Genomic DNA, 114360 nt, shown 5'->3' with positions numbered 1-114360 from the left:
AGTTCCGCCTGCCGGCCCAAGGGCGCCTCTCGCAAGAGAATCGATCGTCAATTCATGCAGGGCCAGACCCAGATGCAAAGCCGCGTTCGGAAACAGGTAGGCGTCTTCGCCGACCATTGTGAAGCCCGAGGGCAGGTCTCCCATCAACGGCTGCAGCTGCGACTGGGTCAACGCAAAAAGTTCGGCTCCGCGCCAGTCCGAGGCGGTTACCAGATCCTGCGACTGGGCCATTGACTGTACCCGGTTTCGAAAGGCGAGAAGAAAGTCTTCCAGTCCCTGCGAGTGGCGCGCGGTCTGTGAGGCCACGGACTGGATAATGGCGAGGAGATTCTTGGAGCGGTGGCTCAGTTCGCGCAAAAGCGTCTTGAGCACGGTCTCGCGATACTTGAGATCATCTATGTCGGTGATCGTCGTGAAGACGCCGATCACGTTGTCCTGCGGATCCATGTCCGGCTCGATGTTGAGCATGTACCAGTGCCGCTCATGGTCGACATCACGCAGAATCTCGATTTTGGTTGGCTGTGCGTTGGCGATCACGCCGCGTTTGGCGCTAAGAACCTTCTCCACGTGCGGCGGTGAAAAGACGGTTTCGTCCGTGCGCCCATCGAGGTCGCCGCCAAGCGACCATGTTTCCGGCAGATTGGCCGAAAAACGTATGACCAGATCGGTATCCTGATACATCATCGACACGCCGGCGCTGCGCAGTCCAGCGAGTACGAATCTCAGACGGTCAGACTCGTTTACCGATGTGCTGTTCATGATTGGACTGCCACCCGCATGCTCAGTTTGGCTTAATGTGACAAGGCGCCGGAACTAGCCCGGCGCCTCAAACGGTGTCGTCGTACCGGTCTTGGAACGGGTCAGACTTTTCGAACAAAGTTCAGGACCAGAGAAATGACCAGGAACGCCAGGAAGAGGAAGAAGAGGACCTGTGCAATGCCGGCCGAAGCACCGGCGATACCACCAAATCCAAGCACACCGGCGATGATGGCCACGACCAGAAACACAAGAGCGTAATAGAGCATCGAATTTCTCCTTTGTTGTTCGATGCCACCACAACGCCCGTGTATTTAATTGGTTCCTGTCATCTCAAGGTTTTCCTCTGCGGCGTTGAAAAACAGCGCCTGGCTGATCAGCGCCTTGACCATGTCGGGGTTGAAAGGCTTGGTCACCAGGAATGCCGGTTCCGGTTTCTCACCGGTGAGCAGCCGCTCCGGGAACGCGGTGATGAAGATCACCGGCAGCGTCTCGTCCTTGAGGATGTCGTTGACCGCGTCAATGCCAGAGCTGCCATCCGCCAGCTGAATGTCCGCGAGGACCATTTTCGGCTTGGTGCGCTTGTAGAGATCGACTGCCTCGGCATGCGTGCGGGCGACGCCGGTGACCCGGTGGCCAAGGGCCTCAACCATGTCCTCGATGTCCATCGCTATGAGCGGTTCATCCTCGATGATCATGATGTCTGTCGCCACCTGGCGGGAAATCTCCATCGACGCGGATTGGAGCAGATTGTTGAAGCTGTCTTCATCGACATCGAGAATCTCCGCTGCCTGGGCCGGCTTGAAGCCCTCGACCGCAATTAGCAGGAAAGCCTTGCGCGCCTGCGGTGTTACCGCTTCAAGATTTGTGGCAGCTCTTTTTTCCCAGCCGAATGGCGTCGGATTTTCCGGAATTGGAACCGAAAGCGTATCAAAGAGTTGTGAGAACAGCCGGTACAGAGAGACCCGGTCATCGCCAGTCTTTGGAAAAATGCTCAAGTCGGCGATGAGCGCTTCGAGCGTCGCGGCAACATATGCGTCGCCGGAGGTCTGTGATCCGGTCACCGCCCGAGAAAAGCGGCGGAGATAAGGAAGGTGCGGCGCAATGCGCATGGACAGTGTGGTCATTAGGTACCCCTTTGTAGTCCACTTTGACGTGGCAACTTACTCGAAACGCATCACGCAAAAAAAAGTTCCGAACACTTGGAACTTTTTTTTGCGTGGCGCATTCTCTCACTATGTGTTCATTCGGAAAGGGCTTGCAAGGGCATGATTGATCGAGACGACAACGGCGGCTCACAAAATCGGGGGGCGCGGTCCGACCTTGGGTCGACCGACGCGATAGCTTCACAACTCAAGCAGTACTACACGTCGGTTGAGCAGGAGCCGATTCCGGATAACCTGCTCAATTTACTTGAGAAACTTGATGCTGCGGAACGTTCCGGTGGCTCCAATGGAGCTAATTGACATGGGTACTCCTGAGCCCATTCCTGCCGAAACAGCGAGCTTGTTTTCCTTCAAGCGCGAGATGCTGGCAGTTCTGCCAAGTCTGAGGGCTTTCGCCGTTTCCCTGGCGCGTCGCCACGACAAGGCTGACGACCTGGTGCAGGAAACAGTGATGAAGGCGTGGGGAAAACAGGAGAGTTTTCAGCCCGGGACCAGCATGCGGGCATGGCTCTTCACAATTCTTCGCAACGAGTTTTACAGCCAGATGCGCCGGAAGGGGCGTGAACTCCCCGATCCGGACGGCGTGTTTGCCGGCAATCTGGCAACCCACCCCGAGCAGTATGGCAAGCTCGACCTGGCCGATTTCAAGACCGCTCTCGACAGCCTTCCTGATGACCAGCGTGAAGCCATCGTGCTCATCGGCGCCTCAGGCTTCTCTTACGAGGAAGCCGCCGAAATTGCTGGCGTTGCGGTCGGCACGATCAAGAGCCGTGTCAACCGGGCCCGGGTAAAGCTGCAGGAATTGCTGACCATCGATGGCGAGAGCGATTACGGCCCAGACGAGACATCGAGGCCGCTCGTCAACAAGGCGTTTCCCGGACGCTGACGGTCCACACACAGCTTTTGCAAAAACCATGGACAAAAGGGCTTTGCGAACGAGTATTCGAAGGACGGCCTGCGCAAGCGGGCCGTCATTTTGATGCTTGACGGCACTTCGACAAACGAGCCGGACAGAAGAGTGGGATGGGACCGTCCAAGGGAGCCGCCTGAGGGTGCAAACTTCCACTCTCCCGGGATTGGATGTATCACTGAATGGATGGAGAGGCGTGAATAAAAAAGGCGCGACCAGTGGGTGCGGGACCCCGGGGCGCGCCTTTTACGGACGGGAAAAGTTCAGCACGTCTGAATGACATGGGTGGCTGCACTATTCCTTTGCTGTAGGTTCGATTTCACCGTTCTGCTGTTCGGAACCCGCATTCCCCTGCCGGGTCGCTGCCCTGAGCAGCATCGCCGCCTGCATTTCCAGTTTTTCGAGCTGGGCTTCCCGGCTGGCCGGGTCGTCGGGGACATGCCTGTCGTCAGACATGACTTCCAGCTCGAGCAGTTGCGCGGCGAGTGTGGGATGCGTGTTGGATGACATTTCCGGCCTTCCTCACATTCAAGCGGTTCGGGTGTTACCCTTGGGGCCGGCGAGGAACCAGATGATAAGGCCGAGCACCGGCAGAACAATGATCAGCACGGTCCACAGGGCTTTCGCGCCGGTCGAGGCCGAAGACTGGAAAATGCTGAAAATCGCCCAAACCATGGCGATGAGAAGAATGAGGCCGAGCAGGCCGCCAACTTCGATACCCATAATAATACTCCTTGATGCCGATTGCAGGCCGCGCAAGAGCGCGCGCCCTGCCAGACAACGCCGCAGCAACGCGAATGTTCCACGCGGGGTCGGAAAGTTGATGGGCCGGATGCTTCAAGAGAGAGCAGGTGGACGGAACCGGCAGAAATCGACTGCACGGATCCCTAAAGAAGGAGGCGACCGGCGGGCGTCGATGGAGGCCCGCCGGCGATTGAACAGTCAGATCGGATAATGCGGCGTGCCATCCTGGATGGTGATCCAGCGCAGTTCGGTAAACTCGGCAATGCCCCAGTTGCCGCCAAAACGCCCGTAGCCTGAGGACTTGACGCCACCGAACGGCATCTGCGCCTCGTCGTGCACCGTCGGGCCGTTGATATGGCAGATGCCGCTTTCAATCCGCTTGGCAACGTTCATGGCCTGCATCACGTCGCGGCTGAAGACGGCCGACGACAGGCCGAAATCGCTGTCATTGGCTATCCGCACGGCCTCGTCGACCGATCCGGCACGGATGATGCTGACCACCGGGCCAAAGCTTTCCTCGGTGTAGAGCCGCATGTCGGGGGTGACGTGGTCGAGGGCTGCCGCATTCAGGATGGTACCTTCGCCGCCGCCGGCAATCAGCTTGGCACCCTTTCCGACACCGTCCTCGATCAGTTCCTTGATCCGTTCCGCCGCCGTCGCGTCGACCAGCGATCCGAGCGGCGATGATCCCTCGCGCGGATCACCCGCGGTCAATTGTTCCACCTTCTTCGCAAAGGCCTCGACGAACTTGTCGCCGATCGAACCGACGGCAATGATCCGTTCGGTCGACATGCAGATCTGGCCCTGGTTCATGTAGGCGCCAAACCCGGCTGCAGCGACCGCTGCATCGATGTCGGCGTCCTCGAGCAGGATCATCGGCGCCTTGCCGCCAAGTTCCAGGAGCGCAGGCTTGAGATAACGGCCGGCCAGTTCGCCGATCACCTTGCCGACGCGCGTCGAGCCGGTGAAATTGACCCGGCGGACGGCCGGATTTGCGATCATCGCTTCGACCAGGGCCGGCGCGTCTTCGGGCGCGTTGGATATGGCATTGAGCACGCCGTCGGGCAGACCGCCCTGCGCCACCGCCTCGATGATCAGCGCGTGGGTGCGCGGGCAGAGTTCGGATGTCTTCATCACCACGGTGTTGCCGCAGGCAAGCGGAGTGGCAATCGAGCGGATGCCGAGGATGACCGGTGCGTTCCACGGCGCCATGGCGAGCACGACGCCCGCCGGCTGGCGAATGGCCATCGCCATCGAGCCGGGGCGGTTCGATGGAATGATCTCGCCCTTGATCTGCGTGGTCAGTGAGGCGGCCTCGATCAGCATGTTGGAGGCGAGCATCACGTTGAACCTTGCCCAGGCTTCCGTCGCGCCGATCTCGTCCTTCATCGCCTGAACGATGTCGTCGGCCCGGTTGTTGAGCGACGTCGCGGCATCCGTTAGCATCTTGCGGCGTGCGGCCGGTCCGGTTTCAGACCAGGCCGGGAAGGCTGCGGCGGCCGCATCGACGGCCCGTGTCGCGTCCTCGACCGAGGCGGCGGCAGCGACCGTGACCGTCTCGCCGGTGACCGGGTTCTTCCGCTCGAAGGTCGCGTTGTTGGAGGCAGCGACGTGCTTGCCGCCGATGTAGAGATCAAGATTGGTCATGTTGTTGGGCCTCTTCTGTATCTTCTCCCCGCCAAGGAAGGCGCGGATCACTGCGGGATCGTTTCGCAATTCGGATGCGGTTCCTGAGCCGGTGATCGCACCGGTCTCGATAAGGTAGGCGCGGTCGGCAAGCGCCAAGGTCGCCCGGGCATTCTGCTCGACGATGACGATGGTCAGGCCGGTCTCCCGGATCTTTGCAAGCGCCGCGAACACTTCCTGGGCGACGATCGGGGCCAGCCCGAGCGAGGGTTCGTCGAGCAGCAGCAGCTTTGGCGAGGACATCAGCGCCCGTCCGATCGCCACCATCTGCTGTTCGCCGCCAGACATCGTCCCCGCCAGCTGGTTGCCGCGTTCGGCAAGCTTCGGAAACAGCGCATGCACGAGTTCCAGGTTCTTGCCGGCATTGGCCTCGGCGCGCCGGGGCAGGGCGCCGAGCCTGAGGTTTTCGGCGACCGTCATCTGCGGAAAGATGCCACGGCCTTCGGGAACGATTACGATCCCGTGCTCGACCACCTCGTGCGGCGGCAAGGCCAGGATGTCCTGTCCGTCATAACTCACGCTGCCGCCTGCGGGCTTTGTTCGTCCGCCGATGGCGCCGAGCAGCGAGGACTTGCCGGCCCCGTTTGCGCCGAGAATTGCCACCATCTCGCCCTTGCCGACCTCGATCGAAACCCGGGCGATTGCCACGTGTTTTCCGTAGGCAATACTGATGTCGCGGACTTCAAGCATCTTCGGCATCTCCCAGGTAGGCAGCGATCACGGCCTTGTCGGACAGGACTGTCGAAGTCTCCCCATCGGCGATAAGCCGGCCCGCGTTCATGACGGCGCAGCGCGGACACAGCGCCCGGACCGCCTCCATGATGTGCTCGACCATGATGATGGTGATGCCCGAGCCCGAAAGGCTTTCAATCAGCCTTATGCCTTCCTGCAATTCGGTCGGATTGAGACCGGCGAGCCATTCGTCGAGCAGCAGCAGTTCCGGTTCGGCGGCCAGTGCGCGGGCCAGTTCGAGCCGCTTCTGGTCGATATAGTTGAGATCGCCTGCGCTGGCGTTGGCCCGGTCGCCGAGCCCGGTCTTTTGAAGCGCCGCATGCGCCACCCGCTCGGCTTCCTTGCCCCAGTGGGCGCGGTGGCCGAAGACGGCGGGGAGCATGACGTTTTCAAGCAGCGTCAGAGACGGCAGGATCCGCACGAGCTGGAATGTCCTGGCGATGCCGGCGCGGGCGATTTTGTCGACCCGGGCACCGGCAAGGTTCCTGCCGTTGAAGATGATCTTGCCCGAGGAGGGCGCAAGGAAGCCCGAGATCAGGTTGAGCAGCGTGGTCTTGCCCGATCCGTTCGGACCCAGAAGCCCCATGATCGTGCCGCTCTCCATTTCGAAGGAGACCTGGTCGACGGCTTTCAGGCCGCCAAAGAACCGCGAAACGGTGTCGACGTGAAGAAGGGTCATTTGCCGCGCCTCCCAAGCCACGCGCGCAGATCGTCAAGGCCGGCGAGCACACCGTTCGGAAGCACGAACACCACCGCGATGAACATCAGCCCCAGGAAGATCGGATAGGTGTCGGGGAAATTCACAGACAGCCATTCGAACAGAAGGAACAGCGGAATGGCGCCCACCAGCGGTCCCCACAACCGGTTGGCTCCGCCCAAAAGCGCCATGATGACGGTCAGGAAGCTCACCGTCGGATTGAACACGATCAGCGGCTCGACATAGACCCAGCGGGGCGAGCCGACCGCGCCGACAAGCGTGATCAGCGTGGCCGAGATGGTAAAGGCGACCAGCTTGGTCCGCGCCAGGTGGATGCCCGAATGCGCCGCCACCACCTCGTCGTCGCCGATCGCCCTGAGCGCCAGTCCCAGCCTGGTGCGGTTGATCCAGGCGGTCAGCCCGATCGCGATCGCCGCCAGCACCAGCATCTGCCAGTAGATGTCCCGTGCGGTCAGATCGAGGAAGATGTAGCGCCCCAGCGTGCCGGTGATCGAGACCTCGTACCAGGTGATCAACTGCCGGACCAGTTCTGCAAGCCCGAAGGTGAAGATGACGAAATAGATGCCCGAAAGCCTCAGCGTCGACAGCCCCACCAGCAGCGCCATGGCAGCACCGATCAGGGCCGCGCACAAGAGTACCGCCGGGTAGGGAAGACTCTCGTTGAGCACGGCGACCGTGTAGGCCCCGGTGCCGTAGAACGCCACGGTCGCCAGCGATATATAATGCGTATGGCCGGAAAACAGCGCCCAGGCCGAGGCCAGCGCCACGTAGCTTGCCATGCCGATCAACAGCCCGAGTTCATATTCGGACACGAACCGTGGAAGGACGGCGAGGGCGGCAAGAGCCAGGAGTGCGATTGCCAGACGGATCATGAACGCCTCCCGAACAGGCCCTGCGGACGCCAGATGAGAACGACGAGGAAGATGGTGAAGGTTGCTGCCAGCGTGAGGCCAGGATCGAAGGTGGTCGCAACGAAGGTTTCGACCAGTCCCAGCGCAAAGCCTGCGGCGAGCGCCCCGGCGACATTGCCGACGCCACCCATGATGACGATGATCAGCGCCTTCATGGTGAACACCACCCCGTCATTGGCGGAGAAGGTCTGGTACATCGCTATGCTGGCGCCGCCGACCGAAGCCAGCGCGGTTCCCAGCGCAAAGCCCTGGCGGCTGACCTTGTTGACATCGATGCCCACAAGCGGCGCCGAGCCCGGGGTCAGCGCCACGGCGCGCAGGATCAGTCCCCAGCGGCTCCAGTTGAGCAGGACGATCAGGCCGAGTCCCGCGAAAAGGCAGATGCCGAAGGCAATCAGCCGGTTCAGCGCCACCGAGACGCCGAGCACGTTCACGCCCTGGTCAAGATAGGAAATCGAGGTGAAATTGGCCCCGAAAAGCACCAGCATGATGCCCTGCAGCACGAACAGAAGACCGAATGTCGCCAGAATGGAATCGACTTCCAGCTTTCCGGGCTTGCCGGCGGCACGGCGGACCAGCGGACGCATCATCATGGTGTAGAGTATCCAGCCGGTCAGGTAGCCGGCGGGAGCGATCATCACGATCGCCAAGAGCGGCGGCAGGCCGGCGGTCTGGAACAGGAAAACCAGTCCGAAGGCCGCCAGCAACGTGACCTCGCCATAGGCCAGATTCATGATCCGGGCGATGCCGTATTGCAGCGTCAGTCCGAGCGCCAGCAGCGCATAGGTGCCGCCCAGCACCAGGCCGAGCACAAGCGTCGTCATAGCAGTGGTCCGCTTCTGTCAACAATGGAGAGGGAAGGGCAGCCATTTGCGGCTGCCCTCGGGCGCTTGAACCGGATTACCAGTTCGGCTTCGGGACGATCGGAGCGACGGCGCCGTCCTTGTCAGCCGGATTGACGGCGACAAAGGTGCCGTTCTGCCACTGGCCGACCCACCACAGGTCACGCAGCTGGTTGTCCTCGAGCTTGACGTCGCCGATGATGGTGCTGAACGTGCCGGTCGAGAGTTCCTGGGCCAGTTTCTCGTGGTCCAGGCCGACCCGCTCGACCGATTGCGCCAGCATTTCCAGCGACGCATAGGTGATCGCCGAAGCCCAGCTGTCAGGTGGTGCGCCGGCGCTGTCGGTGTGCCGGGCGAAGTAATCCTGGATCGCCGGGGAGGCGGCATTGACGCCGCCGATAGACATCACGCCTTCCTGCTTGCCGTCGGCGATCTTGCCGTAGATCGGAAATGCGCCGCCCACTCCGACATAGAAGACCTTCGGATTGTAGCCCATCGACTGGGCGGTCTTGGTCATGCCGAAACTGTCGGGCGGATAGGAGAAGGCGACAAAGCTGTCAGCGCCGCTCGCCTGGGCTTCCGCCATCAGCGCGGCGAAATCGGATGTGCCGAGCGGATAGGTCTTGTCGTAGACGACCTCGAGGCCGGCTTCCTCAAAAGCCGGGCGGGCGCCGTTGACCAGGTCGATGCCGAAACCGTCGGCGACGGAAACCATGGCGATCTTGTTGTTGAGCGTACCGGCTGCCACTGCGGCCTTCAGGACGCCAGCCAGCCCGTTGGCATAGTCATGGCCGCCGCCGAGCATCCAGTAGCTGCGCTTCCAGCGGGCGGCGAATTCCGGCGCCTTGTCGGTCACGGCGGTCACGCCGAGCTGCGGATAGCCGAACCGGTCCATTAGCGGTGCGATGGCCAGGTTGGAACCTGTGCCCCATGGCGGCAGGATCAGATCAACATTGTCCTTGGTGGCCAGCCGCTCGATGGCGCGGACCAGGTCTTCGTTCGAGGACCGGTCGTCATATTCGATGACCTCGATCATCCGCTTCGAGCCGTCCGGCATGGTCAGGCCGCCGGCAGCATTGACGTCCTTGACCCACAATTCATAGTTCGGGATCGTGGTGATGCCTGCGCCGGTGGCGTTGGGTCCTGTCTTTGCGACGGCATAGCCGATCGTGATCGTGTCATCGGCTGCGTGGGCGAGGTTGGCGCCGATCAGCATGGTCATGGCCACGCCGGATGCGAGCGCACGCATAGTGTTGCGTCGGGTGATTTTCATAGGTTTTCCTCCCAATTGCGGCCGGAAGCGAGGGTTTTCAATCACCTTCGCCCGATATCCGCAGTGTTTCAGCCGAACTCCCAGTAACGGCTGTGATTGAGTATCAATCAGGGTCCGGCATAAGAATATGCACTTTTGTCGCAAAGAATTGCACTTTTGCTTGCATTTCTGACCTGATCCGCGATCTTGCCGCCATGAGACCAGCAAATCTGACCGCCAGTGACGATCGCCCGATCCTGTCTCTGCTTCACATCCGCAGTCCGCTCACCCGCGTGGCCTATCGCGTCCCGGCGGACTCGGCCTGCCTCGTCTTGCTGTTTGCCGGCAAGCTGACGGTCTCAGAACCCGGCGCAGCGACCGGTACCGTAAGGGAATTCGAGGCTCCGCGACTGATCTGGATTCCGGCCGGCAAGGCCCGCGATCTCGGTGCGCCGGGCGGAACCCGCGGGATGGTCATGCTCGCTCCGCGCCAGACCCTGGTGCGTTCCCTGCCGGCAAGCCTGCTCGCCGATCAGATTGGAGTCCTGCTCAGAGAAGGCATATCGCAGCCGCTGGGGCAGAACGATGCCATCGTGCGCCTGCTCGTCGGTGTCGCCGCCGAAAAACAGGCCAACTTGCCAGGCAGCAGCCAGGCTTTGGAGCATTTACTCGGACTGATCCTGCTGCACCTCTGGCGCATGCTGGGCACGGATATCATCTCCAGGCAGCGTTCGCCGCGGGGTCTGGCCGAGCGGTTCGTCATGCTGACCGGGCAGCACAGGCACCAGCACTGGACAGTCGAGCGCTACGCCGAGGCGCTCGAAGTCAAGCGCGACCGGCTTAATGTCTCGGTCAGGCGCGCCACCGGCCTTTCGCCGCAGGCCTATCTGCACCGCGAGATCATGCGCGACGCCTGCGAGCTGCTGGCCAGCACCGGCTTGCCGGTCAGCCAGATCGCCTTCCGCCTCGGTTTTGCCGACCCGGCCTATTTCAACCGCTTCTTCACCCGCCAGTCGGGGCAGACACCGGGCAAGTACCGTCATGTCCTGCGCAGCAGGAAGGAGCAGGGCGACCTCACCTATGCCGCTTGGCCGTAGGGCCGCCTCGTCAGGCTATGTGTCAGCGCTTGTTGTAGTTTCCGAACTTGACCCATGCGCCGCCGCGTTTGGAAGACTCGACGCAGGCGGTGACGAAGGCGACGCCTGCCAGGCCCTCTTCGATGCCAGGATGGATGACGCCTTCGGGGGCAGGCTTGCCGTCCCGATGCGCGATGATGGCTTCGGCCGCCTCGTTGTAGATGGTGGCGAAGCCTTCGAGGTAGCCTTCGGGATGGCCGCCCGGGATGCGGCTGACGCGCTGGCCGGCCGCCGTTGCGCCCGCGCCGTTGCGGGTCAGCAGCCGCTTGGGTTGCCCCAGCGGTGTGTGCCAGAGATAGTTCGGGTCTTCCTGGGCCCATTCGAGCCCGCCCTTTTCGCCGTAGATGCGGAGCTTCAGCGCGTTCTCGTTGCCCGGCGCCACCTGGGAGCACCACAGCATGCCCTTGGCGCCGCCCGCAAACCGCATCAGCACGTGTCCATTGTCATCGAGCTTGCGGCCCTTGACGAAACTGTCGAGATCGGCGCAGAGCTCAGCGAGCTCAAGCCCCGAGACGAAGCTTGCCAGGTTGAAGGCATGGGTGCCGATGTCGCCGGTCGAGCCGCCAAGGCCGGAGCGCGCCGGATCGGTGCGCCAGCCGGCCTGTTTCTGCCCGGTCTCCTCGAGGTTTTCCGACAGCCAGTCCTGGGCATATTCGACCTGCACCAGCCGGATCCGGCCCAGTTCGCCGCTTTCGATCATCTCGCGCGCCTGGCGGATCATCGGGTAGCCGGTGTAGTTGTGCGTGAGCACGAACAGCGCGCCCGACGTTTCCGCCGCCTTGGCCAGCTTCTTCGCGTCGGCCAGCGTCGAGGTCAGCGGCTTGTCGCAGATCACGTGGATGCCGCGCTTGAGGAATTCGCGCGCCACCGGATAGTGCATGTGGTTGGGCGTGACGATCGCAACCGCCTCGATGCCGGTCTTCAGTCGCGCTTCCCGCTTGGCCATCTCGACATAATCGCCATAGGCGCGGTCGGGCGCGACGCCGAGATCGGCGGCCGAGGCCTTTGATTTTTCCGGCGTCGAGGAAAACGCCCCGGCGACCAGCTCGTAGCGGTCGTCGATGCGCGAGGCGATGCGGTGGACGCCGCCGATGAACGCGTCACGCCCGCCGCCGACCATGCCGAGACGGATCCGCCGCGCGGCGGTGGTGCTGGAGCCTTGGGTAGCCATGTTTGATCTCCCGCTTACGAAATGCCGAGCATGCGGCGGTTGGCAGCATCGTCGGTGCCGCCATCGGCGAAGTCGTCAAAGGCGCGCTCGGTGACCCGGATGATGTGGTCCCTCACAAATTGCGCCCCCTCGCGCGCGCCGTCTTCCGGGTGCTTGAGGCAGCATTCCCATTCGACCACGGCCCAGCCATCGAAATCATTGGCCGCCATCTTCGAGAAGATCGCCCCGAAATCGACCTGTCCGTCGCCGAGCGAGCGGAACCGGCCGGCCCGGTCGACCCAGGACTGGTAGCCCGAATAGACACCCTGGCGTCCGGTCGGGTTGAACTCCGCGTCCTTGACGTGGAACATCCGGATCCGGTCCTTGTAGATGTCGATATTGTCGAGGTAGTCGAGGCATTGCAGCAGGTAGTGCGACGGATCGTAGAGCATGTTGCAGCGGGCATGGTTGCCGACGCGCTCGAGGAACATCTCGAAGGTGACGCCGTCATGCAGGTCCTCGCCCGGATGGATCTCGTAGCAGATGTCGACGCCGCAGTCCTCGGCATGATCGAGGATCGGACGCCAACGCCTGGCCAGTTCGTCAAAGGCGGTCTCGACCAGGCCTGCCGGCCGCTGCGGCCAGGGGTAGAGATAGGGCCAGGCCAGAGCGCCCGAGAAGCTTGCCATCGCATTGATGCCCAGGTGTTTTGAGGCCTTGAGCGCCATCTTCACCTGCTCGACCGCCCATTGCTGCCGCGCCTTCGGATTGCCGCGCACTTCAGCTGCCGCAAACCCGTCGAAGGCCTCGTCATAGGCCGGATGCACGGCGACGAGCTGGCCCTGCAGATGGGTCGACAGCTCGGTCACCTCGATGCCGTTGTCGCGCGCAATACCTTTGAATTCGTCGCAGTAGTCTTTCGACGCGGCGGCTTTCTGAAGATCGATCAGGCGCCCGTCCCAGCTCGGCACCTGGACCCCCTTGTAGCCGCACTCCGCCGCCCACTTGGTGATCGACTCCCACGAATTGAACGGCGCTTCATCGCCGGCAAACTGCGCCAGGAACAACGCCGGCCCCTTGATCGTTCTCATAGCTTTCCTCCTCCAGAATTCAATCGCCCCGCGGCGTTCGTTAAACGACGAGCGTGGAATCGTGTCGACATGCATCCGTCCCGCACCACCCCAAAATGAGATGCCGGAGGCGTTAAGACCTCCATTTTGGTGCAGGTCTCCTCACGGATATGCAACGTTCCCGCCTGTGTTCGGTGCTCTCCCGGCCGCATTATTAAATCGTTTGTATCTTCGCCAATACACTGCTTCCGGTGATTAGGCAAAACCGATATCCGGATTGCCGTGACTGTCGATGCTGATCGCCGGCGCTCCTTTGCCCGGCTAACCGATCAGCTTTGCGCTGCAGTTTCGGCATGGTGCTGGAGGGATCCGGGGCGTCCGGCCAAATGCCTCATCGAGCCTTGTCTTTACCGCGGCCTTGATCGCTGTTCCCGCATCTGATGGCTGATCGATCCGGTTTGACTTCGTACGCAAAACAATCAGAAATGGCGTTTATGAAGCCGACGGCTGAGCCCGGCACTTGTTCCAGTCTGCCCCACCCGGCGGAGCTAGTTGATGTGGTAACAAGCGTGATTGATCCCCGAAAACGTGATTTTCTGACCAGCCTGTTTGAGGCCGCCGTAGAGCGGGCCGATCCGCGAAAGGCATTGATCGATGCGCTGCCGGAAAGGCCTTTTGGCAGGACCGTGGTGATCGGTGCGGGGAAGGGCGCGGCCCAACTTGCCGCGGCGTTCGAGGATCTGTGGGACGCTCCGCTGTCAGGCGTCGTCGTGACCCGGTATGGCTACGCCGCGCCGTGCCGCAGGATCAAGGTTCTCGAAGCCAGCCATCCCGTACCGGACCAGGCCGGACTTGAAGCAACCCGGACCCTGTTTGATGCCGTGTCGAACCTGACCGCGGACGATCTGGTCGTAGCGCTCATCTGCGGCGGCGGGTCGGCGCTTCTTCCGGCCCCGCCCGAAGGCCTGACGCTTGCTGACGAGCAGCAGCTCAACCAGGTGCTGCTCGCCTCAGGCGCCCCGATCGGGGTGATGAACGCGATCAGAAAACATGCAAGCCGGATCAAGGGCGGCCGGCTTGCTGCCGCCGCCTGGCCGGCCAGGGTGGTCTCGCTGGTTGTCTCCGACGTGCCGGGAGACGAGCCCTCCCAGGTGGCCTCCGGCCCCACCGTGCCCGACCCGGTCACCATGTCCGAAGTCCGGTCCATGATCCAGGCCCGCAACATCGTCCTGCCCGAACGGATCCAGCGGCATTTTGCCAGCGGTGCCGATCTGCCGCCCCGTCCCGATGATCCGGTCTTTGCAAACAATGAGGTTCGGGTTATCGCATCGGCCGGCTTGTCCCTTGAGGCCGCGGCCGATCTGGCGCGCAAGTCCGGGATCGATGCCGCCATCCTGTCTGATGCGGTGGAGGGAGAAGCCCGGGATGTCGGCCTCGTCCATGCGGCGATCGCCCGGGAAGTCGCCGGCCGCGACCGTCCGTTCGCCAAACCCGTCGTTATCCTCTCCGGTGGAGAGACCACGGTCACCCTGAAAGGAAAGGGCAAGGGCGGGCGCAACACCGAATTCCTGCTCTCCTTTGCTTCCGCCATCGATGGCGTTGACGGGATTGCCGCGCTCGCCGCCGATACCGACGGCATTGACGGATCCGAGGACAATGCCGGCGCTTTCGCCGGTCCGCAAACCGCAGCTGAAATGCGGGCACGTGGCATTGATCCTCTGGGGAGCCTTGCCGCCAACGATGCCTGGACGGCCTTCGATGCGATCGGTGCGTTGTTTGTTACCGGTCCAACCGGCACCAACGTCAATGATTTCCGGGCGATCCTGATCGGAGACGTGCCGGATTGAGCAATTTTGGAAGCTGTCGGCAAGCTGTCAGTTGGATTCCGTCAGGGGGTGTTGGGCGTGCTCGGGCATATTCTTGAACGCCCGTGCGATGTACCGCAGGCGCATGTGAAGAGACGCCACGCCAAGTAGGCACGCTTGGAACAGAAACGCCGCCGAGCGGACGTTCATCATGCAGCCGAGTGCATTCTCAGTGAAATCTGGCTTCCGACATAGCTGCGCAACTGCACCAGCGCATTGTCGAGTTCCGCCGCTTCCTCAAGCAGGTCGTAGTTTCCCGGCTCGGCCGAAATCTCTCCGTAGAGCAGAGCCGAGATCCGGCACAGGTTGTTCAGGCAACCGTAAATCACTTGCTTCTGGCGGGTAGGAGTATTCGCATCTTCTGTCAGGCGAATGATTTCAGGCGCTTTGGTTTCGTGAACTCTCTTCAGATTTTCGAGCCGTTGTGAAACTGTCATCTGTTCGTGTCCTGACAGGAGTTGTTGGCGACACTCAAATCACGACTCAATACTGATGATTTAAAATAGAACTTTATAAGATAAGCCATGATTCGCAATGAATTGTCCAGTTTTCGCGCTGGTCTTATGATTTGCGCAAGTGGTAAGCTTGCAACGGGGTCTGTGATCTGCTCGCATTTTCGGGAATGAAAAGCCGCTCACAGTCTTGCGGTCCGCGCCCATCTAGAGGGAGCAGTCCAAATCCTTTTCTGATCAGTTCAGAAACAGCGTTGCACGTAGCTTCGGTTGTAGCAATTCACCCAAGGTCGCGGGGGGACATGTTTCCACAGTTAAATACGCCTGTATTTTAGAACGGGCTTGAAATAGAGAGATAATCCTGTTCCGACCTGTGACGATTCGAAATTCGATGCCGCTGCAATAGGTATCCTTATGGCGCTGTTGCCCGCCGCACTTTAAGACCTGTTGGCCCGTTCCCGCTGACAAGAACCTGCCTGAGAGTTTTGGCCATGACCGACCCCGCTGACCGCGAAGAAGACATCACTGCGTCTCCATCCCCGTCGGAAGCGATGGATCAGGACGACATCTACGGCGACGACGGTTCCATCCGGCAGGATTACCTTACCGCGGTGGGCGCTGCGATTGCCGACCGGGATGTTCTGTTCCTGCGCGAGCACGTCGTTCGCCTGCACGAATCCGAGCTCGGCGACCTGCTGGAATCGATCAATGCCGCCCAGCGCCATGCGCTGGTCTCGCTGCTCGGCGATGATTTCGACTTCGCCGCGCTGACCGAAGTCGACGAGGCCATCCGCCTGGAGATCATCGAGGCGTTGCCCAACGCCAAGATCGCCGAAGCCCTCGGAGATCTCGATTCGGACGACGCGGTCTACATTCTTGAAGACCTCGACGAGGCGGACCAGAAGGAAATTCTCGCAGCCCTGCCATTTACCGAGCGGGTGCGTCTGCGCCGCTCGCTGGACTATCCCGAGGACACGGCCGGCCGCCGCATGCAGACCGAGTTTGTCGCCGTGCCGCCGTTCTGGACGGTTGGCCAGACCATCGACTACATGCGTGACGAGGAAGATCTGCCCGACAGCTTCAGCCAGATCTTCGTCATCGACCCGACCTTCAAGCTGGTCGGCGCAGTGGCTCTCGACAAGATCCTGCGCACCAAGCGGCTTGTTCGCATCGAAGAGGTCATGGACGAGACCCGCTACCGCATCAATGCGGAGATGGACCAGGAAGAAGCCGCGCAGCTGTTCGAGCAGTACGACCTTCTCTCCGCCGCCGTGGTTGACGAGAACGAGCGCCTGGTCGGTGTGCTGACCATTGATGACGTGGTCGACGTCATCCATGAGGAAGCCGAAGAGGACATCAAGCGTCTGGGCGGCGTGGGCGACGAGGAACTCTCCGACAGCATCCTGTCGACCGTGCGGTCGCGTTTTACCTGGCTGCTGATCAATCTCGGCACCGCCATCCTGGCCTCCGCGGTTATCAGCCTGTTTGATGCAACCATCGAGCAGATGGTGGCGCTGGCCGTGCTGATGCCGATCGTTGCCTCGATGGGCGGCAATGCCGGAACCCAGACCATGACGGTGACCGTGCGCGCTCTGGCCACCCGCGATCTTGATATCTACAATGCCGGCCGGATCATCCGCCGTGAAGCGGCCGTCGGTTTCATCAACGGGGTGTTGTTCGCGGTAATCATCGGTGTTGTCGCCGGCGCCTGGTTCTCGAGCCAGGGTCTTGGCGGCATCATTGCTGCGGCCATGGTGGTCAACATGCTGGCAGCGGCTCTCGCCGGCATCCTGCTGCCGCTGTTTCTCGACAAGGTGGGAGCCGACCCGGCGATCGCGTCGGCGGTGTTTGTCACCACCGTCACCGACGTCGTCGGCTTCTTCGCCTTTCTCGGATTGGCAGGATGGTGGTTGTCACTCGCCTGATTTGCGTTTGCAGCGGTGGCCATGCACGCGATTTTGACTTATACGTAAGCGTAAACTGTCATCAGAGATTTGCGGATAGGTCCCCCTTGGACAAGTACTATACCATTACCGAGTTGACCCGCGAGTTCGGGATCTCGACCAGGACCCTGCGTTTTTATGAGGACGAGGGGCTGATCCAGCCCGAGCGCCGCGGCCGGACACGTCTGTTCCGGTCGGCTGACCGGCGGTTGATCCAGGAAATCCTGCGCGGCCGCCGTATCGGCTTCACGATTGCTGAAATCCGGGAAATCATTCAGGTCTACAAGGACCCACCGGGCGAAGCGGGTCAGTTGAGGCTGCTCATGCGCAAGGTCGAGGAGAAGCGCGAGGACCTGCGCCAGAAGCGCAGGGACATAGATGAAACGCTGGTCGAACTCGACCACATCGAGGAATCCTGCCTGACCCGCCTTGCTGAAATCGGCGTCAACACCTGAGCCGGAAAGGCCGCAAACCGGGTCCTGAACGCCTCTCTGGTGGCGCTCAGATCCAGCGCCGGACCTTACGGCAATAATCTTCGAACTGATACCCGAACCGGGCCAGCAGATGTCGCTCCTCGCGCCTGATCGCAAGCAGGTGCGTGAGGATGCCGTCCACAGGCGCCAGCACCACGAACCAGGCATTCATAGAAACAAAGCCCATGCCTGCAAGCAGCACCATGTTGGCCAGATAGATCGGATTGCGGCTGTAGCCGAACGGCCCGTTTGCGACGAGGTGGCTGGAGCCCCGGTTTGGCAGGATGGTGGTCTTGGCTTCGTGCAGGGTGCGCATCGCCCAAAGGTCAATCCCAAGAGCCGCGACAATCAGGATGCCGCCAAGCGTTCTGGTGCCTGTGAACTCAAGTGGCAGCGGGGATGCAAGGTTGAGCAGGATTGCCGAGAGGGTAAAGCCCCCACAAGCAGCAATGGTGGCCAAGGAATGAAATTCGGTCTCTCCCGGTAGGCATTCATGTTTCGGAATCCCTGTTTTGGCAATTAAAAAAATAAATATTACAAATATATAGGTCTATCGTGACTGTGCCGTGCACTGCTCCGCAATTGCCGGTATTCGCGCGTCTGTTTCCTGGGTGATCTGCCCCGAAACATAGGGCTGGAACAATCCGCGCGACAGCAGTTCATCGGTCACACACCCGCAAAACCGTTGACAGAATGCCGCGCTGTTGTTGGCACTGCAACCTGTTTCGCACTCGGCGACGAATGCGGGCAGGGGGTCGACCGGAGTTGGTGGGGCGACCTGGGATGCAGCCCAGACCAGCGACAGCAGCACCGGTTGATGCAAGAGATAAAAGGCCAGACTGTGGCGGCCGCAGAAACGGGTTGCGCGTGCAACCGGGCTGTCGCCCGGCTCAATCGCTGCAAGGCGCTCGGTCAGACCGCGCGAAAGGGCGGCACGGGTCACGCCCATGCCGATCAGGAAAGGACCAAGCCAGGGCAGCAGCGGAACGAAATCGTTGGAACGCGGCGGCACCGTGAACAGGCCGATCCAGCTCAGCCAGGCCGGGTTGAATGCCTCGTTGCGGTAGACCAGGGGGACGGCAATGCAGAGAATTCCTGCAAGCACGGTCAGCGGTGCCGGCAGCCTCAGAAACGCCAGCCCGACGATGCTGGCGGCCGCGATTGCATGCAATATCCCAAAAAAGATGAAACTGCCCGGCGTGGCGAAATAGGTCGCCAGGCTGATCAATGCCGCCGCACCTGCAACCATGCCTATCCGTTTGGCAAAGGCGCTTGGCCTTACTCCCTTGCCATGGGCGAGGACAAGGCTGACGCCTGCGAGGAACAGGAAGCTTGCAGCGATCGCACGGGCGTAGAGCTTGAGAGGCCCATGCGTGCTGGTCCCCGGATCGATATAGCCGAACAGTTCGAGATCCCATGAGAAATGGTAGGTCGCCATGGCGAACAGGGCCAGGCCGCGAGCAAGGTCGAGCACATCGATGCGCCGCGTAGGTGTTTGCGGTTGCGGGGCAGTCCCGACGGTATCACTCAAGCCTGTTTCTCCATGGGAAGCATCGGCAAGGCCGCCGGCCTCCGTTCTAGAACCGATGCCTGCGAAAGGGAATCGGGTGAACTCCGTTATACCCCAAACAGTCTTCGAAACCTCCGCTCGCAGCCGATTACAAAGTGTCGGAAGGCGGTTTTCTCCCGCCGCTGCTGACCACGAGGCCGGCCAGTACCAGGGCCAGAGCCGCAACAAGATTGAGAGATATCGGCTCACCAAGCAGGACCACGCCCAGGGCCACTCCGAAAATCGGAACCAGATTGATGGAGAGTGAGAACCGCGTATAGCCGATCGAGCGGATCAGCGAGAACCTGAGGATATAGGCAATGCCTGTGGGAAACAGGCCGAGATAGATCAGCGAGCCGATGGCTGTCGCCGACAGTGCAGGCGACAACAGGCCTTCGGTCGCGATTGCCAGGGGAATGAGCACCGCGGACCCGATCGCCAGCGCGAGACAGGCGAGCCGGACCGGGGGAAGCGTGATGCGCCGTATCAGAAGCCCCGCCATGACATAGCAGGCCGAAGCCGCCAGCGCAGCAAGCTTGCCGAGCAGGGGGCCTCCCGCCAGCCCGGCGAAAATGCTGGGTCCCACCAGAACCACAATTCCCGAAAAACCCAGCAGCACGGACACCAGCTTGCGCGGTGTCAGCCGGTCGTCATCGGTCATCAGATGGCTGCCAATCAGCGCAAGAAAGGGCCCGGTCCCCATCAGAAGCGCCAGGACACTCGCCTCGATGGTCTTGCCGGCCCAGGCCACAAGAATGAACGGCACCACCACGTTGAGCAGCGCCATGCCGATGATCAGCGCCCATTGCCCGCGACTGGCGGGCCATACCATGCCGCGCCACATGGCATAGGGCAGAAGCACCATGAAACCGATGCCGACTCGGATCGCGGCAAGCCATACCGGCCCGGTCTCGGGCACGGCAAGCCTGATGGCGATGAACCCCGAGGCCAGCATCAGCGATGTCATGATCATGAGACCAAGATCGAGTTGCGTCGGGATCCTGATCGGTTGCGCGGGTGTGCTCATGACGCGCCAGACCCGTTGGCGTCGTTCGGCGGCAGGGCCAGGCGATAGACGCCGCGGAAGTCCGATGGATTGGCGGGCTTGTTCTTGCGCAGGATCTGGAGTTCACCCGCTTTGGCCATCTCGATGGCAACCGCGCGCAACGGCTTCATCAGGCGGCTCCATTGCTGCTCGTCCGGCCCGGCGATGGACCGCGCGGCTTCTGTGGGCGAGATGCTCTTGCCTTCCGGCTTCTGTGCAAGCAGGTCGAGTATGGCCGCCCGCAGCGCAGCCGGATCATGCGATTGATTGGATGTCACGAGATCACGGTGTCCTTGAGGATTGCATCGCGGGCATTGGAGAAGAATTGCCGCCGCAGCAACACCAGAATCACCAGCGTTGTCGAGCCCATGAGAAACCATGGCCCGGCGAACCAGCCGAGATAGCCAATGGAAAGAAAGGTGGCTCTCAGGCCGGAATTGAAATGACGTCCTGCGAGAATGTTGATCGAAGCGGCCCGGTTTGCCGCCGCCTCCAGCGCTGCATCGTCACCGCCGTCGCTGCCCTTCATCGGGATCGCGCCGAACAGGATCGAGGAATAGTTGAAAAGCCGGTAAGACCAGCCGAACTTGAAGAAGGCGTAGGCGAAGATCGCGATCAGGCCAAAGACCTTGAGTTCGAACGCGGCCGGATCTGCAACCAGCCTGATCGGCAGGTCATCGGCCACAGCCATCACCCGGTCGGTGGCGCCCAGCAAAGCAAAGCACCCGCCGATGGCAAAAATGGTGGTTGAGGCGAAAAAAGCCGTGCCGTTCTGCAAGCCGGCCATGATCGCGGTGTCGATCATGCGCAGGTCGCGCCGCGCCGCCACCTGCATCCAGCGCTTGCGATGCTGATTCATGGCCGTTGTCAGGCTCACCCGCTTGATCGGCAGGTGATTGTTTGACGCCAGCGAAAAGGCGAACCAGGAAAACGCAAACCAGCAGAATGCCAGATAGTCATGATTTGTCATGCTTCGGTTTTGGCATGAAGCGATTGCGGACGCAAAGCTTCTGTTGCGGGGTTGCCTGGTAACCATTCTTTCATGCCCATGGCCGAACTGTGGTCGAAATCAACGGGAGGTTTTTAGCCCGATCATGCTAAGGTGTTGAATTGTCATATAGCCATGCAGGAATGTCGGGGCTGATATGAAAACATGGCCACAGATTTGCCTTTTTTGCGGTTGCGAAAAGGTTTCCGGATCGTTAAACACCCGAGCCTGCGCCGAGCGCCGCCAAGCGGACGGGACGGCCTGAGATTTGTGTTTACAACCGGAGTGATCATGGAAGAGACCGCACAGAAATCCTGCTGGGGCATTACCGCCCGCGCAGTGATCGGTTTTTCGGGAATTCTCGCACTGGCCTACCTTTTCGGCGGCATCTGAGCGAACGTATCGTCTGACAATTTGTGATCTGAAAAGAACAGCGCATGGCCCCGGCGGCCGGCGCTGTTTTTCTTTGTCCGAATGGCACTCCACGAAAGCCCTGTCGCCTTAGCGGCACCGGACGTCGGTGGATTGACGGTCGCGCACCCGGCGCGCATGTAATGTGTGTCGTCTCACCGGAGCAGTCACGATCCATGTTTCTTTCAGTCTTTGATGTTTTCAAGATCGGCGTCGGCCCGTCGAGTTCCCACACCATGGGACCGATGTCTGCCGCCGTGCGCTTCCTCGATGAGATCGCCGGGTCCGACTGGCCCCGGCCGGCTGGCGCCAAGGTTGCCCAGATCAAGGCCTCTCTGCATGGTTCGCTGGCCTTCACCGGTGTCGGTCACGGAACGGGCAGGGCGGTGATTCTCGGCCTCACCGGCGAGTTGCCGGACCAGGTCGACCCTGACCGGATGGATGCGATCATCGACGGCGTGGAGAAGAGCCGGATGATCAACCCTCGCGGCCATCCCGGCTATCAGTTCGATCCGAAGGCCGACCTTGTCTTTGACAAGAAGAACCCTTTGCCGGGCCATGCCAACGGCATGACGTTTTCGGCCTATGATCGTGACGGGCAGATGCTGCTGCGCCGTATCTACTATTCCGTCGGCGGTGGCTTTGTCGTCTCCGACACCGAACTGGAGGCCATGAAGAGCGCAAAGAAGGCAGCTGTCGACAAGACAGTGCCCTATCCCTTCCGAAACGCCCAGCAGATGCTGGAAATGGCGAAGAAATCCGGCCTCAGCATCGCGCAGATGAAGCGGGCCAACGAAGAAACCCACATGTCCGGCGAGGAACTGGATGCCGGTCTCGACCGTATCTGGAGCGCCATGAGCGGCTGCATCGACCGCGGACTGGCTGGCGAGGGCATCATGCCGGGCGGTCTCAAGGTGCGCAGAAGAGCCCGCGTTCTTCACGACAAGCTGCAGGACGAATGGCGGCAGAACAGGCGCAATCCGCTGTTGGCCAACGACTGGCTGAGTGTCTACGCCATGGCGGTCAACGAGGAGAATGCCGTCGGCGGCCGTGTCGTTACCGCGCCGACCAATGGTGCGGCCGGCGTCATACCCGCCACCATCCGCTACGTTCTGCAGTTTCATGATGGTGCAGACCAGCAGGCTATCCGCGACTATCTGCTGACCGCGGCAGCGGTCGGCGGCATCATCAAGCACAACGCCTCGATTTCCGGCGCCGAGGTCGGCTGCCAGGGCGAAGTGGGTTCTGCCGCGGCGATGTCGGCGGCGGGGCTTGCCGCAGTCATGGGCGGCACTCCGGAGCAGATTGAAAATGCTGCCGAAATCGCGCTGGAGCATCATCTTGGCATGACCTGCGATCCGGTCGGCGGGCTGGTGCAGGTGCCGTGCATCGAGCGCAATGCGCTGGGTGCGGTCAAGGCCGTGACCGCAGCCTCCCTGGCGATGAAGGGCGATGGCCAGCATTTCGTGCCGCTCGACGCCTGCATCGAGACCATGCGGCAGACCGGGCTCGACATGAACGAGCGCTACAAGGAGACCTCCACCGGCGGCCTGGCCGTCAATGTGGTCGAATGCTGAGTGGCCTGGGCTGCTTTCGGGCGAGTGCCGCACGGGCGTCCGGACACTGAGCCTGTGGACGGCGCCGGGTTTCGTCCGCCTCTGTCTTGACCCCGGCCGGTCGGAACCCGATGTATCGTCCCATGGCTCTTCATCTTCTCAAACTCTGTGTCGGTGCGGAAAGCGTTGAGGACCAGCGCGACTGGATGCAGCGCCGCCTGGCAATGATGGCGGCCGCAGGACAGGAACCCGAGCAGTTTCACACCACCCGCATGGTCCCCAAGCGGATGGCCGAACTGCTCGATGGCGGCTCGCTCTACTGGGTGATCAAGGGCAATATCCAGGCCCGGCAACGTCTTGTCGACATCCGGCCATTCGTTGATACCGACGGTATCTCCCGGTGCCATCTCGTGCTTGAGCCGGTTCTGCACGAAACCTCCTGGGCACCGCGGCGCCCCTTCCAGGGCTGGCGTTACCTCGATCCCAAGGACGCGCCGCCTGATCTCGGCGCGCCTGGTAGCGGCGACGACGAATTGCCGCCCGAGCTCAAGCGGGAACTGGCGGGGCTGGGGTTACTCTGAGCGAAACGCCCCAGCTCTGGGCCTGATCAGAATTTGACTTTCAGATGTGCGCCGCCGCCAATCTCATGGCCATTCTGGTTGCGCGAAGCGGTCACTCCGGCGCGTATTGCTGTTCTGGCAGTCAGGGAACCGCTCAGTCCCAGCCCGCCTGTCACGGAATGTGCGCCCCGGTTCTGTCCGGCCTGCGTGAATGTCCCGAACAGGTGGCTCGTCGCGGAGACTTGGTGCGCCGTGGTCTTTGCGGCTTCGAAGTCGTGATCGTACCGCAGGAATGCGACCAGCATGAGATCACGGCCTGTCGCGGTGGTGGAGAGATCTGTACTGAAGTTCACGCCGACACCGCCTGTCAGGGCCTCGGCGTGAGCCTTTGCAATGCGGTAGTTGAAGTCATGCCCGCCGCTCTCGGCAAGGCCGCTCTGCCATATCCTGGAGTAGGAGCCGGTGACGAACGGCTCAAGACGCGTCGTGTCGTCAATCTCTATCCGGTAACCCAGCTGGGACGAGGCAAAGGCGCTTCTCGAGGTAAAGGCTGCGCTGGCCACGCCCCCGGTGAACAACCCGACATTCGGGTTGAAGCGCTTGGATGTGTGCCAGCCGTGTGCATAGCCCGCGGTCATCGACAGGACGAATTGGTCGATTTCTGCAAATCCGTAAACGCCTGCGACAGCACTTTGGCCCGAAAAGTCCTGAGACACCTTGTCGTGCTCGTGCATCGTCTTGTGGGCATAGCCACCATAGACGCCTGCACTGAAGCGCTCGTGCTCGATCAGGTCGGCGCCCACCAGCAGGTTGGACAGCGAGTAACCGAAATCGCCAAGACCGTTCTTGCCGTCCACACGTCCCCGAATATGCGAGACGTCCATCCACAGGCCATCATCTCTGGCGTTGGAGCCATCATCGGCCGACATGCGCGCCATTACCGACGAGGCAATGTGTTCGAGTTGTTCGAGGCCGACAGTCAGATTGGAGGAGTAGGGCTCCGCATGGACCTGGTCGAGTTGACCAACCTGAGCGTTCGTCAGTCCCAGCCAGGCGGTGCTGACGGTTTGTCCGTTGCTCAGTCGCTGTTGACCGCCACTGCCGCTTCCGGTCCCGCCCGGAGCGGTGCCGCCGCCAGCGATGCCGTTGACCACGGTATTGTGGTGGGTGGCCGCAATAGCCGAGGCCAGTGTAGACCACGGTGTTGAGGCAGGCAGTTTCGACGGCACATGGCCCGGAGTGGCGGAATTGTCGGTGAAGCCGACCACAACCTGACCGGTGGCACTGGGCTGGCCGATCAGCCTGGCCGAAAGATGGGCGTTGAGCGATCCGCCCTCCACCAGCGTAACCGCATCGCTGTCGATGCTCGCTGCTGTCAGCACCGTATAGGTCGATCCGGTAAAGTCGGAAATTTCGCCTGCGCCGCTTGCTGAAAACCCGCTGTCCTTTTCAAGCGTGACGGTCAGGTTGTTGGCGCCGGTCAACGCCCCGGTGACGGAAAGCAGGTCTGCTTTCTGTGCTGCGTTGGGGTCGATTTCGGATATGAGTGATGTCGCTCCCTGAACGCCAAGACTGCCCTCAATGTTGAGTGTGCCGATTGACAGTCCCGGTGAAAGAACCGAGCCGGATCGCGTGAAGAAACTAACGCTGCTTCCGGCACCAGCTGCGCCGCGAATCGTCCCGTTGCCTGCCAGCGTTCCATCAAGCCTGACGAATTCCGTGTCGATGGTGCTGGCATCGAGTTTCAGGGTCGAGCCCTTTTCAATGCCCAGCACCTTTGCATTGGTAATGGCGCTCTGTTTCAGCGTCAGATCGGTTGGCTGGACAAATGTCTGTCCGATGATGTTGTAGGCGCCAATGGCAACCAGGTTGGGATTGGAGATGCTAAAGCTCTGATAGGTCCGAGGTTGGGCGCTCACGATGTAAACGTCCTGGATCTGTTTGATTCCCGATGCCTTGGTCAGCTCTATCGAGCGGTTCTCGCCGATGTCCACACCCACGAGGTTCACTCGCATCGCTCCGATTGAGTCAGCTATCGGGAGAGGGTGAGTTCTCAGGAACGGCGTACCCGGATTGGGGGCTGCGGCAATGCTTGTACCGGACAGCAGGATGGAATTGAGATGATAGGAATCGATGACAAAGGAAGGGGCAAAGGTCTGCCCTGTATAGACATCCAGCACGCCATTTGGTGGGATCGTGCCCGCTTGGAAGATTACATCGGTGCGCGAACTCAAACAGTATCTCTTTGGCGGATCCAGCGTGGCGGGATTCACGAACGCGTTGCCCGAGACCACGAAAGTGCCCACTCCCGCGGATATACAGCCCGATGCGGATGCGGGCTTGATTCCGAGCGGAACGGCCACGGCAACCGTCGCCAGCCCGACCATCAAGTTGCGATGCATGCTTCGTGAAATGTGCGGCCTGCAAACGATGGCTGGTTTCAAGGTTGCGCCCCTTTTGATCTTGAGCAAATAAGTAAATGCTCAAATAGCTGGCGTAACCTTGTGTGAAACTATTCCAAAGCCGCTGCACTGGATCACCAACGCAGTTCATGCTGCTTAACGTCTTGAATTTGACAGTTGTGTCGTAAGATACGGAGTGAATGATTCCTCTGTACTCCCAGTCTACACATTCACCCGGCCCGGGCAGTCCGCGTGGGCCGGCTCAGAATCGGCAAGCAGTTGGTTGAGGCGAACGGCTTGCCGATCGGGGACAGTACGACCTCGTGCAATCGACACGGCATGCGCCGGACCGGATGCGAAACCATGATACTCTTGTGTTTGTGGAACAAAGCGCCAAATAGGTTCTAACTGACCGCAGAAGTGAAGCTAAGAGTCGTCTGCGGGGCGAAGCAAATCCGAAAAGGGCGGTTCTACTCCTCAATGACAAAAGATAAGACCGGATCTGAGAAGGCCTTGTCAAAGCGTGGCGGTGCCGCGCCTGCAGAAGGCGCTGCCATGTCCTCGCGCTCCGAGATCGCGGCCTTTCTCACCGCCGCCAAATCCGTTGTTCCCGCAAGTGCCGGTGGCTCCGGCCGTCTGGCCTTTGCGCTGGACGCGACGATGAGCCGTCAGCCGACATGGGACAGCGCCTGCAAATTGCAGGCCGAGATGTTCGATGCGGTCGGCAAGACGGCCGCGCTGTCGGTGCAACTGGTCTACTTCCGTGGCCTCGGCGAATGCCGGGCGTCGCGCTGGGTCAACGACACCCGCCAACTGGCCGATCTGATGACCAGAATCGACTGCCGCGGCGGCCAGACCCAGATCGGACGGGTCTTGCGCCATGTTGCCGACGAGGCAAAGGACAGGCCGGTCAGTGCGCTCGTCTACATCGGCGATGCCATGGAAGAGGACATCGACAAGCTTGCCGTGGTGGCAGGAGAACTGGCGCTCAGGAAAGTCCCGTGTTTCATGTTTCACGAGGGCAATGATCCGGCGGCGGCCATAGGGTTTCGTGAAATAGCGCGGGTGACCGGCGGAGCCTATGTCCGCTTCGACCAGAACGCCGCATCGGAACTCGCAAGCCTGCTCAGAGCCGTTGCCACTTATGCCACCGGCGGCCGGCGTGCGCTTGAACAGTCCGGCGGATCGGCGGCGCGCCTGTTGCTTGAGCAACTTGGTCCGGGCAAGCCCGGCAAGGGCGGCGGGGCCGGACGGTCATGAGCGCGATCGCGGTATTCCTTGGCGGCTTGCTGGTCGTGGTGGCTGTCGCCGGTGGCCTGTTGAGCGTCAATCCTTCCGCTCTGGCCAAGGCTCTGAGATACGGCTTGCCCGTCGGACTCGGGGCGTTCGCCGTGACAATGATCATTCTCGGCCGGTCCGGCATAGGCATTCCGCTGCTCGCCGTTGCGGTTGCCATGCTCGCACGCGCCCGCAACGCCTCGCGCGCCACCCGGCAACCCGGTGGCCATTCCCATGTCCGCTCTGCGGCTCTCGAGATGGAGCTTGACCTTGATACCGGCGAAATGAACGGCCTCGTGCTGGCCGGCAGCTACGAGGGGCGGGAACTCGACGATCTCGACGACGCGGATCTCATGCACCTGTACACGGAGCTCGCCGCCGACGCCGAAAGCCTCGGCCTACTGGAAGCGTATCTTGACCGCCGCGCGCCCGACTGGCGTGCCGGCTTTGACATGAATGACGACGCGGGACTGGGAGCTTCTCCAGGCTCGGGCGCCATGACAGAGAAGGAGGCCTACGAGATCCTTGGTCTTGGCCCGGGGGCGGGTGAAGCCGAGATCCGCGAGGCGCATCGCCGCCTCATGAAGCGGATGCACCCCGACGCGGGCGGTTCTGCGTTTCTTGCTGGCCGGATCAACGAAGCCAAAGCTGTTCTCTTGAGTCGACATGACTGAATTCCCCGAATACGCGATACAAATACGTGGATATCCCCGGATCCTTTGCTTCCGGGCGCAGCGCTGAACAAGCGCCGCGGTTCTTCAGTTGGCTGTTGCCCAACAGGCGTAGCCTTTCTTCTTGAGTGTCTTGCAGGCCTGTGTGGCGGCTGCCTGTCCGTCAAAGCCGCCGAAACGGGCCCGGTAAAGCTGCTCGTTGCTCTTTGTATAGGCCATGGTGAACGGTTCGGTGCCCGACAGCGCGCTGCCGCCCGCGGTCTGCGCCCGCGCAAGCAGTTCGATTGCGGCATTGCGGTCTGGCATTGCACCGATCTGGATCATCCAGCCGTCCATGGCGGTGGTTGACGCGGTGGTGACCGGGTCGACCGCTTCGTTGGATGCTGTTTCCACCGGCAATGGCGGCACGACGGCCGGTGCGGGCGTTGGAATTGCGACCTTCTGGGCGATGAGCGAATTGACCAGCGCTGCGCGGCCAACCACAGGTTCGGGCGTGGGCGCTGCATAGGCAAAGGCCAGGCGCTGGTTGCCCTGATGGCGCTGCGAGGGAACCGGGCCGACCTTCGGCAGTTCCAGCGCGGCAATCGCCACAGCCATGTTGGCAGGCGCGCCGCGGGCAATCAGGTTGCCGTTGCCGCGGGTCGATGCCTTGGGCAGATACCGGGCGATCAGATCCTTCATCTGGGCGTTGCGGCTGGCACCTGTTCGCCCACCCATCACCACGGCGACAATCGAGCGGTCACGGTCGATCACCGATGAGACCAGATTGAATCCGGAGGCGCGGGTGTAGCCGGTCTTTATGCCATCGACACCGCGCACGGCGCCCAAAAGCCTGTTGTGGTTGCCCATCCGCGTCTTGCCGAAGGTGAAGGACCGGGTGGAAAAGTACTTGTAGTAACGAGGATGGTGCTCGCGCAACGCGATGCCGAGCCGCGCCATGTCGCGTGCCGTGCTCACCTGCTTGGAGTTGGGCAGGCCATGGGCGTTGCGGAAAGTGGTGCGGCTCATCCCGAGCGAACGTGCCTTGGCCGTCATCATTGCGGCGAACTTGGCCTCGCTGCCGCCCAGATGCTCGGCGATTGCCGTGGAGGCGTCGTTCGCCGACTTGGTTACCAGCGCATAGATCCCCTGTTCGACCGTGATCGAACGGCCGGTGCCGACGCCAAGTTTGGTCGGAGGCTCCTTGGCGGCGTTGGCGGAAAACTTGATGCGGGTGCTGAGCTTGATCTGACCGCGCTCCAGCGCCTCGAACACAAGGTAGAGCGTCATCATCTTGGTGAGCGACGCCGGATACCGCAATTCGTCCGCATCATGGGCGTAGAGCGTCTTGCCCGTCTTGGCATCGACAACAATGCCCGCATACTTGGAATTGGCAGCGGCCGGACCGCTTCCAAGCACAAGCGCAATGCCGATCAGGGCAAGCAGATGAAGCGCGGAGGAGGGAAGGGCGGCAAACCGGTCGGCTGAACTGGATTTACGCTGGTACACGATAACTCACTCATGAACTTGCAGGTGAAAGGGTTTCTGACTGACGCCCTCCTTGATCAGCCATTGTGTCCGATCTTAGCCCCGCGTCGTTACCAATCCGTTTATGATGAATTATTCCTTTCCGGGTTTTGTGCCGGAGCGACCCGTTGAGCCGGGTGCCGGTGTGCCATTGTGAAAACCGTGGATTCGCGACTTTGGTGCAATGCACAATATTCTTGACATTATTGTGCATTGCACATAGATGAAACTCATAACCTTCCCCAACGACAGGAAATTCCGCCATGATGAACTTTGACAGCACTTCGAAAATGAGCAAGGAAGCCATGGACAGCATGCTGACCACGGTTTCGTCGATGACCAAGGGTTTCCAGCAGATCGCTGCCGAAGCAACCGAATATTCCAAGAAGTCCTACGAGGACGGCACCGCCGTCGTCGAGAAGCTGGCATCTGCCAAGAGCCTCGACAAGGCTATCGAAATTCAGACCGACTACGCCAAGAACGCCTATGAGACGTTTGTTGCGCAGGCCACCAAGATGAGCGAACTCTACGCTGACATGGCCAAGGAAGCCTACAAGCCCTTCGAAAAGGCAGCAGCCAAGGTTTCCGCCTGATACCTGCCTGCCTTCCACCTGTCTGGGTGGAGGATCGAATTCGCGCAAACCCGGTCGCATATCCGTGCGGCCGGGTTTTTGCGTTTGGCGCACTCGTGCGGGAAATCTCTTTCTTCGGTGTCGAAGGGGGCTTAAAATCCCCGCAGGAAAGACTAAGTTAGAGCCAATGCCGGTGCTTCGGATTTGCGCGCGCCGGCGGCAAATGACAGGAACTGGCCAGAGTGAACGACAGCATGAATCTGCTACGCCTGCAGGCGGACAAGAAAAACGGCGACGGGGACTCGGAGAGAGGCACGTCCGTCATCACCCGTACCAAGCCGCAGGTGAAGAAGCCCAGCATGTACCGCGTGCTGCTACTGAATGACGACTACACCCCGATGGAGTTTGTAATTCATGTACTTGAGCGCTTTTTTCAGAAGGACCGTGAGCAGGCCACCCGGATCATGCTTCACGTCCATAATCACGGAGTCGGAGAATGCGGTGTGTTCACCTATGAAGTGGCTGAAACCAAAGTGACGCAGGTCATGGATTTTGCACGCGAAAACCACCATCCGCTGCAATGCGTGATGGAAAAGAAATGAGGACCTGAAATTGCCTAGCTTTTCAAACAGTCTCGAAAAGGCGATCCATCAGGCGCTGACCTATGCCAATGAGCGGCATCACGAATATGCCACGCTTGAGCATTTGTTGCTGGCGTTGATCGAGGATCCCGATGCTGCGGCGGTCATGGGCGCGTGCAATGTCGATATCGACCAGTTGCGCCGCACGGTCAGTGACTATGTCGACAAGGAACTCGGCAACCTGGTGACCGGCTACGACGAGGACTCCAAGCCCACATCCGGCTTTCAGCGCGTCATTCAGCGCGCGGTGATCCATGTCCAGTCGTCCGGTCGCGAGGAAGTCACCGGCGCCAATGTGCTCGTGGCGATCTTCGCCGAGCGCGAAAGTCATGCCGCCTATTTCCTGCAGGAGCAGGAGATGACCCGTTACGACGCGGTCAACTTCATCTCGCACGGCATCGCCAAGCGTCCCGGGGCGGAAGAAGGCCGCACCGTCCGCGGTGCGGAGGAACCTGATCCCGATTCGGCCAAGGCCGATCAGGCCGGCGAGGAAGGCGGCAAGAAGAAGGGCCAGGATGCCCTGACAGCTTACTGCGTCAATCTCAATGAGAAGGCCAAGACCGGTCGGATTGATCCGCTGATCGGCCGGATGGAAGAGGTCAATCGTACCATCCAGATCCTGTGTCGCCGGTCCAAGAACAATCCGCTCTACGTCGGCGATCCCGGCGTCGGCAAGACCGCCATCGCCGAAGGCCTGGCAAAGCGTATTGTCGAGGGCGATGTTCCCGACGTTCTCTCCGATGCAGTGATCTATTCGCTCGACATGGGATCGCTGCTCGCCGGCACCCGCTATCGCGGTGATTTCGAGGAACGCCTCAAGCAGGTGGTCAAGGAACTCGAGGATCTGCCAGGCGCTGTGCTGTTCATCGACGAGATCCACACCGTCATCGGTGCCGGCGCCACCTCCGGCGGCGCAATGGATGCATCCAACCTGCTCAAGCCCGCCTTGTCCTCCGGCGCAATCCGTTGCATCGGTTCGACCACCTACAAGGAGTATCGCCAGTTCTTCGAGAAGGACCGCGCCCTGGTGCGTCGCTTCCAGAAGATCGATGTCGCCGAGCCGACGATCCCCGATGCGATCGAAATCCTGAAAGGTCTCAAGCCCTATTTCGAGGAATATCACAAGGTCGGCTACACCGACGATGCGATCAAGGCGGCCGTGGAACTCTCCGCGCGCTACATCACCGACCGCAAGCTCCCCGACAAGGCCATCGACGTGATCGATGAGACCGGTGCGGCCCAGATGCTGTTGCCGGAGAAGAGCCGCAAGAAGACGCTGACCGACGTCGAGATCGAGAACACCATCGCCACCATGGCCCGGATACCGGCCAAAACCGTGTCCAAGGATGACGAGACCGTTCTCGCCAATCTCGACAAGGAACTGCGCTCGGTCGTTTACGGCCAGGACACGGCCATCGATGCGCTGACGGCGGCGATCCGTCTGGCCCGCGCCGGCCTGCGCGAGCCCGACAAGCCGATCGGCTCCTACCTTTTCTCGGGCCCAACCGGCGTCGGCAAGACCGAAGTCGCCAAGCAGCTGGCATCCTCGCTGGGTGTCGAGCTGCTGCGCTTCGACATGTCCGAATACATGGAGCGGCACACTGTCAGCCGTCTGATCGGCGCGCCTCCGGGCTATGTCGGTTTCGACCAGGGCGGGCTTCTGACCGATGGCGTCGACCAGCATCCCTATTGCGTCCTTCTGCTCGACGAGATCGAAAAGGCCCATCCGGACCTGTTCAACATCCTGTTGCAGGTCATGGATCATGGCTCGCTCACCGATCACAACGGCAAGAAGATCGACTTCCGCAACGTCATCCTGATCATGACCACCAATGCGGGCGCATCCGACATGGCCAAGGCCGCCATCGGCTTCGGCTCGTCCAAGCGCGAAGGCGACGACATGGAAGCGATCAACCGGCTGTTCACGCCGGAGTTCCGCAACCGTCTCGACGCGATCATCCCGTTTGGAGCACTTCCGGTGAAGGTCATTCACATGGTCGTGCAGAAGTTCGTCATGCAGCTTGAAGCACAGCTGGCCGAACGCAATGTCACCTTTGATCTCGGTGAAGACGCCATCGGCTGGCTTGCGGACAAGGGTTATGACGAACGAATGGGCGCCCGGCCTCTTGGTCGGGTGATCCAGGAGAACATCAAGAAGGAGCTCGCAAACGAGCTTCTGTTCGGCAAGCTGAAGCATGGCGGCACAGTCAAGGTCACCGTCGGTGACAAGGACAATGGCACCAGGGGACTGATCCTTGAGGCGATTTCGGCGGAAGTGCCGGTCAAACCGAAGAAGGAAAAGGCTCCAGCCAGGAAACGCGCTCCGGCCAAGGCGAAAGCCAAGCCGAAGTCCACGACTACCAGGACAACGCGCAAACCCTCTGGAGGCAAGGGACCTTCCAATTCCGGCAAGCCGGATCCGGAAGCCTCTGCAAAGAGCGAGGAACCGAAGGCGGCAGTCGCCGAAAAGACCGCGCCGCGCAAGCCCTCCAGTGCCGTACCCAAGGTGCCGCGCAAGAAGTAGCCCCGCAAGGCAAGCCTGAGAATCAAAAACACCCCGGTCATACCGGGGTGTTTTGCGTTCCCGTGGAAGCCTTGCAGAAAACGCATCGTCCGCATACATGAAAAACGGTTGCAGCGCGGCTGAAAGTCTCTCACAAACTCTCCATGAGCACTCCTTCCGCCCAGCGCGGCGTCCACTGGTTCCTGAAGGGCGCGCGCGGCATCGCCTCGCTTCCCGCCATCATCCTGATGAGCGCCTTTGTCGGTTTCTGCGGTTTTGCCGTCGAGGCGGGGATTCCGCTTGGCGAAACCGTGTTCATGACCGGCATGATCTGGGCTCTGCCGGCAAAGGTCCTGCTGGTCGGCTCGATCCTGGCAGGCGTTTCGCTGCCGGCAGCCTTCATCACGGTTGCGCTGTCATCGATCAGGCTGATGCCGATGGTCGCCGCGCTGATTCCTGAAATCCGGACCGAGAAAACGCCCACCTGGCTGCTGCTGTTGCTGTCACATTTCATCGCGATTACCGCCTATGTCTTCACCATGGAGCGGATCCGCGACGTGCCGCGCGAGCATCGCGTCGCCTTCTTTGCTGGCTTCGGCATGACGGTTACCTCGGCCAATATTGTCCTGGTCGCGGTCATCTATTCGACGGTCGCCAATCTGCCGGCAATGGTTGCGGGTGCCTTGTTCTTCCTCACGCCGGTCTATTTTCTCACCTCGATCTGGGCCTCGACCCGCGACCGGGCAGGGCACATCGCCATGATCATAGGACTTGCGCTCGGACCTCTGTTTCATCAGGTGGCACCGGAGTTCGACATTCTCTACGCCGGCGTCGTCGGTGGCACCCTTGCCTTTTTTGCTGACCGCGTCTGGAAACGGAGGGAAGGCAAGTGATGAGCTATGCCGCCTTTGACACCTGGTGGTGGCCCTACCTGTTCATTGCAATCGCCGGCTGGCTCGGAACCGATATCTGGCGCTGGCTGGGCGTGCTGGTCGGAAACCGGCTCAGCCAGGATTCGGCTGCGCTCACCTGGGTTCGCGCCGTCGCCACTGCCTTGTTGGCGGCGGTCATCGCCAAGCTCATCCTCTACCCGACCGGCGAGTTGCGGACCGTTCCGGTAGAGGTGCGTCTGTTTGCCGTTTCTGTCGGGTTTGCAGTCTTCCTGATCGGCGGAAAGCGGATCTGGCTCGGGATCGCCGTGGCGTTGATGCTCCTGCTTGCAGGTCAGCTTCTCCCGGGGCTGTGACCGGGCCTCATCTGTATGGCCGGAAAACGGGCCGGATCATTTTTCGAAACGGCGTGCGACCCAGGAGTAGCTGTCGGTTACCACATGAACCGGCTCCGTCACCAGTGACTTGAGGCTCTCGGTGTCAGGCAGTGCGTCCTGAACCCGCTTCAGCATCCTCGCCGCAAACCCTGCTTCTGCCTCATCGTCATTCAGCTGTGTCTGCTCGGTGCTCTCGGCCGGAATGTCGACCTGCGGCACAAGCGCATTCTGCACCGAGGGCGCAATGTCGATTGTGCCTGTGTCTTGCGAAGGCAGGCCGCCCTGTTCGGCTGCGGCCTCCTCTATGCCGGTGTCTCCGGGCGTCTGGCAGACCGCGACCACAACCGGATAGTCGATATTGGCGTAGCCTCTCAGCCTGTCTTCCGAGTGCGCATCGCACTCCTGGATCGTCGCCCAGCGCTCTTCAAGCATTTCGACATAGTGGCACTGGGTCGCTGAATCGTCGCAACCAAGTATCGTCATGATGATCAGGGCGGTTTGCATGAAATCCTCACAAAATATGTCGGCTTCGTTTCATGCCCCGGCAGTGTTGCAAAAACAAGGCAGCGGGCCGGTCGGGTCTGCATCTTTGCAGTAAGCCTCTTGGTTCCTCCCGCCACCGTGCCTATCTGCACCCCGCCCATTTCTCACGATTTAAGAGTGTACCGCGGAATGCTTGCCGCTGCGGGTCGTGGCGCTAACTATCCAAAGGTGTTTCATCAGCAGTAGACATCAAGCCATTAGAGATGTTGAATGTATTGCCCCGGTAGAATCTGGATCAGGCAGGTCAGGAGTTTTCCACAGTGTCACAATTTTCCGAGGAGGGCCGTGAGGCTCTCGCCCAAATCGCGAGCCGCCACGATGTCAGCCCCGACGCAGTCGAACATGTGCTTCTGGCGCTTCTGGCCGGGCAGGGGAGCCAGGCGCAGTTCAACCATCCCGACCTCGGGGGCATGGGGCAATGGTCGCAGGGCGGCATGACCATGGTCGGTGACATGTTCAACAATGCGCTCAAGGCCAAGGTAGATTCGCTCTGTTCGGAGGTGGCGCAATTGATGCAGCGGTCTGAACTGCTGCACCGGCCAAATCAGGGCGCAAGCCAGTCACAATCCCAGGGCGACGGCACGAGCTTGTTTGTCGCCGGCCGGGAGTCGGGCAACTGGTGGCCCGCAGGTCTCGGTCAAGCCGCCTCCACCGGCGCACAGAACCAGATGCGCTACGCCTGGTTTCCTGACAAGGCAAGACTGGCGATTGATGCCGGCGACGGCAAAGTGCATGTCTATGACACCGCCGACAACCGCATCGGCGGCTTCTCCCAGCAGCAGTCGGGCGACCAGACGCTCAGCTTCACCTCGCAAAATGGTCCTGTGAAACTCTCGGAATTGAGCGAAGTCCCGATGGGCGAAGAACCTGATTTGAAAAGCGGATCAGGAGCCAAGCAAGGCGCCAAAGCTTTGTCAGAGGCGCTTCTCAAGTCCGCCGCTGGTAGCCGCGCCAAGGATCATGAACCGGAAGCGGAAACCATGGCTGCGCCCACCGGGATGAGCAATGCCAGCGATCCTGTTCAATCATCCGCTGAGGAGGCCGATATCTTCGCAAAGATCGAGCGGCTCGCGGCCCTGCATCAGAAAGGTATCCTGACCGATCAGGAATATCAGGCCAAGAAAGCCGAGTTGCTGGCACGGATTTGAGCCTGATTGATCAGTTTGCTGGCAAGGCGATTGCCTGAAAGGCGCGAAGGCCGGCCGAAAACCGCGGGATCAGGCCAGCGCCGAACGGATTTTTTCTGCATTGGCCTTGAGCACGTCGCCGTCTTCCATCGTGCCGGTATGAGGCTTCAGGCTGACGCCGTCAAAACGCGGGATGACATGGACGTGCAGGTGAAACACCACCTGGCCACCGGCGCTCTCGTTGAACTGCTGGATTGTCACCCCGTCCGCATCAAACGCCATGATTACGGCCCGCGCCATCTTCTGCGTGGTCTCCATCACACGTGCAAGACTGTCGGTCCCGACATCGAGGATGTTACGCGCCGGAGCCTTCGGGATCACCAGGCAGTGGCCGTTTCCACGCGGCATGATGTCCATGATCACCAGCGTATGCTCGTCCTCGTAAAGACGCTCGGCCGGCAGTTCGCCGCGCAGGATCTTTGCAAAAACATTGCTGTCGTCATAATGGGGCGCGGTCATCGGCAGGTCTCCGTTTGATCAGTCTGGCACGTTTGTATCCGGCCCGGAGCAGGGGTCAAGCATCTCGCCCGGTCAGGCATCCGTACCGTCGGTTCTGTTGCCCTTGCGGAACGGGCCATGTTCGCTCAGCACCTGGCCGATATGCGCGACATCGCGGCGCTCCCGCTCCAGATAATCGGCGACAGCACGCCTGAGCCCGGGGTGGTCGATGTAATGCGCCGAATGCGTCGTCGCAGGCAGGTAGCCGCGCGCCAGCTTGTGCTCGCCCTGCGCCCCTGCCTCTACCCGCGCAAGCCCTTTGGCGATGGCGAAGTCGATCGCCTGGTGGTAGCAGACCTCGAAATGAAGGAACGGGTGGTCCTCGACACAGCCCCAATGGCGGCCATACAGACACTCGCCGCCGATGAAATTGATGGCGCCGGCGACAAACCGGCCCTCGCGCCGCGCCATGACCAGAAGCACGTCTTCGGCCATGCGCTCGCCGATCAGAGAGAAGAACGGGCGTGTGAGATAGGGCCGTCCCCACTTGCGCCCGCCGGTGTCGATGTAGAAGTCGTAGAAGATATCCCAGATGCTTTCGGTCAGGTCCGCGCCGGTCAGCCACTCGATGGTAATGCCATTTTCGAGGGCTGCGTTGCGCTCCTTCCTGAGCTGCTTGCGCTTGCGTGAAGCCAGTGTGGCGAGAAAGTCCTCATAGCTTTCGTAGCCGGCATTCTGGAAATGGAACTGCTGGTCGGTACGGTGCAGGTAGCCCTCGGACTCGAAGCTTGCAATCTCCGCTTCGGGCACGAAGGTGGCATGCACCGAAGACAGGCCGAGCTGGTTGCACAGGGATCGCCCGCCCGCCGCAAGCGCCCGCCTTCGGCTGTCATCTCCCGGACCGGGCCGGACCATCAGCCGTGGCCCGGTCGCCGGCGTAAACGGCGCGGAACACTGCAGCTTTGGATAATAGCGCCCGCCGGCCCGTTCAAAAGCATCTGCCCAGGCGTGGTCGAACACATACTCGCCCATCGAGTGGCTCTTGATATAGGCGGGCATTGCCCCCTCGAGCGATCCGTCCGGTGCCCGCAAAACGATATGCTGCGGCAGCCATCCGGTTTCGGCCGTGACGGAGCCAGACTCCTCCAAGGATGACAAAAAAGCGTGACTGACGAAGGGGTTATAGACGACTCCAGACTCTGGATGTGAGCCGCTTGAATCAGATTGCGAGGCCCTTGCGGCACCGCCGAGGCGGCTCCAATCGGACGCAGTGACGGAAGCCATGCTGTCGATGGTCGACAGCGTGTAATCTGAACTCTCGGTGGTCATGCGTCTCCGTCCGGCAGGGATGGCCTGCGCGCTTGGTCTCTGCTCTTCAACTTATGAACCGGGCCGGGATTGGCAAGGTCAGGATGCGTCTTCCACCGCGTCCGGATCAAATCCCTCGAAAGTCATCTGGTCGGCATGAACCCGGGTCTTTTCCCGTGCCTCGGCATCGCGCACCGTCCAGGTGATGATCGGCACGCCCTGGGCGCGCTGCACCTCGATGAAGACGTTGGGCAGGTGGTGGACGCAATAGGAGATGAAGTTGAGCCCCAATTGCATCGCCTCTTCATGAACAAAGAAGATCTCGGGTTTCGTCCCTTCGGCTGTGAGCCCGATCGGGCAGCGGGGCGCGCTGGCCTTGAGGTCACGCAGCAGGCCGTGGTCGAAGCTCATCAGTGCCACCGGCCCCTCATAGCTTTCCAGGCATTCGACGACCGCATCGGCAAAGCCGTCATCATCGTCCGGTCTGCCCTTGAGCTCGATGACCAGCGGGACCTTGCCGGCAACCTGCTTGAGCAATTGCGGTAGGGAAGGGATCCTGTCGGCGGTGCCTCCGACTGTCAGCTGTCCCAGCTCCTGCGATGTGCGAGCCCGGACATCGCCACGCAGGCCGCACAGCCGCTCGAGATCGTCATCGTGAAACACCACCGGCACCCCGTCGGCTGCGATGTGAACATCGCATTCGATAGCGTAGCCTGCGTCGATGGCCCGCTGGAATGCACTGGGCGTATTTTCCCAGACGCTCTGGTTCATGTCGTGATAACCGCGATGGGCGATGGGGCAAGCCGTCAGCCAGCCCAGATCCGTGTGCTGCTCGGCCATGGCGCGTTACCCGATCTCGATGACGGCATCGATTTCGACCGACGCATTGAGCGGCAGGCAGGCCATGCCGACAGCGGCGCGGGCATGCTTGCCGCGCTCGCCGAGAACTTCGGCAATCAGGTTTGAAGCGCCGTTGATGACCAGGTGCTGCTCGGTGAATGAAGGCTCCGATGCCACGAAGCCGTTCAGCTTCACCACCCGGACGATCCGTTCGAGATCGCCGCCAAGCGCAGCCTTGGCCTGGGCCAGGATGTTGATCGCGCAAAGCTCCGCCGCTCTCTGGCCGGTGCCGACATCAACGTCGCGGCCGAGCAGGCCCTTGACCGCAATGGATCCGCTCTCCATCGGCAACTGGCCGGAAATGAACAAATGCGAACCGGTGATGACATAGGGAAGGTAATTGGCAGCGGGGGCCGCCGCCTCGGGAAGCGTGATGTTGCGGGCTGCCAGGCGGGATTCAATCGTGTCGGTCATCTAGGGCTCCAAGGTCGGCTCTGTTAAGGCTGCTCCAACGAATTGGCGTAGCACCAAAGTTACGCCTCGCTTTTGCCACCTGCGGTCATATATCATTGGTTCGGGATTCGACAGGAGAAAACCTGATGCGCATGCTTGCAACTGCGTCACTCGCCGTCATCGCAGTCACATCTGCACACGCCGCGCCACCCGTTGGCGGCGGCGGACTTGCCGCCCATCGCGCGGTCTATGATCTGTCGCTCAAGGACGCCTCCGAAAGGTCGGGAATCTCCGGGATGGTCGGCCGTATGGTCTATGAATTCAATGGATCGGCCTGCGAGGGCTACACGGTAAGCTTCCGTTTCGTCACCGAGATCGCGACCGCCGATGATTCCAGGCTGACCGATCAGCAGACGACGACCTTTGAAGATATCCGCAACGGCACCTTCCGCTTTGTCACCCGCTCCTATGTCAATCAGAAGCTCGATCACGAGGTGCGTGGCTCTGCTGCCACGAGTGGCGAGGGACTGGCGCTTGATCTCGAACAGCCCGAGCGGGTTGAACTCGACATCGCAGCAGCGCGTTTTCCAACGGAGCACATGATCGAATTGATCGACAAGGCCAACGAAGGCGAGCGCTTCTATGAATCGCGGATCTATGACGGCTCTGACGAGGGCGACAAGGCAATGATCACCACGACGATCATTGGCGAGAAGCAGTCGGCGGATGGCGGTGACGCAGAGGCAGAGCGGGCGGGTGAACTCGCCGATGACGATTACTGGCCGGTCTCGATGTCCTATTTCGAGGAGTCCGAAGAGGGTGATGCGCTGCCGGTCTATTCCATTGCCTTCAAGCTCTACGAAAACGGAGTTACGCGTGATCTCACCATGGATTACGGCGACTTCGTGCTGCAGGGCGAACTGTCGCAGCTCGAAATGTATGATCCGGAGCCATGCGTCGAGCAATGACGCATCTGGCTTGCCCGGAATCGATTGCGAAAACTCGACCCCTGCGGGGCTGAACCGCTCCCGGCACCGCGCGGATAAGCGAGTTCAAATCCCTCCATATCCGTGTCTTCAAGTCGGTGGAGCCTGTTTTGCATGGCGACAAATGCTGCGGGCATGCAGTCTGATGCCGGTGTACACCTTTGGAAGCGGCGCTGGACCGGGGCAGATCTCTGCAACAATCGTCGCAGAAGCTGCGCTGGGCCGCCGGGAAAAAACGGCGAAGGATCCAATCAGGCGCCTGCCGGTCGATAAACCTCAGTCTGAAATCCGTGGAGTGCACAACCGGTTAATCGAAACGAAACCAATATTCCCGATCCTGTTGGCATCCAAGTGGGGTGCTGGATTCAAGGTTGAGTTCAATTTTTTGAATTCATTGGATGTTTTGTCCTGAATGCGCTTTGGGCCGATTTGGATTGCGCGTAACTGACGCCTGATGCAGAACCGTTCGAAAGTTAAACCTGAACATGAGCAAAGCCTACATAACCAATTCAATATATTGGATTTATGGTCTGATGCTTGGCACAGTAGCGCTGCTCGCCGCCTGTCTCAGCCTCCCCATGGAAGTGCCGCTCGGCGAAAGTTTCTGGGACACCTACATCTACATTGACGGTGCCCACCGGCTTTCCATCGGACAGGAAATCTACCGGGATTTTCACGCGCCAGTCGGGCCGCTCAACTACATCCTGTTCGATCTGTTGAGTTCGGTCTTCCCACATGGCAATGTGGCTCTTGTCATCCAGTGGTGCATGATGCTGGTGACGATGCCCGTGGCATTGGTCATTGGCCTTCATGCGCTTGAGCGGGGCACATTTGCCGCCTTCGGCCTGCTGCTGCCGTATCTGGCATTCTCGATCCTGCCCTTCAACGTCACATCCTGGAACGCCTTTCCCGGTGTCGACGGCTTCGCCTATTACAACCGGCACAGTTCCGTTCTGCTCTATCTGTTGGTCGCCACCTTGTTTTTCGTCCGCTCGCGATTGGTGCTTGTCGGTCTGGTGACGGTGCTTCTGCTCAGCCTCGCCTTCGTCAAGATCAACGGCTTTGCCGTCGCCGGGATCCTACTGGCCTTTGCGCTTGTTTCGCGTCGCATCAGTGTCAGCGCCTCGCTCGCAGTTGCGGCACTGTGCCTGCTTTTTGTCGGTGTGCTGGAAGTGTTGACCGGCAGTGTCTCGGCCTATCTTCAATCGGCATGGCGGCTTCTGGACGCCAATGACGGGGTCCTGCTGACCAATCTTGTGACCACGGTCAGCGCGCATTTCGATGTCATCCTGGTTGCGTCACTGCTGGCCGCCTACCTTCTTTACTCCCGCTGGCGCGGCGGTGAGAACCTCCTCACCGGTTTCGACCGCGCCCACCCGCGCGCACCAACGCCGGGTCAACTGGACCAGGACTGGCTGTGGGTCGGCGTGCTGGCCATCGCCAACACGGTGTTCGAATCGCAGAATTTCGGCGGCGCGGCCTTCATTTCTGCATGGCCGCTCCTGCTGGTCTTCCTGCTGGCGGCGGAACCGGAGAGGCGCATGCGGGTTTCACCATTGCCGGTGCTGGTCGCGTTGATCATCTTTCCGACCGCCACCAAAGTGGTCCATTCGGCGGCGCGTGCGGCTGCAACCGGGCTCAAGGACATGACGATCGAGACCGAGCACCTGCCATCGAGCATGCGGTTCAGTGCCAAGGATCTGGCCGTGGAAGCGGCTGAAAAAGCCCGCCCGATCATGGCCGCGGGCCGTGAGACCTACGGACAATATGCGGAAGCCAACATCCTGCCGGCCTATTGGCTCTATTTCGACCACCGCTTTCAGGTCAACGTGCTCACGACCATGGATGAGGTCATCGGGGCGATCCGCAGCCGCGAGGCGGAACTCGGCCATCATTACGAGGTGATCGATCTGCGTGACTTCGCCAACCCGGTCACCGCGGTGATGGGTCGGACGCCGGCGCGTGGCGTATCGATTGGCGGCGATCCCTACCGTGCCGTCTTGCCGCTGACACCGGAAGAAACGGCGGCACTGTCTCAGACAGATATCGTGCTGTTGCCGACATGCCCGCTCACAGCCGCCCGCGAGAAGCTCCATGACCGCTACGCCGAGGCCTATGCCGGCTTCAACCGCATCGTGCTGACCGATTGCTTCGATGCGCTGGAACACCCCCGGTTTGCTTCGCAATGACCGGCGCATGAGCATCAGAAAGCTCTGCGCTTCTGACATGCAGGGTGTGGTGACTTTTCGGTAATTGCTCGTTTCCCGCCTGCGAAAAACGCCAATCATGGCCCGCCGGGTGGACTGTGACGGCCCACCGTGGCAAGAGGCCACCTCGCGTCGGCCGGTTCCCGGTCCGCACTTCGCCCTGACTTCCCTGCAAGACAAGACTTCCCCGCAAGACAAGATGGAGCAACGCCATGGCGACCGCGCTTGGGCTTGATTTCGGCACGACCAACACCGTTCTTGCCCGATTGGCGCGGGGGACGGATACCACGTCTGTCAGCTTCCAGTCCCCTGCCGGGCAGAGCGATGCGATGCGCACGGCGCTGTCCTTCATCAAGGATTCGCAGCTTGGTGCCAGCGCTCTGCAGGTTGAAGCGGGCCAGGCCGCGATCCGCGCCTTCATCGACAATCCCGGTGAGTGCCGGTTCCTGCAATCGATCAAGACATTCGCCGCCTCGCCGCTGTTTCAGGGCACGCTGATCCATGGTCGGCGCTTCCAGTTCGAGGATCTGATGGAAGTCTTCCTCAAGCGGCTCGAGATCTATGCCGGCGACGATTGGCCATCGCCGGTCAGCCGTGTGGTCACCGGCCGTCCGGTCCAATTCGCCGGTGCCAGGCCGGATCCGGACCTGGCCATGCAGCGCTACAATGAGGCGCTTACCCGTCTCGGGTTTCCGGAGTTGCACTATGTCTACGAGCCGGTGGCCGCTGCTTTCTATTTTGCGCAGAACCTCAAGCACGATGCCACCGTTCTGGTTGCCGATTTCGGCGGCGGCACCAGTGATTTCTCGCTGATCCGGTTCGAAAGCCGGGCAGGGCGGATCAGTGCCTTGCCAGTGGGCCATTCGGGTGTGGGCGTCGCCGGCGACCAGTTCGATGCACGGATCATCGATCATCTGGTCGCGCCGGAAATCGGCAAGGGCAGCCAGTTCAGAAGTTTCGGCAAGAAACTTGATGTGCCCGGAAACTACTATACGAACTTTGCCCGCTGGAACCAGATGTCGATCTTCAAGACAACCCGCGAGTTTGCCGATCTGAAGGGGCTGGTGCGCCAGGCCGTCGAGCCTGACAAGCTCGAGTTGTTCATCGACCTTGTCGAGCAGGACGAGGGATACCGGCTCAACCAGGCGGTTTCAGCCACCAAGGTGGCGCTGTCGTCGCAGGATGCGGCGGATTTCCGCTTCGAGCCGCTCGGCGGGGCGGGAGAAAAGCAGGTTCTGCGCCGGGACTTCGAAACCTGGATTGCCGCCGATCTCGACCGCATCGAGGCGGCGCTGGATGAGGTGCTGGACAAGACCCGCACCGCGGCCGACGCCGTCGACAAGGTCTTTCTCACCGGCGGCACCTCGTTTGTGCCCGCCGTCCGCCGCATCTTCTCCGAGCGCTTTGCCACGGACCGCATCGAGACCGGCGGCGAGCTGATCTCGATCGCCCACGGCCTCGCCCTGATCGGTGAGCGCAGTGATATCGAACAGTGGACCGTGCCGGTTTCGGGGTGATCGTAGGCGCCTTTCGCCTGCCGGAGCGTCCGGATATGGCGGTTCCTCGCCCTTCGCACTTGCAATGCCGCCCGGTTGCCTGTATGGGCACGCTCATTCCACACGTGGGGCATGGGTCGGTCCGGGAGAAATCCGGATTGGTCCGCCGGTGGCGCAAAGCGCTCACGCCCTGCGGAGGTTCAACCGGAAACAGGAGTAAAAGGCATGGCATTGCCGGAATTTTCCATGCGCCAGCTGCTTGAAGCAGGCGTGCACTTCGGACACCAGACTCACCGCTGGAACCCGAAAATGAAGCCGTACATCTTCGGCGCTCGCAACAATCTTCACATCCTCGACCTCGGCCAGACCGTTCCGATGCTCAATCAGGCATTGAAGCTGGTCTCCGACACCGTGTCCAAGGGCGGCCGCGTGCTGTTCGTCGGCACCAAGCGTCAGGCTGCCGAGATCGTTGCCGATGCTGCATCGCGTTCGGCCCAGTACTACGTCAACGCCCGCTGGCTCGGCGGCATGCTGACCAACTGGAAGACCATCTCTCATTCGATCCAGCGTCTGCGCAAGCTCGACGAGATCCTTTCGGCTGAAGCTTCGGGCTTCACCAAGAAGGAACGCCTCAACCTCGAGCGCGAGCGTGAAAAGCTCAACCGCGCACTCGGCGGTATCCGCGACATGGGCGGCACGCCCGACCTGATGTTCGTCATCGACACCAACAAGGAAGGCATTGCCATCCAGGAAGCCAAGCGTCTTGGCATTCCGGTCGTCGCGATCATCGATTCCAACTGCGATCCCGACGTCGTCGACTACCCGATCCCGGGCAACGACGACGCCAGCCGCGCGATTTCGCTCTACTGCGACCTGATCAGCCGCGCCTGCATCGACGGCATTGCCCGCCAGCAGGGTTCATCGGGCGTTGATCTGGGCGCGATGGATGCTCCTGTCGAGCCTGCGCTCGAAGAAGCAGCGCCGGCAGAAGCAGCCGCGGAAGCGCCTGCCCAGGCTTAAATCCGGGTTTCGGACACAACCGGCCCGGCCGAGCCATCGCGCTTTGCCGGGCTGTCACATTTCAATGGCATGTTGATGTGCCGATTGGCGAACCCAGGTCCGAAGCCGTTGCTGCGGCAGGCCCGGGCGCCCCAAGAATGAAGAGGCTGTTATGAGCATTACCGCTGCAATGGTGAAAGAGCTGCGCGACAAGACCGGCGCCGGCATGATGGACTGCAAGAAGGCCCTCGGTGAAACCGACGGCAACATGGAAGCTGCAATCGACTGGCTGCGCGCCAAGGGCATTGCCAAGGCCGACAAGAAGTCCGGCCGCACCGCTGCCGAAGGCCTGATCGCTGTCGCTTCGGAAGGCAATTCGGCCGTTGTGGTTGAAGTCAACTCCGAAACCGATTTTGTTGCCCGCAATGACGGCTTCCAGGATCTGGCCCGCTCGATTGCGTCCGTTGCCCTGAGCACCGATGGTTCGGCCGAAGCCGTTTCCGCCGCAACCGTTGCATCCACCGGCAAGTCGGTCACCGACACCGTCAAGGATGCGATCGCCCATATTGGCGAGAACATGAACTTCCGCCGTTCGGCGAAGCTTTCCGTGGATGACGGCGTTGTTGCCACCTATGTCCACAACGCGGTTGCCGATGGCCTCGGCAAGCTCGGCGTCATCGTTGCCGTCAAGTCGACCGGCAACAAGGATGCGCTCAACGAGATCGGCCGTCAGGTGGCCATGCACATCGCAGCGACCAACCCGCTTGCGCTGACCTCCGATGATGTCGATGCGACCGTTGCCGATCGCGAGCGCAACGTGTTCATCGAACAGGCCCGCGAATCGGGCAAGCCGGAAAACATCATCGAGAAGATGGTCGAAGGCCGCATGCGCAAGTTCTACGAGGAAGTAGCTCTTCTTTCGCAGGCATTTGTCATGAATCCCGATCTGACCGTCGGAGAAGCCGTCAAGGCGGCTGCGGAGCAGGCCGGTGCGCCGGTTGAAATTGCCGCGTTCGTGCGCTTCCAGCTCGGTGAAGGCATCGAGAAGGAAGAGAGCGACTTCGCAGCGGAAGTGGCCGCTGCCGCAAAGGGCTGACTTCTGGCAGCTTTAGAGCGTATTGCCAAAAAAAGCGGAAGGGCATCGCGTGACAACGCGGTGCCCTTCGTGTATCCGGGCCTGACACATAAAATCCGGATCAATTCATGTCTCCAGCACCCCTGTTCAAGCGCGTTCTCCTCAAAGCCTCAGGCGAAGCCCTCATGGGCGAACAGGGGTTCGGTATCGATGTCGCGGTCGTTGACCGGATTGCAGGCGACATCGCCGAGGTTCGCGCAATGGGGATCGAAGTCGGCGTCGTGGTCGGCGGCGGCAACATTTTCCGCGGTGTGGCCGTAGCCTCAAAGGGCGGCGACCGCGTCACCGGCGACCACATGGGCATGCTGGCAACCGTCATCAATGCGCTGGCGCTGGCCACGTCGCTTCGCAAGCTCGGCATCGACACCGAAGTTCTCTCGGCCATCTCCATGCCGGAGATCTGCCAGAGCTTTTCCCAGCGCGCCGCGCTGCATCATCTCGAAAAGGGCAGGGTGGTGATCTTTGCCGGCGGCACCGGCAATCCCTTCTTCACCACCGATTCCGCCGCGGCGCTGCGTGCGGCCGAAATGGGCGCCGAGGCGATCCTCAAGGGTACCCAGGTGGATGGCATCTACTCGGCCGATCCGAAGAAATTCCCGGACGCCACCCGGTTTGAAAACATCACCCATGACGAGGTGCTCAACAAGGGGCTTGCCGTCATGGATGTCGCAGCGGTTGCGCTGGCACGTGAGAATTCCATTCCGATCGTTGTCTTTTCAATCCATGAAAAGGGCGCATTTGCAAAGATCATGGTCGGCGAAGGCCGGGCAACCATCGTTCGTGATCACTAACCACGGCAAGCGTTACAGGCGCGCCGTGAGCAACATTTGGGTTATCTGCAGGAAGGACTGGGGATGAGTGAAGGCGTCGACTTGAAAGAACTCAAACGTCGCATGGAAGGCGCGATTGCCGCCTTCAAGAGCGATATTGCATCCTTGCGTACCGGCCGGGCTTCGGCAAACGTGCTCGACCCGGTGATGGTCGAGGCCTATGGAAGCCGTGTGCCGCTCAATCAGGTCGCCAACGTGACCGTGCCCGAGCCTCGCATGCTCGGCGTCTCGGTCTGGGACAAGCAGATGGTCGGCGCTGTGGACCGCGGCATCCGCGAAGCCAATCTGGGTCTCAACCCGATCGTCGATGGCCAGAACCTGCGCATTCCGCTGCCCGAGCTCAACGAAGAGCGCCGCAAGCAGCTGGTCAAGGTGTCGCACACCTATGCCGAAAACGCCCGCGTCGCCATTCGCAACGTGCGCCGCGACGGCATGGACACGCTGAAAAAGGCAGAGAAGGACGGCGACATCAGTCAGGATGACAGCCGCCGCGAATCCGATCAGGTTCAGAAGATGACCGACGAGACGATTGCCGAAATCGATCACTTGCTGGTCGAAAAGGAAAAGGAAATCATGCAGGTTTAGGCGCGACTCGCGCTACAGGTCGGGAAATGACAACAGCAATGCGCTCCGAAACACCCATCAACGTACCGCAGCACGTTGCCATCATCATGGATGGCAATGGCCGCTGGGCCAATGCGCGCGGGCTGCCGCGGACCGCAGGGCATCGGGCGGGTGTGGAGCGGGTGCGCGAGGCGGTGCGCACTGCTGCCGAGGCAGACATCAAGTATCTGACGCTGTTCGCCTTCTCTTCGGAGAACTGGAACAGGCCGAAGCAGGAAGTCTCCGACCTGATGGGGTTGCTGCGGTTCTTCATCCGCAGGGATCTGGCCGAGCTGCATCGTGAAAATGTCCGTGTCCGGGTTATCGGCTGCAGGCAATCGATCCAGCCCGATATCAAGGCGCTTCTCGTCGAAGCCGAGGAACGCACCCGTGAAAACACCGGCATTAGCCTCGTCATCGCCTTCAACTATGGCGCCCGCGACGAAATGGTGCGTGCGGTTCGCGAGATCGCCGAGGCGGTCAAGTCCGGTGACATGGATCCGGCCTCGATCACGGAAAAGACTGTCGCCGGCCATATCGACACCGCCGGGATACCCGATCCGGATCTGGTGATCCGCACCAGCGGCGAACAACGACTTTCCAATTTCCTGCTATGGCAGGCGGCCTATGCGGAATTCGTTTTCATGCCCTGCCTCTGGCCGGATTTCGATCGGGCTGCGTTTCACGAGGCGCTAAACGAATTTGGCCGGCGGGACCGGCGTTACGGCGCGGTGGCGGCCCCTGAACTCGCGGTCGGTTCCTGATGTCGCGGGAATTGAGGCTGCGCATCGTCTCGGGAGTGATCCTGGGCATTCTGGTGCTGGCAGCCACCTGGGCCGGCGGCATCTGGTTCAGAAGTCTGTCTGTCCTGATCATGGTGCTGGTGCACTACGAGTTTTCCACGATCACCAATGCGCCGGTCAAGGCGCCGCTTGCCAACGCGATCGGCTGGTTGTCGGTTCTGGCCACCGCCGGCTTCATTCTCACATCCCTGCCATCCATGGCTCTCGCCGCGATCATCATCGGTGCCGCTGGCGCGGTGCTCGCGGGCGTGATTCGTGGAGCGGGCCTTTGGTCGGCAACAGCCGTTCTCTATGCCGGATTTTCCGGGCTTGCCCTCGCGGAAATTCGCGGCGAGGGTCATTTCGGCCTGTTTGCCATGCTCTTCCTGTTTGCCATTGTCTGGTCGACCGACATATTGGCCTATTTCTGCGGCCGTGCCCTGGGTGGCCCGAAGCTCGCGCCGCGCATATCGCCCGGCAAGACGTGGTCGGGAGCCGTGTTCGGCGCAGCCGCGGGTGTTGGTGCGGGTGTCGGCGTGGCGTTGATCGTGCGCCAGGGCGGCGGATTGATGATCCCGCTCATCGCCCTGATCCTGGCGGTGGCGTCCGAAATCGGCGATCTGTTTGAATCCTGGGTCAAGCGGCGCTTCGGCGCCAAGGATTCCAGTCAGCTCATCCCGGGCCATGGCGGCGTCATGGACCGTGTCGACGGTCTTGTCTTTGCCGCATTTGCAGCCTTCTTGCTTGGCAACCTTCTGCCGCTGGCCGATCATGCCGGCGTTGCAGACGAGCTTGCGGCAAGGTTGCTTGGTCTATAATCGCCCCAAGCGGCGGACATGACCGTTCTGAACGAAATGGATAGCGGCAAGGCTGCGTCCCGAAAGGATCCGATCCAATGGAATTTCTGACCTCGTCGGCTGGAAACATCCTCAGCGCCTTGCCGCCGTTTCTGCTTGTCTTGACCATCGTGGTCTTCTTTCACGAGCTCGGCCACTATCTGGTTGGTCGGTGGTGCGGCATCAAGGCGGAAGTCTTTTCCGTCGGCTTCGGCCCGGAACTGATCGGCCGCACCGACAGGCACGGCACGCGATGGAAGCTGTCGCTGATTCCGCTTGGTGGCTACGTCAAGTTTCTCGGCGATGAGAATGCGGCAAGCCAGCCGACCGGCGCGGGCGCCAGCGGTTTGAGCGAGGCGGAACGGGCTGCATCGTTCCCCGCTGCATCCCTGTGGCGCCGTGCGGCCACCGTGGCAGCCGGACCAGTTGCGAATTTCATCCTTGCGATAGCCATCTTTGCCGTGATGTTCAGCATCAATGGCCGCATGATCGCCGATCCCGTGGTTGCCCGGGTCCAGCCGGCGAGTGCCGCCGAGGCCGCGGGTATCCTGCCGGGAGATGTTTTTGTCGCCATTGACGGTGTCGAGGTTGAGATCTTCGACGATGTGCAGCGTTACGTCACTGCGCGCCCCGAGGTGCCGATGACCATCAGCCTGGAACGCGGTGGTGCCATCGTTGATGTCACACTGACACCGGCCAGAACGGAAATCACTGACAATTTCGGCAACAAGATGGAAGTTGGTCGCATCGGGGTGATCACCAGCGACGATGCGGGCAATTTCCGGGTCCGCGAATACGGTCCTCTGGAAGCGGTCGGTGAAGGCGTGGCCCAGAGCTGGTACATCGTCACCCGAACGGTGGACTATATCGGCAACATCATCACCGGACGCGAGAAGGCCGATCAGCTCGGCGGACCGATCCGGGTGGCCAAATATTCCAAGGATATGTCGACCATCGGAATCGGCGCGCTGATCCAGCTCGCAGCGGTTCTATCCGTGTCCATCGGTTTGCTCAATCTGATGCCCATTCCCATGCTGGATGGTGGGCATCTCGTTTTCTACGCCATCGAGGCTGTCCGCGGACGCCCTCCGGGTGAGGTCGCCCAGGAGTGGGCCTACCGCTTCGGCTTGTCTGTCGTGCTGGCGCTGATGTTGTTTGCGACATGGAACGATGTATCCATGCTGATCGGTTGAAATTGAGGGGCAGGCCGTGCTAACGATCTGTTTACCTTGATATTGGGTAGACGTGGCGATTTGGCCACGTCTGCAAAGGAAGTAAATAGAAATTAACTCCGTCCCTTGCTTGTATGGGAAAAGCGGGTAAAACGGGCACCAGTCATGACTCACGAAGTGTGTCGCCGTTTGGGGCATCCGAGTAAAAAAAGGTAATAAGATCAATGAAGGCCGGTTCAAACCTTTTGAACGCTGTATCAGCCGTTGCGCTGACAGCGGGGATCGTTGTGACAGGCGCGGGCGCAGTGACGCTTGCCGGAGTTACGGTAGCAGAAGCTGCGGTTGTCAATCGCATTGATGTGCGGGGAAATTCCCGCGTTGACGCATCGACGGTGCGCGGCAATCTGACGATTTCGCCCGGTGCCAGCTTCAACAACAACGATATCGATGAATCGGTCAAACGCCTCTTTGCCACCGGCCTGTTTTCCGACGTTCAGATCAATGTCTCCGGCTCGACACTGGTTGTGACCGTCGCGGAAAACCAGATCATCAACCAGGTGGTCTTCAACGGCAACAAGAAGCTCAAGGACTCTGCGCTCAAGAATGTCGTGCAGAGCCGCCAGCTTGGCGCCTACAACGATCTTATTCTTCAGGCCGACGTGCAGTCGATCCGCGATGCCTATTCGGCTATCGGACGCAGCGACGCCACCGTGACCACACGTCTGGTTCCGGTCGATGGCGGCCGCGTCAACATTGCCTTCGAAATCAATGAGGGCGACCGCACAAAGATCTCCTCGATCAATTTCGTCGGCAACCAGGCCTTCGGTGACGGGCGCCTTTCGGACGTCATCACCACCAAGAAGTCCGGCCTGCTGTCGTTCCTGAACCGCAAGGACGTTTATGACGAAGACAAGCTGCGCGCCGACGAGGAATTGCTGCGCCGGTTCTACTACAACCGAGGCTATGCCGATTTCCGCGTGATCTCGTCGTTCGCCGAGTTGGATGAAACCAACAACGAGTATGTTGTCACCATCACGGTGGAAGAGGGTGAGCGCTATGTCTTCGGCGATGTCAGCGTCGAAAGCACCGTTCCGGGAATCGACGCTGAGTCTCTCAATCGTCTGATCGAGACCCGCAGCGGTTCGGTCTACAGCGCCAAGGATGTTGAAGACACCATCATGGCGATTTCCGACCGGGTGGCGACGCAGGGCTATCCCTTCGCTCAGATCACGCCGCGCGGCGATCGCGACTTCAACAACCGCACCATTTCCGTCGTCTACCTGGTTGACGAGGGCACCCGCGCCTATGTCGAGCGCATCGAGATCCGCGGCAACACCCGGACCCGTGACTACGTCATTCGCCGCGAGTTCGACCTGTCCGAAGGTGATGCCTTCAACCAGGTGCTGGTGCGTCGCGCCAAGAAGCGTCTTGAGGATCTCAAGTTCTTCTCCTCGGTGGATATCTCGACACAACCCGGATCGCAGCCGGACCGCGTCGTTCTGATCGTTGATGTGAAGGACCAGGCAACCGGTGAATTCGGCGTCGGTGGCGGATACTCGAACACCGATGGCTTCACAGCCTCGGTCGACATCACCGAGCGCAACTTCCTCGGCCGCGGTCAATTCATCCGCGCCTCTGTGGGCGGTGGCGTTGATACCCGCGAGTACACGCTCTCGTTCACCGAGCCTTACTTCCTCGGATACCGTCTTGCTGCCGGCTTCGACCTCTTCAAGAATTCCGACGCCAGCTACACCGGTTTCACCGAGGAATCCCAGGGGATCAATCTGCGTCTTGGCGCGCCGATCACTGAAAACCTCTATCTGACGACGGCGTTCAAATACACCCAGACCAAGTACACCGGTGTAACAACCGTCGCCTCGGCTCCGGAACTCGCGGCAATCAATCGCACGATTGCCAGTGGCAGCCATGATGTTGGCGTGCTGTCCTACAGCCTGTCCTACAACACGCTCGACGACAATATCCTGCCGCGGGAAGGCATTTCCGCAAAGTTCACGCAGGAATATGCAGGTCTCGGCTTCGATTCGGAGTACCTCAAGACCACCGCCAAGGCCAGCTACTTCCACATGCTGTCCGAATCCGCCGATGTGATCGGTCAGGTTTCCGTGGGCGGCGGCTATCTTGCCGCCACGGGCAATAGCCTGAGCGTCTTCGATCATATCTTCATTGGCCAGGAGACAATCCGTGGTTTCGACACGCGGGGCATTGGTCCGCGTGTCTTTAACGGTACCACCGATGTCGGTGCAGCCGGCGGCACCACCTATTTCAACGGCACGCTCGAGGTTTCGGCTCCGTTGCCGGCGGTTTCGCGTGATTTCGGTCTTCGCTTCAATGTCTTTGCCGATGCCGCAACGCTTTACGGCAACAGCATCAGCGCCGCTGATTTCGGGACCCAGACCCTGGTCGGTTCGGGCATGGACTGGCGCGCTTCGATTGGCGCCGGCATCATGTGGGCCTCGCCGTTTGGTCCGCTGCGCGTTTATTACGCCGAACCCGTCGTCAAGAAGAGCTATGACGACGTCAAGAAGTTCGGTTTCGGCGCCTCGACGCGCTTCTGATTTGGCGCGGGTGGCCCTGTGCCACCCGCCGCTCTTTCCACCCGGTCACTTTATGGACATTCATCGCTTCTTTCCTCCGCATGAAGGCATTTCGCTTTCGGACCTGTCGGGTCTTTGCGGAGCGGAGCTTGCTGACCCGTCCCAGGTCGATCGGAAGGTCACCGGTATCGGCTCTCTGAGCCAGGCCGGCGAAGGCGAAGTCACCTTCGCAGTTTCCGCCAAGAACCTGCCCGATCTGGCCAAGTGCCGCGCTGCGGCGGTCTTCGTGACCGAAAAGATGGCGGAACACGTTCCGTCGGATGTTGCAGCGCTCATTGTCGCCGCGCCCCAATCAGCCTTCGCCCGGGCCGCTGCCATTCTGGTTCCGGACGCTCTCAAGCCGCTCAGGTTCACGTCGGACATAGGCATCTCCGGTGCGGCAACAATCGATCCTTCCGCAAGGCTGGAGGACGGCGTCGTAGTAGAGGCCAATGCCGTCATCGCCGCGGGCGTGGAAATCGGCGCCGGTTCGGTCATCGCCGCAGGCGCCGCCATCGGTCCGGGAACACGCATTGGCCGGGATTGCCACATCGGGCATGCGGCCACGGTTCAGCATGCGCTGCTGGGCAACAATGTTGTCATCCACCCGGGCGCTCGGATAGGACAGGACGGCTTCGGCTATGTTCCGGGGCCGAGGGGACTTGAGAAGGTCCCGCAGATCGGTCGGGTGATCATTCAGGATCATGTTGAGATCGGGTCGGGTACCACTATCGACCGCGGCGCACTGGATGACACGGTGATCGGCGAAGGCACCAAGATCGACAATCTTGTCCAGATTGCGCACAATGTGCGGATAGGTCGCCACTGCGTGATCGTTGCTCAGGTTGGGATCGCCGGAAGTGCCACGCTCGGAAACGGCGTGATGATAGGCGGAGCGGCCGGCATCAACGGTCATGTTACCATAGGCGACGGTGCCCAGATCGCGGCTTTGAGCGGCGTTGCGGGTGACGTCCCGCCGGGAGTTCGCTGGGGTGGGCAGCCCGCGCGGCCCATGCGAGGGTTCCTTCAGGATGCGGCTGCAGCAAATGCGCGCGCGTTCGGCAAGAAAGAGAGAAAACGGGGCGGAGAGGACTGATGACGGAAACCGCGACAAACACACTTGAGTCTGCTGATATCCGGGAGATCATGAAGCTTCTGCCGCATCGCTATCCGTTCCTTCTGGTTGACCGGATAGAAGCGATAGACGGTGACAATTCCGCCGTCGGCATCAAGAATGTCACTGCCAGTGAGCCGCATTTTACCGGCCACTTTCCCGGCAACCCTATCATGCCGGGTGTTCTGATCATCGAAGGTATGGCGCAGACGGCCGGCGCCATCTGCGCCAAGGCCACCGGGGGCGGCAACAACATCGTCTATTTCATGACGATTGATAACGCCAAGTTCCGCAAGCCGGTTGTTCCCGGTGACCGGCTCGAGTATCACGTCACAAAAATCAAGCAGCGCGGCAACATCTGGCGGTTCCATTGCGAAGCCACGGTTGATGGCGCCAAAGCCGCCGAGGCGGACATCGGAGCCATGCTGGCTCCCGGAGAAAGCGAGTCCTGATGACATCCCCTGCGCCTGCTGCCCTTCACGCGGCCCGCATACACCCTACCGCACTCGTCGAGGATGGGGCGCAACTTGGCATCAATGTTGAGGTCGGGCCGTTCTGCCATGTCGGGCCCCAGGTTCAACTCGGCGACAACGTCCGGCTGATGAGCCATGTTGTCATCCAGGGCTGCACCACGATCGGCGAGGGAACCGTGGTTTTTCCCAATGCCGTTCTAGGCTGCGCACCGCAGAATATCCACTACAAGGGTGAGGATACCGAGCTGATCATCGGCAGATCCTGCACGATCCGCGAAGGCGTCACCATGCATCCGGGAATGCCGGATTTTGGCGGAAAGACCACGGTTGGTGATCATTCCATCTTCCTGGCCTATTCCCACGTCGCTCATGACTGCCATGTGGGCAGCAATGTCATCCTGTCCAACAATGTCATGCTGGCCGGTCACGTAACCATCGGTGATCGCGTGATCATGGGCGGTGGCGCGGCTGTGCATCAGTTTGTCCGTATCGGTCATCACGCCTTCATCGGCGGATTGGCGGCGGTCAACAATGATGTCATTCCCTATGGCATGCTCAACGGCAATCCCGGCATCCTGATGGGCCTCAACATCATCGGTATGCAGCGCTCCGGCTTCAGCAAGTCCGACATCCATGAGGTCCGGCGCGCCTTCAAGGCGATCTTCAATCCGACCACGCCGATCCGCGAGAACATTGCCCGTGTTCGCGAGCAGACCGACAACAATGCGGCCGTCGTCGATATCATCGCCTTCATCGATGCTGAAAGCGAACGCGCGCTGTCATCGCCGGCCCGGGGTCAGCGGGGCTGAAGCCGGTGAGTGCTGCACCCGGCGCACAAGAGATTATCGGACGTCTCGCAATTCTGGCCGGAAAGGGCAGTTTCCCGCGTCTGGTAGCGCATGCAGCACGAAAGCTCGGCCATGATCCCTTTGTATTCAGGATCACCGGAGAGGCGGATCAGGACTGGTCCGGTTTCGACAGCAGCGAGCTCAGCATCGCCGATCTCGCTTCCTTTGCCGCCATGGTGCGCCGTCAGAAGATAGGTTCTGTCGTGCTTGCAGGCGGCATCAGGCGGCGCCCGCGGCTCCGCGAGGTCCGTCCCACGTTGCGCTCGCTGTTTGCCTTCGCCTCGTCGCTGGGGCTGCTCGCCTCGGGCGGCGATGACAAGATCCTCAGGCTGGCCATTGCCGTGCTCGAAAACGAGGGCGTTCGGGTTCTTGGCGCGCAGCAGGTGGCACCCAATCTGCTCGGGCAGGCGGGTCCGTTGGGCAGCAAGATACCCTCTGCCGCCGACAGGCGGGATATAGAGGCGGCGTCCGGTGCCGCCCTGGCATTGGGACGCCTCGATATCGGTCAGGGCGCGGTTGCCGTCGGCGGTCGGGTGATTGCTCTTGAAGGCCTGGAGGGGACAGACGCCATGCTGGCAAGAGTTGCCGACCTGCGCCAGGGCGGAAGGCTGTCGTCTCCCGGCGGAGTTCTGGTCAAGCTGTGCAAGCCTGGACAGGACGAGCGCGCCGATCTTCCTTCGGTCGGGCCCGATACCGTGACCAACGCCCATGCGGCAGGCCTCTCGGGCATTGCCATCGAGGCGGGCCGAGCTCTGGTTCTCGAGCGCGAGCAGCTGGTGGAGGTGGCTGATCGGCTGGGCCTGTTCGTGACCGGCATCGAGCCGGGCCAAGGCGGGGGCAAGCAATGACGGCGTTGAAATTGGCAGTCATTGCGGGCGAACCTTCCGGCGATATTCTCGGCGCGGACCTTGTCCGCCAGATTGCCATTCAGAGCGGCGAACGGCCCGAACTGGTTGGCGTCGGTGGTGAGCAACTGACTGCCGAGGGGCTGAACTCGCTCTTCGACTTCACCGAATTGTCCATCATCGGATTTTCCGAAGTGTTGGCCCGCTTGCCCAGACTGGTCATGCGCATACGCCAGGCCGCCGATGCCATCATTGCGGCAAGGCCCGATTGCCTGATCATCATCGACAGTCCGGATTTCAGCCACCGCGTCGCCCGCAAGGTTCGCAAGGCGTTGCCTGCCACCAGGATCATCAATTATGTCTGTCCGACCGTCTGGGCCTGGAAACCCGAGCGGGCGGCGGCAATGACGGCGTATGTCGATCATGTGCTCTCCATCTTTCCCTTCGAACCGGAAATCGTGGCACGGCTCGGCGGACCGCCGCTGACCTATGTCGGCCACCGGTTGATGGAGGATCCGGGTCTGGCCGCGGCATTCTCGGCCCAGATGGCCCGCAAGCCGGCAAGGTCTGCCCAGGCACCGCTCACCTGCCTGCTGCTGCCCGGGTCTCGGCAAAGCGAGGTCAGGCGGCTTGCACCGGTGTTCGGGGAGGCGGCCCGGGTTCTCGCCGGGATCAACCCGCAAATCCGCTTCGTGCTTCCAGCCGGTGCCCATGTAGAGCGGCAGATCCGAGATGAGATTCTCGGCTGGGATGTCGGTTGCAGGATTGTTACCGGTGAAGCCGCCAAATGGCAGGCTTTCGGCGAGGCCGACGTCGCCATGGCCGCTTCCGGAACGGTCTTGCTTGAACTGGCACTGGCGGGGGTGCCGCACATGTCCTGCTACAAGCTCGATCCGATCGCCAGGGTGCTGTTCAACATGATCACCACCTGGACAGGCGCCTTGCCCAACATGATCGCCGACCGCGTTGTCATTCCCGAGTATTATGACAAGCAGGTGCGCCCGGAGCGCCTGGCACGCCAGGCAAACCAGTTGGCCACGGACACATTGCACCGGGCCGCCGTGCTGTCTGATTTCGAGCTGATCCGCTCGCGGATGGAAGTCGGTGTGCCTGCATCGGAGCTTGCGGCCCGGACCGTGCTTTCGGTGCTCGCGGGCAACTGAACGCCCACTACGGGCGCATCCGGGCAACCGGTCTCCGACACTGCCGTATCGGCGAACCCGAAGGATGATCCGGCCCGGCGCCTGTTCCCTCATGGTCCAGAATTGGCAACACCGCATTTCATATCGGACTCGAAGATTGCCCCTGAAACCAAGAAAGCGCCCGAAGGCGCTTTCTCATCAGTCTGTCGGTCAGGCGCAGAACTCAGCGCTTGGACACAGGCACGTAATCGCGGGCCGGTTCACCGATATAGAGCTGGCGCGGACGTCCGATGCGCTGGCCCGGATCCTCGATCATTTCGCTCCACTGGGCAATCCAGCCGACGGTCCGCGCAAGCGCGAACAGAACCGTGAACATGGTGGTCGGGAAGCCGAGCGCCTTCAGCGTGATGCCCGAGTAGAAGTCGATGTTCGGGTAGAGCTTCTTCTCGATGAAGTAGCTGTCGGTCAGCGCGATCCGCTCGAGCTCCATTGCCACTTCGAGAAGCGGATCGTCCTTGATGCCCAGTTCGCCCAGCACTTCGTGCGTGGTCTTCTGCATGATCTTGGCGCGCGGATCGTAGTTCTTGTAGACCCGGTGACCAAAACCCATCAGGCGGAACGGATCGTTCTTGTCCTTGGCCCGGTTGACGAATTCGGGGATCTTGTCGACGCTGCCGATCTCCGAAAGCATGTTGAGTGCCGCTTCGTTGGCGCCGCCATGAGCCGGGCCCCAGAGGCAGGCAATGCCCGCTGCAATGCAGGCGAACGGGTTGGCGCCCGAGGAGCCTGCCAGGCGAACGGTCGAGGTCGAGGCGTTCTGTTCGTGGTCGGCGTGCAGGATGAAGATCCTGTCCATCGCCCGCGACAGCACCGGGTTGACCTCATACTCCTCGCAAGGCACCGCAAAGCACATGCGCAGGAAGTTGGAAGCGTAGTCGAGATCGTTCTTCGGATACACGAAAGGCTGGCCGATATGGTATTTGTAGGCCATCGCGGCAAGTGTCGGCATCTTTGCGATCATCCGCATCGAGGCGACCATGCGCTGATGCGGGTCGGTGATGTCGGTCGAGTCGTGGTAGAACGCCGACAGGGCGCCGACGCAGCCGCACATGACGGCCATCGGGTGGGCATCACGGCGGAAACCGGTGAAGAACCGGCTCATCTGCTCGTGCACCATGGTGTGGCGGGTCACGCGATAATCGAAATCTGCCTTCTGTGTCGCTGTCGGCAGTTCACCGTAAAGAAGCAGATAGCAGACCTCAAGGAAGTCGCCGTGCTCGGCAAGCTGGTCGATCGGGTAGCCCCGGTGCAGCAAAATGCCTTCATCTCCGTCGATAAAGGTGATCTTGGATTCGCAAGACGCCGTGGATGTGAAACCGGGGTCATAGGTAAAGGCGCCGGTATTCTTGTAAAGCGTGCCGATGTCGACGACGTCGGGGCCGATTGTGCCGGTTTTGATCGGCAGGTCGACCTCTTTACCGTCCATAGTGATTTTTGCGTTGTTGTCTGCCATGGCATGTCCTTCCACAAATGCAGGCGTTCGGCGCGTGGCCGACGTCTTGGATGACCGTCACGCGTCTAGCTATATGATTTGCTGCACCGTGCCAAGCTATGCACATGGCTAATTGTCGGGCTGCGAGCGGATATGCAAAGGCCCGCAAACGTTCGCTTTAGAAAATGATAACACTTTGGAATTGTGTAACAAACGCCATGGAGTTGGCGCATGACGATGAACGGTGACGAGTTGCGGTGCGGTAACCGTCATTGCAATTCAGGGTAGCGTTTCTGCTCGTTTCGGTGGTAGACTCGCACGCTTCAGGCGAGGCGTGCATGATGCAGGCAGAACGCGAGGTCACAGAACACGAAAAGGTCGGTGCGCGCGCCGTTGCCACGCCGGCACTTCCGCTTGACGATGCCGGCACCTTGCCGGTCGCGTGGCGTGATACCCGGCGTCTGAGTGATGTCGCCGCCGCCCGCCCGGCGCCCGGCATCGCAACCCGCCTCGGTCGTGCTTTCCAGTCGGCAGCATCTGTGGAAACAGACCGGGGGCTGGCTTTCCTGTTTCTTCCCGTGGCCATGGGCGCAGGGGCGGGGCTCTACTACATGGCGCCCACCGATCCTCCCTTGTTGCTTTTGGCGGCCGGATTGATGGCTGCCTTGCTGGCGGGTGTATTTACCCGCTTGCGCCACATTGGGGTAGCGCGAACGGCCGGATTTGCAGCCGCCCTGATTTCGGGTTCGCTGGCCGCGGCTTTCGAGGCGCACAATGGTGTCATCCTGCTCGATTCCGACGTGACCACCTCGGTTACGGGCCTGGTCGAGGCCCGTGAGTTCGATCCCGACGGCAGGGTGCGCTACCTGATACGCCTCAAGAACACGGCTGATCCTCAGATCCGGCGGCCTCCGGACCGGGTGCGGCTTTCGGCAAGACGCCCGCATCAGCCGGCGCCGGTCGGTTCCCAGATCAGTGGCCGGGCGAGGTTGACTGCCCCCTCGGGCCCGGTCATGCCGGGCGGTTATGATTTTGCCTTCCGCTCCTTTGCCGATGGTATTGGTGCGCAAGGCTATTTCTACCGTGCACCGGCTTACAACGTCGAGCCACAGGATGGACGCGGCCTTGTGCAGGTCTGGAAAGACGGCTTGCGCACGGCCAGGGAGGACATTGCCGCCCGGATACGCCTGGTACTGCCGGGGGATCCGGGTGGCATTGCAGCGGCGCTCACGGTCTCCGACCGGCGCGGCATCAGTCGGGAAACTGTCGATGTGCTTCGCGCCACGGGTCTTGCCCACATTCTCGCGATTTCCGGGCTGCACATGGCTCTGGCTGCCGGCATACTCTACATCGGGGTCAGGAAAGCCCTGGCGGTGTTTCCGGCCCTGGTGGAGGCATTGCCGGTCAAGAAAATTGCGGCGATCGGTGCGCTGATGACCGCCACGGCCTATCTGATGATATCGGGCGGCAGCGTCTCGACGCAGCGGGCCTGGGTGATGCTAACCGTGATGCTTGTGGCCGTATTGGCCGACCGGCCGGCGCTGACGATGCGCAATGTCGCGCTTGCGGCAATCGTGATCATCCTGATCTCACCCTCCGCAGTCGTTGGCCCGGGCTTCCAGATGTCGTTTGCCGCAACCGCGGCGCTGATATCCGCCTATGCCGCCATTGCCCGTCGGCCCCGTAACACCGCCGCCCGCGAGGTGGCTCAGGCCAGGCGGCCGGGACTGCGCAGCCTGCCGGGTCTTGTCGCAAAGGCAATGCTTGGCCTTGCCATCACATCGCTGGTCGCGGGTCTCGCCACCGGTCTGTTCTCCGCACATCATTTTCACCGGGTGGCGGGCAACGGATTGCTTGCCAATCTTCTGGCGATGCCATTGGTGACATTCATTGTCATGCCTGCCGGGCTTCTTGCCATGCTCGTGATGCCGTTCGGTTTGGAGGCCTGGCCGCTCAAGCTGATGGGGCAGGGGCTCGAAGCTGTGATTGCGGCAGCCAACTTCGTCAATGATCTTGGTGGCGATGTCAGTGTCGGGCAGATCCCGGTCGAGGCCACGCTGATTGCGGGAACAGGCTTTGTGCTGCTGGTGTTTCTGACAAGCTGGCTGCGTCTCTTCGGGCTGGCCCTGATCTGCCTCGGTCTCACATTGGTGATGCCGCCATTCAGGCAGGCTGAACCGGATCTGCTGGTCAGCGAGGATGGCAGACTTGTCGGGCTGAAAACCGGGGGTAGCCTTGCCAGCAATGCAGCCAGGCCATCGGCCTTCATCTTTCGCCAGTGGCAGACTGCGCTCCGGGGGATGCCACATTTGCCACCGCTACCTGCCGAAACCGTCAAAAAATCCACGTCGGATGAACCGGCCCCGGATATCCTTGACCGGCTGCTTGCGTCGGCGGTTCGCGAACCTTCCCGGTTTCACTGCGCCGGCCGCGGCCTCTGTGCCGCAGTCCACAAGCAGCTTGCCATCATCGCCATCGATAAAGCGGACTTGATCGGCGCCGCCTGTGACCGGGCCGATCTGGTGATCGTGGCTGTTCCCGTCTATCTCGGCAGCTGCCGGTCGGGCGCCACACTGATCACGTCGCGAACACTGCGCCGCTCCGGGGCGCTGGCAATAATACTCGAGGAGCCACCCCGGTCATTTCTGTCGCAAAGCGGTCCGAACCCCGATCCGGAAACCAGGCAGAACATTCAAATCAGGGCGGCCCTGCAGGGCATCACTCGACCGTGGACGATCCAGCGTTACTATGATTGGCGCACGGACACGTTCGATTTGCCAAATTGACCACACTGCCAGCGATCATTTCGCCCATACATTCATCAGGGGATGCAATACACGGCACGGTGTCTCAAGCGACCATTCAAGGACTGCGGGCAGAGATCATACTTCCGGCACTGTGAAGGCTACGCGCTTCAGTGATAGCGCCGGATAAGGCCGACCAGCTTGCCTTGCACCTTCACCCGGTCGGGCCCGAAGATTCGGGTTTCATAGGCCGGGTTCGCCGCCTCGAGCGCGATCGATGCACCTTTGCGCCGGAAGCGCTTCAGTGTTGCTTCCTCGTCATCGACCAGCGCCACGATGATGTCGCCCGGATTGGCGGTCGACATGTTGCGGATCACCACGGTGTCACCGTCAAAGATCCCGGCATCGATCATTGAATCGCCCTTTACCTCGAGCGCGTAATGGTCTCCGGGGCCGATCATCTCGGCAGGAACGGTGATGTTGTGGGTAATGTTCTGGATCGCCGAAATCGGCACGCCTGCTGCGATGCGGCCCATCATTGGCACTTCCGCCACGTGCGAAGCCTCGTCATTGGCAGGTTCCGCCCGTCGTGCCGGCTCTGGCTGTTTGCCCAGACTGCCTTCGATCACGCTCGGAGAAAATCCGCGGCGTGGCTGCAGGTTGGCCTGGTAGCTGTCGGGAAGCTTGATCACCTCAAGCGCACGGGCGCGGTTTGGAAGCCGCCGAATGAAACCGCGCTCTTCCAGCGCCGTTATCAGACGGTGGATGCCGGACTTCGATGCCAGGTCGAGCGCATCCTTCATTTCGTCAAACGATGGCGGAATGCCGCTTTCCTTCATGCGTTCATTGATGAAGAGCAGAAGTTCGTGCTGTTTGCGCGTCAACATTGGCATTTTACCCCGGGGTCCGGCCCGATTGCCGGAATGAAACAAAACCAGAACTTGGGTACCATGTTCCATATGTGTTCCGCAAGGGGTAAAGAAACAATGAAGGAACATTGGCGGCGCGAACCATAAACGGGTGCGGAACATGGCCGTTGAAAGCTCACGGGCACTGATCTTCTGCCTAAATCATTGAAATGTTTATGTATTGTGCCTGTAGGCAAGGCGCGGGTGGCTTGTCCGGTCCGGGGCGAACAGGAAATGCCTGGTCCGATGTGGGTTGTTTGGAACACAGGATAAGCCGAATCACTGGGCGAGGGTCCATCCACCTGCCTGCCACTCGGTTAAGATGCTCTGTTCAAAGGCTGATGCGGACCGGCAGGTCGAAGTCATTGTCCTGCTTGACCGCTTCCGCTGCGGCGAAGAGTGCTTTCTTGTACTCCGTAAAATTCTTCTTGAACCGGTCGGTGACGCCGCCCAGTGCCAGCGCCACTGGCTGTCCTTGCAGTTCGGCCGGAAGCCTCAGTGCCAGGGTGGAGCCGCCTTCAAGCGGCATGTTCTCCGCATAGGCAAAGCCGTTCTCGTGGATCTCCTTGATCCGCGCCAGTATTGTCTTGGTGTCTGTGCGCTCGTTCGGGTTCTGCGTGGCGATGTTGGCCCGCCGGACGATGTTGTCGATCTTGTCCTCGGGCAGCGTGGAGAGCAGGATCCATCCCGCAGCCGAGAGCGTGATCGGCCGCATGAAGCCTTCGTCGATGTGAAAGCGCAGCGCGTGAATGGACTCCTTCGTCCGGGTATATTGCAGGTAGATGTCGTTCTTGGTTCCCAGGAACACGCCTTCGCCGGTCGCCGCATGCAGGTCGTTGAGCGCATCGATCATCTGTCCGGAGCCGAACATGACGCGCGGAATCCAGTCCCCCAGAGCGGTAAGCTTCGGGGTGGGAAAGTAGTCGCGCGTGCTTCTGTCGAAATTCAGATAGCCGAGGTTGACCAGCGTCTTGAGCATCACGGTGGTGCTTGATTGCGGGTAGCCGAGATCGCTCGCCATCTGCGACATCGAACGCGGTTGCTGCGCCAGCTTGAAGTATTCGAGGATCTCGATGGCGCGTGTCGCTGATTTGACCTGCGGATTCGCCATGGCCCGTTAACCTCCCAAATTCACATCTGTGAAATTCTGCCCCACATAAGAATATTTCTACTGGAACTGGCGGAAACATGCCAGTTTCTTTTCCAAGGAAGACGCCGGGTTGAAGCGCGGCAGGAGGAGGCGACCAGGGTTGCCTTTCGCGCTGGAGGCCGGTCTCTGTTGGAGGAAATCGGATGCACTTTCGGAACATCTCGCTATGAGCGGCAGGCTCGAGGGGCGCGTCGCGCTCATCGTCGGCGGTGGTCAGGGCATCGGCCGTGCGATCTGTGAAGCCTATGCCCGCGAGGGGGCTGCAGTCGGTGTCGTCGACATCCGCCAGGATACTGCCGAGCAGGCAGCAGAGGCACTTCGCGCATCCGGCGGCAAGGCCATCGCTATCACCGGCAACGCGGCAAAACGCGACGAGGTCTTTGCCGCCGCCGAGGCTGCGCGCGAGGCTTTCGGGCCGGTAACGGTGCTGGTCAACAACGCCATGTGGAACCGTTACGGCCCGCTCGAGGAGCAATCCGAAGAGACCATCGGCAGGATGATCGACGTCGGTTTCAAGGGCGTGATCTGGGGCTATCAGGCTGTGCTCGAGCAGATGCGCGGAGCGGGCGGCGGGGCGATCGTCAATATCGCGTCCCCCTCGGCGGTTCTCGCGATGAAGCATGGCATCATGTACAGCGCGATCAAGGCCGCCGTCGCTGCGGCCACGCGCAGCGCGGCTGCCGAATTCGGTGCCGACAATATCCGGGTCAATGCGATTGCCCCGGGGTCAACCCGCACAGACGGTGCAATGCGGGTGGTGAGCGAGGAGGCCTGGGAGCGCCGTCGCCAGCGGGTGCCGCTGGGGAGGCTGGGCGAGCCCGAGGATATCGCGCGCGCCGCCGTTTATCTGGCGTCTGATGAGTCATCCTACGTGACAGGCGACATGATGTTTGTCGACGGGGGAATTACCTACGCGTTTTCGTAGCCGGCAGGGAGCCGGCGCATGTGGCGCGCGATCAAATCTGGACAGAAATTCAACGGGAGGAAACCATGACTACATTAAGGAAAACCACTGGCCTTGCCGGCATGCTGATGCTGACCACGGCTCTAGTCGCATCGCCTGCGAGCGCGGAAATCTCGGACAACGTCGTCCGTATCGGCGTGATGGCCGACCAGTCCGGCCCCTATGCCGACAACTGCGGCCCCGGCTCGGTGCTGATGGTCAAGATGGCCGTCGAGGACTTCGGCGGCTCGGTCAACGGATCGCCGATCGAGGTCGTGGTCGCCGACGACCAGAACAAGCCCGATATTGGTGTCGCACAGGCGCTCAAGTGGGTGGACGAGGAAGGCGTCGACACGATCGTCGGCTGTTCCGCGTCGTCGATCGCCCATGCCGTCAACGACATCATGCGTGACAAGCAGAAGCCCTACATCGTTTCGGGCAGCGCATCCACTGCGGTAACCAATGAATCCTGCTCGCCGATGACCACCAACTGGGCCTTCGACACCTATACCTTGGCCAAGGGTGCGGTTGCCGCGCAGATGGCGCGGGGCATGGACAGCTGGTACTTCATCACCGTCGACTACACCTTCGGCAAGACGTGGCAGGAAGACGCCACCCGCTTCATCGAGGCCGCCGGCGGAAAGGTCGTCGGCTCGACGCTGCATCCGCTCGGCACCAACGACTTCTCGTCGCAGCTGCTGCAGGCTCAGGCCAGCGGCGCGAAGGCCATCGGCATCGCCAATGCCGGCGCCGATCTCGGAAACCTGATCAAGCAGGCCAACGAATTCGGTATCGTGGCCGCCGGGCAGAACCTCGCTCCGCTCGGCGTGCTGATCAACAACATCCACGCCATCGGCCTGGAGCCGACCAAGGGCATGGTGTTTTCGAGCGCTGCCTACTGGGATCGCGATGATGAAAGCCGCGCCCTGGCGCAGCGCTTCAGCGACGCCTTCAACGGACGCAAGCCCAACGAAGCGCAGCTGGTCACCTATTCCGCAGTCACCCATTATCTGAAGTCCATCGCTGCGGCTGGTGCCGATGATGGCGTCTCGGTGATGACATCGATGCGCGAAATGCCGGTCAGTGACGCCATCGTCAAGGATGCGAAGATCCGCGGTGACGGCGTGGTCATGAAGCCGATGCTGGCATCCAAGGTGAAGGCGCCTTCGGAATCGAAGGGCGAATGGGACTACTACGAAATCATCGGCGAAATCGCCGCTGAGGACGCGTGGCGGTCCGAAGCCGACAGCGCCTGCGCGCTTCTCAAGAAGTAGGCGGACCTGAACCAGCGCGGCCGGACCTTTGCTCCGGCCGCGCCTGTTCCCGAATGCATTCCAGGGCCCGACATGACCAAAGTAGCCAGAAACGTAACCGCCCGGCGCGTCTCCCCGACCGCTGACATGCTCGGCGAAAGCCCGGTCTGGGATCCGCAGAATGCGACGCTCTACTGGGTGGATGGCGTCTCGCGCCTGATCAGAATGCATGACACGCTGGCCGGAACCTTCCGCCAGATCGAGGTCCCCGCGATGATCGGCTCCATCGGCCTGGCCCAGGACGGCAAGCTGGTTGCTGGTCTTGTGGACGGTATCTATCTCGTCGACATCGCCAGCGGAGAATGTGCGCCGCTATACAAGTTGCCGCGGCCAAGCGACCGCATCCGCTTCAATGACGGCAAGGTCGACCGCCAGGGCCGCTTCCTCTGCGGCTCGATGGGCGTGTACGCCGAAGCCAGCGGCGAGCTGATCCGCGTCGACAGCACCGGCAAGGCGGATGTGCTGGCCAATGGTATCCGCATCGCCAATTCGCTCTGTTTCAGCCCTGACGGGGCGACGATGTATTTTTCCGACAGTCTCGACCGCAAGGTCCGGGCCTATGCCTACGACAAGGAAGAGGGGGCGCTCGACCGACCCCGGATCCATGTCGATACCGCCGAGTTTGATTCCGGACCAGATGGCGCCACGGTCGACAGCGAAGGCTGCATCTGGGTAGCGCTGGTTCAGGCGGGAAAGATCGGCCGCTTCACGCCCGATGGCAAGCTCGACTGCCTGATCGAGGCGCCGACCGACATGCCGACCTGCATGAGTTTCGGCGGACCCGACCTGACAACGCTCTACCTCACCTCGATCAAGGATTCCGGATCGGGACGCGCCATTTCCCGCCATCCGCACGGTGGCGCGCTTTACGCGCTTGAAGGGCTCGGCGTCAAAGGCCTGCCGGAACCTCGTTTCGGACAACCGCAGGATCTGACGCAATGAGTGACGCATTCTCCAGCCTGCTGGCGCCGCTGAGCGTTGCCCTTGTCGGCGCGTCCGATGATCCGACACGGATCGGCGGCCGGCCGTTGCGTTACCTCAGGGAGTCCGGTTTCAAGGGTCAAGTGCTGCCGGTAAATCCGAAGCGCGAAACCGTGCAGGGACTGCCCGCCTATTCCAGCATCGCGGCACTTCCGGCAATCCCCGACACTGCCATTCTCGCCGTGCCTTCGCACCTCACCCGACAGGCGGTGGAGGAGTGCGCGCAAGCCGGGGTGAAATCGGCGATCGTCTTTTCCGCAGGCTTTGCCGAAACCGGCACCGACGGCGCGCGGCTTCAGGCCGACATGGTCGCCATTGCCAGAAGCAGCGGCATGCGGCTCCTGGGGCCGAACTGCCTGGGCGTCTTCAACCCGTCGGTCGGCTATTTCGGCACGTTCTCCGTGGTGCTCGACAATCAGCTGATTGCGCCCGGTCCGGTGGGCATCGTCTCCCAAAGCGGCGCCTACGGTGCGCATATTGCCCATCTTGCCCGCAAGCGCGGGCTCGGCATCAGCCAGTGGGTCACCACCGGCAATGAATGCGACATCGATGTTGCCGAAACGCTGGACTGGATGGTCCGGCAACCCGAAACCAACGTGATCATGGCCTATGCCGAGGGCGTGCGCGACCGCGACGCCTTCATCGGTGCGCTCGAACGGGCGCGCAAGGCGGAGAAGGCCATCATCTTCATGAAGACCGGCCGCTCGGACGTCGGCGCGGAGGCCGCGGCATCGCACACGGCTTCGCTTGCCGGCTCGGATGCGGTTTTCGACGCGGTGCTGCGCCAATATGGCGTCTACCGGGCCAGCACCACCGCCGAGCAACTGGATGTCGCGTATGCCTGCGCGTCAGGCATCTATCCTCCCTCCAACCGCACCGGCATCTTCACCATGTCGGGCGGATTTGGCATCCAGTTGGCGGACGACGCCGAAGCGGCCGGTCTCGATGTGGCGCCCATGCCCGAGGCGGCGCAGGAAAAGCTGAAACAGATGCTGCCCTATTCGTCACCGCGCAACCCGGTAGATGCGACCGCGCAGGTGGTCAGCGACATGGACATGCTGACGAGCTATGTGCGCGCCATGATCACCGAAGGCGGCTACGACATCTTCACCGCCATCCTGGGCACCGGACCATCATCGAAAAACTTCGCCGATCCGCTGCGCAAGGCGCTGATGGCCGCGATGGACGGGCAGGAGGGCAAGATCCGCGGCCTGACCATGTCGGCGCCCGACGAGGTGGTGCGCCAGTACGAAAACGACGGCTTCCTGGTCTACGAGGACGGCTCGGCGCTCGCCGGTGCGCTCGGCGCGCTGGTCTGGCTCAAGCAGAGCTTCGACCTCAACCGGGATGCGGCCCGGGTTGCGCCGGGCGCACGGATCGATCTGCCTGATGGCCCGTTGAGCGAGGCGGATGCGAAGGCGATCCTCGCCCGGGCGGGGCTCGATTTCCCCGGCGAGCGGCTTGTGCCATTGGGTGAGGATGTGGGCGAGGCGGCGAGCCGGATCGGCTTTCCGGTGGTGCTCAAGATCTGCTCCCCGGATATCGCCCACAAGACCGAAGTCGGCGGCGTTGCCGTCAATCTGCGCGACGCCGATGCGGCCCGAAAGGCCGGGGCAGACATCCTTCAACGGGCCGCCGAACACGCGCCCGGCGCCAGGCTCGACGGCATCCTGGTGGCGCCGATGGCGCCCGAGGGCGTCGAGACGATCGCCGGCGTCATGCAGGATCCGGTGCTGGGTCCGGTGGTGATGTTTGGTCTCGGCGGCATTTTCGTCGAGGTGCTCAAGGACGTGACTTTCCGCGCGGCCCCCTTCGATGAAGCGGAAGCTATGCGGATGATCCGCGAGATCCGTGGGCACGCCATGCTCGAAGGGGTTCGCGGCGCCCCGCCATCCGATATCGAGGCGCTTGCGCGGATGCTCTCGAACCTGTCACGCTTCGCCGCGGCGCATGCCGACCGCATCGAGAGCATCGATCTCAATCCGGTCCGGGTGCTGCCGCGCGGACAGGGCGTTGTGCCTCTCGACGCGCTGATTGTTCTGAAAGAGGAGGCCACCGATGACCGCCACTGACATGGAAGCAAAAATCGTCGAACTGATGGACCGCGAAGCCATCCGCGATTGCCTGTATCTCTATTGCCGCGGCATCGACCGTGCCGACGAGGCCACGCTTCGCTCGGCCTACTGGCCCGACGCGATCGACAATCACGGCAGCTACAACGGCCCGATCGATGGTTTCGTCGAATGGGCAAGAGCGGTCTGGGCCAAGGGTCCGCGCAACATTCACGCCATTTCCAATGTCCTCATCGAGTTCAAGTCGGCGACGACGGCGCATGTGGAAAGCTATTTCTCGGCGCTGCAGCGCGGCGCCGGTGGCGATGGCGTGGTGCGCCAGTTTGCCTTGAGCGGCCGCTATTGCGACGTCTTCGAGAAACGTCAGGACGAGTGGCGCGTGCTCGAGCGCACGGTGGTTTTCGACTGGGTTGAGCCGCAGGCCGTTCCGGTGGACAGCGAGGCGGAGCGTTTCGGGCCAAGAACCCCGATCGGCGGCAATTACCCTGACGACCCGGTCTACCACATGGGCAAGGCCAAGGCTGGCTGATCAATCAGGCAACGGTCGTTAGCCCTCCGAACCCGCGCGATCTCGCTGCACGTTGGCGGTGTGGCGCAATTGAATGATACATTTCCAGGAGCATGGTTTGGATAACGTGCTGACAAACAGAGCTGAAACCGTTTCCACCGAGGCCTATCTGGCCGGCATGCGCGCGATCGTCCAGCCGGTCGGTCTGGTGACCGCCGCCTGCGGCGGAGAGCGCGACGGCGTGACGGCTGTCACCGTCTGTTCTGCGACGATGGAGCCGCCGACCCTTCTTGTCAGTATCAAGCAGGATTCGGCCGTGGCGCAGATCATCACCCGTTGCGAGGCCTTCGGCGTCAGTTTCCTCGCCGATACCCAGGCGCGCATGGCGCGCCGGTTTTCCGACGGCGGAGCCGAAGGCGAGATGCTCTTTGCAGAAGGCAAATGGCTCATCGCGGCCACCGGCGCACCGTTGCTCGACGGCGCGGTCAGCGCCTTTGATTGCCGCCTCGTCGATGTCGTTACCTGCGGCGGCCACAGCCTGTTTCTCGGCCGCGTGGTGTCGATGATTTCCAATGAGGGCGAGGGCCTTCTCTATGGCGACGGCTATTTCCGCCGCCTCGCGTCCAAGGACTGAACCGGTAGAGGACAAGCACATGAGCACCCCCCGCGTTGTCATCATTACAGGTGCTGCAGGCGGCGTCGGCCGCGCCATGCTGGTGGAGTTTGCCGGGCGCGGCGATCTGCTGATCGGCGTCGATGTGGCGCAAAGCGGCCTCGCCGATGCGGTGAGGGAATTCGGCGACCAGCATCATGCTTTTGAGTGCGACCTCTCCGACGAAGCCAACATCATGGCCCTGTTCAATGAGATCGATGGGGTCGTCGACCATGTCGACGTGCTCCTGAACAACGCCGCCGTTGGCCCGACCATGCAGCCGACGCTCGAGACCGACATGGCCGGGTTTCGTAAAGCCATCAGAACCAATCTCTACGGACCCTTCGTGATGGCGCGCGAGGCGGCTCGGCGGATGCCCGCAAACGGCGGCGCCATCGTCAACACGGCCTCGCTCGCCGGCGTTCTGGGCAATCCAGGCCGCAATGCCTATGCCGCCTCGAAGGCGGCGCTGATCTCGATGACCAAGTCGCTGGCCTGCGAATGGGCGGCGCGCAAGGTGAGGGTGACAGCGATCGCGCCGGGCTACATTCGCACCCCGATGGTCGCAGCGCTTGAGCGCGAGGGAAAAGCGGATCTGTCGCTGGTACGCCAGCGTATCCCGGTTGGCCGGCTCGGGCGTTCCGACGAGATCGCCTCCGTCGCGGGCTTTCTCGCTTCCGACGCGGCGCGCTATGTGACCGGGTCGGTGGTGGTGGCCGATGGCGGCTGGATGTCGTTCAACCAGCCTGGAACCGCCCATCCGCCGGTCGATGGAACGCCGGCGGCCGAGCTCGCACGGCCTGAACCCGCAGCAGACCCGCGTGTTGTTGTCGTCACTGGCGCGGCCAACGGCATCGGCCGGGCGATCGCGGAGCGTTTCGCCGAAAACGGCGATCACGTCGCGCTGATCGACTGGGACGGCGAGGCGGTGCGCAACGCGGTCGAGGCGCTTGGCGACGAGCATATCGCCATCGAGGCCGATATCAGTTCCGAGACCTCGGTCGCGGGAGCCTTCGCACAGATCGCCGAGCAGTACGGCCATGTCGACGTGATGATCAACAATGCCGCCATCGCCGATGTGTTCAAGCCGGCGATGGAGCAGGATACGGCTGATCTCGGCCGCGTGCTCGACGTCAATCTCGCCGGTTCCTTCATGTGCGCCAAGGCGGCCCTGGCGCTGATGCAGGGCAGGGCGGGGGTTATCCTCAACATGGGCTCGATCAACACATTCCTGCCGTTCGCGCCGCGCCATGCCTATGGCGCGTCGAAAGCGGCAATCGACATCCTGACGCGCTGCTTCGCCGCCGAACTCGGCCAGAAGGGCATCCGCAGCGCCACGCTGGCGCCGGGCTATATCCGCACTCCGGGCGTCGCCGCGCTCGAGCAGTCGGGCAAGGTCGACAGCGATGCCATCCGCAAGCGGATCCCGCTCGGAGACATGGGGCGTCCCGAGGACATCGCCGAGGCCGCGCTGTTCCTGGCATCCCCGGCCGCGTCCTATATCAATGGCGGCATCCTCTATGTCGATGGCGGCTGGACCTCTTTCGGCAATGCCGGACAGGCGTCCGACGGCGGGCAATAGGGCCGACGACAAACGGGGGATCACCCGGCGCGCGCTCCAGGTTCTGCAAGGAACTTCACATCTGTGAAACTCTCCTTCAGATGAAGGTTTTCCTTCTCATCGCGCGCTCAGTGCCGATAATCTGAATGTGGACTGCTGGGAGGCATTGTCCGCGGTTACATGGGAGGAGACTGGTATGCAGGGCCTTATGCAGGCGCAGCCGCTTATGATTTCTAGCTTGCTTGAACATGCGCGGCGCTACCATCCGGACACGGAAATCGTTTCGAAGACCTGCGAGCAGACAATAGTCCGCAGCAACTACCGGACTTTGTCGCATCGCGCCAAACAGATGGCCCAGTCGCTCATCGCCATGGGCGTCAAGCCCGGCGACCGCGTCGCCACGCTTGCCTGGAACACCCATCGTCACTTTGAGCTCTATTTCGCCGTCTCTGGCATCGGCGCGGTGCTGCACACGGTCAACCCGCGGCTGTTTCCCGAGCAGATCGAGTACATCCTCAACCATGCCGAAAGCGGCGTGCTGTTCTTCGACATCACCTTCGCAGATCTGGTCGGCGATCTGACGCCAGCGCTGCCGCACGTCCGGCGCTTCATCGCCATGACCGACGCGGACCACATGGCCGGAATGCCCGCCCAGGCGGAACCCTACGAAGACCTGATCGCGCAGCAGGACGGCAATTACGAATGGCCGGTGTTCGATGAAAACGCGGCATCTTCGCTGTGCTACACCTCCGGCACCACCGGCAACCCGAAGGGCGTGCTCTACAGCCACCGCTCGACCTATCTTCATTCCCTGCTGGTCTGCCAGGTGGACGGCCTGCAACTGAGCAGTGCCGACAGCACCCTGCTCGCCGTGCCGCTGTTTCATGTCAACGCCTGGGGCGTGCCCTATGCATCTGCCTTGTGCGGCGCCAAGCTGGTGCTGCCGGGACCGCATCTGGATGGCAAGAACCTCTACGAACTTGCCGTGGAGGAGAATTGCAGCTTCAGCCTCGGCGTGCCGACGGTCTGGATGGGTTTCTTCAAGCACCTCGAATCCGATCCTTCAGCCGATCCCTCGCGCCTGTCGCTCAAGCGAGTCGTCATCGGCGGGGCCGCGGCGCCCCGCACCATCATCGAAAAGTTCCATGGCATCGGCGTCTTCGTCATCCAGGCCTGGGGCATGAGCGAGACCAGCCCTGTGGCCACCATCGGCAATCTCCTGCCCAAGCACCGAGACCTGCCGATCGAAAAACAGGTCGACATCCAGGTGCTGCAGGGCCGCGCCATGTGCGGCGTCGAGCTGCGCGTGATTGGCGAGGACGGGTCCGAAATCCCGGCCGGAAGCGGCCAGTCCGGCGATCTGCAGGTGCGCGGCCCCTGGGTCACCGCCGGCTATTTCCGCGGCGAGGGCGGCGATGTGCTCGACAAGGACGGCTGGTTTTCGACCGGCGATGTCGCCCGGCTCGACACCGACGGCTACGTCCAGATCACCGACCGCTCCAAGGACGTGATCAAGTCGGGCGGCGAATGGATCAGCTCGATCGATCTTGAGAATGCCGCGATGGCGCATCCCGAAATCGAGGAAGCCGCGGTCATCTCGCGCCCGCATCCGCGCTGGCAGGAGCGGCCGTTGCTGATCGTCGTGCGCAAGCAGGGTTCGGAGGTCACCGGTCCCGAAATCCTCGAATTTCTCGCCGAGCGCGTCGTCAAGTGGTGGCTGCCCGATGACGTCGCCTTTGTCGACGAGCTGCCGCACACCGCGACGGGGAAACTGCAGAAGATGAAACTGCGCGAACAGTTCGCCGATTACGTCCTGCCGGCCTGACCGCGCCGCGAGCGCTCGACCCATTCGCATTTCCACGGAGGCACCATGCCCGAAATCATCCTTGAAGACCCGGACGGCACATTCGCCATGCTGCGCGACAGTGTTGCGGCCTTCGCCCAGCGCTTCGACGGCGCAAGGGCGCTCAGAGCGCGGCGTGGTGCGGGCCGGGATCTTGATCGCGACATCTGGTCGGCCATGGCCGAGGCCGGCTGGCTTGGCCTGATGCTGCCCGAGGATATCGGCGGCGCGGGCCTTGGCATGAGCGAACAGGCGATCCTCAGCGAGGCCCTGGGCCGGGCGCTGATCACCGAGCCGCTGGCGCAGCTCTCGGTGTTTTCGGGCACCCTGCTTGTCGGTGCGGAACCGAGCGCCGAACGGTCACGGCTGGCCGAAGGACTGACCTCGGGCTCGCTGGTCGTTTCTCCCGTCTGGCAGACCACCGATGGCGGATATGCCGTGGTCACCGCGACCGCAGATGCGGCCGGGCTGACGCTTTCAGGCACGGCCGATCTCGTCGTGGCGGCGGCGTCGGCGGATGTTTTCCTGGTGCTCGCCCGGTCCAATGACGAGCGCATTCTGATCAGCGTACCGGCGGGAGCCGAAGGCCTCGCAGTGTCGGAACGGCCGACAGTCGATGGTGCCACGTTGGCGCAGGTTCGGTTTTCCGAATGCCACGTGGCTACTGAACAAGTTCTGGCGCGCGGCCTGCTTGGCAATGGCCTGCTCGATGACGCCATCCAGGCGACACGGCTGACGCTGGCCGCCGAGCTCGCCGGGGCCGGGTCGAAGGCGCTCGAAGCCACGGTGGACTACACCAAGGAGCGGGTGCAGTTCGGCAAGCCGATTGCCAGCTTCCAGGCGATCCAGCACCGGCTGGTCGACATGTGGAGCGCCGCCGAATTCTCCTGCGCGGCCATCGTCAATGCGCTCGAGCGACTGACCGACGAACCGGGCAAACCTGCGGCGCTTGCGGTGCTCGCCGCCAAGGCCCGCGCCGGCGATGCCGCCATCGACATTACCCGCAAGGCCATTCATCTGCACGGCGCCATGGGCTTCACCGATGAATGCGACATCGGGCTTTTCATGAAGCGCGCCGTCAACCTCAACGCCACCCTTGGAAACCCTGCGCAGCTCAGGCTGCAATTCGTTGCGCTCGAGCGCGCAGCCTGAAGGAACCGGACATGGAAAACAATCTGATCAAGACCGTCATCAAGGACCATATCGCCGTCGTCACCATGGACGCGCCGCCGGTCAATGCGCAGAGCCGGGAATTCGTCGAGGAACTGATCTCGGTCTTTGACGAGCTCAACGAGACCCCGGGCGTGCGGGTGGTGGTGCTCACCGGCGCGGGCAAGTGTTTCTGCGCCGGCGCCGACATCAAGTCTCGCGCCAAGGTTGGCCAGGGCGTGCCCGGCGACACCAACCGGCATCTGCGCCGCGCCCGTGAAGTCGGCTTCGTCATCATCGAGATGAACATCCCGGTGATTGCCGCCGTCAACGGCGTCGCGCTCGGCGCCGGCATGGGGCTTGCTATCTGCAGCGACATGATCGTTGCCTCCAAGAATGCCTCCTTTGGCCTGCCGGAGATAGACATCGGCCTGATGGGCGGCGTCCGCCACACAATGCGCGTCTTCCCGCAGGGCCTGACCCGCCGGATGGTGCTCACCGGCTGGCGGGTGCCTGCGGAAGAACTCTACCGCCGCGGCCTGATCGAGGCCTGCGTCGAGCCCGAGGAGCTGATGGACACCGCAATGGAAATTGCCCGCAACATCGCGTCGAAGAGCCCGGCCGCGATCCGCCTTGCCAAGCGTGCCATCAACACCGTCGAGACCATGGGACTGAAGGACGGCTACCGCTTCGAGCAAAACCTGACGGTCGAAATGACCCGGCACGAAGACAGCAAGGAAGCCATGCGCGCCTTCGTCGAAAAGCGCGCCCCGGTGTTCAAGGACGAATTGTGATGGCCGAGCAGCAGGACTGGAACAGCCTCTCCGACGCCGAGTTCCGGCAGATCTTCCGCAGCTGGGTGGACGAGAACTGCCCCATGCGCTTGCGCAACATGCGCAAGCAGCGGCCGGTGTTCGATGAGGTCGCTGACTGGTACCACGCGCTGGCGGAAAAGGGCTGGCTCTCGCCGGTCTGGCCACAGGAATACGGCGGAATGGGGCTCAATGCCGCCAAGCACATCATCTATGTCGAGGAATGGGCCCGGCTCGGCTGCCCGCGCATTCCAGACCACGGCATTGGGCTGGTCGGTCCGCTGCTGATCGAGTTCGGCACCGAGGCGCAGAAGGCGCATTACCTGCCGCGCATCCTTTCGGGAGAGGATGTCTGGTGCCAGGGCTATTCCGAGCCCGGGGCCGGCTCCGACCTCGCCAGTCTGCGCACCGCCGCGGTGCGCGAGGGTGACAGTTTCATCGTCAACGGCCAGAAGATCTGGACCACGCTCGCCCACTGCGCCAACTGGATCCTGCTTCTCACCCGCACCTCGCGCGACGAGGAGGTCAAGCAGAAGGGCATCACCGTGCTGCTGGTCGACCTGACCTCGCCGGGCGTCACTGTGCGACCGATCGAGAACTTGCGCCAGGAAGCCGATTTCTGCGAGGTGTTCTTCGAGAATGTCCGTGTCCCGGCGGAAAACCTGGTCGGCGAGGTCGACAAGGGCTGGAACCTCGCCAAGGCGGTGCTCGGCCACGAGCGTATCTTCCTCGGCGCCCCTTCTCGGCCCGAAGTGGCACTTTCCCGGCTTGAACAGCTCGCCGAGGCGCGCGGTGCCTTCCAGGATCCCGCCTTCGTGGCCCGTTACGCCCGGCTCCGGCTCGATCTCTACGATCTCGGTTCGGCCTTCGAGCGTTTCGCCAAACAGTTGCGCGACGATGGAACGCTCGGCGCGGATGTGTCGGTGCTGAAGATCTTCTGCTCCGAGCTCTACCAGAAGATCACCGAGGAAACGCTTGATATTGCAGGCGAAGAGGCCCGCTTTCTCGACGATCTGCCGGCCGGAAACGGTGAGGTCGACGCGATGAACCTCTATCTCGATTCCCGCGCACTGGCGATCTTCGGCGGCTCGAACGAGATCCAGCGGACAATTCTGGCCAAGGCCGTGCTCGGGTTGCCATCCTGATGTGCTGCAAGGGAGGAAAGACGGATCATGCAACACACTGAGCAGCAAAGTCCGGCGGAGGCAGGTTCTCCCGCGCCCGAATACGCCCTTGAAGCCCGGGGCATCAGCAAGTCCTTCGGCGGCTTTTTCGCGGTCAAGGATGTCGACCTCAAGATAAGGCGCGGGTCGGTGCACGCGCTGATCGGGCCGAACGGTGCGGGCAAGACCACCTGCTTCAACATGCTGACCAAGGCGCTGCAGCCGACCTCCGGGCAGATCCTGCTCGAGGGTCGCGATATCTCGCGGCTTCCGACCTCCGAGGTGGCGCAACAGGGCCTGGTGCGCTCATTCCAGATTTCCGCGACGTTTCCGCACCTGACCTGCCTTGAAAACGTCCGCGTCGCGCTGCAGTCGAAATATGGGCGCTCCTTCCATTTTTGGCGCTCGCTGCGGGCTGTCTCCGAGCTCAACGAGCGCGCGATGGCGCTGCTCGGCGAAGTGGGACTCAGCGACAGCGCTGGCCTAGCCGCCTCCGATCTCTCCTATGGCAAGAAACGCGCGCTCGAGATCGCCACCACGCTGGCGCTCGATCCCTCGGTGATGCTGCTCGATGAGCCCACGGCGGGCATGGGGCACGAGGATGTCGAGCCGATCACCGAGTTGATCGCCAAGGTCGGCAAGGACCGCACCATCGTCATCATCGAGCACAACCTGTCCGTGGTCTCCAGCTTGAGCGAGCGCATCACCGTGCTCAAGCAGGGCGAAGTCCTGACCGAAGGCACCTATGCGGAAGTGTCCAGCAATCCGGATGTGATCAGTGCCTACATGGGAGGCGTCGATGAACTCTGAGACCGCAAAGGCCCCGCTGCTTCAGGTTGAGAACCTGAACGCCTGGTACGCGGAATCCCAGGCCCTGCATGGAATGAATTTCGAGGTTCCCGAAGGCGAACTGGTCACCTTGATCGGCCGCAACGGCGCGGGCAAGTCGACAACGCTGCGCTCGATCATGGGGATCGTGCGCAAGCGCAAGGGCTCGATCCGGTTCAGGGGCGCGGAACTGATCGGCAGGCAGACCTACGAGATCGCCCGCCAGGGTATAGCCTACTGCCCCGAGGAGCGTGCGATCTTCGCCTCGTTGTCGGTGCGGGAAAACCTCGGCCTGCCGCCGGTCCTGAGTGCCGGTGGCTCCTCCGACGAGGAACTGCTTGAACAGTTCCCCAATCTCCGCGCCCGGCAGAACAGCATGGGCACCATGCTCTCGGGCGGCGAACAGCAGATGCTGGCAATTGCCCGGATCCTGCGCACCGGCAGCCGTTTCCTGTTGCTCGACGAACCAAGCGAAGGTCTGGCACCTGTTGTCGTCAAGGAGATCGGCCAGCAGATCCTGAGGCTCAAGCAGCGTGGCTACACCATCCTGCTGGTCGAGCAGAACCTCAAATTCGCGCAGATGGTCGCCGACCGGCACGTCGTGGTCGAGCACGGCCAGGTCGTCGATGTCCTGGCGGCAGATCAGCTCCAGGCCAACATGGCCCGCGTCAAAACCTATCTGGGAGTGTAAGCGGCGATGTTCGACGGCATTTCAATCCAACTCCTCATGGGCCAGCTGCTGATCGGTCTGATCAACGGTTCCTTCTACGCCATGCTCTCGATGGGGCTGGCGATCATCTTCGGCCTGATGCATGTGGTCAACTTCGCCCACGGCGCGCAATACATGCTCGGCGCCTTCATCGCCTGGCTGCTGCTCAACACGCTTGGCATCAACTACTGGGGCGCGTTGTTCATCGCGCCGGTGGTGGTTGCCATCTTCGGCATGGTGATGGAGCGTCTGGTGCTCAAGCCGATCCATCATCTCGACCATCTTTATGGCCTGCTCGCCACCTATGCGGTGACGCTGATCGTCGAAGGATTGATCCGCCAGCAATACGGCTCATCGGGATTGCCCTATTCGTCGCCGATCCCCGGTGGCGTCAATCTGGGCTTCATGTTCCTGCCCTGGTACCGGCTCTGGGTGGTGCTGTTCTCCTTTGCCATGTGCCTTGGCACCTGGTACCTGATCGAGCACACCAAGCTCGGAGCCTATCTGAGGGCCGCCAACGAAAACCCCGAAATCGTCGAATCCTTCGGCATCAACGTGCCCAGGATGATCACGCTGACCTACGCCTTCGGCGTCGGTCTGGCGGGGCTGAGCGGGGTGCTGGCAGCACCGATCTACCAGGTGTCGCCATCGATGGGGTCGAGCCTGATGATCGTCATCTTCGCGGTCGTGGTGATTGGCGGCATGGGCTCGATCATGGGCGCCATCCTGACCGGCTACCTGCTCGGCGTGGTCGAGGGCCTGACCAAGGTGTTCTACCCAGAGGGCGCCAATCTGGTGATCTTCGTCATCATGATCCTGGCTCTGATTTTGCGTCCGCAGGGCCTGTTTTCAAAGAAGGAGGGCGCGTGATGAGCCGCTATCTTGGCCTCGCCGCGATCCTCGTTCTGGCGCTGATCGCACCGTTCTTCGTCTACTCGGTGACGCTGATGACGATCCTCGTCTTCGTCATCTTCGCGTCCTCCTTCAACCTGCTTCTGGGCTACGCTGGACTGCTCAGCTTCGGCCAGGCTATGTTCTTCGGCACCGCGGCCTACATCACCGGGCATATCCTCAAGACCACCGGCGTCTCGCTTGAGATCGCGATCATCGGCGGCATGCTGATCGGCGCCGTGATGGGCTTCCTCGTGGGCCTGGTCGCTGTGCGCCGCTCGGGCATCCAGTTCGCCATGATCACCTTTGCCATTGCGCAGTTCGTCTACTTCCTCTTGCTGCAATCCGAGTTCACCGGCGGCGAGGACGGGATGCAGCGCATTCCGCGCACCGAGATCTTCGGTTTCATCGACCTGTCGGACAATTTCTCCTTCTACTATTTCGTCCTTGCCGTGACCGTTCTGTCGATCGCGTTTTTCTACCGCGTCGTCCATTCGCCCTTCGGCGAGGTGCTCAAGGCAATCCGCGACAACGAGCCAAGGGTGGAGTCGCTGGGCTTCAAGCCCGACCGCTACAAGCTTGTGGCAATGACGCTCTCGGCCGGCATGGCCGGGCTGGCTGGCGGCCTGAAGGCCACGGTGTTCCAGTTCGCCACCCTGACGGACGTCTCGTGGCACGTCTCGGGCGAGGTCATCTTCATGACGCTGCTTGGCGGCCTCGGCACGCTGACAGGCCCGATGGTCGGCGCCGGAATCGTCATCGGCCTCAACGACCATCTGGCGCAATTCGGCGAATGGGCGCTGATTTCGCAAGGCGTCATCCTGCTCGCCGTCATCCTGTTCTTCAGGCGTGGCGTGGTGGGCGAACTCGGCGCATTTGTCCGCCGTTACAAGGCCGGAGGGCGCAAGTGATGCGCCCTGGCCGGCGCAATGGTGCTGTGTGGCTGCTGCCCGCCGCCACTCTCCCTTTCAAGACCCGCATTTCAAAAGTCAGACCGGAGGTATCGAGATGAACGCCAAGACAGGAAACCCGGCCACCAGACACGTGGACATCATCGTAGTTGGCGCTGGCTTCGGCGGCATGTACGCCGTCTATCGCTTTCGCGAAATGGGCAAGAACGTCCTTGGTATCGAGGCCGGTGGCGATGTCGGCGGCGTCTGGTACTGGAACCGCTATCCCGGCGCGCGCTGCGACCTGATGAGCGTCGACTACAGCTACGGCTTCTCCGACGAGATTCAGCAGGAATGGAGCTGGTCGGAACAATTCGCCGCCCAGCCGGAAATCCTGGCTTACGCCAATTTCGTCGCCGACAAGCTGAAGCTGCGCGACAATTACCTCTTCGACACGCGGGTCGAGAGCGCGGTGTGGGATGACAAGGCAAAACTCTGGCGCGCCACGCTCGAAAGCGGCGAGATCGTCGAGGCGCCCTATTGCATCATGGCGACGGGCCCCTTGTCCGTCCCCAAGGATCCGGAGATCGAAGGGATCGGCAAGTTCAGGGGCCAGATCTTCAGGGCGCAGAAATGGCCGCATGAGAAGGTCGACTTCACCGGCAAGCGGGTCGGCGTAATCGGCACCGGCTCTTCCGGCATCCAGATCGTGCAGGAAGTCGGCCGCCAGGCGGGCGAACTCTATGTCTATCAGCGCACGCCCAGCTGGAGCCTGCCGATGCGCAACCACGCGATATCGGACGAATACCAGGCCGAGATGAAGGCCAATTACCCCGGCATGCGGGCGGCGATGCGGCTCAACCCGACGGGCGGCACGCGGCCCGTTACCTCCAGGCCCTACTTCAGCCTGCCGCCGGAGCAGCGCCTCCAGACCATGGAACAGGCCTGGATCAATGGCGGTCACACCTTCCTCGGTTCGTTCTCCGATCTCCTGGTCAACCAGGCGGCCAACGACCAGGTCGCCGAATTTGTCCGCGGCAAGATCGATGAAGTCGTCGACGATCCGGTCACGGCAGAGGCGCTCAAACCCCGCGGCTATCCGGTCTTCGCCCGCCGGCCCTGTCTCGATACCGAGTACTACGAGACCTACAACCTGCCCAATGTCCACCTCAAGGACTGCCTCAAGGATCCGATCGTCGAGATCACCGAAAACGGCATTCGCACCGAGGCCGGCGAGGTCGAGCTCGACATGATCATCTTCGCCACCGGTTATGACGCGCTCACCGGCGCGCTGATGGCGTTCCGGGTCGAGGGCCGCGACGGCCGCTCGATCAACGACAAGTGGCAGGGCGGCGCCCAGTCCTATCTCGGGCTGATGGTCGAAGGTTTCCCCAACATGTTCCTGACCTGCGGTCCCAACGGGCCGGCGGCACTCGCCAACATCATCACCATCAGCGAACACGATGTCGACTGGATCGCCGACTTGATCACCCACATGGAAGACAACGATCAGCGCGTCGTCGAGGCGACGGAGGCGGGCGAGGCGCGCTGGATGGATGTCGTCGTCAATCTTGCCGCCATGTCGCTGGTGCGAAAGGCCAAGACCTGGTGGGTCGGCGCCAATGTCGAGGGCAAGTCGCAGGGCCTGACCATGTTCATCGGCGGTTTCAACAAATATGCCGAAGCCTGTGCCGCGGCCAAGACCGGCGGCTACCCCGAGCTCGCTTTCGAGCCGGCGCGGCAGAACGCCGAAGCCTGACAACGATGTTTCGGGCAGCATCCGGCCAGATTCCGGCTTGCCCGCGACCCGATACAGATTGAAGGAGGTGCAGCGTTGAGCGCACTGTTTCAGCCATTTGAGATGGGCGGCGTTTCGCTCGCCAACCGCATCGTCGTGTCGCCGATGTGCCAGTACAGCGCCGTCGAGGGGCTGGCGCAGCCCTGGCACCTGATCCATGTCGGCGGGCTGATGCTCTCGGGCGCCGGCCTTGTCATCATGGAAGCCACCGCCACCGAGGCGGCGGGGCGGATTACCCACGGCTGTCTCGGGCTCTACACCGACGAGCACGAGGCGGCGCTTTCGTCGCTGGTCTCCGAGGCGAGAAAACTGTCGGATGCGGCAATCGGCATCCAGCTCGGCCATGCCGGCCGCCGCGCTTCCTGCCGATCGATCCGCGATCGCAACAAGGGCGAATCGCTGCCACCGGAGGAGGGGGCCTGGCAGACCTTCGGTCCCTCCGCCTTCGGCTATGACGAGACCTGGCACACGCCAAAAGCAATGGATGCGGACGACATTGCCCGCGTAACACAATCCTTTGTCGACGCCGCCGTCCGCGCCGGCCGGGCCGGCTTCGATGTTCTCGAGATCCACGCGGCGCACGGCTATCTGCTGCACCAGTTCCTGTCGCCGGTCACCAACCACCGCACCGACGCCTATGGCGGCTCGATGGAGAACCGCATGCGGTTTCCGCTCGAAGTGGTGCGCGCGGTCAGGGCGGTCTGGCCGAAGCAAAAGGCGCTCGGCGTCAGGGTCAATTCCACCGACTGGCATCCTGACGGACAGAGTATCGACGAGGCCGTCGCCTTTGCCCGGCAACTCGAAGCGCTGGGTGTCGACTATGTTGTGATGTCGGCGGGCAACCTGGCGCCCGGATCGAAGATCCCGGCGGCCACCCCCGGCCATCAGGTCGATTTCGCCACGCTGATCAAGAAGCATACGAGGCTTGTATCCATGGCCGTCGGGCTTATTGCCACGCCGGAGCTCGCCGAAGAGATTGTGAGCGAGGAAAAGGCCGATCTGGTGGCCATTGGCCGGGCCATGCTCGACAATCCCCGCTGGGGTCTGCATGCCGCCGCCCGGCTTGGCGTCGATGTCGACTACGCGCCGCAATATCTGCGCGCCCGGCCCAACAACTGGCTCGGCTTTCCGTTGGTTCATCCCGACGCGCAACCGGTCAAGGCCACCCGCCAGGTCGACCGGCCCGCATCAGGTGCAGGTTGGGACCGGCCAGCAACATAGCCATGGTTTGCCCGGAACTGACCAGGGCGGTCAGGGCCGCAAAACCAGTACCTCGCAGATCGATCCGGCCCTGGCCGCGGGCGCGAAGGGCGGCCTGATGATCAGGCAGCGGGCGTCGGCGAACACCGTCATCAGCGAGGAATCCTGCTGCGCCGACGGGATGGCAAACAGCCGGCCTTCTGCATCGATCTCAAGATCGCCGCGCAGATAGTCCTGGCGCTGATCGTTTTCCGGCAGGTCATTGCCAAGCCGCGCGGTTCTCTTGCGGTCAGGGTCGGGCCGTCCGGCCAGCCGCGCAATCAGCGGCTCGAGGAACAGGTGCGCGCAGACCAGGCTCGAGGCCGGGTTTCCAGGCAGCCCCAGCACCCGCAGCTTGCCCAGATTGCCCGACATCAGCGGCTTGCCCGGCCGCATCGCGATCTTCCAGAAATCGAGCGCCATGCCGCGGCCGGTCAGCGCCTTCTGGACCAGGTCATGGTCGCCAACCGAAGCGCCGCCGATCGTCACCAGCACGTCGACCTCGTGCGCCAGCGCCGTATCCAGCGCCTCGTCGAGCGCGTCCAGCCGGTCGGCGGCAATACCGAGGTCGATGACGTCGGCGCCGGCACCGCGCGCCAGCGCGGCGATACCGAAGGTGTTCGAAGCGATGATCTGGCCCGGGCCAAGTGTCTGGCCCGGCAGGCGCAACTCGTCGCCGGTGGCAAGAATTGCGACCCGCGGCTTGCGGATGATCGGCAGCTCGGCATGGTTCATCGCTGCGGCGAGCGTAATGGCGCCTGCATCGAGCACGCGGCCTCTTGCGAGCCCGGTTCTGCCTTCCGTGAAATCGACGCCGGCGGGCCTTATGTTGCGACCGGCCTCGGGGGCTTGCATGACCAGCACCAGACCGTCATCGAGCCGCTCGGTATCTTCCTGGATCAGCACCGTGTCCGCGCCCTCGGGCACCGGGGCTCCGGTAAAAATGCGGATGGTCGAGCCCGGGGCAAGGGGGGCGTCGAATCCGTGGCCTGCGGCAGATTCACCCTGCAGCCTGAGTTTGGCGCCGGTCACCGCCTCGCTCGCGCGCACTGCGTAGCCGTCCATCGCCGAGGCTGCGAAGGGTGGCTGTGTCCGCAAGGCCAGGAGATCGCGGGCAAGAACGCGCCCGCCGCCTTCCGCGAGAGGCAGAATCTCGGTGTTGGCCGCGGGGGCAGCGCCGTCCAGGATCCGCGTCAGGGCTTCGTCAACCGGCATCAGCGCCATGATGTTTCCTTCAGGTGTCGAGTTTCCAGTCGCCGGATTTTCCGCCCGACTTCGCCAGCACCTTGATGCCGTCGATCTCCATGCCCCGATCCACCGCCTTGGCCATGTCATAGATGGTCAGGCAGGTCACGGAGACGGCGGTGAGGGCCTCCATCTCGACCCCTGTCTTGCCGGTGAGCTTGGCAAGCGCCCGCACGCGGAGGCCCGGCAGTGCCTCATCTGGCTCGATCTCGACGCTGACCTTGGTCAGCGCCAGCGGATGGCAGAGCGGAATGAGATTGGCGGTCTGCTTGGCGGCCATGATCCCGGCGATCCGTGCCGCACCGATCACGTCGCCCTTCTTCATGTTTCCGGCCAGAATCAGTGCGAGTGTTTCTGGTTTCATCCGAACATGGCCGATGGCCTCGGCAATCCGGACCGTGTCGGCCTTGTCGCCGACATCGACCATGGCGGCCGAGCCGTCCTCGGCAAGATGGGTCAGGCGCGGGGGGCTCTCGTCAGCCATTCATTCCGCCGCCGCGTTTGCGACCGCGCCGGTCAACAGCGCCTTGGTGGCCGCCGTCACGTCGGCCTGCCGCATCAGGCTTTCGCCCACAAGGAAGGTGGAAACGCCTGATTTTTCAAGCCGCTGGCAGTCGGCGAACGAGCCGATTCCGCTTTCGCCGACCAGGATCCGGTCACTGGGCACCATCGGCGCCAGCCGCTCGGAATTCGTCAGCGACACCTCGAAGGTGCGCAGGTTGCGGTTGTTGACGCCGATCAGCCGGCTGTCGAGCTTCAGCGCCCGTTCCGTCTCGGCCTCGTCATGCACCTCGATCAGCGCCGCCATGCCGAGCGCATGCGCCTCGTCTTCGAGCCTTCTCGCGTCATCGTCGTCGAGCGAGGCCATGATGATCAGGATCGCGTCGGCGCCCCAGGCGCGCGCCTCGTGCACCTGGTAGACATCGAACATGAAATCCTTGCGCAGCGCCGGCAGGGCGCAGGCAGCACGTGCGGCGGTCAGGAATTCAGGCGCACCCTGGAACGACGGCGCATCGGTCAGCACGGAAAGACAGGCCGCGCCCCCGGCCTCGTAAGCGCTGGCCAGCGATGGCGGGTCGAAATCCGCGCGGATCAACCCCTTGGATGGACTGGCCTTCTTGATCTCGGCGATGAGCCCGTAGCCGCCGGCACGGTGCTTTGCCTCGATCGCCCCGATGAAATCGCGTGGGCTGTCCGCATCGCGGGCGCGCGCCTTGATCTCTTCAAACGGGATGGCGGCCTTGGCAGCGGCGATCTCATCGCGCTTGTAGGCCTCTATGCGGTTGAGAATATCGCTCATCGTCTCACCCTGCCTTCGGTGCCGGCGCATGCGCCTGCGACACGCTCACCAGCCTGCTCAGCGCTTCGAGTGCTGCGCCACTGTCAATCGACTGTGCGGCGATGGCGATGCCTTCGCGCAAGCCCTGGGCTTTCCCGGCGATCACCAGCGCGCCGGCGGCATTCAGCACCGCGATGTCGCGATAGGCGTTCTTCTCGCCTTCCAGCACCCGCTTCAGCGCCGCCGCATTGGCGACGCCGTCGCCGCCCTTGAGCTGGCTCAGCGGAACCCGGGTCAGGCCAAGCTCTTCCGGGGTAACCTCGAATGTGCGGATCTGGCCGTTCTCCAGCGCATGAACCTGGGACACGCCGGTGGTGGTCATCTCGTCAAGGCCGTCGCCATGCACCACCCACACTGTCTGCGAACCGAGATCGCGCAGCACCTGTGCCAGCGGATCGAGCCAGTGCGCTGAGAACACGCCCAGCAACTGCTTCTTCACGCCGGCCGGGTTGGAGAGCGGGCCAAGCAGGTTGAAGATCGTGCGGGTGCCGAGTTCCACCCGGCTCGGTCCGACATGCCGCATCGCCGAATGATGCGCCGGGGCGAACATGAAGCCGAGGCCAGCCTCCTCGATACAGGCCGAGATGCCTTTCGGGGCAAGCTCGAGCGAAATCCCGAGCGCAGAAAGAGCATCAGCCGTGCCTGACTTCGAGGACAGAGCCCGATTGCCATGCTTGGCCACCTTGACCCCGGCGCCGGCGGTGATGAAGGCCGCCGCCGTTGAAACATTGTAGGTGCCCGACGCATCGCCGCCGGTTCCCACGATATCGACTGCATCGGCGGGCGCCTTGACCGGCAGCATCTTCTCGCGCATCACGCTGACCGCGCCGTAGATCTCGTCGACGCTTTCGCCGCGGACCCTGAGAGCCATCAGGAAGCCGCCGATCTGGGAGGGCGTGGCGTCACCCGACATCATCACGCCGAATGCAGAGCGGGCTTCGTTCCGGTCGAGCGCCTGACCGTCGGCCACCTTGGCGATGAAGGACTTCAGATCAGCCATTGCGGTCGACCCCCGTTTTCGTGTTCCTCAGAATGCCAGCGCGCGTTCGGCCAGCTGACGGTTGACCGACACGCCGTAGTCGGACTGAAGCCGCGCAACCATCTGGTCGAGAATGTCGTCGGCGATCTGCTGAGACACCTGGCGCCGCTGTTCGACCGAGACCGAATCCGCGGTCACGGTTGAGGCGTCGTTGACCGAAGTCACCTTGAGCAGGATCCGGTTTTCCCCCGACGCGTCATTGGCAACCTCGACCAGGCCATTCGGGCCCGAGAAGGCGGACGCCACCGCAGCCTCGCCAAATACGGCGTCCGCACCGTCGCGGGTCAGCGCGTATTTGGTTTCGACGGCAACCGCCAGTTCTTCGGCGATCGCGGAGAGCTCGGCGCCCTGAGCCAGACGCTCCTTGAGCGCCGTAGCCCTGGTGCCAAGCGCTTCAGCGGTCTTCATTGCGGTCCAGTCGGTGACAACCCGGTCGCGCACCTCGTCAAGGGTGCGGTCCCTTGCTGGCGTGACGTCATTGACCTCAAACCAGACAAAGCCTTCGGCGCCAATGTTGATCGGCGGTGTTTCGACGCCGGTTTCGGCCTCAAAAGCGTCGCGCAGCAGCGCCTGCGATTCCGGGATGTCGCGCACGACGGTTCCGTCAGGCGTCTGGCCGCTGCGGTCGATGGCCTCGACCGTTACCGGGGTGAGTTTCTGCTGTGCCGCCGCTTCTGGCAGCGTCATGCCGCTCGCACGCGCATCCTCGTAGGCGTCATGCACGTCGAGCAATACCTGCGCGGCCTCCGCCAGCGCCAGTTGCTCACGGATTTCGGCTTCGACTTCTTCGAAGCTCTTGGAGGATTCAGGCGTGACCTCGGAAACCCGGAGGATGACCGGGCCGAACTGACCGTCGACCACCGGTGTGGTGCCGCCGGCCTCGCTCACCGCAAAAACCGCTTCAGCCAGAGACTGATCGGGCACCGTATTCCTGGCGAAGCTTCCGATCCGGACGTCGCTGGCCGTGCGGCCCTGTTCGGTAACCAGTTCGTCAAAGCTCTTGCCGTCGGCCAGCGCTGCCGCGGCGGCATCGGCCGCCGCGCGATCGGCAAACACCAGCTGGTCGATGGTCCGGACCTCCGGTGTCGTGTAGCGATCCTTGCGTGCCTCGTAGTCAGCCCGTGCCGCCTCGGCAGTGATTGCGGCCGGATCGGCAATATCCTCGTTTTCGAGTTTGACATAGGTGATCTTGCGGTACTCGGGCGCGGCATAGCGAGCCTTGTTTTCCTCGAAATAGGAAGACAATTCGCTTTCGCTGGGCGCTGCCACGGGATCGATGCTGGATTTTGTCAGCAACAGGTAATCGACGTCGCGGGTCTCCGCATCATATTGGGCGAATGCCGCAATGAGCGCCTCGGGCGCTGAGAAGCCGTCCGACACTGCCTCGACGATCTGGGTGCGGACGGCCACCTGGCCGCGGCTCCTGAGATAGTCTTCCTCGGTCATGCCCGCGGAACTGAGCACGCGGCGAAAATTGTTGCGGTCAAACCTGCCGTTGAAGTCATGAAAGGCCGCGTCCTCGGCGATCAGCGCAGCGAGCCGGTCATCGGAAAGACCGAGGTTCATCAGCCTTGCCTGCTCGTCGAGAAGCGCGCCGGCGACCAGCTGTGAATAGACCTGGTTCTCGATGCCGAAGGCTCGGGCCTGCTCCGTGGTCAGACGCTGACCAAGCTGGCGGCTCACCACGGCGACCTGACGGTCGTAGGCAAGGCGGAATTCGTTGGGCGTCACCACGGTTTCGCCTACGGTGATCACCGCATTGCTGCCCGCGTTCAGGATCGATCCGGAGATGCCCCACACGCCGAACGACGCAACCAGCAGAATGAGGAGGAATTTGGCAACCCAACCCTGGGCACCCTTACGCAGAATATCAAGCATCGAAGCTCCTGAGGCATCAACATTATCGGTCTCGGATCGGCATGGGAGCCAGCCCGAGATCTCTCACCCGACCCTTTAGACCAAACCGGTGGCGAAATGAAGAGCGGGCAGGTCGATTAACAAGCCTCCGGAGCAGCTGCTGATCGGGGCGGGAGCGGTGGCGGTTGCGCGGCAGATCTGCTTCCCGAAGCGGACTGCGTATCCGGCCGGGAGCCGTCCGGGGCAGAAAAGTGCGGCTGCAGTCTAGGTGGTCGTTGCCAACAAAACGCCTCCCTCAACCAGTACGTCACCGGGCCGAAATTAGCTGTTTTTCAATACATATGGTGTCAAATGTAGATCCGAAATATTGTAGTCACACTTTCATGAAGCGTTCCGTGGTTCAGTTGCAAAACAGTGAAAGCATCGATCCCGCAGCAACGGTGATCACCAAGATGCGGGAGCAGGGAATCTCCTCGCTGCCGCGCAACTACGCGCTTGTGTGGGAATTTCTCAACACCTCGGACCCGGCCTTTATCCGCGAGTTTGGCGCTCTCGGACGTCGTCCAAGTCAGACCCAGCTTGATGAGATAGGCAAGAAGTTCCTGCCGCATCATCATGGTGTGAGGGTCGTGGAAGAGACCCGGGAGCGTATCTCCGATGAGATGAAGGGTGTGATCCGCCTTCTCAGGCAGGATCGCGCCGAAAGGCAGCGTTATTCCAACCTGCTTGACGACACCTCGTCACGTGTTTCCGGCAAGCCCGAGTCCGGCCCCAATACCGTGGATGCACTGGTCAAGGCTCTTTCTTCGGCGACAGGGGACACGATGGGAAAAGCCCAGGATGTTGTCCGTCAACTCGTCGAGTGCGCCAGTGAGATGGCTCAGGTCAGATCGGAACTGGAAGAGTACAAGCGCCTCGCCACCATTGATGCCATCACCGGCCTGTCCAACCGGCGGGCCTTCGATGCGCGGCTGGCTGATCTTTACAACCACCAGCAGAGCGATGGCCAGCACGCTTTGCTGGTCGCCGACATCGATCACTTCAAGATGTTCAACGACACCTATGGTCACCAGGTCGGAGATCGCGTGTTGAGCGTTGTGGCGAACGTGATGAAGAGTTCGCTTGGCGACGACGTGTTCGTTGCCCGTACCGGTGGCGAGGAGTTCGCCATTGTTCTCACTGACACAAATCAGGAAATCGCCACGGGCATAGCGGATCGCATCCGCCTCGTCATCGAGAAAACCGCGCTGAAAAACCACTATGACGGCCTCGATTGCGGCCGTATCACGATCACGCTCGGTCTTTGCATGGTGCACAACGCCAAGACCGCCGAGGAATTGTACAGCAATGCGGACATGGCCCTTTATGAAGCCAAGAACAATGGCCGCAACCAGATCAAGGCATTCGACAGAAAAATGAGGATGAAGAAGGTTTTCCGTTTGAAGCGCTGACTTGCCGTTCATGCCGTCTCGTCCCGCCGTGTTGATGCCGAGAAACGGTGTGCCTTGGCGTCACCTGGGTACAGGAGAATGGCGCTGGATAACACGGGTGACGGTTTCACTGCCGTCAGAGGCGGCGCATGCACTCCGTGTCAGTGGAGCAGTTGACGGAGAGGATCTTGGTTGATGGAAGCTGAAATGGGCTGCGTTGAGCACTTTTGGCGGAAGAAGGGAATGGGGCATGGATTCTAACGCCTCGAGTGCTACCGATCTGACCGGAGAAGCCTACAATCGCAATTCCGATGTGCGCTATGGTGCCCATTGTCCCGGCATCATCGAGCTGATCTTCAAGGACGGCAAGCATTTCATGGCGCTCACCGGCGTGATCGTCAACCTTTCGGTAACCGGCTGTCTTTTTTCCAATGACAAGATGCCATGGTCCAACCTGGAAGGTCGCAAGCCGGGAGATTCCCTGTTTGATATCATCAATGAACGTTGCCACATGTATGTTCCCTGGACGGGAACCCATTGCACAGCCCGGATCAAGCGTGTCGGTTCCTTCATCATCGGCGTGCAGTTCGATCAGGAGCTCAAGGAGAGCCTCGTCCGGTTGATCGCGAGCCTTGAGCCCGGACAGAACAGGCGCCTGCGGCCAAGGGACAGAGGCCGATACAACCGCATTCTCCCAATTTCCCGCAGGTAGGGTTCACTTGTGTCGCGAGCCAGCCGGGGTGTCCAAGCGAACTTCTGCCCGCGGCAGAAATTACCCTTCCGGTGTTCTGCACTTGACCCCTGCCGTTTGCAAATCATGCTTCGTCTGCTAAGCCCCGTCCAAAGATGACAGCAACGGGGACAACAGATGACACCTGACATTCGCCCGCTGGTGGCCGGCAACTGGAAAATGAACGGCACGCGTGAGAACCTCTCCGAGCTCAAGGCTATTGCCGAGGGCCTCGGGGCGGATCTTGCGGATGCCATCGACGCGCTGATCTGTCCGCCCGCCACCCTTCTCTACGTCGCCACCGCACTTGCCGACGGGACGCCGCTTTCGATCGGCGCCCAGGATTGCCACGACAGGAAGAGCGGCGCCTATACCGGCGACATCTCGGCCGAAATGATTGCCGATTGCCTCGCCGGTTTCGTACTGGTCGGACATTCCGAACGCCGCACGCTGCATGGCGAGAGCAACGAGACCGTGCGGGCCAAGGCAGAGGCCGCAAAGGCTGCCGGTCTCACCCGTGTTATCTGCATCGGCGAGACCGAGGCCGAGCGCAAGGCCGGCGAGACGCTCGCGGTTCTGGGCCAGCAGCTCGCGGGTTCTGTCCCCGATGGTGCTATCGCCGCCGATACCGTCATTGCCTATGAACCGGTCTGGGCGATCGGCACCGGTCTGACGCCGACGGTCGGCGATGTTGCTGAAGCCCACGCGTTTATCCGCGCCGAAATGGAGAAGCGATTTGCAGGCGAGGGGGCGCTTATGCGACTGCTCTATGGCGGTTCGGTCAAGCCCGACAATGCTGCAGAACTCCTCGCAGTGCCGCATGTCGACGGTGCGCTGATTGGCGGCGCAAGCTTGAAAGCCTCTGACTTCCTCGCCATCTGTAAGGCTTGCCGCGGCCTCTTGGGCTGATCAGCGACATGATCTTGCACCCGCTTTGGCCTGTTGCGCCCCGACGGGACTTGGAAAGCTGGCTGCCCTCGTGTAAAGAGCCGCCAAACCGGACAAAGATTACGCCCTGACAAGGGCAGGAAAGAAACCGATGCAAACCGTTTTGATTGTCATTCATCTCATGATCGTGCTGGCGCTTGTCGGCATCGTGCTGATCCAGCGCTCCGAAGGTGGCGGCCTTGGCATCGGCGGCGGTTCCGGCTTCATGTCGGCGCGCGGCGCCGCCAATGCGCTGACCCGGACCACCGGCATCCTTGCCGCTGCATTCTTCATCACCTCGCTGGCGCTTGGCATTCTGGCTCGCTACAGCGAAAGCCCGACAGACATTCTCGACCGGATTCCGGCCCAGACCCAGGGCACCGGCTCGGGCGTTCTCGACCAATTGGGCGGCGCACCTGCACCTGCCTCCGCGCCGGAAACGGCACCCGCTGGAGACGCTGCAGGCGACATTCCGGCTGCGCCGGTGCCATCCGGCTCGGACGTTCCCTCCGGGCAGTAAGGCCTGACCATTCATTGACCGGCGGTTGGCACAAAAGCCTCCGCCGGTTTTTTCATGTGATTTTGCAGGCGCTTGTTCTGTTATTCACCGCTAAAATGCGTCATCTGAATTTTGGGGTGGCGGAATCAGTTCTCTAAAGGTATCGGTTCAATCCCATGGCGCGATATGTTTTCATAACCGGCGGCGTGGTCTCCTCGCTTGGAAAAGGCATTGCCTCGGCCGCCCTTGGTGCGTTGCTGCAGGCCCGTGGTTACCGGGTGCGGCTGCGCAAACTCGACCCCTATCTCAACGTTGATCCGGGCACGATGAGTCCGACCCAGCACGGCGAGGTGTTCGTCACCGACGACGGCGCCGAGACCGATCTGGATCTTGGCCACTACGAGCGCTTTACCGGCCGCTCGGCGGTGAAATCCGACAACATCACCACCGGCCGCATCTACAAGAACATCATCGACAAGGAGCGGCGCGGCGATTATCTCGGCGCCACCGTTCAGGTCATTCCGCATGTCACCAATGAAATCAAGAACTTCGTCCTCGAAGGCAACGAGGACTACGATTTTGTGCTGTGCGAGATCGGCGGCACCGTCGGCGACATCGAGGCGATGCCGTTCATCGAGGCAATCCGTCAGCTCGGCAACGATCTGCCGCGCGGCAATGCCGTTTATGTTCACCTCACGCTGATGCCGTGGATTGCCGCTGCCGGCGAGCTCAAGACCAAGCCGACACAGCATTCGGTCAAGGAACTGCAGGCCATGGGTATCGCGCCCGATATCCTGCTGGTGCGTGCCGACCGGGAGATTCCGGCCGAGGAGCGCCGCAAGCTCTCCCAGTTCTGCAATGTTCGTCCGTCCGCTGTCATCCAGGCGCTCGACGTGCCTTCCATCTACGATGTGCCGATCGCCTATCACAAGGAAGGTCTCGACACGGAAGTTCTGGCCGCCTTCGGCATCGATCCGGCGCCTGCGCCGCGCATGCAGTCCTGGGAAGCAGTCTCCGAACGCATCCACAATCCCGAGGGTGAGGTCACCATTGCCATCGTTGGCAAGTACACCGGCCTCAAGGACGCCTACAAGTCGCTGATCGAGGCGCTGTATCACGGCGGTATCGCCAACCGGGTCAAGGTCAAGCTCGAATGGATCGAGAGCGAGATCTTCGAGAAGGAAGATCCGTCGCCCTGGCTCGAGAAGGTCAACGGCATCCTGGTGCCCGGGGGTTTTGGCGAACGCGGCGCGGAAGGCAAGATTTCCGCCGCGAAGTTCGCCCGCGAACGAAGGGTTCCCTATTTCGGCATCTGCTACGGCATGCAGATGGCGGTGCTTGATGCGGCGCGCAATCTCGCCGGCATCGAGGATGCGGATTCCTCGGAGTTCGACCGCAAGAACGGCACCCATGTCGTCGGCATCATGACCGAATGGCTCAAGGGCAACCAGCTCGAGAAGCGCGCTGCCGATGGCGATCTCGGCGGCACCATGCGGCTGGGCGCCTATCCGCATCCGCTCAAGCCCGGCAGCCTGATTTCGAGGGTCTACGGCTCCACCGAGGTCTCCGAGCGCCACCGCCACCGCTACGAGGTCAACATCGCCTACAAGGACCAGCTTGAACAGGCAGGCCTGGTGTTCTCCGGCATTTCGCCGGATGGGCTGCTGCCCGAGACGATCGAGTATCCCGAAGATGTGCATCCCTGGTTCATCGGCGTCCAGTACCATCCCGAGCTGAAGTCGCGGCCGCTCGAACCGCACCCGCTGTTTGCAAGCTTTATCGAAGCGGCACTCGAGCAGTCACGTTTGGTGTAAGGGCCGCGCAGTCTGCTTGCGGTTGACCGATGAGCCGTCCGTCGTTGCCATTTATACGGACGCGTTTTGCGGTCCCGGTCCTGAAAATCGTCTAAGAAAACCCAGCATCGTGGCTGGCGTCACCGTCAATCCTGCCGCTGCCATGCCGTGCCACGCTGTTTAGGCAAATTGGCGGCACCGGGGACGTGATTGCGACGCTCTGGCGGTGGCATTTGCCAGATGAAACCTGGCCGGGCGCTCTGCCGGGGCTTCGGTTTGTAGTAGACGCCAAAGCGCGCCATCATCGCCCAGCCGAATCGGTCTAGTCTGGGCGCTCACCGGTCGGAGTTTCCGTCCGCTTCTCGCCCATCAAGACAAAGGCCATGCGGCCAGGACGGAAAAATGCGGCCAGTCCTCTCCTTGCTCTGCTTCCCTGTGCGCCTGGCCATTCTTGTCGTGGCACTGTCTTTGCCGTGGTCGAGCGTCCACGCGCAAGAAACCGTGGAGCCGGCCGGGCCGACCATCGAGATCGGCGAGGGCGTGATTACCGATGCGGAAATCCGGTCCCGAATTCAGACCATCTTCCGTGAAATAGAGGGTTTGGGCCAGATCAGGGTATCGGTCAGCTCAGGTGTGGTCACGCTGAGCGGTCAGGTGGAGGAGGCGGCTGCTGCCAACAAGGCTGAGGATCTGGTCAGCCGCGTTTCCGGCGTGGTCGCCATCGAAAACCGGCTGACCGAACAGACCGCGGTGACCGAGCGGCTCAAGCCGGTCATCGGCCGCTTCGAAAGCCGGCTGCAGCAAACACTTGACTATCTGCCGCTGGTGATGGTGGCAGGGCTTGTCTGGGCGTTGATCGGGCTTTTCGGATGGTTTGTCACCACCCGCAGGCAGCCGTGGGACTGGCTCACGCCCAACGCGTTCATTGCCGATCTCCTGCGTCAGACGGTCTGGCTGGCGTTCCTGATGTTCGGCGCGCTGATGGCGCTTGATATTCTAGGCGCCACGGCGGTTCTTGGCACAATTCTCGGCGCTGTCGGCATCATCGGTCTTGCCATCGGTTTCGCCGTCAAGGACACGGTGGAAAACTACATCGCCTCGATCCTGCTCTCCGTCCGGCAGCCATTTCAGCCGCGCGATTTCATTGCGCTGGAAGGCACCGAAGGCTTTGTCATCCGGCTGACCTCCCGCGCCACAATCCTGATGGACATTGATGGCAACCACATTCGCATACCCAACGCCACGGTGTTCAAGGCCAAGATCGTCAATTACACGCGAAACCCCGAACGCCGCTTCTCTTTCGAGCTTGGCGTTGATGCAGACAGCGTACTGCATGAGGCGCTGGCGGTCTGTCACAAGACGCTCGATGGCCTCGACTTCGTGCTCAAGAAGCCCGAACCCGGCGCCTGGATCGAGCAGGTCGGCGATTCCAATGTCGTCATCGGCGTGTCGGGATGGATCAACCAGACAGAGACTGATTTTCTCAAAGCGCGCTCCGAGGCCATCCGCACGGTCAAGACAGCGCTTGAGGCGGCGGGCTTCGCGCTTCCCGAACCGATCTACAGGCTGCGATTTGATGCAGGTGCTGCGTTGCCGGCTATCGCAGAGCAGGGAGCTAAGTCGGAGACAAAGCCTGCACCTGCCAGACCGGCGGCCGAGACGATGCCGGGCGAAGAGGTTACCAACACCCATGTTGATGAAGCCGTGCTGAAGAAGGTCGATGAGGAACGCGAGCAGCAGACCGGTGCCGACCTACTGTCGAGCAATGGCCAGGACGAACTGGGAACCCGACCTACTGTTTGAGCCTGGCCGAATGGCAAGGTGAAACAGAGGACGGCCAGCGTGTCCTCGCGGCAGCTGCGTGACGTCAATCTACAGCCCGACCCCGTTCTATAATTAACGGCAGTCGCGTCCCCGATGGCTTGTGGCAGAAGCATGGCGGTTCGTCCAGAGATCATGCGCCTGGAAAGCCCTGGCGCAGCAGCACCCGTGCCTTCGAGCCAATGCCTGCCGCCTTGCCGCGAACCCGAAAATTTGAGACACTCTTGCCGTGTGGGGCGCGGTCTAGCGGGAAATGGTGTGAGATGATGGCGTGAGAGATACCGCGCCGGAGGAGGATCAGAAGATGCCCATCAATAGGTCAACCGTCGTCAAGACTGTGTTTGCCGCAGCCCTTGCATCATTCGCCGCCAGTGCCGCGCAGGCGACCGTCTCGATCTCCTGTACAGACATGAAATCCGATTCGAGCCTGGATATCGTGCTGGGCGCGGGACCCGTTCCAAACGTGTTCTCGGTGCAACTGTCCGTCGCCGGGCGCGAATTCACCACAGAGCCGGCTCAGCCCGGCGAGCCCGTCACCATCGCGCAGGCCTTTGATGACGGTGAACTCTTTCGTATCGATCTCGTTGACGACCAAGCCACCAGGCGGGTCGCCATCATCAGGCTGCTGAACGCCGAGCACGACGCCATGCCTCTGCGCATCGGCTTTCTGCAGATCGAGGACGAACCGCCGGTCGGTGTTTCCTGCATAGGCCCGTGACCTGCAGACCCGGCAACACTGCAAAGGCAGCTCATGCTGATTTCGGGTGCGTTTCAGCGCCTCAATGGAACGGGATGGTGTCGACCTATTTGGCCTTGCGCACATAGGCCGACATCAGTGCGGCCATGCGGGCGTTGCGGATGGCAGCCGTGTTTTCGCCCATTACCACGCCGACCACCGATTTGCCGCCGCGATTGACGGAGGTGGCAAGGTTGAAGCCCGACGCCCGGGTGTAGCCGGTTTTCAGCCCGTCCGCACCCGGGATCATCTCCATTGCCTTGTTGTGGCCCTTGATGGTGCGGCCGGCGACGGTGACTTCGGTCTGGCCGAAATAGCCGTAGTAGTGCGGGAACGTCCGTCGCAACAGGATCGACAGCCGCGCCATGTCGGTCGCCGTCGTCACCTGACCGGGATCCGGCAGTCCAGAGGCATTCTTGAAGGTGGTGCGGGTCATCCCCAGCGAGCGGGCCTTGGCCGTCATCATCTCGGCGAAACGCGCTTCCGAGCCGTTGCCGAGAAATTCCGCAACTGCGGTTGCCACATCGTTGGCGGACTTGACCACCAGTACCCGGATCGCTGTGTCGACGGGAATCGACTGCCCGGCCTTCAGTCCGAGTTTCGAGGGCGGGCGGGCAGCCGCATTGCGCGAGATCGGGATGAGATCCGTTCGGCTGACGCGGCCCTGGTCCATGGCTTCGAACATCATGTAGAGCGTCATCATCTTGGTCAGCGAGGCCGGATAGCGCAGCTCGTTGCTGTTGGCGCCATAGAGCATCTTGCCGCTCTTGGCGTCGACAACGATGGCCGCGTACTTTTCCGTTGTCGGCGCAATCGGCGCGACGCTGTCTTCGATGGAGCCGCCCGAAGAAGCGCAGGCAGAAACGGTGCCCACCACCACGATCAGTGTCAGGTACAAGCGGCAACGGCGCCACGCGTCTGCAATCAGTCCGGTCAAAACCAGCTCCCGTTTTCAGCCCGTTAACCAATTACCGCCTGGCCGCGATTCCTGCAAGGGTGCGACGGCTTTCATCGTGCAACCGCTCGGTTGCCGGCGGCGTTTGGTCAAGCGCAGTTGCACCCGATCCGGGCTTGCTGGTAAGGGAAGGCCGAACGGAGTCAAATCATCGATGCCATCACCGCGAACCCCACGTCCTCTCGATCATCTCGTGCTTCCGGTCGAGGACCTTGACACCGCGCGCGCCCGCCATTCCGCGCTCGGTTTCACCGTGGCCGCCGATGCGCGTCATCCTTTCGGGACCGAGAATGCCTGTGTCTTTTTTGCCGATGGCACCTATCTCGAGCCGCTCGGCATTGCCCAGCGTGAGGACTGCGAGGAAGCCGCAAGGAGCGGCAACGTCTTCGTCGCCCGTGATCAGGCCTACCGCTTTCGCAGAAGTGACAACGGCTTTTCAGCGCTCGTCGTCGGCTCGAAGGACGCCGGTGCCGACCACGATCGTTTCGTTGAACTCGGCATGTCGGGTGGCGACATGCTCACCTTCTCCCGGCCGATGAAACTGCCTGATGGATCCGAGGTCACGCCGAGTTTCAAGCTCTCCTTCGCCGCCGATCTGCGAGCGCCCGACCTGTTCGGATTCGCCGTCGAGCGGATCAATGTGCCGGCTGCCGATCGTTCGGCGCTGACCGCACACCCGAATGGTGTGATAGGCATTTCCGAAGTCATTCTGTCCGAGCCCAATCCGACGGATTTTCAGTATTTCATCCAGGAATTGGCCTGCAACCGAGAGGTTGAAGCCAATTCGTTCGGAATGTCGGTTGAACTCGATGGCGCAACCATCACCGTCTTCAACAAGGCCGGGCTCGAAACCCATCTCGGCATTGTCGATCCCTCGCGCGAGCGCGGCCTGCGGGGGCGCGCCTTGGTCTACCGTGTACCGGACCTGCAGGCCCTATCGGCGCTGTTGCTGAAAAACGAGGTTCCTGTCAGGCAGGTGGCAGGCCGGCTGATCGTTGATCCCGCGCCGGGCCAGGGCGCCTGCTACTGTTTTGAGGAAATCCGATGAATGCTCCCAACGCCACCGTCGCGGTCGGTGATCTCCGCTTCGGCAATCACCTGCCGATCACCCTGATCGCCGGTCCCTGCCAGATGGAAAGCCGCGAGCACGCCTTCGAGATCGCAGGCTCGCTCCAACAGATGTGCGCCGGTCTCGGGATCGGGTTGGTCTACAAGTCGTCCTTCGACAAGGCCAACCGCACTTCTCTGGGCGGAAAGCGCGGCATCGGGCTGGACATGGCCATGACGGTGTTCGCCGACATCAAGGCAGAACTGGGCCTGCCGGTGATCACCGACGTCCACACCGAGGAGCAATGCGCCACCGTGGCCGAAGTTGTCGACATCTTGCAGATCCCGGCCTTCTTGTGCCGGCAGACCGATCTGCTGATCGCTGCGGCACGCACTGGACGCGTCATCAACGTCAAGAAGGGCCAGTTCCTTGCCCCCTGGGACATGAAGAACGTGCTCGCCAAGGTTACCGAAAGCGGCAATTCCAATGTCTTGCTCACCGAGCGTGGTGCATCCTTCGGTTACAACACGCTGGTCAGCGACATGCGGTCGCTGCCGATCATGGCGGCAATGGGCGCGCCGGTGGTTTTCGACGCCACCCATTCGGTGCAGCAGCCCGGCGGGCAGGGCGGTGCATCGGGCGGACAGCGTGAATTTGTCGAGACACTGTCGCGTGCAGCCGTTGCGGTTGGCGTCGCGGCACTGTTCATCGAGACCCACGAGGATCCCGACAACGCGCCTTCCGACGGTCCGAACATGGTGCCGCTCAGCGAAATGCCGCGGCTGCTTGAAACGCTGATGGCATTTGATGGGGTGGCCAAGCGCTAGAACACGAGCAAGTGTTCACGCTTTGAATCAGAAAGGCCGCCGGATTTCTCCGGCGGCCTTTTTCACATCGGAAACTGATTCTGAGAGAGCTTAGAACTCACTCCAGCTTTCTTCCTTCTGGGCTGTTGCTGCGCCGCCGCGTCCAAAGGCGGAGGCGATCTTGGCGCCGAGCGCCCGGGCCGGAGATTGCGCCGGCTTCGATGAGGCGTTGGCAGCAGCAGGTGCCGCATGTGTTGCGCGGCCGCCGGTGTTGAAGCGCCGCACCAGGCCTTCGAGCTTGACGGCTTCGCCCGACAGGCCCTGGGTCGCGGCGTTGGTTTCCTCCACCATGGCAGCGTTCTGCTGCGTCGTCTGGTCCATCTGGTTGACCGCCGAGTTGATTTCGGCCAGCGCCGTCGATTGCTCCCGCGCGCCGGTGACGATCGACTGGATCAGGTCGTTGATCTTGCTGACCTGGCCCTCGATTTCGCCCAGCGCGGTTCCGGTCTGGTTGACCAGGGTGACGCCGTTGCCGACCTGGGTCGAAGAGGTTTCGATCAGGGTCTTGATCTCCTTGGCTGCGTTGGCCGAACGTCCGGCCAGTTCACGCACTTCCTGGGCGACCACCGCAAAGCCCTTGCCGGCCTCGCCGGCGCGTGCTGCTTCCACGCCGGCATTGAGCGCCAGCAGGTTGGTCTGGAAGGCGATGTCGTCGATCACCGAGATGATCTGGCTGATCTGCTTGGACGATTCCTCGATCCGCTCCATGGCCGAGATGGCGTTCTTGACGACAGCGCCGGATTTTTCGGCGCCGGCCTTGGCGGTGCCGACCATGTCGGAGGCTTCCTCGGCGCGCTGCGACGAGCTTTTCACCGTCGAGGTGATTTCGTCCAGCGCCGCGGCGGTTTCCTCAAGCGATGCGGCCTGCTGCTCGGTGCGCTTGGACAGGTCATCTGACGCCGAGCCGATTTCCGAGGAGGCGAGGCGCACCGCTTCGGTGGTCGATGAGATCTCATCGATGGTTTCGCCGAGCGAGCCGACCGCGGAGTTGAACTCGGTGCGCAGCTTTTCATAGGCCGGCGCAAAGGTCGCGTTGATGCGGTAGGCGAGATTGCCGGACGACAGGTTTTCGAGCCCTGTTGTCAGCGCTTCGATGACGCGGACGCGTTCGGCATTCTCGGCGGCCTGGCGTTCTGCGGCTTCCTCCTCGAGACGCTTGATCTCGGCCTGTTCGGCTGCGGATTTCGCGCGGGCATCCTTCCGCTCTACTTCGCCTTGGCGGAAATAGGCAACCGATTGCGCCATCTCGCCGATCTCGTCCTTCCTTTGCGCGTAAGGGACCTCGTTGGAATAGTCGCCCGTTGCCAGCATGCCCATGTAGTCTTTCATGCCAACAAGCGGACGGATGACATTGCGCACAATATACATCATCAGTATCAGGCCTAACGCCAATGCCAATCCGGCAAATCCAAGCCCGATATACAGGGACTTCTCGGCCTCAGCCAATTTCGCGGCCATTTGGGATTCGATTTGGACGTCGATTTCTGCCTCCGCGGCGTGAATCGCCGCCATGGCAAGTTCGACCTCCTGCTGCAGGTTGTCGGCTACCTGGTCGAAAGAGGCCATCAGCTTGTTGCCTTCAGCCGGACCGCCTGCAACATATGCCTTGGCCATCTCGACCCCGGCGGCGCGAAAAACCGTGAATCTCTCGCCCAATGAAACTGCTGCCGCGCCCAATTCCGGTTCGCCCAGGCGGTCGCCGAGTTCAGACACGCGTTTAGTCTTTTCAGCCAGAGCGGCGGCCGCTTCGTCTGCCCGGGTGAAGCCGTCATCCAGACCATCCATGCCGCGTGTTGCTGAAATGTCGGTCAGGGCTTCCTGGGATGCGAGGATGTCGAGTTCAATTCCCTTTGTCAGCACTTCAAGCTCTTTGATGAAGCCATCGTTTTGCCGAGTGTAGGAAGCCAGTTCCTGACTTGATTTCGCAAGCTTGCTAATCTGCATTTCGGCGAAACCGATCGCCACGATGTTGGCTGCGATCAATGCCCCGACAGCAATTGGCACCGCGAGACTTAGTCTGATGTCTGTAATACGCACGTTGAATCTCCGAAATTAGTTGTATTGATAAATAAAAGGGGGGAGGTTCTGGCTTCCGCATCAATTGTGGCTTCCACAACTACAGCAAGTGTCTGTTTCATGGTCGTGGAAGACCAATATCTGCAGTCGGCCATGGATAGTTTAGCTCCAACGGGGGGGTGGCGGAATCATTCCGAAAGTGCACGCTTCATGCAAACCGCCTGTCATCGCTGGCAGACAATCTTGATTGTTGTAAATATCGAGCAGTGGTTACTGAAATATGAATCAACCCCTTACAAAACCATGCTAAATCTCGAGTGTGGGGTTTTAGGGGGGCGCTCATCGTGCCAACCTGCTGCGGCGGCACCCGCGAGCTGCGCGGACAACAAGAAGCTGTGCAGCGCGGCAGGCTGCATCCGTATGGGATGGGTAAACTTAGTTGGGTTAATGAAATGACTCAATAAGTCTCGTTGGGCTTAGTCTTTTGGAGTATGCTGCGTTCTATCCAGACAAGCAAAGGCCGCCGGATGTCTCCGGCGGCCATGGCTGTTTCGGGAAGCTGATCCTGAGAGGCTCAGAACTCGCTCCAGCTTTCTTCCCTCTGGGCGGTTGCCGCCCCGCCGCCGCGTCCGAAGGCGGAGGCGATCTTGGCGCCGAGTGCCCGGGCCGGAGACTGCGCCGGCTTCGATGAGGCGTTGGCAGCAGCAGGTGCCGCATGTGTTGCGCGGCCGCCGGTGTTGAAGCGCCGCACCAGGCCTTCGAGCTTGACGGCTTCGCCTGACAGGCCCTGGGTCGCGGCGTTGGTTTCCTCCACCATCGCGGCGTTCTGTTGGGTCGTCTGGTCCATCTGGTTGATCGCCGAGTTGATTTCGGCCAGCGCCGTCGATTGCTCCCGCGCGCCGGTGACGATCGACTGGATCAGGTCGTTGATCTTGCTGACCTGGCCCTCGATTTCGCCCAGCGCGGTGCCGGTCTGGTTGACCAGGGTGACGCCGTTGCCGACCTGGGTCGAAGAGGTCTCGATCAGCGTCTTGATCTCCTTGGCGGCGTTGGCCGAACGCCCGGCCAGCTCACGCACTTCCTGGGCGACCACCGCAAAGCCCTTGCCGGCTTCCCCGGCGCGTGCTGCTTCCACCCCGGCATTGAGCGCCAGCAGGTTGGTCTGGAAGGCGATGTCGTCGATCACCGAGATGATCTGGCTGATTTGCTTGGACGATTCCTCGATCCGCTCCATGGCTGAAATCGCGTTCTTGACGACAGCACCGGATTTTTCGGCTCCGACCTTGGCGGTACCGACCATGTCGGAGGCTTCCTCGGCGCGCTGCGACGAGCTTTTCACCGTCGAGGTGATCTGGTCGAGGGCCGCAGCGGTTTCCTCAAGGGATGCCGCCTGCTGCTCGGTGCGCCTGGACAGATCGTCCGAGGCCGACCCGATTTCCGAGGAGGCGAGGCGCACCGCTTCGGTGGTCGACGAGATATCGTCGATGGTTTCACTCAAAGATCCGACGGCCGTGTTGAACTCGGTGCGCAGCTTCTCGTAGGCCGGCGCAAAGGTCGCGTTGATGCGGTAGGCGAGATTGCCCGACGACAGGTTCTCGAGCCCTGTTGTCAGCGCTTCGATGACGCGGACGCGTTCGGCATCCTCGGCGGCCTGGCGTTCTGCGGCTTCCTGTTCGAGGCGCTTGATCTCGGCCTGTTCCTTCTCGGATTGCGACCGCGCCTCTTTCCGCTCCATGGCTGCCTGGCGGAAATAGGCGACCGACTGCGCCATCTCGCCGATTTCGTCCTTGCGCCCGGCATGCGGCACTTCATCGGAATAGTCACCCGCCGCAAGCTTGCCCATGTAGTCCGTCATGTCGGTCAGAGGGACAACGGCGCGCCAGCGGAAGAGAATGAGGCCGCCCAGGAACAGTGCTACAGAAACGATGCTGGCGATAAGGGTCAGGTTGGAAAACAGCGCATCTTCGGCGCGCGCGTCGGCCTCTGCCTTTTCGAGGAAGGTCGAAGCGGAGGCCACCAGTTCGTTTACGGCTTCATCATGGATATGGAATGTCCGGTACAGCTCGTCGAGCACCAGTCTCGCCGCTTCTCTGTCGCCCGACAGAACAGTCGGTAGGAACTGGTCGTTCATAGCCGTCCAGTAAGCGTCGCCCTTCACCAGGACATCGTCCTGAAGCTTCCCGTTGAGCGAGGGTTCAAGATCGGATTGCTGCCAGAAGGTTCGACGCTCTTCATAAAGCCCGTTGAGAGACTGAATTTTCGTGGAATTCTTTTCCACAACCTCCTCATGCGCGATCATTTCGTTTGCCAGCATGTAGGACTCAACCACGTAAAGCGGCGGCGGCAGAATGTCCGCGATCAGGTCCTTGCCGTTGACGATCTCCTGGTAGACCGGTCCATTGACCTTCAAATCCTCGAAGACATACTTCTTGAGCGCCATCGAGGCGACGAGGCCAAGTGAAACGACTGCCCCGAAGACGATAAGGCTCTTTCCAATATTCAGTTGCACGTGCGTGATCTCCGCATTTCTGATGAAGGACTATTCGATCTGGATTGTCGAAGATGATTTCGCGTCATGCAAAGCCACGCTCGGCGCGTGACGATTATCGCCCTCGGTCGCTGTGAAACATAGATGAAAGCGATTACTTAAATGTAAATTAGGTATTAATCATTGTACCCAAGTTCTCATTACAAGGTTGTAGAGCGATTGGCCGCGATCGGTCCAATATTTCCCCGCCGCTCCTAAAAATTCGGAATTCTCACTGGTAATTCTCAAGGGTTTGAGCCCGAAAATGGAAAAAATGCCTTAGAGATGCATAAATAAGAAAAAACTAATTAATTAACAGAATCGGTACAACCTGTGCAAAATCTTAAGTGTCGAACAGAAAGTTCCAACGCCTGACGCCAGAAATGTGAGGGAAGTTGAGCGCACGGACCAGTGCATGTTTCCAAGGGTGCGAGCAATGGTCATGGAACCTGTATTGGCCAAGCGAATCAGTCACTCTGTACTGGCGCGCAATTGATTTTTCGGCGAAGTGCGGTAAGACGGCGCAACGCCGCCCGGCGGCAGTTTAACCCCAGCCCTACCTCAACAAGGAACCAGACCATGACCGCCATCATCGATATTGTCGGACGGGAAGTCCTCGACAGCCGCGGAAACCCGACCGTGGAAGTTGACGTGCATCTCGAAGATGGATCCATGGGCCGTGCGATGGTGCCGTCAGGCGCGTCAACCGGCGCGCATGAGGCGGTTGAATTGCGCGATGGTGGTGGCCGTTACCTGGGCAAGGGCGTCGAGAAGGCCGTGGCCGCCGTCAATGGCGCGCTGTGCGACAATATCTGCGGTATGGATGCGGAAGGCCAGATCGCGCTCGACAAGGCGATGATCGCGCTTGACGGCACCGCCAACAAGAGCAAGCTCGGCGCCAACGCCATTCTCGGTGTTTCGCTGGCCGCAGCCCGCGCCGCCGCACAGTCGAGCGGCCTGCCGCTCTACCGCTATGTCGGTGGTGCCAACGCCCGGCTGCTGCCGGTACCGATGATGAACATCATCAATGGCGGCGCGCATGCCGACAACCCGATCGACTTCCAGGAATTCATGATCATGCCTGTCGGTGCCGCTACCCTGCGGGATGCCGTGCGGATGGGCGCCGAGGTTTTCCACACCCTCAAGAAGGAACTGTCGGCCGGCGGCTACAATACCAATGTCGGAGACGAGGGCGGATTTGCACCGGACCTCAAGAGCGCACCAGACGCACTCGATTTCATCATGAAGTCGATCGAGAAGGCCGGCTACCGGCCGGGCGAGGATATCCATCTTGCGCTTGATTGCGCCGCCACCGAGTTCTTCAAGAACGGCAAGTACGAGCTGGAAGGCGAGGGGCGCTCGCTCGAGCCCGAAGCCATGGCCGCGTATCTCGCCGAACTGCAGGGCAAGTACCCGATCATCTCGATCGAGGACGGCATGGGCGAGGATGACTGGGACGGCTGGAAGGCGCTGACCGACAAGATCGGCGACAAGTGCCAGCTGGTGGGCGACGACCTGTTTGTGACCAACTCCGCCCGCCTGCGCGACGGTATCAAGATGGGTGTGGCCAATTCGATCCTGGTCAAGGTCAACCAGATCGGCACCCTTTCCGAAACGCTCGATGCGGTCGAGACCGCCCACAAGGCGCGCTATACGGCTGTGATGAGCCACCGTTCGGGCGAGACCGAGGATTCCACCATCGCCGATCTGGCCGTCGCCACCAATTGCGGGCAGATCAAGACCGGTTCGCTCTCCCGCTCCGACCGGCTTGCCAAGTATAACCAGCTCATCCGCATCGAGGAAGAACTTGGTGTCGAGGCGGCCTATGCGGGTGCATCCGTGCTGCGCGGATAAGCTGCCTGAAAATGCTTGCCGATGCCTGGCACCGCCAGGCCAGCCTGGCTCAAGCCCGCGTGAAAACGCGGGCTTCTTTGTTTGCGATGCAGCAATTCGCACGGATGGCTAACTCAATCTTAAGCATGGCCTGTCATCCTGTCTCACTCGCAGGGGTAAGGCGTTTTTCGAATGCGGACACAGTTCAGAAAAAAGCGATACTGGAGCCGATGGGTCGTTCCGGCGCTTTCGGTTGCCTGCTTCACCTATTTCGGCTTCCACTCATGGTCCGGTGCCTATGGGCTTGATTCTGCCGAGGCGCTTGAAATCCGCCGCGTTGAATTGTCCGAACGGCTTGCAACGCTGACCGAACGCAGGCAACATCTCGAGCGCATGGTGATGCTGTTGAGCGACGGCGCGGTAGAGGCCGACATGCTGGACGAGCGGGCGCGGGCCCTGTTGAACGTGGCCCGTGAGGACGAGGTCGTGTATTTCCGCTGAATTCAGTTGATTAACCTGAAGCCGGTTAATTTCAAAAATATAAATCAATATCAGGTACTTAGTTGGAATATCAGCTATGCGTTTATGCGCTTGCTGATCGTCTGCAATTTCCCTATGGTCACTTCAAAGTACCATTGGGAGGATGAGATGGCTACACGCAAGAGCGCCGCCGCCGCATCCCGCAAGAAGCCGGCTGAAAAGAGCGGGCTGAACGGCGGGATCACCGAATTCGACAAGGAAACCGAGCTCGAAGCCTATCGCGAGATGCTTCTGATCCGCCGCTTCGAGGAAAAGGCCGGCCAGCTGTATGGCATGGGCTTCATCGGCGGGTTCTGCCACCTCTATATCGGCCAGGAAGCCGTGGTCGTTGGCATGCAGATGGCGCTCAAGGACGGCGACCAGGTCATCACCGGCTACCGCGATCATGGCCATATGCTCGCCACCGGCATGGAAGCCCGCGGTGTGATGGCCGAGCTGACCGGCCGCCAGGGAGGCTACTCCCGCGGCAAGGGCGGCTCGATGCACATGTTCTCCAAGGACAAGAACTTCTACGGCGGCCATGGCATCGTCGGCGCCCAGGTGTCGCTTGGAACCGGTCTGGCCTTTGCCAACAAGTATCGGGGCAATGACAATGTCTCTGTCGCCTATTTCGGCGATGGCGCCGCCAACCAGGGCCAGGTCTACGAGAGCTTCAACATGGCGGCGCTGTGGAAGCTGCCAGTGATCTATATCGTTGAAAACAACCGCTACGCCATGGGCACCTCGACGGCGCGCTCCTCGGCCCAGTCGAACTTCTCGCTGCGCGGCAACTCCTTCGGCATTCCCGGCCACCAGGTTGACGGCATGGATGTCCGCGCCGTGCATGCCGCAGCCGTAGAGGCTGTTGCTCATTGCCGGTCCGGCAAGGGTCCGATCATTCTCGAAATGCTGACCTACCGTTATCGCGGCCACTCGATGTCGGATCCGGCGAAATACCGCTCCAAGGATGAAGTCCAGAAGATGCGCTCCGAGCATGACCCGATCGAGCAGGTCAAGGCACGGCTGCTCGAACTCAAGCACGCCAGCGAAGACGACCTCAAGGCCATCGACAAGAAGGTGCGGGATGTTGTGGCGGATTCGGCTGACTTCGCCCAGAACAATCCGGAGCCGGATCCGTCCGAGCTCTACACCGACATTCTGCTGTAAGGGGAGGGAACACCATGCCGATTGATATCCTGATGCCTGCGCTGTCCCCGACCATGGAAGAGGGCACGCTGTCGAAATGGCTCAAGAACGAAGGTGACAGTGTTGCGGCCGGCGACGTGATCGCCGAGATCGAAACCGACAAGGCTACGATGGAAGTCGAAGCCGTCGACGAGGGCAAGATCGGCAAGATCATGGTCCCCGCCGGCACCGAAAACGTCAAGGTCAACGCGGTCATCGCGGTGCTGCTCGAAGAAGGCGAAAGCGCCTCCGACATCGGATCGGGCAAGAAAGCCGACCCTGCTCCCGCATCTGCCGAAGAGGCAACGGAAGCAAAACCGGAAGCTGCCGCACCTGTTCCGGCGGCGCCCAAGGCGCCTGTCGAAAACACCGCAGCCGCCGATCCGTCGATTCCCGATGGCACGGAGATGGTGGCGACAACGGTGCGCGAAGCCCTGCGCGACGCCATGGCCGAGGAAATGCGCGCCAATGAAGACGTGTTTCTCATGGGCGAGGAAGTGGCCGAATACCAGGGCGCCTACAAGATCTCTCAGGGCCTGTTGCAGGAATTCGGCGCTCGTCGTGTCGTCGATACCCCGATCACCGAGCACGGCTTCACCGGTATCGGCGTAGGTGCTGCCATGGCAGGCCTGCGTCCGATCGTCGAGTTCATGACCTTCAACTTCGCCATGCAGGCGATCGACCAGATCATCAATTCGGCTGCCAAGACGCTCTACATGTCCGGCGGCCAGATGGGCGCGCCGATCGTCTTCCGTGGCGCCAATGGCGCGGCTGCCCGCGTCGGCGCCCAGCACTCCCAGTGCTACGCCGCCTGTTACAGCCACATTCCCGGCCTCAAGGTGGTGATGCCCTACACGGCCGCCGACGCCAAGGGCCTGCTCAAGGCCGCGATCCGCGACCCGAACCCGGTGATCTTCCTCGAGAACGAGATCCTTTACGGCCATTCCTTCGATGTGCCGAAGATGGATGATTTCGTGCTGCCGATCGGCAAGGCCCGCATCCACAAGCAGGGCAAGGACGTCACCATCGTTTCCTTCGGCATCGGCATGAACTACGCCGTCAAGGCGGTGGAGGAGCTCTCCGGCATCGGCATCGATGTGGAACTCATCGATCTCAGGACCATCCGCCCGATGGACCTGCCGACCGTGATCGAAAGCGTGAAGAAGACCGGTCGCCTGGTCACCGTCGAGGAAGGCTATCCGCAGTCCTCCGTCGGCACCGAGATCGCCACCCGCGTGCAGCAGCAGGCATTCGATTATCTCGATGCGCCGATCATAACGATCGCCGGCAAGGATGTCCCGATGCCTTACGCAGCCAATCTCGAGAAGCTCGCGCTGCCGAACGTTGCGGAAATCGTCGACGCCGTCAAAGCCGTTACCTACACGGCGTAAGGGAGGACTGTCAGATGCCTATCAACATCACAATGCCCGCCCTGTCGCCGACCATGGAGGAGGGCAACCTCGCCAAATGGCTGGTCAAGGAAGGTGACAAGGTGGGTCCCGGCGATGTGATCGCCGAGATCGAGACCGACAAGGCGACGATGGAAGTTGAAGCTGTCGATGAAGGCACGGTCGCCAGAATCGTCGTCCCGGCCGGCACCGAGGGCGTCAAGGTCAATGCCGTGATCGCCATCCTCGCCGGCGAAGGCGAAAGCACCGATGATGCGGCCAAGGGTAGCGGTGACGCAGCTCCCGCACCCGCGCAAACCCAGCAGGCAGAAGCGCCGAAGCAGGAATCCGAAAAACCGGCGCAGGCGTCCGACCCGGCCGCAGGCCTCGACAAGCCAATCCGCGACCAGAATCCTGGCGCACCGTCTCCCGCGCCGACCACACAATCGGGAGAGCGGGTATTCTCCTCGCCGCTGGCCCGCAGGATTGCCAGGGATGCCGGTGTCGACGTGGCACAGATTTCGGGCTCCGGTCCGCATGGCCGCGTGGTCAAGAAGGACGTCGAGGCAGCTATCGCTTCGGGCACAGGCAAGGCGCCGGCTAAGGAAGCAGCGCCGCAGGCTGCTGCCTCGGCTGCGCCGGCCGTCGCAGCACCCAAGGGCATGTCGGACGACGTCGTTCTCAAGAACTTCGCCGAGGGCTCCTACGAGCTCGTCAAGCACGACGGCATGCGCAAGACCATTGCCCGCCGCCTGCAGGAATCCAAGCAGACGATCCCGCATTTCTACGTCACCGTGGATTGCGAACTCGATGCGCTTCTCAAGCTCCGCTCCGAGCTTAACAAGGCGGCTCCGCTCAAGGATGATAAGCCGGTCTACAAGCTCTCGGTCAATGACATGGTGATCAAGGCGCTGGCTCTCGCCCTGCGCGATGTGCCCGATGCCAATGTCTCCTGGACCGACGAGAACATGGTGATCCACAAGCATTCCGATGTCGGCGTCGCCGTCTCCATTCCAGGCGGGCTGATCACGCCGATCATCCGCTCGGCCGAAGAGAAGACCTTGTCGACGATTTCAAACGAAATGAAGGATCTGGGCAAGCGCGCCAAGGAGCGCAAGCTCAAGCCCGAGGAATACCAGGGCGGAACCTCGTCGGTTTCCAACATGGGCATGATGGGCGTCAAGGACTTTGCAGCTGTCATCAACCCGCCGCATGCGACCATCCTGGCCGTCGGCGCAGGCGAACAGCGTGCGGTCGTCAAGGACGGCGCGCTGGCGGTGGCAACGGTCATGAGCGTCACGCTCTCGACCGATCATCGCTGTGTGGATGGTGCGCTCGGCGCGGAACTGCTGGCGGCCTTCAAGGGATACATCGAAAGCCCGATGGGGATGCTTGTCTGAACGGTCTGACGACCAACACCTAAGGGGCATGCGCGATGAGTGACCAAGATCGGAACGGAAGCTTTTCCGGAGGCTGGACCTGGATGGCGGTTCTGGCGGTGATCTGCATCGTGGGCGGCTTTCTGGCGCTGCTCAACCCCTTCGGCGCGACTGTCTTCGCGGTTACCCTGGCTGGCTGGGTGTTCCTCATCCAGGGCGTCATCCAGGTGATCCATGCTTTTCGGGTTCGCGACTGGTCGGGCTTCATCTGGTCGCTGGGTATCGGTGTATTGTCGCTGCTGGTCGGCGTTGTGCTGGTCGCCGATCCGCTGGCGGGCGCCATTCCGTTGACGCTCCTGGTGGCGGTGCTGTTCCTCGCCACAGGTGTCGCCAAGACCATGTTTGCGCTTGCGTTGCGGCCTGCTTCTGGCTGGGTCTGGGTACTGGCTTCCGGACTGGTATCGGTGGTGCTCGGTGTGATGATCCTTGCCGGGCTGCCGGCAACGGCGACAACCATTCTGGGACTGCTGCTGGGCATCGAACTGGTTTCCAATGGTGTCCTGTTCCTGTTTGTTGCTCTGGGGCTTCGCAGAATTGGCAGCTAGCGCGTCGCGATACAGGCTCTATGGCGAGAAGGTGGATTGATGAAGACTGTCCTCTGCTACGGCGACTCGCTCACCTGGGGCTACGATCCGCAAAGTCGTTCGCGGCATGCGCTTGAGGACCGCTGGCCGTCAGCATTGGCGGCTTCCCTGGGTGAGGGCGTGCATGTTGTGGCGGATGGGCTCAATGGCCGTACCACCGTGTTTGACGATTACACCGGCGATTGCGATCGCAACGGAGCCCGCACGCTGCCTACGGCTTTGCATTCTCATGCGCCGCTCGACCTGGTGATCCTCATGCTCGGCTCCAATGACATGAAGCCGGTGGTTGCCGGGACCGCCCATGCCGCATCCAAGGGCATCAGGCGGCTGGTGCAACTGGTCCGGCTGCACAACTGGCCGGTCGAGCAGGATGTGCCACAGATCCTCGTTGTGGCGCCGCCAACGCTGGTCGAAACGGCAGACCCGGATTTTGCCGCGATGTTCGAGGGTGGCGTCGAGCAATCGGCGATGCTTGCCTCGTTCTACGCCGATCTGGCCGATGAAATGGGGGCTGGATTTTTCGACGCGAGCTCGGTTGCCCGGTGTTCGTGCATCGACGGCGTGCATCTGGACGCAGACAACACCCGCGCCATCGGGCGCGGGCTGGCACCGGTGGCGCGGCTGCTGTTGGGGCACTAATTGTGAGAAATTGACCAAGGTCAAGGAGAACAAGGACTTCGGGCGGATAGAGTGCAGTCATCAACACACCAACGAGGAGATGATTGATGTCGCACACGCCCCACGAACTGGCGGAGGAGTTTCCCGAGCACGTCGCGAAAATGCATGAGTTGAAACAGGCTGACGCCCATTTCGCCAAACTCTTTGATGCCTATCACGACATCAACCGGGCCGTTCACCGCGCCGAAACCAACATAGAGCCGACGGACGATTTCAACATGGAATCGATGCGCAAGGAGCGCCTGAGGCTCAAGGACGAAATCTACGGGATGCTGGCGGGCTGAGACGGCCGCGACGCGCCCCGTGCAGATGGCGGGGCGGACGTTGGTCCGTCCGCCCTGACATAGAGGAGACGAGGCGTGTCAAACAATTACGACGTGATCATCATCGGTTCCGGCCCCGGCGGATACATCGCAGCCATCCGTGCCGCCCAGCTCGGCCTCAAGACCGCCGTGGTCGAGCGCGAGCATCTCGCCGGTATCTGCTCGAACTGGGGCTGCATCCCGACAAAAGCACTGCTGCGCTCTGCCGAAGTGCTGCACCTTAGCGAACACGCCAAGAATTATGGCCTGAAACTCGAAGGCACGGTGACGCCGGATCTTCAGGCCATCGTCAAGCGCTCGCGCGGCATTGCCGAGCGGATGAACGGTGGTGTCGGCTTCCTCATGAAGAAGAACAAGGTCGATATCATCTGGGGCGAGGCCAAACTCACCAAGCCGGGCGAGATCGTGGTCTCCAAGACAACCAAGAAGATCGTCGAGCCGCAGGGACCGATCCCCAAGAACACGCTGGGCGAGGGCACCTACACCGCCAAGCACATCATCGTCGCCACCGGCGCCCGGCCGCGTGCCCTGCCCGGTATCGAGCCGGACGGCAAGCTGATCTGGACCTATTTCGAGGCGATGAAGCCCGAGAAGATGCCGAAATCGCTGCTGGTCATGGGCTCCGGCGCCATCGGCATCGAATTCGCTTCGTTCTACCGGACCATGGGCGTCGACGTGACCGTGGTCGAGGTGATGAAGACCGTTATGCCGGTCGAGGACGCGGAAATCTCCGCCTTCGCCAAGAAGCAGTTCGACAAGCAGGGCATGAAGATCCTGCTCGAGGCCAAGGTCACCAAGGTCGAAAAGGGATCGGATTCCGTGACCGCTCATGTCGAGCTCAAGGACGGCAAGGTCGAGAAGATCACCGCCGACCGGATGATTTCCGCCGTTGGCGTGCAGGGCAACATCGAGGACATCGGTCTCGAAGCCCTCGGCGTGAAGACCGACCGTGGTTGCATCGTCATTGACGGCTACGGCAAGACCAATGTGCCGGGCATCTACGCCATCGGCGATGTCGCAGGTCCGCCGATGCTGGCACACAAGGCCGAGCACGAAGCCGTCATCTGCGTCGAGAAGATTGCCGGCCTGCCCAATGTTCATCCGATGGACAAGCTCAAGATCCCTGGCTGCACCTATTGCAACCCACAAGTGGCGTCCGTCGGCCTGACCGAGGCGAAGGCAAAAGAGCAGGGCCGCGACATCCGCGTCGGCCGTTTCCCGTTCGTCGCCAACGGCAAGGCGATTGCGCTTGGTGAAGACCAGGGCATGGTCAAGACCATCTTCGACAAGAAGACCGGCGAGTTGCTGGGCGCGCATCTGGTCGGTGCCGAAGTCACCGAGCTGATCCAGGGCTTTGTGGTTGCCATGAACCTCGAAACCACCGAGGAAGACCTGATGCACACCATCTTCCCGCACCCGACCATTTCCGAAACACTGAAGGAAAGCGTGCTCGACGCCTATGGACGGGCGTTGAACGCGTGACGATAAGGGCGCGGCTGCCCAACCTCGTCGTAATACCGGCGCTCGGCGGGGCAGGATTGGGCGCAGTCGCCGGCATCGCCGCCCTCCGCGGGCGTGGCGCGGTGGAATTCGGCACGGTTCAGCTTGAGGGAGTGGCCGGAATTGCCGCTGTTTCAGCCATCCTGGCATTGATGGGGCTGCTGCTCGGCCTTACATTCTGGTTGATCATGCGTGCGCTGCATGCTGCGGCCAATGGAGACAGACGGTGATGATGGAATACCAGATGGGATTCATGGCAATGCCGGGTCTGGGCTTTTTCGGCCTGCTGCTGGTCGGCCTGATCGCCGGCTATGTCGCCGAACGGGCCATGAACCGCGACCACGGACTGTTGACCAACATGCTCGTCGGTATCGCCGGCTCCTTTGTCGGCAGCGCGCTCGCCGGTGTGCTCAACATCAACTACTACGGTTTTGCCGGAAACCTGGTCGTCGCCATCCTCGGCGCCATCCTCATCCTCTGGCTCTTCGGACGCTCGAAGCGCGGCTGAAACACACGAAAGATAAAGGACCGCATCATGGTCACCATTCTCGACGCCACAACACCGGTCGCAAAACGCGTCCGGCATCCGGAAAAGCAGAACCGGCCCGATACCGAGGTCAAGCGCAAGCCGGAATGGATCCGGGTCAAGGCGCCGACGTCAAAGGGGTATCAGGAAACCCGCTCGATTGTGAAGGAGCACAACCTCGTCACCGTCTGCGAGGAAGCCGGCTGCCCCAATATCGGCGAGTGCTGGGACAAGAAGCACGCCACCTTCATGATTATGGGCGAGATCTGCACCCGCGCCTGCGCCTTCTGCAACGTCATCACCGGCAAGCCCAATCCGCTGGATA

Annotated in this window: 109 protein-coding genes and 1 pseudogene (2 of these 110 cut by a window edge); 73 read left to right on the top strand and 37 right to left on the bottom strand. The window is 61.6% G+C overall.

The annotated features are described in order from the left end of the window. From SPHINGO391_RS11365 to SPHINGO391_RS11355, 3 genes are all read right to left on the bottom strand, one after another. Positions 1-759, bottom strand: partial view of a PAS domain-containing sensor histidine kinase gene (locus SPHINGO391_RS11365; RefSeq protein ID WP_152008936.1) — the 5' portion only. It extends 252 nt beyond the left edge of the window; only the first 759 of its 1011 coding nucleotides appear in the window; its start codon is at positions 757-759; the stop codon falls past the left edge of the window. Positions 760-860: 101 nt separating this feature from the next. Then, complete coding sequence (locus tag SPHINGO391_RS11360; RefSeq protein ID WP_152008935.1) at positions 861-1025, bottom strand: DUF1328 domain-containing protein; 165 nt, start codon at positions 1023-1025, stop codon at positions 861-863. Between the two features lie 45 nt (positions 1026-1070). After that, on the bottom strand, positions 1071-1883 hold the full coding sequence (locus SPHINGO391_RS11355) for a response regulator (RefSeq protein ID WP_152008934.1): 813 nt from the start codon (positions 1881-1883) through the stop codon (positions 1071-1073). Between the two features lie 141 nt (positions 1884-2024). Here SPHINGO391_RS11355 and SPHINGO391_RS11350 point away from each other — a divergent pair, with 141 nt between their 5' ends. Continuing rightward, entirely contained in the window at positions 2025-2222 is a 198-nt protein-coding gene (locus SPHINGO391_RS11350) for a NepR family anti-sigma factor (protein ID WP_152008933.1), read from the top strand. A 1-nt stretch (position 2223) separates the two neighbouring features. Next, positions 2224-2808 (top strand): sigma-70 family RNA polymerase sigma factor, encoded by a 585-nt coding sequence (locus SPHINGO391_RS11345; protein ID WP_152008932.1) that lies wholly within the window; start codon positions 2224-2226, stop codon positions 2806-2808. Positions 2809-3126: 318 nt separating this feature from the next. Here SPHINGO391_RS11345 and SPHINGO391_RS11340 read toward each other — a convergent pair whose 3' ends face one another. The 8 genes and pseudogenes from SPHINGO391_RS11340 to SPHINGO391_RS11310 form a co-directional block, all read right to left on the bottom strand. Continuing rightward, positions 3127-3342 carry a hypothetical protein gene (locus SPHINGO391_RS11340; RefSeq protein WP_152008931.1) on the bottom strand — a complete coding sequence of 72 codons (216 nt, stop codon included), beginning with the start codon at positions 3340-3342 and terminating at the stop codon, positions 3127-3129. A gap of 18 nt (positions 3343-3360) precedes the next feature. Beyond that, positions 3361-3555 carry a PLD nuclease N-terminal domain-containing protein gene (locus tag SPHINGO391_RS11335; RefSeq protein WP_152008930.1) on the bottom strand — a complete coding sequence of 65 codons (195 nt, stop codon included), beginning with the start codon at positions 3553-3555 and terminating at the stop codon, positions 3361-3363. A gap of 219 nt (positions 3556-3774) precedes the next feature. After that, complete coding sequence (locus SPHINGO391_RS11330; RefSeq protein WP_244615404.1) at positions 3775-5223, bottom strand: aldehyde dehydrogenase; 1449 nt, start codon at positions 5221-5223, stop codon at positions 3775-3777. Positions 5224-5478: 255 nt separating this feature from the next. Continuing rightward, positions 5479-5952, bottom strand: a pseudogene (locus SPHINGO391_RS25245) (ATP-binding cassette domain-containing protein); the annotation flags it as partial. Continuing rightward, positions 5945-6673 (bottom strand): ABC transporter ATP-binding protein, encoded by a 729-nt coding sequence (locus SPHINGO391_RS11325; protein WP_152008928.1) that lies wholly within the window; start codon positions 6671-6673, stop codon positions 5945-5947. The gene SPHINGO391_RS11325 and the pseudogene SPHINGO391_RS25245, both read right to left, overlap by 8 nt. Next, positions 6670-7584 carry a branched-chain amino acid ABC transporter permease gene (locus SPHINGO391_RS11320; protein ID WP_152008927.1) on the bottom strand — a complete coding sequence of 305 codons (915 nt, stop codon included), beginning with the start codon at positions 7582-7584 and terminating at the stop codon, positions 6670-6672. Before SPHINGO391_RS11320 ends, SPHINGO391_RS11325 begins: the two co-directional genes overlap by 4 nt. Next, positions 7581-8447, bottom strand: a complete 867-nt coding sequence (locus tag SPHINGO391_RS11315) for a branched-chain amino acid ABC transporter permease (protein WP_152008926.1) — start codon at positions 8445-8447, stop codon at positions 7581-7583. Before SPHINGO391_RS11315 ends, SPHINGO391_RS11320 begins: the two co-directional genes overlap by 4 nt. Before the next feature lie 76 nt (positions 8448-8523). Continuing rightward, positions 8524-9738, bottom strand: coding sequence for an amino acid ABC transporter substrate-binding protein (locus SPHINGO391_RS11310; protein WP_152008925.1), 1215 nt, complete (start codon positions 9736-9738; stop codon positions 8524-8526). Between the two features lie 194 nt (positions 9739-9932). Here SPHINGO391_RS11310 and SPHINGO391_RS11305 point away from each other — a divergent pair, with 194 nt between their 5' ends. After that, positions 9933-10814 (top strand): helix-turn-helix domain-containing protein, encoded by an 882-nt coding sequence (locus tag SPHINGO391_RS11305; RefSeq protein ID WP_152008924.1) that lies wholly within the window; start codon positions 9933-9935, stop codon positions 10812-10814. Between the two features lie 22 nt (positions 10815-10836). Here SPHINGO391_RS11305 and SPHINGO391_RS11300 read toward each other — a convergent pair whose 3' ends face one another. Together SPHINGO391_RS11300 and SPHINGO391_RS11295 are read right to left on the bottom strand one after the other, a co-directional pair. Then, positions 10837-12024 carry a Gfo/Idh/MocA family oxidoreductase gene (locus SPHINGO391_RS11300; protein ID WP_152008923.1) on the bottom strand — a complete coding sequence of 396 codons (1188 nt, stop codon included), beginning with the start codon at positions 12022-12024 and terminating at the stop codon, positions 10837-10839. A gap of 14 nt (positions 12025-12038) precedes the next feature. After that, entirely contained in the window at positions 12039-13094 is a 1056-nt protein-coding gene (locus SPHINGO391_RS11295) for a sugar phosphate isomerase/epimerase (protein ID WP_152008922.1), read from the bottom strand. 548 nt (positions 13095-13642) lie between these two features. On the opposite strand from SPHINGO391_RS11295, the gene SPHINGO391_RS11290 reads away from it, so the two are divergent. Next, complete coding sequence (locus SPHINGO391_RS11290) at positions 13643-14920, top strand: glycerate kinase (protein WP_244615171.1); 1278 nt, start codon at positions 13643-13645, stop codon at positions 14918-14920. 167 nt (positions 14921-15087) lie between these two features. Here the strand turns inward: SPHINGO391_RS11290 and SPHINGO391_RS11285 are convergent, their stop codons facing one another. Continuing rightward, complete coding sequence (locus tag SPHINGO391_RS11285; RefSeq protein ID WP_152008920.1) at positions 15088-15375, bottom strand: hypothetical protein; 288 nt, start codon at positions 15373-15375, stop codon at positions 15088-15090. Between the two features lie 566 nt (positions 15376-15941). On the opposite strand from SPHINGO391_RS11285, the gene mgtE reads away from it, so the two are divergent. Then, complete coding sequence (gene mgtE, locus SPHINGO391_RS11280) at positions 15942-17315, top strand: magnesium transporter (RefSeq protein WP_244615402.1); 1374 nt, start codon at positions 15942-15944, stop codon at positions 17313-17315. Between the two features lie 86 nt (positions 17316-17401). Then, entirely contained in the window at positions 17402-17788 is a 387-nt protein-coding gene (locus SPHINGO391_RS11275; RefSeq protein WP_152008918.1) for a MerR family DNA-binding transcriptional regulator, read from the top strand. 46 nt (positions 17789-17834) lie between these two features. Here the strand turns inward: SPHINGO391_RS11275 and SPHINGO391_RS11270 are convergent, their stop codons facing one another. The 5 genes from SPHINGO391_RS11270 to SPHINGO391_RS11250 form a co-directional block, all read right to left on the bottom strand. Continuing rightward, positions 17835-18266, bottom strand: coding sequence for an isoprenylcysteine carboxylmethyltransferase family protein (locus tag SPHINGO391_RS11270; protein ID WP_244615170.1), 432 nt, complete (start codon positions 18264-18266; stop codon positions 17835-17837). 90 nt (positions 18267-18356) lie between these two features. Beyond that, the gene (locus tag SPHINGO391_RS11265; RefSeq protein WP_244615169.1) at positions 18357-19337 is read right to left on the bottom strand and encodes a heparan-alpha-glucosaminide N-acetyltransferase; all 981 of its coding nucleotides are present in this window, start codon (positions 19335-19337) and stop codon (positions 18357-18359) included. Positions 19338-19464: 127 nt separating this feature from the next. Further along, entirely contained in the window at positions 19465-20382 is a 918-nt protein-coding gene (locus tag SPHINGO391_RS11260) for a DMT family transporter (RefSeq protein WP_152008917.1), read from the bottom strand. After that, on the bottom strand, positions 20379-20678 hold the full coding sequence (locus SPHINGO391_RS11255; protein ID WP_244615168.1) for a DUF3253 domain-containing protein: 300 nt from the start codon (positions 20676-20678) through the stop codon (positions 20379-20381). The genes SPHINGO391_RS11260 and SPHINGO391_RS11255 overlap by 4 nt, the downstream gene beginning before the upstream one ends. Further along, positions 20675-21370, bottom strand: coding sequence for a DUF599 family protein (locus tag SPHINGO391_RS11250; protein WP_152008915.1), 696 nt, complete (start codon positions 21368-21370; stop codon positions 20675-20677). Before SPHINGO391_RS11250 ends, SPHINGO391_RS11255 begins: the two co-directional genes overlap by 4 nt. Before the next feature lie 605 nt (positions 21371-21975). On the opposite strand from SPHINGO391_RS11250, the gene SPHINGO391_RS11245 reads away from it, so the two are divergent. After that, complete coding sequence (locus SPHINGO391_RS11245; RefSeq protein WP_152008914.1) at positions 21976-23376, top strand: L-serine ammonia-lyase; 1401 nt, start codon at positions 21976-21978, stop codon at positions 23374-23376. A gap of 122 nt (positions 23377-23498) precedes the next feature. After that, positions 23499-23936: a DUF1489 family protein gene (locus SPHINGO391_RS11240; RefSeq protein ID WP_152008913.1), complete on the top strand. Its 438-nt coding sequence runs from the start codon at positions 23499-23501 to the stop codon at positions 23934-23936. Positions 23937-23962: 26 nt separating this feature from the next. Here the strand turns inward: SPHINGO391_RS11240 and SPHINGO391_RS11235 are convergent, their stop codons facing one another. Then, complete coding sequence (locus SPHINGO391_RS11235; protein ID WP_193217262.1) at positions 23963-25924, bottom strand: autotransporter outer membrane beta-barrel domain-containing protein; 1962 nt, start codon at positions 25922-25924, stop codon at positions 23963-23965. A 211-nt stretch (positions 25925-26135) separates the two neighbouring features. Between SPHINGO391_RS11235 and SPHINGO391_RS11230 the strand changes: the two genes are divergently transcribed. The 3 genes from SPHINGO391_RS11230 to SPHINGO391_RS11220 all read left to right on the top strand — a co-directional run bounded on the left by SPHINGO391_RS11230 (position 26136) and on the right by SPHINGO391_RS11220 (position 28269). Continuing rightward, positions 26136-26390, top strand: a complete 255-nt coding sequence (locus tag SPHINGO391_RS11230) for a hypothetical protein (RefSeq protein WP_193217261.1) — start codon at positions 26136-26138, stop codon at positions 26388-26390. Between the two features lie 407 nt (positions 26391-26797). Beyond that, the gene (locus SPHINGO391_RS11225; protein ID WP_152008911.1) at positions 26798-27577 is read left to right on the top strand and encodes a VWA domain-containing protein; all 780 of its coding nucleotides are present in this window, start codon (positions 26798-26800) and stop codon (positions 27575-27577) included. Further along, complete coding sequence (locus SPHINGO391_RS11220; RefSeq protein ID WP_152008910.1) at positions 27574-28269, top strand: DnaJ domain-containing protein; 696 nt, start codon at positions 27574-27576, stop codon at positions 28267-28269. The genes SPHINGO391_RS11225 and SPHINGO391_RS11220 overlap by 4 nt, the downstream gene beginning before the upstream one ends. Positions 28270-28353: 84 nt before the next feature. Here SPHINGO391_RS11220 and SPHINGO391_RS11215 read toward each other — a convergent pair whose 3' ends face one another. Continuing rightward, positions 28354-29691: a serine hydrolase gene (locus SPHINGO391_RS11215; RefSeq protein WP_244615400.1), complete on the bottom strand. Its 1338-nt coding sequence runs from the start codon at positions 29689-29691 to the stop codon at positions 28354-28356. Between the two features lie 344 nt (positions 29692-30035). Here SPHINGO391_RS11215 and SPHINGO391_RS11210 point away from each other — a divergent pair, with 344 nt between their 5' ends. The 5 genes from SPHINGO391_RS11210 (at position 30036) to SPHINGO391_RS11190 (ending at position 34734) form a co-directional block, all read left to right on the top strand. After that, positions 30036-30365 carry a phasin family protein gene (locus SPHINGO391_RS11210; RefSeq protein WP_152008908.1) on the top strand — a complete coding sequence of 110 codons (330 nt, stop codon included), beginning with the start codon at positions 30036-30038 and terminating at the stop codon, positions 30363-30365. Positions 30366-30598: 233 nt separating this feature from the next. Further along, positions 30599-30946: an ATP-dependent Clp protease adapter ClpS gene (clpS, locus tag SPHINGO391_RS11205; protein ID WP_152011530.1), complete on the top strand. Its 348-nt coding sequence runs from the start codon at positions 30599-30601 to the stop codon at positions 30944-30946. A 10-nt stretch (positions 30947-30956) separates the two neighbouring features. Beyond that, the gene (gene clpA / locus SPHINGO391_RS11200) at positions 30957-33509 is read left to right on the top strand and encodes an ATP-dependent Clp protease ATP-binding subunit ClpA (RefSeq protein WP_152008907.1); all 2553 of its coding nucleotides are present in this window, start codon (positions 30957-30959) and stop codon (positions 33507-33509) included. A gap of 143 nt (positions 33510-33652) precedes the next feature. Then, a complete protein-coding gene (locus SPHINGO391_RS11195; RefSeq protein WP_152008906.1) occupies positions 33653-34381 on the top strand; it encodes an AzlC family ABC transporter permease in 729 nt (242 codons plus the stop codon). After that, on the top strand, positions 34381-34734 hold the full coding sequence (locus tag SPHINGO391_RS11190; RefSeq protein WP_152008905.1) for an AzlD domain-containing protein: 354 nt from the start codon (positions 34381-34383) through the stop codon (positions 34732-34734). The genes SPHINGO391_RS11195 and SPHINGO391_RS11190 overlap by 1 nt, the downstream gene beginning before the upstream one ends. Before the next feature lie 36 nt (positions 34735-34770). On the opposite strand, the gene SPHINGO391_RS11185 is transcribed toward SPHINGO391_RS11190, so the two are convergent. After that, positions 34771-35259, bottom strand: coding sequence for a hypothetical protein (locus tag SPHINGO391_RS11185; RefSeq protein WP_152008904.1), 489 nt, complete (start codon positions 35257-35259; stop codon positions 34771-34773). 299 nt (positions 35260-35558) lie between these two features. Here SPHINGO391_RS11185 and SPHINGO391_RS11180 point away from each other — a divergent pair, with 299 nt between their 5' ends. Beyond that, a complete protein-coding gene (locus tag SPHINGO391_RS11180) occupies positions 35559-36446 on the top strand; it encodes an SHOCT domain-containing protein (RefSeq protein WP_152008903.1) in 888 nt (295 codons plus the stop codon). Positions 36447-36515: 69 nt separating this feature from the next. Here the strand turns inward: SPHINGO391_RS11180 and SPHINGO391_RS11175 are convergent, their stop codons facing one another. The 4 genes from SPHINGO391_RS11175 to SPHINGO391_RS11160 all read right to left on the bottom strand — a co-directional run bounded on the left by SPHINGO391_RS11175 (position 36516) and on the right by SPHINGO391_RS11160 (position 39545). After that, the gene (locus tag SPHINGO391_RS11175) at positions 36516-36944 is read right to left on the bottom strand and encodes an HIT family protein (protein WP_152008902.1); all 429 of its coding nucleotides are present in this window, start codon (positions 36942-36944) and stop codon (positions 36516-36518) included. A gap of 72 nt (positions 36945-37016) precedes the next feature. After that, entirely contained in the window at positions 37017-38252 is a 1236-nt protein-coding gene (locus tag SPHINGO391_RS11170; protein ID WP_152008901.1) for a GNAT family N-acetyltransferase, read from the bottom strand. Positions 38253-38330: 78 nt separating this feature from the next. Continuing rightward, positions 38331-39071 (bottom strand): glycerophosphodiester phosphodiesterase, encoded by a 741-nt coding sequence (locus tag SPHINGO391_RS11165; RefSeq protein WP_152008900.1) that lies wholly within the window; start codon positions 39069-39071, stop codon positions 38331-38333. 6 nt (positions 39072-39077) lie between these two features. Further along, a complete protein-coding gene (locus tag SPHINGO391_RS11160; protein ID WP_152008899.1) occupies positions 39078-39545 on the bottom strand; it encodes a RidA family protein in 468 nt (155 codons plus the stop codon). 125 nt (positions 39546-39670) lie between these two features. Between SPHINGO391_RS11160 and SPHINGO391_RS11155 the strand changes: the two genes are divergently transcribed. The 17 genes from SPHINGO391_RS11155 (at position 39671) to lpxB (ending at position 57607) form a co-directional block, all read left to right on the top strand. After that, complete coding sequence (locus SPHINGO391_RS11155; RefSeq protein WP_152008898.1) at positions 39671-40492, top strand: cell envelope integrity EipB family protein; 822 nt, start codon at positions 39671-39673, stop codon at positions 40490-40492. Positions 40493-40655: 163 nt separating this feature from the next. Further along, complete coding sequence (locus tag SPHINGO391_RS11150; RefSeq protein ID WP_152008897.1) at positions 40656-40922, top strand: hypothetical protein; 267 nt, start codon at positions 40656-40658, stop codon at positions 40920-40922. 121 nt (positions 40923-41043) lie between these two features. Continuing rightward, complete coding sequence (locus SPHINGO391_RS11145; protein ID WP_152008896.1) at positions 41044-42699, top strand: hypothetical protein; 1656 nt, start codon at positions 41044-41046, stop codon at positions 42697-42699. Between the two features lie 230 nt (positions 42700-42929). After that, complete coding sequence (locus SPHINGO391_RS11140; protein ID WP_152008895.1) at positions 42930-44234, top strand: Hsp70 family protein; 1305 nt, start codon at positions 42930-42932, stop codon at positions 44232-44234. Positions 44235-44438: 204 nt separating this feature from the next. Beyond that, positions 44439-45233 (top strand): 30S ribosomal protein S2, encoded by a 795-nt coding sequence (gene rpsB, locus SPHINGO391_RS11135; RefSeq protein WP_152008894.1) that lies wholly within the window; start codon positions 44439-44441, stop codon positions 45231-45233. Between the two features lie 151 nt (positions 45234-45384). Continuing rightward, positions 45385-46308: a translation elongation factor Ts gene (gene tsf, locus SPHINGO391_RS11130; protein ID WP_152008893.1), complete on the top strand. Its 924-nt coding sequence runs from the start codon at positions 45385-45387 to the stop codon at positions 46306-46308. Positions 46309-46415: 107 nt separating this feature from the next. Further along, the gene (gene pyrH, locus SPHINGO391_RS11125) at positions 46416-47138 is read left to right on the top strand and encodes a UMP kinase (protein ID WP_152008892.1); all 723 of its coding nucleotides are present in this window, start codon (positions 46416-46418) and stop codon (positions 47136-47138) included. Positions 47139-47201: 63 nt separating this feature from the next. Further along, positions 47202-47762 (top strand): ribosome recycling factor, encoded by a 561-nt coding sequence (gene frr / locus SPHINGO391_RS11120; RefSeq protein ID WP_152008891.1) that lies wholly within the window; start codon positions 47202-47204, stop codon positions 47760-47762. 38 nt (positions 47763-47800) lie between these two features. Beyond that, positions 47801-48544, top strand: coding sequence for an isoprenyl transferase (locus tag SPHINGO391_RS11115; RefSeq protein WP_152008890.1), 744 nt, complete (start codon positions 47801-47803; stop codon positions 48542-48544). Beyond that, positions 48544-49380 carry a phosphatidate cytidylyltransferase gene (locus tag SPHINGO391_RS11110; protein ID WP_152008889.1) on the top strand — a complete coding sequence of 279 codons (837 nt, stop codon included), beginning with the start codon at positions 48544-48546 and terminating at the stop codon, positions 49378-49380. Before SPHINGO391_RS11115 ends, SPHINGO391_RS11110 begins: the two co-directional genes overlap by 1 nt. A 77-nt stretch (positions 49381-49457) precedes the next feature. After that, the gene (gene rseP, locus SPHINGO391_RS11105; protein WP_152008888.1) at positions 49458-50591 is read left to right on the top strand and encodes an RIP metalloprotease RseP; all 1134 of its coding nucleotides are present in this window, start codon (positions 49458-49460) and stop codon (positions 50589-50591) included. 203 nt (positions 50592-50794) lie between these two features. Further along, positions 50795-53146, top strand: a complete 2352-nt coding sequence (gene bamA, locus SPHINGO391_RS11100; RefSeq protein ID WP_152008887.1) for an outer membrane protein assembly factor BamA — start codon at positions 50795-50797, stop codon at positions 53144-53146. Between the two features lie 52 nt (positions 53147-53198). After that, a complete protein-coding gene (lpxD, locus tag SPHINGO391_RS11095; protein WP_152008886.1) occupies positions 53199-54260 on the top strand; it encodes a UDP-3-O-(3-hydroxymyristoyl)glucosamine N-acyltransferase in 1062 nt (353 codons plus the stop codon). Beyond that, positions 54260-54730 carry a 3-hydroxyacyl-ACP dehydratase FabZ gene (fabZ, locus tag SPHINGO391_RS11090; protein WP_152008885.1) on the top strand — a complete coding sequence of 157 codons (471 nt, stop codon included), beginning with the start codon at positions 54260-54262 and terminating at the stop codon, positions 54728-54730. The genes lpxD and fabZ overlap by 1 nt, the downstream gene beginning before the upstream one ends. Further along, the gene (gene lpxA, locus SPHINGO391_RS11085; RefSeq protein WP_152008884.1) at positions 54730-55560 is read left to right on the top strand and encodes an acyl-ACP--UDP-N-acetylglucosamine O-acyltransferase; all 831 of its coding nucleotides are present in this window, start codon (positions 54730-54732) and stop codon (positions 55558-55560) included. The genes fabZ and lpxA overlap by 1 nt, the downstream gene beginning before the upstream one ends. Positions 55561-55565: 5 nt before the next feature. Further along, positions 55566-56447: a UDP-2,3-diacylglucosamine diphosphatase LpxI gene (gene lpxI / locus SPHINGO391_RS11080; protein ID WP_152008883.1), complete on the top strand. Its 882-nt coding sequence runs from the start codon at positions 55566-55568 to the stop codon at positions 56445-56447. After that, a complete protein-coding gene (gene lpxB / locus SPHINGO391_RS11075; protein ID WP_152008882.1) occupies positions 56444-57607 on the top strand; it encodes a lipid-A-disaccharide synthase in 1164 nt (387 codons plus the stop codon). Before lpxI ends, lpxB begins: the two co-directional genes overlap by 4 nt. Before the next feature lie 202 nt (positions 57608-57809). Here lpxB and gltA read toward each other — a convergent pair whose 3' ends face one another. Beyond that, on the bottom strand, positions 57810-59099 hold the full coding sequence (gltA, locus tag SPHINGO391_RS11070; RefSeq protein ID WP_152008881.1) for a citrate synthase: 1290 nt from the start codon (positions 59097-59099) through the stop codon (positions 57810-57812). Positions 59100-59416: 317 nt separating this feature from the next. On the opposite strand from gltA, the gene SPHINGO391_RS11065 reads away from it, so the two are divergent. Then, complete coding sequence (locus SPHINGO391_RS11065) at positions 59417-61864, top strand: ComEC/Rec2 family competence protein (protein WP_152008880.1); 2448 nt, start codon at positions 59417-59419, stop codon at positions 61862-61864. Positions 61865-61992: 128 nt separating this feature from the next. On the opposite strand, the gene lexA is transcribed toward SPHINGO391_RS11065, so the two are convergent. Then, positions 61993-62709, bottom strand: coding sequence for a transcriptional repressor LexA (gene lexA, locus SPHINGO391_RS11060; RefSeq protein WP_152008879.1), 717 nt, complete (start codon positions 62707-62709; stop codon positions 61993-61995). 352 nt (positions 62710-63061) lie between these two features. Further along, the gene (locus tag SPHINGO391_RS11055) at positions 63062-63841 is read right to left on the bottom strand and encodes a helix-turn-helix domain-containing protein (protein WP_152008878.1); all 780 of its coding nucleotides are present in this window, start codon (positions 63839-63841) and stop codon (positions 63062-63064) included. A gap of 205 nt (positions 63842-64046) precedes the next feature. Between SPHINGO391_RS11055 and SPHINGO391_RS11050 the strand changes: the two genes are divergently transcribed. The 17 genes from SPHINGO391_RS11050 to SPHINGO391_RS10970 all read left to right on the top strand — a co-directional run bounded on the left by SPHINGO391_RS11050 (position 64047) and on the right by SPHINGO391_RS10970 (position 83214). Next, complete coding sequence (locus SPHINGO391_RS11050) at positions 64047-64805, top strand: glucose 1-dehydrogenase (RefSeq protein ID WP_152008877.1); 759 nt, start codon at positions 64047-64049, stop codon at positions 64803-64805. Positions 64806-64870: 65 nt separating this feature from the next. Then, positions 64871-66097, top strand: coding sequence for an ABC transporter substrate-binding protein (locus SPHINGO391_RS11045; protein WP_193217260.1), 1227 nt, complete (start codon positions 64871-64873; stop codon positions 66095-66097). Positions 66098-66169: 72 nt separating this feature from the next. Beyond that, entirely contained in the window at positions 66170-67078 is a 909-nt protein-coding gene (locus SPHINGO391_RS11040; protein ID WP_210385782.1) for an SMP-30/gluconolactonase/LRE family protein, read from the top strand. Then, a complete protein-coding gene (locus SPHINGO391_RS11035) occupies positions 67075-69189 on the top strand; it encodes an acetate--CoA ligase family protein (RefSeq protein ID WP_152008876.1) in 2115 nt (704 codons plus the stop codon). The genes SPHINGO391_RS11040 and SPHINGO391_RS11035 overlap by 4 nt, the downstream gene beginning before the upstream one ends. Further along, positions 69176-69718 (top strand): nuclear transport factor 2 family protein, encoded by a 543-nt coding sequence (locus SPHINGO391_RS11030; protein ID WP_343200298.1) that lies wholly within the window; start codon positions 69176-69178, stop codon positions 69716-69718. Before SPHINGO391_RS11035 ends, SPHINGO391_RS11030 begins: the two co-directional genes overlap by 14 nt. 106 nt (positions 69719-69824) lie before the next feature. Beyond that, positions 69825-70331, top strand: a complete 507-nt coding sequence (locus SPHINGO391_RS11025; protein WP_193217259.1) for a flavin reductase family protein — start codon at positions 69825-69827, stop codon at positions 70329-70331. Positions 70332-70350: 19 nt separating this feature from the next. Further along, a complete protein-coding gene (locus tag SPHINGO391_RS11020; RefSeq protein ID WP_152008874.1) occupies positions 70351-71931 on the top strand; it encodes a glucose 1-dehydrogenase in 1581 nt (526 codons plus the stop codon). Between the two features lie 175 nt (positions 71932-72106). After that, positions 72107-73735, top strand: coding sequence for a long-chain-fatty-acid--CoA ligase (locus tag SPHINGO391_RS11015; RefSeq protein WP_152008873.1), 1629 nt, complete (start codon positions 72107-72109; stop codon positions 73733-73735). A 45-nt stretch (positions 73736-73780) separates the two neighbouring features. Next, complete coding sequence (locus SPHINGO391_RS11010; RefSeq protein WP_152008872.1) at positions 73781-74905, top strand: acyl-CoA dehydrogenase family protein; 1125 nt, start codon at positions 73781-73783, stop codon at positions 74903-74905. 11 nt (positions 74906-74916) lie between these two features. Beyond that, a complete protein-coding gene (locus SPHINGO391_RS11005) occupies positions 74917-75696 on the top strand; it encodes an enoyl-CoA hydratase/isomerase family protein (protein ID WP_152008871.1) in 780 nt (259 codons plus the stop codon). Then, positions 75696-76859 (top strand): acyl-CoA dehydrogenase family protein, encoded by a 1164-nt coding sequence (locus SPHINGO391_RS11000; protein ID WP_152008870.1) that lies wholly within the window; start codon positions 75696-75698, stop codon positions 76857-76859. Before SPHINGO391_RS11005 ends, SPHINGO391_RS11000 begins: the two co-directional genes overlap by 1 nt. A gap of 27 nt (positions 76860-76886) precedes the next feature. Beyond that, positions 76887-77687 carry an ABC transporter ATP-binding protein gene (locus SPHINGO391_RS10995; protein ID WP_152008869.1) on the top strand — a complete coding sequence of 267 codons (801 nt, stop codon included), beginning with the start codon at positions 76887-76889 and terminating at the stop codon, positions 77685-77687. Next, positions 77677-78396 (top strand): ABC transporter ATP-binding protein, encoded by a 720-nt coding sequence (locus SPHINGO391_RS10990; RefSeq protein ID WP_152008868.1) that lies wholly within the window; start codon positions 77677-77679, stop codon positions 78394-78396. The genes SPHINGO391_RS10995 and SPHINGO391_RS10990 overlap by 11 nt, the downstream gene beginning before the upstream one ends. A gap of 6 nt (positions 78397-78402) precedes the next feature. Then, a complete protein-coding gene (locus SPHINGO391_RS10985; protein WP_152008867.1) occupies positions 78403-79284 on the top strand; it encodes a branched-chain amino acid ABC transporter permease in 882 nt (293 codons plus the stop codon). Then, positions 79284-80216, top strand: coding sequence for a branched-chain amino acid ABC transporter permease (locus tag SPHINGO391_RS10980; RefSeq protein WP_152008866.1), 933 nt, complete (start codon positions 79284-79286; stop codon positions 80214-80216). The genes SPHINGO391_RS10985 and SPHINGO391_RS10980 overlap by 1 nt, the downstream gene beginning before the upstream one ends. A 97-nt stretch (positions 80217-80313) precedes the next feature. Further along, positions 80314-81954, top strand: coding sequence for an NAD(P)/FAD-dependent oxidoreductase (locus tag SPHINGO391_RS10975; RefSeq protein WP_152008865.1), 1641 nt, complete (start codon positions 80314-80316; stop codon positions 81952-81954). Positions 81955-82029: 75 nt separating this feature from the next. Beyond that, positions 82030-83214: an NADH:flavin oxidoreductase/NADH oxidase gene (locus tag SPHINGO391_RS10970; protein WP_152008864.1), complete on the top strand. Its 1185-nt coding sequence runs from the start codon at positions 82030-82032 to the stop codon at positions 83212-83214. Positions 83215-83244: 30 nt separating this feature from the next. Here SPHINGO391_RS10970 and glp read toward each other — a convergent pair whose 3' ends face one another. Genes glp through SPHINGO391_RS10945 form a run of 5 tightly spaced genes read right to left on the bottom strand, consistent with a single transcriptional unit; the run spans position 83245 to position 88733 of the window. Then, on the bottom strand, positions 83245-84456 hold the full coding sequence (gene glp, locus SPHINGO391_RS10965; RefSeq protein WP_152008863.1) for a gephyrin-like molybdotransferase Glp: 1212 nt from the start codon (positions 84454-84456) through the stop codon (positions 83245-83247). A gap of 10 nt (positions 84457-84466) precedes the next feature. Next, a complete protein-coding gene (gene moaC, locus SPHINGO391_RS10960; RefSeq protein ID WP_152008862.1) occupies positions 84467-84961 on the bottom strand; it encodes a cyclic pyranopterin monophosphate synthase MoaC in 495 nt (164 codons plus the stop codon). Next, entirely contained in the window at positions 84962-85777 is an 816-nt protein-coding gene (gene trpC / locus SPHINGO391_RS10955; protein WP_152008861.1) for an indole-3-glycerol phosphate synthase TrpC, read from the bottom strand. Positions 85778-85781: 4 nt separating this feature from the next. After that, on the bottom strand, positions 85782-86816 hold the full coding sequence (gene trpD / locus SPHINGO391_RS10950; RefSeq protein WP_152008860.1) for an anthranilate phosphoribosyltransferase: 1035 nt from the start codon (positions 86814-86816) through the stop codon (positions 85782-85784). Positions 86817-86843: 27 nt separating this feature from the next. Further along, a complete protein-coding gene (locus tag SPHINGO391_RS10945; protein ID WP_152008859.1) occupies positions 86844-88733 on the bottom strand; it encodes a peptidylprolyl isomerase in 1890 nt (629 codons plus the stop codon). 254 nt (positions 88734-88987) lie between these two features. Between SPHINGO391_RS10945 and SPHINGO391_RS10940 the strand changes: the two genes are divergently transcribed. The 7 genes from SPHINGO391_RS10940 (at position 88988) to SPHINGO391_RS10910 (ending at position 96630) form a co-directional block, all read left to right on the top strand. Then, a complete protein-coding gene (locus tag SPHINGO391_RS10940) occupies positions 88988-90163 on the top strand; it encodes a GGDEF domain-containing protein (protein ID WP_152008858.1) in 1176 nt (391 codons plus the stop codon). A 229-nt stretch (positions 90164-90392) separates the two neighbouring features. Then, positions 90393-90854 (top strand): PilZ domain-containing protein, encoded by a 462-nt coding sequence (locus SPHINGO391_RS10935; RefSeq protein WP_152008857.1) that lies wholly within the window; start codon positions 90393-90395, stop codon positions 90852-90854. A gap of 156 nt (positions 90855-91010) precedes the next feature. Next, entirely contained in the window at positions 91011-91781 is a 771-nt protein-coding gene (gene tpiA / locus SPHINGO391_RS10930) for a triose-phosphate isomerase (protein WP_152008856.1), read from the top strand. A 130-nt stretch (positions 91782-91911) separates the two neighbouring features. Next, the gene (gene secG / locus SPHINGO391_RS10925; RefSeq protein ID WP_152008855.1) at positions 91912-92319 is read left to right on the top strand and encodes a preprotein translocase subunit SecG; all 408 of its coding nucleotides are present in this window, start codon (positions 91912-91914) and stop codon (positions 92317-92319) included. 155 nt (positions 92320-92474) lie between these two features. Continuing rightward, entirely contained in the window at positions 92475-94112 is a 1638-nt protein-coding gene (locus tag SPHINGO391_RS10920; protein ID WP_152008854.1) for a CTP synthase, read from the top strand. 381 nt (positions 94113-94493) lie between these two features. Then, positions 94494-95894 (top strand): BON domain-containing protein, encoded by a 1401-nt coding sequence (locus SPHINGO391_RS10915; protein ID WP_152008853.1) that lies wholly within the window; start codon positions 94494-94496, stop codon positions 95892-95894. Between the two features lie 322 nt (positions 95895-96216). After that, positions 96217-96630 carry a hypothetical protein gene (locus SPHINGO391_RS10910; RefSeq protein WP_152008852.1) on the top strand — a complete coding sequence of 138 codons (414 nt, stop codon included), beginning with the start codon at positions 96217-96219 and terminating at the stop codon, positions 96628-96630. A gap of 85 nt (positions 96631-96715) precedes the next feature. Here the strand turns inward: SPHINGO391_RS10910 and SPHINGO391_RS10905 are convergent, their stop codons facing one another. Continuing rightward, positions 96716-97585: a D-alanyl-D-alanine carboxypeptidase family protein gene (locus SPHINGO391_RS10905; protein ID WP_152008851.1), complete on the bottom strand. Its 870-nt coding sequence runs from the start codon at positions 97583-97585 to the stop codon at positions 96716-96718. A 172-nt stretch (positions 97586-97757) separates the two neighbouring features. On the opposite strand from SPHINGO391_RS10905, the gene SPHINGO391_RS10900 reads away from it, so the two are divergent. Then, complete coding sequence (locus SPHINGO391_RS10900; protein ID WP_152008850.1) at positions 97758-98651, top strand: VOC family protein; 894 nt, start codon at positions 97758-97760, stop codon at positions 98649-98651. Continuing rightward, complete coding sequence (gene kdsA, locus SPHINGO391_RS10895; protein ID WP_152008849.1) at positions 98648-99478, top strand: 3-deoxy-8-phosphooctulonate synthase; 831 nt, start codon at positions 98648-98650, stop codon at positions 99476-99478. Before SPHINGO391_RS10900 ends, kdsA begins: the two co-directional genes overlap by 4 nt. 90 nt (positions 99479-99568) lie before the next feature. On the opposite strand, the gene SPHINGO391_RS10890 is transcribed toward kdsA, so the two are convergent. Both SPHINGO391_RS10890 and SPHINGO391_RS10885 read right to left on the bottom strand, forming a co-directional pair. Next, complete coding sequence (locus tag SPHINGO391_RS10890; protein ID WP_244615167.1) at positions 99569-101554, bottom strand: HAMP domain-containing methyl-accepting chemotaxis protein; 1986 nt, start codon at positions 101552-101554, stop codon at positions 99569-99571. Positions 101555-102107: 553 nt separating this feature from the next. Continuing rightward, positions 102108-104042 (bottom strand): methyl-accepting chemotaxis protein, encoded by a 1935-nt coding sequence (locus SPHINGO391_RS10885; protein WP_193217258.1) that lies wholly within the window; start codon positions 104040-104042, stop codon positions 102108-102110. A 597-nt stretch (positions 104043-104639) separates the two neighbouring features. On the opposite strand from SPHINGO391_RS10885, the gene eno reads away from it, so the two are divergent. The 12 genes from eno to lipA form a co-directional block, all read left to right on the top strand. Continuing rightward, positions 104640-105914 (top strand): phosphopyruvate hydratase, encoded by a 1275-nt coding sequence (eno, locus tag SPHINGO391_RS10880; protein ID WP_152008848.1) that lies wholly within the window; start codon positions 104640-104642, stop codon positions 105912-105914. 171 nt (positions 105915-106085) lie between these two features. Further along, positions 106086-106394 (top strand): septum formation initiator family protein, encoded by a 309-nt coding sequence (locus SPHINGO391_RS10875; protein WP_152008847.1) that lies wholly within the window; start codon positions 106086-106088, stop codon positions 106392-106394. Positions 106395-106541: 147 nt separating this feature from the next. Continuing rightward, a complete protein-coding gene (gene pdhA / locus SPHINGO391_RS10870; protein WP_152008846.1) occupies positions 106542-107579 on the top strand; it encodes a pyruvate dehydrogenase (acetyl-transferring) E1 component subunit alpha in 1038 nt (345 codons plus the stop codon). A 14-nt stretch (positions 107580-107593) separates the two neighbouring features. After that, positions 107594-108988, top strand: coding sequence for a pyruvate dehydrogenase complex E1 component subunit beta (locus SPHINGO391_RS10865; RefSeq protein WP_152008845.1), 1395 nt, complete (start codon positions 107594-107596; stop codon positions 108986-108988). Positions 108989-109002: 14 nt separating this feature from the next. Continuing rightward, positions 109003-110385 (top strand): pyruvate dehydrogenase complex dihydrolipoamide acetyltransferase, encoded by a 1383-nt coding sequence (locus SPHINGO391_RS10860; protein WP_152008844.1) that lies wholly within the window; start codon positions 109003-109005, stop codon positions 110383-110385. Positions 110386-110420: 35 nt separating this feature from the next. Continuing rightward, positions 110421-110969, top strand: coding sequence for a DUF308 domain-containing protein (locus SPHINGO391_RS10855; RefSeq protein ID WP_152008843.1), 549 nt, complete (start codon positions 110421-110423; stop codon positions 110967-110969). 39 nt (positions 110970-111008) lie between these two features. After that, positions 111009-111647 (top strand): SGNH/GDSL hydrolase family protein, encoded by a 639-nt coding sequence (locus SPHINGO391_RS10850; protein WP_152008842.1) that lies wholly within the window; start codon positions 111009-111011, stop codon positions 111645-111647. Between the two features lie 86 nt (positions 111648-111733). Continuing rightward, complete coding sequence (locus SPHINGO391_RS10845; protein ID WP_152008841.1) at positions 111734-111970, top strand: YdcH family protein; 237 nt, start codon at positions 111734-111736, stop codon at positions 111968-111970. 75 nt (positions 111971-112045) lie between these two features. Beyond that, the gene (gene lpdA, locus SPHINGO391_RS10840; RefSeq protein WP_152008840.1) at positions 112046-113491 is read left to right on the top strand and encodes a dihydrolipoyl dehydrogenase; all 1446 of its coding nucleotides are present in this window, start codon (positions 112046-112048) and stop codon (positions 113489-113491) included. After that, positions 113488-113739 carry a hypothetical protein gene (locus tag SPHINGO391_RS10835; protein ID WP_152008839.1) on the top strand — a complete coding sequence of 84 codons (252 nt, stop codon included), beginning with the start codon at positions 113488-113490 and terminating at the stop codon, positions 113737-113739. Before lpdA ends, SPHINGO391_RS10835 begins: the two co-directional genes overlap by 4 nt. Then, a complete protein-coding gene (locus SPHINGO391_RS10830) occupies positions 113739-114017 on the top strand; it encodes a GlsB/YeaQ/YmgE family stress response membrane protein (protein WP_152008838.1) in 279 nt (92 codons plus the stop codon). Before SPHINGO391_RS10835 ends, SPHINGO391_RS10830 begins: the two co-directional genes overlap by 1 nt. A 27-nt stretch (positions 114018-114044) precedes the next feature. After that, on the top strand, positions 114045-114360 hold the start of the coding sequence (gene lipA / locus SPHINGO391_RS10825; RefSeq protein WP_152008837.1) for a lipoyl synthase. 662 nt of this gene lie beyond the right edge of the window; 316 of the gene's 978 nt are visible here — the first part of the coding sequence; the start codon lies at positions 114045-114047; its stop codon lies beyond the right edge, outside the window.

Source organism: Hoeflea sp. EC-HK425 (assembly GCF_902498795.1).
GTDB lineage: Bacteria > Pseudomonadota > Alphaproteobacteria > Rhizobiales > Rhizobiaceae > Hoeflea > Hoeflea alexandrii.
This window is presented reverse-complemented; position numbering and strand designations above follow the sequence as displayed.

Coding starts and splice junctions, on each gene's coding strand:
- secG (WP_152008855.1), top strand. CDS start 91,912: ATGCAAACCGTTTTGATTGTCATTCATCTCATGATCGTGCTGGCGCTT.
- SPHINGO391_RS10980 (WP_152008866.1), top strand. CDS start 79,284: ATGAGCCGCTATCTTGGCCTCGCCGCGATCCTCGTTCTGGCGCTGATC.
- kdsA (WP_152008849.1), top strand. CDS start 98,648: ATGAATGCTCCCAACGCCACCGTCGCGGTCGGTGATCTCCGCTTCGGC.
- SPHINGO391_RS11345 (WP_152008932.1), top strand. CDS start 2,224: ATGGGTACTCCTGAGCCCATTCCTGCCGAAACAGCGAGCTTGTTTTCC.
- SPHINGO391_RS11335 (WP_152008930.1), bottom strand. CDS start 3,555: ATGGGTATCGAAGTTGGCGGCCTGCTCGGCCTCATTCTTCTCATCGCC.
- SPHINGO391_RS11000 (WP_152008870.1), top strand. CDS start 75,696: ATGGCCGAGCAGCAGGACTGGAACAGCCTCTCCGACGCCGAGTTCCGG.
- SPHINGO391_RS11140 (WP_152008895.1), top strand. CDS start 42,930: ATGGCGACCGCGCTTGGGCTTGATTTCGGCACGACCAACACCGTTCTT.
- SPHINGO391_RS11330 (WP_244615404.1), bottom strand. CDS start 5,223: ATGACCAATCTTGATCTCTACATCGGCGGCAAGCACGTCGCTGCCTCC.
- SPHINGO391_RS11035 (WP_152008876.1), top strand. CDS start 67,075: ATGAGTGACGCATTCTCCAGCCTGCTGGCGCCGCTGAGCGTTGCCCTT.
- SPHINGO391_RS10945 (WP_152008859.1), bottom strand. CDS start 88,733: ATGCTTGATATTCTGCGTAAGGGTGCCCAGGGTTGGGTTGCCAAATTC.
- clpS (WP_152011530.1), top strand. CDS start 30,599: ATGAATCTGCTACGCCTGCAGGCGGACAAGAAAAACGGCGACGGGGAC.
- SPHINGO391_RS11250 (WP_152008915.1), bottom strand. CDS start 21,370: ATGACAAATCATGACTATCTGGCATTCTGCTGGTTTGCGTTTTCCTGG.
- SPHINGO391_RS11065 (WP_152008880.1), top strand. CDS start 59,417: ATGATGCAGGCAGAACGCGAGGTCACAGAACACGAAAAGGTCGGTGCG.
- SPHINGO391_RS11170 (WP_152008901.1), bottom strand. CDS start 38,252: ATGACCACCGAGAGTTCAGATTACACGCTGTCGACCATCGACAGCATG.
- SPHINGO391_RS10845 (WP_152008841.1), top strand. CDS start 111,734: ATGTCGCACACGCCCCACGAACTGGCGGAGGAGTTTCCCGAGCACGTC.
- SPHINGO391_RS10920 (WP_152008854.1), top strand. CDS start 92,475: ATGGCGCGATATGTTTTCATAACCGGCGGCGTGGTCTCCTCGCTTGGA.
- SPHINGO391_RS10865 (WP_152008845.1), top strand. CDS start 107,594: ATGCCGATTGATATCCTGATGCCTGCGCTGTCCCCGACCATGGAAGAG.
- SPHINGO391_RS11185 (WP_152008904.1), bottom strand. CDS start 35,259: ATGCAAACCGCCCTGATCATCATGACGATACTTGGTTGCGACGATTCA.
- SPHINGO391_RS11005 (WP_152008871.1), top strand. CDS start 74,917: ATGGAAAACAATCTGATCAAGACCGTCATCAAGGACCATATCGCCGTC.
- SPHINGO391_RS10975 (WP_152008865.1), top strand. CDS start 80,314: ATGAACGCCAAGACAGGAAACCCGGCCACCAGACACGTGGACATCATC.
- pyrH (WP_152008892.1), top strand. CDS start 46,416: ATGTCTCCAGCACCCCTGTTCAAGCGCGTTCTCCTCAAAGCCTCAGGC.
- SPHINGO391_RS11305 (WP_152008924.1), top strand. CDS start 9,933: ATGAGACCAGCAAATCTGACCGCCAGTGACGATCGCCCGATCCTGTCT.
- fabZ (WP_152008885.1), top strand. CDS start 54,260: ATGACGGAAACCGCGACAAACACACTTGAGTCTGCTGATATCCGGGAG.
- SPHINGO391_RS10830 (WP_152008838.1), top strand. CDS start 113,739: ATGATGGAATACCAGATGGGATTCATGGCAATGCCGGGTCTGGGCTTT.
- SPHINGO391_RS11045 (WP_193217260.1), top strand. CDS start 64,871: ATGACTACATTAAGGAAAACCACTGGCCTTGCCGGCATGCTGATGCTG.
- tsf (WP_152008893.1), top strand. CDS start 45,385: ATGAGCATTACCGCTGCAATGGTGAAAGAGCTGCGCGACAAGACCGGC.
- SPHINGO391_RS11115 (WP_152008890.1), top strand. CDS start 47,801: ATGCGCTCCGAAACACCCATCAACGTACCGCAGCACGTTGCCATCATC.
- SPHINGO391_RS11155 (WP_152008898.1), top strand. CDS start 39,671: ATGCGCATGCTTGCAACTGCGTCACTCGCCGTCATCGCAGTCACATCT.
- SPHINGO391_RS10995 (WP_152008869.1), top strand. CDS start 76,887: ATGCAACACACTGAGCAGCAAAGTCCGGCGGAGGCAGGTTCTCCCGCG.
- SPHINGO391_RS11020 (WP_152008874.1), top strand. CDS start 70,351: ATGAGCACCCCCCGCGTTGTCATCATTACAGGTGCTGCAGGCGGCGTC.
- SPHINGO391_RS11175 (WP_152008902.1), bottom strand. CDS start 36,944: ATGACCGCGCCCCATTATGACGACAGCAATGTTTTTGCAAAGATCCTG.
- SPHINGO391_RS11325 (WP_152008928.1), bottom strand. CDS start 6,673: ATGACCCTTCTTCACGTCGACACCGTTTCGCGGTTCTTTGGCGGCCTG.
- frr (WP_152008891.1), top strand. CDS start 47,202: ATGAGTGAAGGCGTCGACTTGAAAGAACTCAAACGTCGCATGGAAGGC.
- SPHINGO391_RS11110 (WP_152008889.1), top strand. CDS start 48,544: ATGTCGCGGGAATTGAGGCTGCGCATCGTCTCGGGAGTGATCCTGGGC.
- mgtE (WP_244615402.1), top strand. CDS start 15,942: ATGGATCAGGACGACATCTACGGCGACGACGGTTCCATCCGGCAGGAT.
- SPHINGO391_RS11210 (WP_152008908.1), top strand. CDS start 30,036: ATGATGAACTTTGACAGCACTTCGAAAATGAGCAAGGAAGCCATGGAC.
- SPHINGO391_RS11300 (WP_152008923.1), bottom strand. CDS start 12,024: ATGGCTACCCAAGGCTCCAGCACCACCGCCGCGCGGCGGATCCGTCTC.
- SPHINGO391_RS11245 (WP_152008914.1), top strand. CDS start 21,976: ATGTTTCTTTCAGTCTTTGATGTTTTCAAGATCGGCGTCGGCCCGTCG.
- glp (WP_152008863.1), bottom strand. CDS start 84,456: ATGGCGCTGATGCCGGTTGACGAAGCCCTGACGCGGATCCTGGACGGC.
- SPHINGO391_RS11165 (WP_152008900.1), bottom strand. CDS start 39,071: ATGGCCGAGCAGCACACGGATCTGGGCTGGCTGACGGCTTGCCCCATC.
- gltA (WP_152008881.1), bottom strand. CDS start 59,099: ATGGCAGACAACAACGCAAAAATCACTATGGACGGTAAAGAGGTCGAC.
- SPHINGO391_RS11315 (WP_152008926.1), bottom strand. CDS start 8,447: ATGACGACGCTTGTGCTCGGCCTGGTGCTGGGCGGCACCTATGCGCTG.
- SPHINGO391_RS11295 (WP_152008922.1), bottom strand. CDS start 13,094: ATGAGAACGATCAAGGGGCCGGCGTTGTTCCTGGCGCAGTTTGCCGGC.
- trpD (WP_152008860.1), bottom strand. CDS start 86,816: ATGGCTGATCTGAAGTCCTTCATCGCCAAGGTGGCCGACGGTCAGGCG.
- SPHINGO391_RS11310 (WP_152008925.1), bottom strand. CDS start 9,738: ATGAAAATCACCCGACGCAACACTATGCGTGCGCTCGCATCCGGCGTG.
- SPHINGO391_RS11355 (WP_152008934.1), bottom strand. CDS start 1,883: ATGACCACACTGTCCATGCGCATTGCGCCGCACCTTCCTTATCTCCGC.
- tpiA (WP_152008856.1), top strand. CDS start 91,011: ATGACACCTGACATTCGCCCGCTGGTGGCCGGCAACTGGAAAATGAAC.
- SPHINGO391_RS10915 (WP_152008853.1), top strand. CDS start 94,494: ATGCGGCCAGTCCTCTCCTTGCTCTGCTTCCCTGTGCGCCTGGCCATT.
- SPHINGO391_RS10875 (WP_152008847.1), top strand. CDS start 106,086: ATGCGGACACAGTTCAGAAAAAAGCGATACTGGAGCCGATGGGTCGTT.
- SPHINGO391_RS11195 (WP_152008906.1), top strand. CDS start 33,653: ATGAGCACTCCTTCCGCCCAGCGCGGCGTCCACTGGTTCCTGAAGGGC.
- moaC (WP_152008862.1), bottom strand. CDS start 84,961: ATGGCTGACGAGAGCCCCCCGCGCCTGACCCATCTTGCCGAGGACGGC.
- trpC (WP_152008861.1), bottom strand. CDS start 85,777: ATGAGCGATATTCTCAACCGCATAGAGGCCTACAAGCGCGATGAGATC.
- lpxB (WP_152008882.1), top strand. CDS start 56,444: ATGACGGCGTTGAAATTGGCAGTCATTGCGGGCGAACCTTCCGGCGAT.
- lpxA (WP_152008884.1), top strand. CDS start 54,730: ATGACATCCCCTGCGCCTGCTGCCCTTCACGCGGCCCGCATACACCCT.
- SPHINGO391_RS11160 (WP_152008899.1), bottom strand. CDS start 39,545: ATGACCGACACGATTGAATCCCGCCTGGCAGCCCGCAACATCACGCTT.
- SPHINGO391_RS10985 (WP_152008867.1), top strand. CDS start 78,403: ATGTTCGACGGCATTTCAATCCAACTCCTCATGGGCCAGCTGCTGATC.
- SPHINGO391_RS11260 (WP_152008917.1), bottom strand. CDS start 20,382: ATGAGCACACCCGCGCAACCGATCAGGATCCCGACGCAACTCGATCTT.
- SPHINGO391_RS11220 (WP_152008910.1), top strand. CDS start 27,574: ATGAGCGCGATCGCGGTATTCCTTGGCGGCTTGCTGGTCGTGGTGGCT.
- SPHINGO391_RS11010 (WP_152008872.1), top strand. CDS start 73,781: ATGCCCGAAATCATCCTTGAAGACCCGGACGGCACATTCGCCATGCTG.
- SPHINGO391_RS11340 (WP_152008931.1), bottom strand. CDS start 3,342: ATGTCATCCAACACGCATCCCACACTCGCCGCGCAACTGCTCGAGCTG.
- rpsB (WP_152008894.1), top strand. CDS start 44,439: ATGGCATTGCCGGAATTTTCCATGCGCCAGCTGCTTGAAGCAGGCGTG.
- SPHINGO391_RS10860 (WP_152008844.1), top strand. CDS start 109,003: ATGCCTATCAACATCACAATGCCCGCCCTGTCGCCGACCATGGAGGAG.
- SPHINGO391_RS10900 (WP_152008850.1), top strand. CDS start 97,758: ATGCCATCACCGCGAACCCCACGTCCTCTCGATCATCTCGTGCTTCCG.
- SPHINGO391_RS11040 (WP_210385782.1), top strand. CDS start 66,170: ATGACCAAAGTAGCCAGAAACGTAACCGCCCGGCGCGTCTCCCCGACC.
- rseP (WP_152008888.1), top strand. CDS start 49,458: ATGGAATTTCTGACCTCGTCGGCTGGAAACATCCTCAGCGCCTTGCCG.
- SPHINGO391_RS10935 (WP_152008857.1), top strand. CDS start 90,393: ATGGATTCTAACGCCTCGAGTGCTACCGATCTGACCGGAGAAGCCTAC.
- SPHINGO391_RS10910 (WP_152008852.1), top strand. CDS start 96,217: ATGCCCATCAATAGGTCAACCGTCGTCAAGACTGTGTTTGCCGCAGCC.
- lexA (WP_152008879.1), bottom strand. CDS start 62,709: ATGTTGACGCGCAAACAGCACGAACTTCTGCTCTTCATCAATGAACGC.
- SPHINGO391_RS11190 (WP_152008905.1), top strand. CDS start 34,381: ATGAGCTATGCCGCCTTTGACACCTGGTGGTGGCCCTACCTGTTCATT.
- bamA (WP_152008887.1), top strand. CDS start 50,795: ATGAAGGCCGGTTCAAACCTTTTGAACGCTGTATCAGCCGTTGCGCTG.
- SPHINGO391_RS11150 (WP_152008897.1), top strand. CDS start 40,656: ATGCCGGTGTACACCTTTGGAAGCGGCGCTGGACCGGGGCAGATCTCT.
- SPHINGO391_RS11145 (WP_152008896.1), top strand. CDS start 41,044: ATGCTTGGCACAGTAGCGCTGCTCGCCGCCTGTCTCAGCCTCCCCATG.
- pdhA (WP_152008846.1), top strand. CDS start 106,542: ATGGCTACACGCAAGAGCGCCGCCGCCGCATCCCGCAAGAAGCCGGCT.
- SPHINGO391_RS11320 (WP_152008927.1), bottom strand. CDS start 7,584: ATGATCCGTCTGGCAATCGCACTCCTGGCTCTTGCCGCCCTCGCCGTC.
- SPHINGO391_RS10990 (WP_152008868.1), top strand. CDS start 77,677: ATGAACTCTGAGACCGCAAAGGCCCCGCTGCTTCAGGTTGAGAACCTG.
- SPHINGO391_RS11285 (WP_152008920.1), bottom strand. CDS start 15,375: ATGACAGTTTCACAACGGCTCGAAAATCTGAAGAGAGTTCACGAAACC.
- SPHINGO391_RS11030 (WP_343200298.1), top strand. CDS start 69,176: ATGACCGCCACTGACATGGAAGCAAAAATCGTCGAACTGATGGACCGC.
- eno (WP_152008848.1), top strand. CDS start 104,640: ATGACCGCCATCATCGATATTGTCGGACGGGAAGTCCTCGACAGCCGC.
- SPHINGO391_RS10855 (WP_152008843.1), top strand. CDS start 110,421: ATGAGTGACCAAGATCGGAACGGAAGCTTTTCCGGAGGCTGGACCTGG.
- lpxD (WP_152008886.1), top strand. CDS start 53,199: ATGGACATTCATCGCTTCTTTCCTCCGCATGAAGGCATTTCGCTTTCG.
- SPHINGO391_RS11350 (WP_152008933.1), top strand. CDS start 2,025: ATGATTGATCGAGACGACAACGGCGGCTCACAAAATCGGGGGGCGCGG.
- SPHINGO391_RS11055 (WP_152008878.1), bottom strand. CDS start 63,841: ATGGCGAATCCGCAGGTCAAATCAGCGACACGCGCCATCGAGATCCTC.
- SPHINGO391_RS11015 (WP_152008873.1), top strand. CDS start 72,107: ATGCAGGGCCTTATGCAGGCGCAGCCGCTTATGATTTCTAGCTTGCTT.
- SPHINGO391_RS11240 (WP_152008913.1), top strand. CDS start 23,499: ATGGCTCTTCATCTTCTCAAACTCTGTGTCGGTGCGGAAAGCGTTGAG.
- SPHINGO391_RS11225 (WP_152008911.1), top strand. CDS start 26,798: ATGACAAAAGATAAGACCGGATCTGAGAAGGCCTTGTCAAAGCGTGGC.
- SPHINGO391_RS10850 (WP_152008842.1), top strand. CDS start 111,009: ATGAAGACTGTCCTCTGCTACGGCGACTCGCTCACCTGGGGCTACGAT.
- SPHINGO391_RS11360 (WP_152008935.1), bottom strand. CDS start 1,025: ATGCTCTATTACGCTCTTGTGTTTCTGGTCGTGGCCATCATCGCCGGT.
- SPHINGO391_RS11050 (WP_152008877.1), top strand. CDS start 64,047: ATGAGCGGCAGGCTCGAGGGGCGCGTCGCGCTCATCGTCGGCGGTGGT.